77 protein-coding genes and 2 pseudogenes (2 of these 79 running past the window's edge) are annotated in these 115,343 nt (G+C 40.8%); 34 read left to right on the top strand and 45 right to left on the bottom strand.

The features are described 5' to 3' along the window. A protein-coding gene (locus AC2D3N_RS15685; protein ID WP_484691429.1) for a tetratricopeptide repeat protein crosses the window boundary here: on the bottom strand, positions 1-270 show its 5' end (the start). Its footprint begins 3,024 nt before the window's first position; 270 of the gene's 3,294 nt are visible here — the first part of the coding sequence; its start codon is at positions 268-270; its stop codon lies off the left edge, out of view. A 153-nt stretch (positions 271-423) separates the two neighbouring features. Here AC2D3N_RS15685 and rpiA point away from each other — a divergent pair, with 153 nt between their 5' ends. Beyond that, positions 424-1,134, top strand: coding sequence for a ribose-5-phosphate isomerase RpiA (rpiA, locus tag AC2D3N_RS15680; protein WP_484691428.1), 711 nt, complete (start codon positions 424-426; stop codon positions 1,132-1,134). A 222-nt stretch (positions 1,135-1,356) separates the two neighbouring features. On the opposite strand, the pseudogene AC2D3N_RS15675 reads toward rpiA, so the two are convergent. Continuing rightward, positions 1,357-2,174: pseudogene (locus tag AC2D3N_RS15675) on the bottom strand (IS701 family transposase). A 230-nt stretch (positions 2,175-2,404) separates the two neighbouring features. Between AC2D3N_RS15675 and AC2D3N_RS15670 the strand changes: the two are divergent. Next, the gene (locus AC2D3N_RS15670) at positions 2,405-3,427 is read left to right on the top strand and encodes a Fic family protein (protein WP_484691427.1); all 1,023 of its coding nucleotides are present in this window, start codon (positions 2,405-2,407) and stop codon (positions 3,425-3,427) included. A gap of 124 nt (positions 3,428-3,551) precedes the next feature. Beyond that, positions 3,552-4,577, top strand: coding sequence for an NB-ARC domain-containing protein (locus AC2D3N_RS15665; protein ID WP_484691426.1), 1,026 nt, complete (start codon positions 3,552-3,554; stop codon positions 4,575-4,577). A gap of 17 nt (positions 4,578-4,594) precedes the next feature. On the opposite strand, the gene lptC is transcribed toward AC2D3N_RS15665, so the two are convergent. The 3 genes from lptC to metG form a co-directional block, all read right to left on the bottom strand. Further along, positions 4,595-5,722, bottom strand: coding sequence for an LPS export ABC transporter periplasmic protein LptC (gene lptC, locus AC2D3N_RS15660; RefSeq protein ID WP_079681550.1), 1,128 nt, complete (start codon positions 5,720-5,722; stop codon positions 4,595-4,597). Between the two features lie 85 nt (positions 5,723-5,807). Further along, positions 5,808-6,425: a LabA-like NYN domain-containing protein gene (locus AC2D3N_RS15655; protein WP_079681549.1), complete on the bottom strand. Its 618-nt coding sequence runs from the start codon at positions 6,423-6,425 to the stop codon at positions 5,808-5,810. Positions 6,426-6,539: 114 nt separating this feature from the next. Then, positions 6,540-8,147, bottom strand: a complete 1,608-nt coding sequence (gene metG, locus AC2D3N_RS15650; protein ID WP_079681548.1) for a methionine--tRNA ligase — start codon at positions 8,145-8,147, stop codon at positions 6,540-6,542. Positions 8,148-8,473: 326 nt separating this feature from the next. Here metG and AC2D3N_RS15645 point away from each other — a divergent pair, with 326 nt between their 5' ends. Genes AC2D3N_RS15645 through AC2D3N_RS15635 form a run of 3 tightly spaced genes read left to right on the top strand, consistent with a single transcriptional unit; the run spans position 8,474 to position 10,844 of the window. Continuing rightward, positions 8,474-9,772, top strand: coding sequence for a TldD/PmbA family protein (locus AC2D3N_RS15645; RefSeq protein WP_484693765.1), 1,299 nt, complete (start codon positions 8,474-8,476; stop codon positions 9,770-9,772). A 36-nt stretch (positions 9,773-9,808) separates the two neighbouring features. Further along, positions 9,809-10,153: a hypothetical protein gene (locus AC2D3N_RS15640; RefSeq protein WP_484691425.1), complete on the top strand. Its 345-nt coding sequence runs from the start codon at positions 9,809-9,811 to the stop codon at positions 10,151-10,153. Continuing rightward, the gene (locus tag AC2D3N_RS15635) at positions 10,146-10,844 is read left to right on the top strand and encodes a haloacid dehalogenase type II (RefSeq protein ID WP_484691424.1); all 699 of its coding nucleotides are present in this window, start codon (positions 10,146-10,148) and stop codon (positions 10,842-10,844) included. The genes AC2D3N_RS15640 and AC2D3N_RS15635 overlap by 8 nt, the downstream gene beginning before the upstream one ends. 21 nt (positions 10,845-10,865) lie before the next feature. Here the strand turns inward: AC2D3N_RS15635 and AC2D3N_RS15630 are convergent, their stop codons facing one another. The 20 genes from AC2D3N_RS15630 to AC2D3N_RS15535 form a co-directional block, all read right to left on the bottom strand. Further along, on the bottom strand, positions 10,866-12,677 hold the full coding sequence (locus AC2D3N_RS15630; protein ID WP_484691423.1) for a tetratricopeptide repeat protein: 1,812 nt from the start codon (positions 12,675-12,677) through the stop codon (positions 10,866-10,868). Positions 12,678-12,715: 38 nt separating this feature from the next. Next, positions 12,716-15,277, bottom strand: coding sequence for a COG1470 family protein (locus AC2D3N_RS15625; RefSeq protein ID WP_484691422.1), 2,562 nt, complete (start codon positions 15,275-15,277; stop codon positions 12,716-12,718). A gap of 44 nt (positions 15,278-15,321) precedes the next feature. After that, positions 15,322-17,613 carry a WD40 repeat domain-containing protein gene (locus AC2D3N_RS15620; protein WP_484691421.1) on the bottom strand — a complete coding sequence of 764 codons (2,292 nt, stop codon included), beginning with the start codon at positions 17,611-17,613 and terminating at the stop codon, positions 15,322-15,324. Between the two features lie 55 nt (positions 17,614-17,668). Continuing rightward, positions 17,669-19,126: a PDC sensor domain-containing protein gene (locus AC2D3N_RS15615; RefSeq protein ID WP_484691420.1), complete on the bottom strand. Its 1,458-nt coding sequence runs from the start codon at positions 19,124-19,126 to the stop codon at positions 17,669-17,671. A gap of 60 nt (positions 19,127-19,186) precedes the next feature. Next, the gene (locus tag AC2D3N_RS15610) at positions 19,187-20,521 is read right to left on the bottom strand and encodes a DUF4159 domain-containing protein (protein WP_484691419.1); all 1,335 of its coding nucleotides are present in this window, start codon (positions 20,519-20,521) and stop codon (positions 19,187-19,189) included. A gap of 196 nt (positions 20,522-20,717) precedes the next feature. After that, positions 20,718-21,743: a phage tail protein gene (locus AC2D3N_RS15605; protein ID WP_484691418.1), complete on the bottom strand. Its 1,026-nt coding sequence runs from the start codon at positions 21,741-21,743 to the stop codon at positions 20,718-20,720. Between the two features lie 246 nt (positions 21,744-21,989). After that, on the bottom strand, positions 21,990-24,170 hold the full coding sequence (locus AC2D3N_RS15600; RefSeq protein WP_484691417.1) for a putative baseplate assembly protein: 2,181 nt from the start codon (positions 24,168-24,170) through the stop codon (positions 21,990-21,992). A 74-nt stretch (positions 24,171-24,244) separates the two neighbouring features. Then, positions 24,245-24,661 carry a GPW/gp25 family protein gene (locus AC2D3N_RS15595; protein WP_079681540.1) on the bottom strand — a complete coding sequence of 139 codons (417 nt, stop codon included), beginning with the start codon at positions 24,659-24,661 and terminating at the stop codon, positions 24,245-24,247. A 393-nt stretch (positions 24,662-25,054) separates the two neighbouring features. Then, positions 25,055-26,938, bottom strand: a complete 1,884-nt coding sequence (locus AC2D3N_RS15590) for a VgrG-related protein (protein ID WP_484691416.1) — start codon at positions 26,936-26,938, stop codon at positions 25,055-25,057. 52 nt (positions 26,939-26,990) lie between these two features. Then, on the bottom strand, positions 26,991-27,854 hold the full coding sequence (locus tag AC2D3N_RS15585; protein WP_484691415.1) for a CIS tube protein: 864 nt from the start codon (positions 27,852-27,854) through the stop codon (positions 26,991-26,993). Positions 27,855-27,877: 23 nt separating this feature from the next. After that, on the bottom strand, positions 27,878-40,336 hold the full coding sequence (locus tag AC2D3N_RS15580) for a hypothetical protein (RefSeq protein ID WP_484691414.1): 12,459 nt from the start codon (positions 40,334-40,336) through the stop codon (positions 27,878-27,880). Between the two features lie 15 nt (positions 40,337-40,351). Beyond that, entirely contained in the window at positions 40,352-40,846 is a 495-nt protein-coding gene (locus tag AC2D3N_RS15575; RefSeq protein ID WP_079681537.1) for a phage tail protein, read from the bottom strand. 11 nt (positions 40,847-40,857) lie between these two features. Beyond that, complete coding sequence (locus AC2D3N_RS15570; protein WP_079681536.1) at positions 40,858-41,118, bottom strand: hypothetical protein; 261 nt, start codon at positions 41,116-41,118, stop codon at positions 40,858-40,860. A 97-nt stretch (positions 41,119-41,215) separates the two neighbouring features. After that, positions 41,216-43,624, bottom strand: coding sequence for a substrate-binding domain-containing protein (locus AC2D3N_RS15565; RefSeq protein ID WP_484691413.1), 2,409 nt, complete (start codon positions 43,622-43,624; stop codon positions 41,216-41,218). A gap of 97 nt (positions 43,625-43,721) precedes the next feature. After that, complete coding sequence (locus AC2D3N_RS15560; RefSeq protein WP_484691412.1) at positions 43,722-44,864, bottom strand: type III secretion system chaperone family protein; 1,143 nt, start codon at positions 44,862-44,864, stop codon at positions 43,722-43,724. A gap of 144 nt (positions 44,865-45,008) precedes the next feature. Continuing rightward, the gene (locus tag AC2D3N_RS15555) at positions 45,009-51,920 is read right to left on the bottom strand and encodes an eCIS core domain-containing protein (protein WP_484691411.1); all 6,912 of its coding nucleotides are present in this window, start codon (positions 51,918-51,920) and stop codon (positions 45,009-45,011) included. A gap of 122 nt (positions 51,921-52,042) precedes the next feature. Continuing rightward, complete coding sequence (locus AC2D3N_RS15550) at positions 52,043-54,205, bottom strand: eCIS core domain-containing protein (RefSeq protein ID WP_484691410.1); 2,163 nt, start codon at positions 54,203-54,205, stop codon at positions 52,043-52,045. A 251-nt stretch (positions 54,206-54,456) separates the two neighbouring features. Next, positions 54,457-56,481, bottom strand: a complete 2,025-nt coding sequence (locus AC2D3N_RS15545; protein ID WP_079681532.1) for a hypothetical protein — start codon at positions 56,479-56,481, stop codon at positions 54,457-54,459. Positions 56,482-56,755: 274 nt separating this feature from the next. Continuing rightward, positions 56,756-56,932, bottom strand: a complete 177-nt coding sequence (locus AC2D3N_RS15540; RefSeq protein WP_339394377.1) for a DUF6760 family protein — start codon at positions 56,930-56,932, stop codon at positions 56,756-56,758. Continuing rightward, on the bottom strand, positions 56,902-57,228 hold the full coding sequence (locus tag AC2D3N_RS15535) for a hypothetical protein (protein WP_079681531.1): 327 nt from the start codon (positions 57,226-57,228) through the stop codon (positions 56,902-56,904). Before AC2D3N_RS15535 ends, AC2D3N_RS15540 begins: the two co-directional genes overlap by 31 nt. A gap of 130 nt (positions 57,229-57,358) precedes the next feature. Here AC2D3N_RS15535 and AC2D3N_RS15530 point away from each other — a divergent pair, with 130 nt between their 5' ends. The 3 genes from AC2D3N_RS15530 to AC2D3N_RS15520 all read left to right on the top strand — a co-directional run bounded on the left by AC2D3N_RS15530 (position 57,359) and on the right by AC2D3N_RS15520 (position 61,419). Continuing rightward, on the top strand, positions 57,359-58,018 hold the full coding sequence (locus AC2D3N_RS15530) for a TetR/AcrR family transcriptional regulator (RefSeq protein WP_079681530.1): 660 nt from the start codon (positions 57,359-57,361) through the stop codon (positions 58,016-58,018). Next, positions 57,996-59,624 (top strand): HlyD family secretion protein, encoded by a 1,629-nt coding sequence (locus tag AC2D3N_RS15525; RefSeq protein ID WP_484691409.1) that lies wholly within the window; start codon positions 57,996-57,998, stop codon positions 59,622-59,624. Before AC2D3N_RS15530 ends, AC2D3N_RS15525 begins: the two co-directional genes overlap by 23 nt. Positions 59,625-59,859: 235 nt before the next feature. Beyond that, positions 59,860-61,419: a DHA2 family efflux MFS transporter permease subunit gene (locus tag AC2D3N_RS15520; protein ID WP_484691408.1), complete on the top strand. Its 1,560-nt coding sequence runs from the start codon at positions 59,860-59,862 to the stop codon at positions 61,417-61,419. An 89-nt stretch (positions 61,420-61,508) separates the two neighbouring features. Here AC2D3N_RS15520 and AC2D3N_RS15515 read toward each other — a convergent pair whose 3' ends face one another. From AC2D3N_RS15515 to AC2D3N_RS15505, 3 genes are read right to left on the bottom strand one after another with little or no spacing between them, the layout of a single operon-like run. Then, the gene (locus tag AC2D3N_RS15515; RefSeq protein ID WP_484691407.1) at positions 61,509-62,993 is read right to left on the bottom strand and encodes a HesA/MoeB/ThiF family protein; all 1,485 of its coding nucleotides are present in this window, start codon (positions 62,991-62,993) and stop codon (positions 61,509-61,511) included. A gap of 24 nt (positions 62,994-63,017) precedes the next feature. Continuing rightward, positions 63,018-63,461, bottom strand: coding sequence for a ubiquitin-conjugating enzyme family protein (locus AC2D3N_RS15510; protein ID WP_484691406.1), 444 nt, complete (start codon positions 63,459-63,461; stop codon positions 63,018-63,020). A gap of 4 nt (positions 63,462-63,465) precedes the next feature. Further along, the gene (locus AC2D3N_RS15505; protein WP_484691405.1) at positions 63,466-64,434 is read right to left on the bottom strand and encodes a hypothetical protein; all 969 of its coding nucleotides are present in this window, start codon (positions 64,432-64,434) and stop codon (positions 63,466-63,468) included. Positions 64,435-64,640: 206 nt separating this feature from the next. On the opposite strand from AC2D3N_RS15505, the gene AC2D3N_RS15500 reads away from it, so the two are divergent. From AC2D3N_RS15500 to AC2D3N_RS15480, 5 genes are all read left to right on the top strand, one after another. Further along, complete coding sequence (locus tag AC2D3N_RS15500; RefSeq protein ID WP_484691404.1) at positions 64,641-65,999, top strand: helix-turn-helix domain-containing protein; 1,359 nt, start codon at positions 64,641-64,643, stop codon at positions 65,997-65,999. Between the two features lie 36 nt (positions 66,000-66,035). Next, positions 66,036-66,239 (top strand): hypothetical protein, encoded by a 204-nt coding sequence (locus tag AC2D3N_RS15495; protein ID WP_484691403.1) that lies wholly within the window; start codon positions 66,036-66,038, stop codon positions 66,237-66,239. Continuing rightward, the gene (locus AC2D3N_RS15490; RefSeq protein ID WP_484691402.1) at positions 66,229-66,507 is read left to right on the top strand and encodes a type II toxin-antitoxin system RelE family toxin; all 279 of its coding nucleotides are present in this window, start codon (positions 66,229-66,231) and stop codon (positions 66,505-66,507) included. Before AC2D3N_RS15495 ends, AC2D3N_RS15490 begins: the two co-directional genes overlap by 11 nt. Before the next feature lie 71 nt (positions 66,508-66,578). Continuing rightward, positions 66,579-66,809: a hypothetical protein gene (locus AC2D3N_RS15485; protein WP_484691401.1), complete on the top strand. Its 231-nt coding sequence runs from the start codon at positions 66,579-66,581 to the stop codon at positions 66,807-66,809. Between the two features lie 4 nt (positions 66,810-66,813). Next, the gene (locus tag AC2D3N_RS15480) at positions 66,814-67,074 is read left to right on the top strand and encodes a type II toxin-antitoxin system RelE family toxin (protein WP_484691400.1); all 261 of its coding nucleotides are present in this window, start codon (positions 66,814-66,816) and stop codon (positions 67,072-67,074) included. 162 nt (positions 67,075-67,236) lie between these two features. Here the strand turns inward: AC2D3N_RS15480 and aroA are convergent, their stop codons facing one another. After that, positions 67,237-68,586, bottom strand: a complete 1,350-nt coding sequence (aroA, locus tag AC2D3N_RS15475; protein ID WP_484691399.1) for a 3-phosphoshikimate 1-carboxyvinyltransferase — start codon at positions 68,584-68,586, stop codon at positions 67,237-67,239. A gap of 107 nt (positions 68,587-68,693) precedes the next feature. Between aroA and AC2D3N_RS15470 the strand changes: the two genes are divergently transcribed. Further along, complete coding sequence (locus tag AC2D3N_RS15470) at positions 68,694-69,179, top strand: hypothetical protein (protein ID WP_079681522.1); 486 nt, start codon at positions 68,694-68,696, stop codon at positions 69,177-69,179. On the opposite strand, the gene AC2D3N_RS15465 is transcribed toward AC2D3N_RS15470, so the two are convergent. From AC2D3N_RS15465 to AC2D3N_RS15455, 3 genes are all read right to left on the bottom strand, one after another. Further along, positions 69,176-69,670 (bottom strand): hypothetical protein, encoded by a 495-nt coding sequence (locus AC2D3N_RS15465; protein ID WP_484691398.1) that lies wholly within the window; start codon positions 69,668-69,670, stop codon positions 69,176-69,178. The genes AC2D3N_RS15470 and AC2D3N_RS15465 overlap by 4 nt on opposite strands. A 292-nt stretch (positions 69,671-69,962) precedes the next feature. After that, positions 69,963-71,798: a tetratricopeptide repeat protein gene (locus AC2D3N_RS15460; RefSeq protein ID WP_484691397.1), complete on the bottom strand. Its 1,836-nt coding sequence runs from the start codon at positions 71,796-71,798 to the stop codon at positions 69,963-69,965. 174 nt (positions 71,799-71,972) lie between these two features. Beyond that, the gene (locus AC2D3N_RS15455) at positions 71,973-72,254 is read right to left on the bottom strand and encodes a YggT family protein (RefSeq protein ID WP_079681519.1); all 282 of its coding nucleotides are present in this window, start codon (positions 72,252-72,254) and stop codon (positions 71,973-71,975) included. A gap of 161 nt (positions 72,255-72,415) precedes the next feature. Here AC2D3N_RS15455 and psbX point away from each other — a divergent pair, with 161 nt between their 5' ends. Continuing rightward, a complete protein-coding gene (gene psbX, locus AC2D3N_RS15450; protein WP_071782561.1) occupies positions 72,416-72,535 on the top strand; it encodes a photosystem II reaction center X protein in 120 nt (39 codons plus the stop codon). A gap of 200 nt (positions 72,536-72,735) precedes the next feature. After that, a complete protein-coding gene (locus AC2D3N_RS15445) occupies positions 72,736-73,584 on the top strand; it encodes a Ycf66 family protein (protein WP_079681518.1) in 849 nt (282 codons plus the stop codon). 205 nt (positions 73,585-73,789) lie between these two features. Here the strand turns inward: AC2D3N_RS15445 and lpxB are convergent, their stop codons facing one another. Beyond that, complete coding sequence (gene lpxB, locus AC2D3N_RS15440) at positions 73,790-74,989, bottom strand: lipid-A-disaccharide synthase (RefSeq protein ID WP_484691396.1); 1,200 nt, start codon at positions 74,987-74,989, stop codon at positions 73,790-73,792. Positions 74,990-75,264: 275 nt separating this feature from the next. Here lpxB and AC2D3N_RS15435 point away from each other — a divergent pair, with 275 nt between their 5' ends. Then, a complete protein-coding gene (locus AC2D3N_RS15435) occupies positions 75,265-77,772 on the top strand; it encodes a VIT domain-containing protein (RefSeq protein WP_484691395.1) in 2,508 nt (835 codons plus the stop codon). Positions 77,773-77,777: 5 nt separating this feature from the next. Beyond that, positions 77,778-78,776: a tRNA dihydrouridine(20/20a) synthase DusA gene (dusA, locus tag AC2D3N_RS15430; RefSeq protein ID WP_484691394.1), complete on the top strand. Its 999-nt coding sequence runs from the start codon at positions 77,778-77,780 to the stop codon at positions 78,774-78,776. Here the strand turns inward: dusA and AC2D3N_RS15425 are convergent. Next, positions 78,700-79,296, bottom strand: a complete 597-nt coding sequence (locus AC2D3N_RS15425) for a hypothetical protein (RefSeq protein ID WP_484691393.1) — start codon at positions 79,294-79,296, stop codon at positions 78,700-78,702. The genes dusA and AC2D3N_RS15425 overlap by 77 nt on opposite strands. A 4-nt stretch (positions 79,297-79,300) precedes the next feature. Continuing rightward, the gene (gene ispD / locus AC2D3N_RS15420; protein WP_484691392.1) at positions 79,301-79,993 is read right to left on the bottom strand and encodes a 2-C-methyl-D-erythritol 4-phosphate cytidylyltransferase; all 693 of its coding nucleotides are present in this window, start codon (positions 79,991-79,993) and stop codon (positions 79,301-79,303) included. Positions 79,994-80,072: 79 nt separating this feature from the next. On the opposite strand from ispD, the gene AC2D3N_RS15415 reads away from it, so the two are divergent. The 5 genes from AC2D3N_RS15415 to ptsG all read left to right on the top strand — a co-directional run bounded on the left by AC2D3N_RS15415 (position 80,073) and on the right by ptsG (position 89,044). Next, on the top strand, positions 80,073-81,035 hold the full coding sequence (locus AC2D3N_RS15415) for a glycosyltransferase family 9 protein (protein ID WP_079681628.1): 963 nt from the start codon (positions 80,073-80,075) through the stop codon (positions 81,033-81,035). A 264-nt stretch (positions 81,036-81,299) separates the two neighbouring features. Beyond that, a complete protein-coding gene (locus tag AC2D3N_RS15410) occupies positions 81,300-82,472 on the top strand; it encodes a methyltransferase domain-containing protein (protein ID WP_484691391.1) in 1,173 nt (390 codons plus the stop codon). Positions 82,473-82,871: 399 nt separating this feature from the next. Next, positions 82,872-83,708, top strand: coding sequence for a DUF3825 domain-containing protein (locus tag AC2D3N_RS15405; protein WP_484691390.1), 837 nt, complete (start codon positions 82,872-82,874; stop codon positions 83,706-83,708). Between the two features lie 590 nt (positions 83,709-84,298). After that, positions 84,299-86,842 carry a phosphoenolpyruvate--protein phosphotransferase gene (gene ptsP, locus AC2D3N_RS15400; RefSeq protein ID WP_484691389.1) on the top strand — a complete coding sequence of 848 codons (2,544 nt, stop codon included), beginning with the start codon at positions 84,299-84,301 and terminating at the stop codon, positions 86,840-86,842. Between the two features lie 369 nt (positions 86,843-87,211). Continuing rightward, positions 87,212-89,044 (top strand): glucose-specific PTS transporter subunit IIBC, encoded by a 1,833-nt coding sequence (ptsG, locus tag AC2D3N_RS15395; RefSeq protein ID WP_484691388.1) that lies wholly within the window; start codon positions 87,212-87,214, stop codon positions 89,042-89,044. A 126-nt stretch (positions 89,045-89,170) separates the two neighbouring features. On the opposite strand, the gene AC2D3N_RS15390 is transcribed toward ptsG, so the two are convergent. After that, a complete protein-coding gene (locus AC2D3N_RS15390; protein ID WP_484691387.1) occupies positions 89,171-89,878 on the bottom strand; it encodes a calcium-binding protein in 708 nt (235 codons plus the stop codon). Between the two features lie 159 nt (positions 89,879-90,037). Then, on the bottom strand, positions 90,038-90,703 hold the full coding sequence (locus AC2D3N_RS15385) for a ComF family protein (protein ID WP_234996833.1): 666 nt from the start codon (positions 90,701-90,703) through the stop codon (positions 90,038-90,040). 123 nt (positions 90,704-90,826) lie between these two features. Between AC2D3N_RS15385 and AC2D3N_RS15380 the strand changes: the two genes are divergently transcribed. Next, the gene (locus AC2D3N_RS15380) at positions 90,827-93,304 is read left to right on the top strand and encodes a putative PEP-binding protein (RefSeq protein WP_484691386.1); all 2,478 of its coding nucleotides are present in this window, start codon (positions 90,827-90,829) and stop codon (positions 93,302-93,304) included. A gap of 40 nt (positions 93,305-93,344) precedes the next feature. Here the strand turns inward: AC2D3N_RS15380 and AC2D3N_RS15375 are convergent, their stop codons facing one another. Both AC2D3N_RS15375 and AC2D3N_RS15370 read right to left on the bottom strand, forming a co-directional pair. After that, positions 93,345-93,851, bottom strand: a complete 507-nt coding sequence (locus AC2D3N_RS15375) for a type III secretion system chaperone family protein (protein WP_079681506.1) — start codon at positions 93,849-93,851, stop codon at positions 93,345-93,347. A 49-nt stretch (positions 93,852-93,900) separates the two neighbouring features. Next, complete coding sequence (locus tag AC2D3N_RS15370) at positions 93,901-94,503, bottom strand: hypothetical protein (RefSeq protein WP_484691385.1); 603 nt, start codon at positions 94,501-94,503, stop codon at positions 93,901-93,903. Positions 94,504-94,713: 210 nt separating this feature from the next. Between AC2D3N_RS15370 and AC2D3N_RS15365 the strand changes: the two genes are divergently transcribed. Continuing rightward, a complete protein-coding gene (locus tag AC2D3N_RS15365) occupies positions 94,714-95,160 on the top strand; it encodes a hypothetical protein (protein ID WP_484691384.1) in 447 nt (148 codons plus the stop codon). A gap of 222 nt (positions 95,161-95,382) precedes the next feature. On the opposite strand, the gene ppc is transcribed toward AC2D3N_RS15365, so the two are convergent. Together ppc and AC2D3N_RS15355 are read right to left on the bottom strand one after the other, a co-directional pair. Continuing rightward, the gene (gene ppc / locus AC2D3N_RS15360) at positions 95,383-98,487 is read right to left on the bottom strand and encodes a phosphoenolpyruvate carboxylase (RefSeq protein ID WP_484691383.1); all 3,105 of its coding nucleotides are present in this window, start codon (positions 98,485-98,487) and stop codon (positions 95,383-95,385) included. A gap of 100 nt (positions 98,488-98,587) precedes the next feature. Beyond that, positions 98,588-98,809 (bottom strand): hypothetical protein, encoded by a 222-nt coding sequence (locus AC2D3N_RS15355; protein WP_484691382.1) that lies wholly within the window; start codon positions 98,807-98,809, stop codon positions 98,588-98,590. A gap of 187 nt (positions 98,810-98,996) precedes the next feature. On the opposite strand from AC2D3N_RS15355, the gene AC2D3N_RS15350 reads away from it, so the two are divergent. The 6 genes from AC2D3N_RS15350 (at position 98,997) to AC2D3N_RS15325 (ending at position 108,269) form a co-directional block, all read left to right on the top strand. Next, a complete protein-coding gene (locus AC2D3N_RS15350) occupies positions 98,997-103,070 on the top strand; it encodes a hypothetical protein (protein WP_484691381.1) in 4,074 nt (1,357 codons plus the stop codon). Between the two features lie 215 nt (positions 103,071-103,285). Continuing rightward, positions 103,286-103,768 (top strand): TerB family tellurite resistance protein, encoded by a 483-nt coding sequence (locus AC2D3N_RS15345; RefSeq protein WP_079681499.1) that lies wholly within the window; start codon positions 103,286-103,288, stop codon positions 103,766-103,768. A 535-nt stretch (positions 103,769-104,303) separates the two neighbouring features. Beyond that, a complete protein-coding gene (locus AC2D3N_RS15340; RefSeq protein WP_484691380.1) occupies positions 104,304-104,903 on the top strand; it encodes an NfeD-like protein in 600 nt (199 codons plus the stop codon). A gap of 162 nt (positions 104,904-105,065) precedes the next feature. After that, positions 105,066-106,358 (top strand): flotillin family protein, encoded by a 1,293-nt coding sequence (locus AC2D3N_RS15335; RefSeq protein WP_484693764.1) that lies wholly within the window; start codon positions 105,066-105,068, stop codon positions 106,356-106,358. Between the two features lie 63 nt (positions 106,359-106,421). Beyond that, a complete protein-coding gene (locus AC2D3N_RS15330; protein WP_079681496.1) occupies positions 106,422-107,738 on the top strand; it encodes a flotillin family protein in 1,317 nt (438 codons plus the stop codon). A 126-nt stretch (positions 107,739-107,864) separates the two neighbouring features. Beyond that, a complete protein-coding gene (locus AC2D3N_RS15325; protein WP_079681495.1) occupies positions 107,865-108,269 on the top strand; it encodes a ribosomal maturation YjgA family protein in 405 nt (134 codons plus the stop codon). A gap of 193 nt (positions 108,270-108,462) precedes the next feature. Here AC2D3N_RS15325 and AC2D3N_RS15320 read toward each other — a convergent pair whose 3' ends face one another. The 4 genes and pseudogenes from AC2D3N_RS15320 to AC2D3N_RS15305 all read right to left on the bottom strand — a co-directional run bounded on the left by AC2D3N_RS15320 (position 108,463) and on the right by AC2D3N_RS15305 (position 113,353). Continuing rightward, positions 108,463-110,187, bottom strand: coding sequence for a diflavin flavoprotein (locus AC2D3N_RS15320; protein ID WP_079681494.1), 1,725 nt, complete (start codon positions 110,185-110,187; stop codon positions 108,463-108,465). A 170-nt stretch (positions 110,188-110,357) separates the two neighbouring features. Beyond that, a pseudogene (locus tag AC2D3N_RS15315) lies at positions 110,358-112,089 on the bottom strand (diflavin flavoprotein). A 313-nt stretch (positions 112,090-112,402) separates the two neighbouring features. Next, entirely contained in the window at positions 112,403-113,023 is a 621-nt protein-coding gene (locus AC2D3N_RS15310; protein ID WP_484691379.1) for a DUF3177 family protein, read from the bottom strand. Between the two features lie 108 nt (positions 113,024-113,131). After that, complete coding sequence (locus AC2D3N_RS15305) at positions 113,132-113,353, bottom strand: Calvin cycle protein CP12 (protein WP_079681491.1); 222 nt, start codon at positions 113,351-113,353, stop codon at positions 113,132-113,134. Between the two features lie 306 nt (positions 113,354-113,659). Here AC2D3N_RS15305 and AC2D3N_RS15300 point away from each other — a divergent pair, with 306 nt between their 5' ends. Continuing rightward, positions 113,660-114,916: an FIST signal transduction protein gene (locus AC2D3N_RS15300; RefSeq protein WP_079681626.1), complete on the top strand. Its 1,257-nt coding sequence runs from the start codon at positions 113,660-113,662 to the stop codon at positions 114,914-114,916. A gap of 44 nt (positions 114,917-114,960) precedes the next feature. Next, a protein-coding gene (locus tag AC2D3N_RS15295) for a hypothetical protein (protein WP_079681490.1) crosses the window boundary here: on the top strand, positions 114,961-115,343 show its 5' portion. 217 nt of this gene lie beyond the right edge of the window; the window shows 383 of its 600 coding nt (coding positions 1-383); the start codon lies at positions 114,961-114,963; its stop codon lies off the right edge, out of view.

Genomic DNA, 115,343 nt, shown 5'->3' with positions numbered 1-115,343 from the left:
TAACCGAGATTGAATATAGAGAGCATTGCCCACCACCAAATACGCAGAAGCCAAATCCGGTTGTAAATTCAGGGCTTGATGTAAATAGTTAATTCCGTCTTCTTCCTTGCCGATTAAAATATAAACTTCCGCCAGTCTTTTATAAACTTCTGCGTCTTGGGCATTAATCGCTAAAGCCTGCCCAAAGGTATGAATTGCAGCTTCTAAATTCCCTAATTCTTTAAGTTGAATTCCTTGTTTTAATAGGGAAGAAACGGAATCTAAACTCACAATTTACTCTCCAATCACGAATCAAATGCCCACGTTAATCAGTATACCAATCAGTCGGTTAGTGTTGACAACTTCTTTGTGTTCGTTGTGTCTTTGTGGTTAAATTAGACTTGACTGCAATCTAAAACAACCCTTTATTCAGGATAAATTAAAATGAGCCAACAAGATCCCGTAACATTAATGAAACAGTATGTGGGCAAAGCCGCCGCCGATCGAGTACAATCAGGAACGATTATTGGACTCGGAACCGGTTCCACCACAGCCTATGCGATTCAGTATATTGGAGAACGGCTCCAAAGTGGAGAACTCAAAGATATTAAAGGGATTCCGACCTCGTTTCAAGCCACAGTATTAGCCAAACAATATGGCATTCCATTAACCACATTAGATGAAGTGGATCACATCGATATTGCCATTGATGGTGCTGATGAAGTTGATCCGCACAAGAATTTAATTAAAGGGGGTGGAGCCGCCCATACCCGGGAGAAAATTGTTGATAGTTTGGCAGAAGTTTTCATTGTAGTTGTTGATAATTCTAAACTGGTTGAGCGACTCGGATCAACTTTTTTATTACCCGTGGAAGTGATTCCCATGGCGATGACTCCAGTAATGAAAGCCCTGGAAAAATTAGGGGGAAAACCGACCCTAAGAATGGGAGTTAAAAAAGCCGGGCCAGTGGTGACAGATGAAGGAAATTTGGTGATTGATGTCAAATTTGATGTCCTGGAAAATCCCGCCGAATTAGAAAAAGAAATCAACAATATTCCCGGGGTTTTAGATAATGGTTTATTTGTCGGGGTTGCTGATATCATTCTTGTGGGTGAAGTGATTGACGGACAAGCAAAAGTTCGAGAAATTTTATAACCTTAAATAACCTCGTTACTCTCGTTCCCTGGCTCTCCAGGGGACGAACTTTAAGAGCCTCTATTTGGGTTAAAAGTAGGTAGAATCTAGCAACAATAAAAATCATATATTTTAGCCATCCAACCTGCCAATTTCTATGCCATCTATTCCAGTTGCTACAGTCAAACCTGGATATACTCCCCAGTCAGAAGACACCAGCATTGATGCAGATGTGCTGCTGTTTCAGTCGATATATACATCCCTATTATGTTGGAGCCACTCCACAAATCGAAAAGAAATCGCTGTGCGAAAGGCTTCAAGAGCATCAACAAATGTGTTTAAGGGTTTGTTCGCCCATCGACGTCTTAATCCTCCGGTTAAACTATGCCAGAGAATAAAAGTATAAGCACAAAACACCAAAATCCAATGTCTGAAAAGTGGCAGCATTCATGACGATGGCTATTACTTTCTTCCCGGCATACTTTGATAATTCAATTTCTTTTGTTGCTACCCAGACAGTTCTGGGTTTTTCTAGTTGGAGTTTAACTTCACTGAAAGCTTCTGGGGGCAACGATTTAGCTAAATTATCTATCGGCTTTTTGATATAATTCTATATCTAATGGTAAGTTTTTTTTGCCATCGTATAGATGGCTGGTTACTGCTACGATTCCATTCTCGGTTTTTCCGATTTCTCCGATGTATTGTCGTCCCACTCCCTCGGTAAAGTTCCCGCTTTTTCGATGTCCTGAATCATCAATAATTAGGGCAAATCCCCGACTAATCTGGGTTTGCTTACACTGATTCATCACCTCCAGCCGACGCTGATTCAGTTTCATTGCTGACCAAGGAGCTTCGGTTAAAAAGTGGTGCAATCGGTGGTAAGTTACCCCTACGGCGTTATTCGCCATTTGCGACAGGTTTTTTCGCTCACTTTCTCCCAATAATCCCCCTAAATAGTTCCTAAATTCCCGTTTTTGGGCAAGATGACCAAATATATCGTCAAATCTTTGACACCATCGGTCAAAGCAGGGGGGCATCGCTGCCGGGGTTGTCTCTTTCATTCGTTATTCTTGAATGTTATGTGCTTGCTCTATAACTGTTATAATCTATTCCCCTCCTTATTTTTGTTTAAGTCCCACTAACATATTATTGTTAATTTTGTCGGGATTGACCGACCAAAATCAACTTGGGGGAGTCCATGTAACCCACACTGATTTGGTGGTTGTTTTTTTGTTTTGTGAAATTCAGTGTGGGACTTATCGCTCCCCCAAACCCCCTCGTCAGTTAAAATATGGAGACAAGAGAAACTTATCTCAAACAGCAAAGCGAAAATCGGACTAGAATTAATCAGTCCTGGGTTAGCGCCAGGGACGATAATGTGTTGGTGTCTTCTTCTCAACGCTATGAGAAATTTATTCAACAAATCATCGTTTTAAGTCAACATCAAGAATTTTCATTAACCGCTTTAATCAATCGCTATTTAACGATGAATTATCAACTAAAATTAGAGCAAATAGACAAACTAAAAACTTGGTTAGATGGCTTTAGACCGTTTGAACCCCTGATTGTCGCGGAACTCAAAAAACTTTATGATGTCCGATTTACTTATAACTCTAATGCGATTGAAGGCAATACTTTAACTCAAAGTGAAACCGAGTTAGTTTTAACCAAGGGGATTACAGTTGGGGGCAAAACCCTCGACGAACATTTAGAAGTGATAGGACATAAGGAGGCGATTGATTATATTGAAGATTTAGCCCAAAAAGACACGGAAATTAATGAATGGGAAATTAAACAAATCCACAATCTAATTCTCAGAAAAATTAACCCCAATGAAGCAGGGAGTTATCGGACTTTAGATGTAATGGCAGCCGGAACAAATTATCGTTATCCTCCCCATTATTTACTATCTCAATTAATGAGAGATTTTGGAATCTGGCTCAACTCAGAAACAGCTTTAAAACTCCATCCGGTCGAGTATGCGACAATGGCTCATTATCGTTTTGTTTCGATTCATCCTTTTCGAGATGGCAATGGTCGAACGGCTAGATTGTTAATGAATTTACTGTTAATTCGTGCGGGTTATCCGATTGTAGTCATTCATAACCAAATTCGCAATGATTATATTAATGCGTTGGCTTACGGACAACAAAACCAAGATGATTTAGGGCAGCTTTTTGACTTGGTTTTTGATGCTGCTATGACTTCACTTGTGGAAACGTTAAGGTTATTGGTTACTGCAAGTAGTAGTCGGGAAAAGGGGCAGGGTTTTTATCAGGAAATTACTGGTTTTATTGATAATTATTTTAGGTAATAGGTAATAGTGGGACTTAAACAAAAATAAGGAGGGGAATAGATTATAACAGTTATAGAGCAAGCACATAACATTCAAGAATAACGAATGAAAGAGACAACCCCGGCAGCGATGCCCCCCTGCTTTGACCGATGGTGTCAAAGATTTGACGATATATGATGAACTTTCTACCCTAGAAACATGGATTATTGATAGTCAATATCGCCTAATTGGATTATTCGGAATCAGTGGAATGGGTAAAACAGCCCTATCTCTACAATTAGTTTCACAAATCAAACAGAGTTTTGATTATATAATTTACCGCAGTTTGCAATTTTCACCCCAGTTAGAAAATACACTGACTGATTTATTAAAAATTTTCTCAGAAACTGAAACTTTTGATCAGCTTGAAACCCAACTCAGACAATTGATTCAATACTTACAGCAATATCGCTGTCTAATTATCCTAGATGATGTACAAATGTTATTCAGACCGCAAAAAATAGCCGGAGATTATCACTCCCATTGTATAGATTATCAATTATTTTGGCAACAAATTGCCTCAACTCATCATCAAAGTTGTCTACTGTTTTGTAGTTCAGAAAAACCGAGAGAAATTGCTCAATTAGAAAAACAGGGAAATTCAGTAAAATCTTTAATTTTAGAAGGGTTAGGAGAAGCAAGTCATAATATTTTATCAGATCAAAAATTAACCGATATAGAACATTGGGAAACTTTGGTTAATCTTTATGAAGGTAATCCTTTCTGGTTAGAGTTAACAGCGAGTATGATTCAGGAATTATTCGCGGGAAAAGTCAAGAATTTATTACAATATGATTCTATCATGTTAAGTGATCTATTACAATCCCATTTAACTCAAACCTTTGAACGATTAACAGTTTCAGAACAAAATTTAATGCGATTTTTAGCCCAACAAAGTCAACCTCTGACTCTCTCAGAAATCCTTGTAGGGGCGGGTTCAAAACAATCTCTGTTAGCCACAGAAAACTTGAATAAACCCGCCCTTACTACTACCCTATCCCCCGCAGACGTTTCTCTGACTATTCAATCTTTAATCAAAAGGTTTCTACTCTTGACTTCTATCAAAAACGAGATCTCCTATTTCGAGATTAATCAAGTCTTTAAGCACTATTGGAAAAATAATGATTAACCCGGTTTCTGACCTAACTATTCCGGGATAATTTCCGTCACCACCGGGGTTCCCGTATTCCCTCCGCTAACCACAATTGTATCATTTTCAAACCGTCCCACGGCTTTTTCTCCCATCAAACTAAACGGGGGATCAATTTGACGATAAACCACGTTTCCTTCGGCGGAAAAAGACTGTTCAACAATAGACCAATTCACTGCATTAGCATTGAGTTGGGCTTGACGTTTTTGACCAATTCCGACTACATTTCCGGTTAAATAAAAGATATTATTTTTCAAATCTCCCCACCCTTGATTGGCGGTTAAAGTGACTTGCTGATCTCGTTCAATAATGGTAATAAACTGGGGAGAACTAATACTTTGTTTATCGTAATTCCATTGTAATTCCTGACTAGAAATTTGTAAAGGCGGTTGAGATAAAGCAATTTGGGCATTCTTTTTCAGAACACCAGTTTTGGTTTTTAAATTCATTTCGGCGGTTTCCGCCACCCCCCGGTCTGTAATAGTTTGATTTTGATAGCGTTCAATCTCGGTTTTCATATTACTGGTTAAAAGTTGCGGTTCCAATAACCAAATAATATGATCACTTTTTAACTTAACAACCGGATCTTTTGCGCTCACAGTGGCTTTATCCCAAAATTCTACTCGTTTTTGGCGATAAAATACCTGAACTTCCCGAGCCACCGCTTGGAATTGAGCATGATCTCCGGTGACTCCATTTCGCACTACAATAATATATTGCTGCACAATCCATTCTAACTCTTTTCCCTTCAAAACTAGACCCGTATTTGGATCGGTAGCCACAATATTATTGCGTAAAAAAATACGTTTGCTATTCTGCTCAAATTCCCCTTGATCAGCCCTAATTTTATAGAGTAATTTTCCTCCATCATATAACTCACCCACGGGATTTTTCACCGTTGCCATTTTCCTGTCTTTACTATAACTAACCTGCTTGGCTTTAATTTTCCATAATAATTTTCCCTGCTCATCTGCCTGTTCTAAGGTGACATCATCTAAGGTTAAAGTGCGTTCAAATTCTTCAGAAGGCTTAGATTTAGAATCCGTTGAGGTCTGTTCAATATTTTTTGGGGCGCAAGCAGAAATTCCGACTAAAATAATCACCCAAACCAGTAAAAGCCGCATCTAATTTTAATAATTTAGAAATTCAGAAATTCAGAAACTTAGGAGTAAAAACCAGCCTAAGCCGGCTTTTACTCCGTTTGTTTTTCTAGGAATGCTCCTCAATTATTTGCCCATCAATTAAACTAATTCCCGATAGGGGACGATAGCTATAGCTGGGACTGCGGGGGGTTTTTTGGATTTCTTCTTTGATCATTTCTAAATCAATATAGCGATCGGCGACATTAATTAAACTATCACTGGTCATCGCTCGCAAACTCACTACTTCCACCCGCACCCCGCGATAACTCACGGAGTCCACCGCATAGGCTAAATCTCCATCCCCACTGACTAAAACCGCCGTGTCATAGGAACCCACTAAGGCCATCATATCAACGGCGATTTCTACATCCAAATTGGCTTTTTTAGAACCATCGGGAAGTTGAACTAAATCTTTAGAAATCACCCGATAGCCATTCCGTCGCATCCACAATAAAAAGCCCTGTTGCTTCTCATTGGTGCGATCAACTCCCGTATAGAAAAAGGAACGTAACAACCGAGATCCGGCGGTTAAACGACACAATAATTTGCTGTAATCAATTTCAATTCCCAGTTGCAAAGCTGCATAAAATAGATTAGAACCATCAATAAAGATGGCGACCCTGCCCCTGTTTTCCAGAACTTGTTCAGGAGTAAACAGTTCTCCAGTGGTGATATGATTGAACATTTTTATACCTCTTTTTTTATGAAAAAAATGATCTGAGTATGGGTAAAGTAAACCAATTGAAATTGATGTTTTATGTTAAACTAGGCTATCATTAAAACGGGGTTAAAATTGGGATTACACCTCCTCTACATCCCCTAACTCCAAGTGTCTAAAGACAGGTTGCCCTTCCTCCAGGGGTTGATTGGCGGGCAAGACACCCCAAACGCTCTGGGTATTAAAAAACAGTGATGTTGTCAGTATAGTCTGGTCATTAAAATCGATAGCATATCCCAATTGTTGATAAATTCGAGTGCTAATATTGGGAATAATTGGGGACAAAAGATAGGACGATAAGCGAACTGACTCTAAAACCGAGTAAAGAACTTGAGCAACCGCTTCTTGTTTTCCTTGTTTATAAAGACTCCAAGGAGCTTGTTCATCAATGTATTTATTCCCGGCTTGAATCAGGCTGAAAACAGCATGACAAACTTCGCTAAACGCTAGGGAATTGTATGCTTGAGTCACCGTATTTGCCAAGGTTAGACCAAGGGATTTGAGTGCATCTTCCTGGGGGATATCCTCACTCTTGACATTAGGAACACAACCGTTAAAATATTTATGCGCCATTTTCAGCGTGCGGTTGAGTAAGTTTCCTAAGCCATTGGCTAGATTAGCATTAACCGTATGAACAAACCGAGTTTGACTGTAATCACCATCCTGTCCAAATTCTATCTCTTTCAAAAAATAAAAGCGAATAGCATCCGAACCATATTGATTGACTAAAGCCACGGGATCAAGCGTATTTCCCAAACTTTTGCCCATCTTCTTCCCATCTTTGGTTAAAAAACCGTGTCCAAAGATACGACCGGGTAGAGATAAACCTGCGGACATCAACATTGCTGGCCAGTAAATGGCGTGGAACCTTAAAATATCCTTGCCAATCAGATGTAAATTAATCGGCCACCATTTCGATAAAGCATTGTCTAAGGTGGGTTCATCTTCGGGGTCAAGCAAAGCGGTTACATAGCCTAACAAGGCATCAAACCAAACATAAATCGTATGACTTGGATCGGTGGGAATGGGAAATCCCCAGTCAATATTAACGCGGGAAATTGAAAAATCCTGTAGTCCCTGCTTCACAAAGTTCATGACCTCGTTGCGCCGACTTTCTGGCTGAATAAACTCAGGACGCTCTTGATATAAAGTTTCTAACTGTTGCTGATAATTAGATAAGCGGAAAAAATAGTTCTGCTCATCTCTCCATTCTACTACTTTATTGGTATGAATGGGGCAGAATTTTCCGGGTGCTAATTCTCGTTCTTCCTTGTATTCTTCACAGGCGACACAATACCAACCCTGCTGCTGGCTGAGGTAGATGTCTCCTTTATCCCAAACCCGTTGAAAAAACTCTTTAACAATGGCTTCGTGACGGGGTGCAGTTGTCCGACTAAAGCGATCATACTGAATATTAAACCGCTCCCACAAGGAGGCAAAACTAGAGGCAACCTGATCACAATGATCCTGGGGCAAACGACCTAACTCCTCAGCCGTCCGTTCAATTTTTTGACCGTGTTCATCGGTGCCAGTAATTAGGAGAACAGATTTTCCCTGGAGGCGTTGAAATCGAGCGATCGCATCCGCCGCTATTGTTGTATAAGCACTACCAATGTGAGGAACATCATTGACATAATAAAGGGGTGTTGTAAGGGTAAAGGTATTCAAAGGGGTCGGTGTCAATTTCATTTAGATTTATTGATTTAAAGAAGTTTTAATGGGATCTAGGGGTTATTATTCCCTGTGAATCTTACTTTATTATCGATGATTGCTAAATTCTACAGCAGTAGAAATTGGCAAGGCGCGATCTTGAAACTTAAAGATTATAGTATGTTATTTCAAAATTCTCAAAAATTCTCAAACAAGTTTAATATTGGTCAAAAATATAACCAATATTAAATTAAACTATCAAACATTTTGGGGTCTGCGGTTGAGCAGTCTGTGTCACTAAAAATAAATCACCGATCACCGATCACGGTAGGATGAACGATGACGCTATGCCATCACTACTATCCATGACCTACGACCAATCCGCCGAACAGCTATTAGAGTTAGCTGCCGCATCGGGCGCTGAGGCTGCGGAAGTGTTTCAATCTCAATCCCTTTCCAAGCCGATTTTTTTTGAAGCCAATCGACTCAAGCAACTCGAAAGTAGCCAATCAGAAGGGACAACCCTGCGACTTTGGCGAGATGGACGTCCGGGTTTGGCCGTTGCCTATGGGCCAGTGGAACCGGAAAAATTAGTCGCCCGGGCGCTGGCTTTAAGTACCCTAAATCAGCCAGAAACCATTGAATTAACTGAATCTAAGGCTCAATCCACCTATCCCGATATTGGGGAAACTGTACCCGTTGAACAATTGATCAGTTGGGGGAAACAGGCGATTGCATTAATTCGGGCTTCCTATCCTGAAATCCTATGTGCAGCCGAATGGGATTGCGAAGTCGAATCAATTCGCTTGATTAACTCCAGGGGACTTGAATGTAGCCACACCGATACCACCCTCAGTGCCTATATGGAAACTGAATGGGTACGCAAGGATGATTTTTTATATGTTTCCGATGGCCAAACCCAACGGGATTTTCTCGATCCTACGTTACTCGCCCAACGGATTTTAATGCGGTTAAATTGGGCTAAAAATAACGTGCCGTCCCCCGTCGGTCGGATTCCGGTGTTATTTACCGCTAAAGCCGCCGATATGCTCTGGGGAACCCTTTCGGCCGCTTTGAATGGCAAACAGGTCTTGGAGGGGGCTTCTCCTTGGAGCGATCGCCTAAATACTCCCGTCGTATCTCCGATGTTAACCCTATATCAAGAACCCGATGCCGGGCCATTTAGTTGTCCCTTTGATGATGAAGGTATCCCCACCCGTCCGATTACTTTTATTCAAAACGGAGTTTTAAAACTATTTTATACCGACTTAACCACAGGTCGCACCCTGGGAAGTGGTACAACCGGAAACGGATTTAGAACCCATTTAGGCAGTTATCCCACCCCGGGTTTATTTAATCTTTTATTACAACCTGGCAAAAGTTCTTTAGCTGAGTTAATTAAAAGTTTAGATCGGGGTTTAATTGTCGATCAAATGTTAGGAGAAAGTGCGGGAATTAGTGGGGATTTTTCGATTAATGTGGATTTAGGATATCGAGTTGAAAAGGGCGAAATTGTCGGACGGGTAAAAAATACAATGGTCGCCGGAAATGTTTACACCGCCCTTAAACAAGTTATAGAATTAGGGGGTGATGCCTCTTGGAATGGTTCCTGTTATACTCCTTCTATTATTCTTGAAGGGTTATCTGTTACGGGGAAGGGTTAGAATTACGAATTACGAATTACTATTCTTTATTGCCCATTGCCCATTGCCTATTCCCCATTCCCTATTCCCTATTCTTTATTGCCCATTGCCCATTGCCTATTCCCCATTCCCTATTCCCTATTCTTTATTGCCCATTGCCCATTGCCTATTCCCCATTCCCTATTCCCTATTCTTTATTGCCCATTGCCCATTGCCTATTCCCCATTCCCTATTCCCTATTCTTTATTGCCCATTGCCCATTGCCTATTCCCCATTCCCTATTCCCTATTCTTTATTGCCCATTGCCCATTGCCTATTCCCCATTCCCTATTCTTTATTGCCCATTGCCTATTCCCCATTCCCTTAAAATACTATCTACAGAAAAACCATAATTATGATTGAATTTAATCAATTTGAAGCCTTGAGTTTTGATTGCTACGGTACTTTAATTGATTGGGAAAGCGGAATTACTCCGGTTTTACAACAATTAGTTAATGCCCATGGAATTGAGATGAGTAGTCAACAGTTACTTGAATTATTTGCTATATTAGAACCGGAAGCCCAAAGTGGAGAATATAAAACCTATCGGCAAATTCTACGGGATGTGGTGCAGAAGTTCGGAGAACGTTTAGGGTTTTCTCCCACTTCCACGGAATTAGAAAGTTTAGCCAATTCAATTCAAGATTGGCAACCCTTTCCTGATACGGTAGCAGCCCTGAGAGCGTTAAAACAAAAGTATAAATTAGTGATTATTTCTAATATTGATGATGATTTATTTGCCCAAACTAACCAACATCTACAAATAGAATTTGATCATATTATTACGGCACAACAAGCTCAATCCTATAAACCTTCTGCCCATAATTTTCAATTTGCCTTAAATAAAACGGGGCTTTCTCCTGATAAATTACTGCACGTTGCCCAAAGTATTTTCCATGATATTGTTACAGCAAATAGTTTAGGATTAACAACGGTTTGGGTTAATCGTCGTCAAGGACAACCCGGAGGAGGAGCAACCAAAGCTGCGATCGCCCAACCGAATTTGGAAGTACCGGATTTAGAAAGTTTAGTTGACTTGATTTTTGAGGTTTAGAAAAGCACCATTAAATATTATTTATTTACCCTGAAAATACCGACTAATTAGATCCCGATTTTCTAAAGCTGGTAAATAGTTTGGATCAATCTTTAACGCTTTTTCAAAGGCATTCAGAGCTTCTGAATAGCTCTTTAAATAGAAGAATGCCATCCCCTCAGCCACCCAAATATTAACCGCTTTTGGATCAAGTTTCAGAGCTTGCTGATAAGACTTAACTGCTTCTTGATAATCGTTTATAGCTGTGAAGGATAACCCTCGATTAAACCAAGCGGATACGGAATTAGGATCGATCCCAATAGCACTATTCGCTGCGGCAATTGCCTCTGGATATTGCCCTAAATCCCATAAAATTGCACTGGAATTAGTCCAAACTGACCCCAGGGTTTCTGTTGGTACAAAAGTGATATCACTAGCGATCGCACGCTGATAGGCTTTTAGGGCCTCTTGATTTTGCTGCATCGCCCGCAGAATACTCCCCCGATTAAACCACCCTTGAAAGTAGTTAGGATCGGCTGCTAAGGCCTTTTCCGATGCGTTGAGAGCTTCCTGATATTTTTGAGCTTGCCATAAAATCACGCTTTTTGTATTCCAAGCGATCGCTGAGTCAGCCTTCAAACTCAAGGCTTGATCAATCGCCAAAATCGCCTCCTCATAGCGTTTCAGACCTGCTAAAGCCTGTGCTTTCTGGATGAAAGTATCAGCAGGCTCACTTTCTAGCCAATGATTATCTTGTTGTAATCCACTTTCACAAGCCGTTAGTGCTTCTTGATAATTCCCTAATTTATTCAGAGTTGCACACAAATTCACCAAAGCTAAGGCATTATTAGGATAAATTTTAATAGCTGTTTCTAAAGCCTTTCGTGCTTGATCATATTCGTTTAATTCCCCTAAATTTATCCCTTGATATGTCCAAGCCACAGCAAATTCAGGAGCGAGGATTGTTGCTTGTTTATAGGAAATTTTTGCCGATTCTAACCTAGAGTTTCGAGTAGTTAAAACACAATTATTTTTAATTCCAATATTAGTCTCTAAATCAGTTTTTACTGCTTCACAACTAGCTAAAACTTGCTGATATTTTGCCAAATGACTAAAGGCTAACCCTTGCCAAAACCAGGCTTGAGCCGGAGAACTTTCATGCCAATTTTGATTAACTTTTAAAGCGTTATCACAATTGGTAATTGCTTGTTCATTCTTCTCCATTTCTAACAAAACTCGGCAGCTACTAACTAAAACCATAGAATTCTGAGGATCGAGTTTTAAAGCTTGATCAAAGGATGCTAAGGCTTCAGAATATTGGGTTTTCTGTTCTTGAGCTAAACCTCGACTTAACCAAGTCAGACTCGGAGAAAATTCCTCCCAATTTTGATTAATTTCTAAAGCACTATCACAAGCAGAAATAGCCTGATCTTGTTGACCTAATGCTAAAAGGGAGCGACACTGTAGGGTTAAGGCTAGAGAGTTTTTCGGTTGAATTTCCAGGGCTTGTAAACTCGATACTAAAGCTTGATCATATTGCCCTAATTTTAATAATAGATCGCTGCGAAATCCCCATAAATCGGCTCTCTTTTTTTTACTCAAATTAATTGCTTGATTACAGGCTGATAACGCTTCTTCTAGCCGGGGTTGTTTCCGCAGGATATTACATAAAGATAAATAGTAGTTAAAATCTCCGTTAATGGGAATAGGGGGAGTAGGAATTGCGGTCGGTTGTTGAGGGATATTAATATTAAAAGGTAAGGAAAATTGAGCAATAATTATCGACCCCCAAAAATTAAAACTTAGAGCAATAGGAGGAAAACGCACTTTTTTAATTTTATTTATTTTGGTCATATTTTTAACATAAGAGTGAAAATTATTCTATTAATTATTTAATCAAATTGAGGAGGAATTTCAATTGGTGAAGCTGAGAAAGAAGGGGTTGGAGTTGGAGTTGGAGAAGGGGTTGGAGAAGTAGTTGGAGTTGGAGTCGGTGCTGTTGGTAATAAAGGAAAATTAGGTGGAGTTGGTGATAAGTTAGGGATAGTTTGATTAGGTCGATTTGGGTAAATATTGGGGTTATTTGGGGTTAATTTAGGGGTTATGGAATCCTTGAGAGGAGTATCCTGCTGTTTATCGATAGGGGGTGTTTTCGGTTCAGAAATAGGAACAACAATTTTTTCAAAGGTGACAGTTCGATTTAATTTTTCCCCTGATTCTCCTTGAACCGCCAGTGTAATTGTTTCTGTACCCGGTTGTTGAGTAACTGGATAAATGATCGAACCTTCAAGACCAACTGTTCCGGGTGCGGGGAGTAATTCAACGGTTGTATTTTTACCTCCTTCTACCTTCCAACTAATCCGAATGGTTTTAGCAGTTTTTTCAGGATTAATCGGTAAAATATATTTAGGTAAAGCATCCTGATCATTCACAGAAAAAGAGACAATTTTGGTCGGGTAAATATAAGGAATAATTTTGATTATATCACTTTTTTGACTAATAGCAGTTTCCTCCGGTGTTTCCTTAGAGACCGCCGACAATTCAAAAAGATAGTTTCCGGCTTTTCGGGCATTTGTAGGGACTCTTTGACAAATTAATTCCGATTCTAATATGCAAAATCCACTTAACTCTGAGGGGATACCGTCACTAAAATCATAGGTTTTTAAGGGAATTAGAACGGTGTCATCTGTGGAACGAGCAATTAACTTTAATGCTTGCAATTGTTCTGGATTTTTGATTTTCCAATTCAAGGCAATTTCATTATTAAATGTTAGGATAGGTTGATTTGGGGCTGCTTCTTGATAGGCCGTTTGTGTTGCCATAAAATCCAAGATTTTAGGCTGAGGTAAAGCACTAATACGAATCGTGTTTGTTTTTTTAGAATCAGCTAACTGATAGCCTTTTTTAGTAAATATATCCATTTGAAAAATATAAGTTCCCGCTTGTTGGGCATCGGTACGAATATTTTGGCAATTTAAAACCGATTCTAAGGTGCAAAATTCCTTTAATTCTGGCGGAATCCCTTGGCTAAAATCATACAATATATCTCCACTAGAAACAATACCACTATCGGCAGCAATCCCAATAATTTTAATCGTTTTTAACTGTTGAGGATGAAGAATTTGCCAATTTAGGTGAATCGCATCTCCTGCGGCTTGTTCATAAGTCGGAAAAACAGAGGTAAACTCTAAAATTTTCGGGGGTGTTGGCGGTCTAAAAAATACCCACCAAATCGCAAAAATTAGGGATGCGATCGCCCCCAAAATCATAAAAATTAATAAAATAAATTGCCAGAGGGGTCGTGCTTCCCAAATCAAAGTTCCTGGCAACCTTTCGGGAACAGGTAGTTGATCACTATCCTCAATTTCGATATAAAATTCAATCGGTAATCCCTTCCCAAACCAAGGACGTCGCCACCATTTATTCGGTTTAACTTCTAAGTCAATTTTAGTTTTTAATTGCGCCCCTAATTTAGCCTGTTCAGGACTAAAATTATAAGTACAAATGGGTTTTCCTGCGTCTTCTTCGGCGGTAAAACTAACATTGCGGAGGGTGTTTCCCCCATTCCCCAATAACAGCCGAAAACATCCTGTTTCTTTACTAACCTTCCCAATTTTCGTTTGCAATTCTGGGATTAATCGATAGATGGGAAGTACCCGCAAATACAAGACATCAATGAGTACCAAGTCGAGGTTATTCAACGAAGTTAAACGTAGGGTTGGGGAGTAATTTCCGGCTTTAACATTTAGAGGAAATTGCAAACGGAATACAATCTCACCTTTCGCCCCTGGATTCAATGCTAAACTCTGCCGTTCTCCGACTAATCCTAATTCGACTAATCCCTCTGGATAAATCACAGTAAACCAATCATTGGGCAGATCAGAACAACTTAAACGAAAGCGATCAACCCGTGAAGAACGGTTATTAACTATAATTTTACAATCTAAAGGTTTGCCCGGTTCGATAATAGTTGGTTTGTTATAAGTTGTAATCGGTAAAATTTGAAATGTCGGGTCATTAATCTGGGTCGCGGATTGTACTGATGGTAAAATTTGTAGTCGGGCTTGATGACGAATTGGTGTGTATTCTGGATAGTGTTTAGGAGCATCAATAACTAATAAATAACTATGGTTTTCGGGGGTAGCATTAATAGGAATTGCGAAGTAAAAAACTACTTCCGCACTACAATTGTCTGCTAGAGCTAAACTTTCCGAAGCGGAGCTACACCACTGATGTAACAAGCCAGAAGTTTCATCAATATAAATATTAATAACAGCACCTTTATTACCTTGATTGGTTACTGTAACCCGCAGTTCAAAAATTTCTCCCGCACAGGCAGAACTGTCTTCGGAAGGGTTGATAATCAAGGCGATGGGTTTAGCAATTCCAGGATTTTCTGAATATTCAATATTATTCAGGGTATGACCGTTAGTTTGTGAAGTTTGATACACCATAATTTTAAATCCTCAAAATATAGTTAAATTAATTATTTAAGTCTTTACTCTATCTCAAGATTACCGCGAAAATCACAACCTAAATTAAATATTCTTTTGGCTTTGGCTATTCTGACCTGATCATCATCACTCCCACTAGCAATTAAAATATTTTCACCGACAATTTTAACATCAACACTATTAATTTTTTTCTGACGATAGGAATGGCTAACTTCTTGTTTAATTGCCAGATTTGTTTGTAGAGACGAACCATCAGGCATTGCTAAAGGTCGTTTTCCTTCAGAGGTTAAAGCCCAAAGCATGACTTTACCATCGTCCCCACCACTGGCTAAATAGCAGCCATTGTCACTAAATGAAACTGAACGAACCGCTTCACCCATTTTACTTCCTTGCCAACGATCAATAACTTCACATTCTCCTGAACTATCTAAACAGTTTTTCATATTCCAGATCGTAATATTTCCTTGATTATCCCCCGTTGCTAAAATATCGGGAGCAATTTCTGCAACATCAACACTTAAAATATAATCATCTTGTCCTCCGGTGGGATAAGGAACTTTTGAGGTTTTATTCTGGTCAAGATTCCAAATTAAAAACTGATTATATCGACCGACAACTGCTAGGTGACGATTACCTTTCCCGACAAAACTCAGGTCATAAACGGCAAAATCAAATTGTTTTTTCTTTAATAAGCGATCGCTACCTTTGGTCATTTGATCTCGCTGAAGACTGGCATCCCACTGTAAGACTAAACCACTACCATGACCACTAAATAATGTTTGAGAATCTTGAGAAAATTCTAAGGCAAAAACGCGATCATCTTTATTAATTGAAAAAGTATCAATTAACCCGGTTTCTTCCGTTAATCCCCACAATTGAATCTCCCCATTTTCCAATCCGGCGGCGATCATATTATTATCAACAGGTCGGTAACGTAACACTCGCACAGCTTTTTTAGCATTGCCAATTTTACCGATAAATTGATTGTGTAAATCATTGAAAAAATTAGTAACTTTCCATTCGGCTATGGTCTGATCATTAGAACCACTCATGATCGTGCTGGCTAACCCATCAAATTGAACAGAATTAACGGGTTTTTTATGTCCTAAAAAGGGATGATATGGATTCAGTCCTGAAAACCACCACAGTAACCCCAGTAATAAAACACTGCCCGTTAATATTAACCCCAGGGGGAGAAATGGTAAAACTTTTAATTTCAAGGTTTGACTGGGGGGAGAAGTGCCAGACAAACTGCTACCGGAGATAGAGCAAAAATCTTCTGTTTGTGTAGTCGCCACTTCAATTAAGAATTCCCTGATCCGACCTAACCAATGTCGTTTAACTTTTGTTACTAATAAGATTTGATTGGTTTCGCCAATTTCGAGATCAATAGTAGGATCAAAATTATTGATCTCTACATCATGATTTAAGAATTCTATAGATTTTTTTTTGTCTTGTATTAATAGAGATAAATCGGTTTTTAATTCATATTTTATTTTGTCTGAACACTGAACTTTGAGTTGAAATATCTGGGAAACATTGCTGCAATTTTTTATTTCTATATGAAAAATAACCGGATCAGAACGCCAAAAGAATCTTCTTCTACCGGGGATGCGACGTTCCTGGGGAAAACACCTAAACTCTACAATTCCTTGGGGTAAAATTAATAAATTTCCGGTGATTTGCCTTGATAAACCATTGGCGATTGTTGCTGTAATAGTGAAGGGCTGAACTTGGCTTTTAGTTTGGGTAATATCGGGAATTTGGCACCAGAAAACGGCATCAACCCGAAAACGAGATGGAATCTGGATAACCTGTTGTTCTTCTATTAACCATGTTGGATTAATTCCTGTTAATTTTAATACCGCATTCGCAGGTTGAGAACTGGGATTATAAACCTGAACCGGAATTTTAATTTGCTGTAGGGGGTAAGCTTGAAATTCCTGAACAGGAAGGGTTAATTTTAAGCCAACTCCCCCGCTTCCTTCGAGTATATTTAACCGCAATAATTGACGGGTTTCTTCCTGAAGTTCAATGGAAAAAACTCTCACTGTTAGATTCATCTGACCGACAAAACCAGGTAGAGGACTATCAATAATTTTAACCAGAAATTGTGTAGAATCTCCTGGGGGTTTTTTAGTACAAATTTCGGGGGAGAGAATATACCAATTTTGGGCTAAATTTTCATCTGTACCCGCCGCTAATACTTCTACCTGAAAGCTGGCAAAACGATCACTATAGTTAATCGCATTGATTTCAAAAGATACGGCTGATTCACCCGGTTTGAATGTCAATTCAGTTGTGGAAATATCAGTAGTAATTAGATTGGTTTTCATGTTTAATTCCTTGAGGTTTCTTGATTAAAAGTATTCGATTTATGATTAATTATCTTTAATTTCTTGAATTTTTATCCTTTTCTCCTATTTTTGTCCTGAGTTGTTGCGATTCTCTCAATAATACTTCTAAGTTTTTGACTTGCTTTTGGGAATTATTTCCACTCTTGGTTTTTTGCTTTTGCAGATCTTGATTTTGAAGTTGGTCAATCATTTGTTTCCAATTTTGTTCGCGACTGTAAATAACATTTGCCATAGCTGACATCACTTTTCCTAACTGCCCAAATTCATCGCGACGACGACTTACCTCCTCTAATATACTTTGATCAAAGTTTTGTGACTCAATAGTTTCGGCAGCTTGCTGCAACTGTTGAATGGGTTTAATAATCCAACGCACCAGTAACAGAGCTAAAATTACGGCGATACCTGCAACTGAAACCCCAATAATTACTGTTAAAGTTGTATAAGTATAGATATGTTTAAGAAAATCAGAATGGGGAATCACAACCACCATTAACCAATCAATTCCTTCTTGATTTTGTAGAGGGGTGACTTGGACAAGTTGTAAATTTCCTTTGAGTCGAAAGGTGAATTGTTGTTTGTCTTCAATCTGATCTAAACTCTTAAATTTTTCAATTAAGTATTGACCTGTTCCTTGAATAGTTGGATCTTGACTTTCACGAACATTCAGTCGTTTGGTTTGATTATTCACCACTTTAAAAGGTTGCTCTAAAGTTGAGATGGCAATTACATCTCCCGTCCGTTCCATAATTAAAGCTTTTCCATTCTGACTAATTTCTAAATTTCTTAAAAATTTGCTAATTTGTACCAGACTAATATCAGTGGAAATCACTCCTGCAAAATTCCCAGATTCCTGATTGTAAATCGGAATAGAAAAATCCATCCCCACCGTATTGATACTGCCAAATTGATAAACCGGAGTCCAGGTTGGTTTTCCTACGCTTTTAGCAAATTTATACCAGAGACGAACGCGAGGATCATATTCCATACTTTTGATCAATCTTGTGCGATTTCCTTTGGAGTCAACTTCATAAAAATTTCGATTCGAGTTCGTTGATTCATCTCTAAATTTTTCCATAAATTCATTTTCTGTTTTTTCATAACTCACATAATTTCCTTTTTCTGTTCCTATATAAATGGAATTTAAAGAGGTTTTGTTTTGTATTTGTTGCCAGAAATATCGCTTGACTTCCGGTAAATTATTAATATCAACATTCCCACTTTGGATGGCTGCTAAGTATGCAGGTAATAATACTTGTGGCTTTCCTAAATAATTGCGAAGATTGAGTTCAATCATCTGAGTAGATTTTTCACTAACTTGTAGCATCAACTTTTCAATCTCTTGTTTTCCTAATTGAAAGTTAAACCAGCCAATCACTGCGACAGAAGCCAATAAAGGTGTAACAATAATCAGGGGCAGGGTATGGCGAATGGATAAAGAACCCACGGATTTATCAAAAATTTTATAGAAAAAAGAGAAGGTTTTGTTAGCCATAGTAAGTCTGATTTTATAGTAGAAAAAAATAACAACCTCAATCAATTATTGTTCATAAACTTAAAGGAGAAGTTGAGTTAATTGTCGCCTTTTTACTGCAAAATGTATAAAATTAATCCCCATTTCTTGAGCAGATCTAATAGTTTCTCTGGGAAAATTAAACCCTTCATTTAATCCCCAAGCCATTGACAAATCTCCTAAAATCAAGATAATATTACCCCAATTAAATAGGCTAATTTCTTGTCCTTTAATCATCGGAAACTGACTAAACAAAAAAGGCTGATTTCGTAGGGGATGTTGACGACTAATTTCTCCTGAATCGTTGGCTGTAAATTCGCCTGTTTTTTGGGCTAAATTTCTGACGGTGGCGATCACATCAGCCAACTGTTTATCTAAAATCTTTGTTGTCGTCTCTAGTTCGCTTTGCAACTGTTGTATCAACGGATCAAATTCTCCATCTTCTTTAAGATCATTGAGGGTTTCTTTCAGTTTTTGTTGAATTTTAATTAACTGCACAATTTCGCTTTCCAGAGTTGTTAATTCTATAAAAATTATTCCTCCAGTTTCCCTATATTCTCTGAGACTTTCAGTTTCTGATTCTGTTAATATAGCAATTTTTTGATAGCTGAGATAAAGTAAATCATAGTTTAAATATTCGTTATTTTCTCCTGCTTGTAATTTAATGTTGCCAATTTCTGACTGACCTCCAAGGGCGGGATAAAGTGCAGGTAAAGATTGAATTAGTCCAGATAAAGAGGATAAAATTATCTGATCAATTGGTGAATCGTTGGCAATTAAACCGACGCTTACCACCCCTTGAGGACGTGCCATTACTTGTTGCCGATAGCGCAAATCAATATGATTTCCGGCGGGAAAAAAAACGTTAGTTGGAGAGGTGATTTGGACAGTTCCTGCTAACATAATAATCCGACACAGTTCTACCTCTAGTTGATCGGGTTTGTTAATTTTTTCATCAATTCTAAACATTTCCTCGATTAAATATTTTGATTCGGGTCGATATAGTGTTTCTGGATCAACGTATCTGATAGTAATATAAATTAATAGGGGGTTTTCTCCTGCTTCAGAGGCAATATGAAATTCCATTGGTTCGGGAACAATTATCGGATTCCCGATTAAATCAATCGCAATTCCACGGTCAATTTTTATCCAGCGATTATCCCGATATTTAGCGACAATATGATCAGGAGATGGAATAGCAGAAACCCCTAATCCACAGACGATTCCTGGTTGATTCAGAGATTGATAATGGAGATTTTGGCGATCTCGGTGATAGGCGTGGGCAGATTGCCAACGTTCGGCATTTAAGAGGAGTCCATCCTCTACAGATAGACGTTTTAGGGGCAGTGGTTCAGGGTAATCAAATAAGGAAAACATAATGATAATTATATTGTGATTTTGTCAAGAAAATTATAAAATTTTTAAGAGAGGGAACAGGGAACAGGTAATAGGTAATAGGTAATAGGTAATAGAAAGAGTTTACCTCCCCTGCCTCCCCTGCCTCCCCTGCTCCCCCTGCCTCCCCTGCCTCCCCTGCCTCCCCCTGCCTCCCCTGCCTCCCCCTGCTCCGGTGTTACCCCGTTTCTATGATTAACTCGTAACTACAAAATGCCGGTTTTTCCTGTTCAATAATAGTTCGCACTAACGCTTCTTCAATGGGGCGATCAGGTTCTGGACGCAGGCGAACTGTAAAATGAAAGGGTCGCACTCCTCCCAAAATTGCATCGTAACCTAAGCGAGTTTTGCCCAAGACAAAGCCGGAATTAAAAAACTCATAAATTCCAATATGTTTTTCATCTTCATTCATAATATGATCATCTAAAGGTAAATAAGTAGAATAGTGAAGATACAGGCGTAGACCCCGACGAGTTCCTCGCCATTTGTAAATTTCAATAGCATTTCGGATTAAGTTTCTTTGCTGTTCTAAGGTTAAATAAGGTTGATTTCTCCAGCCCACCCAGTGGGCTAGAAACTCTAACATTCCGATCGGGGCTGTTAGGGGATCTAAATACGCCCACAGGTTAGAAAGAATTTGGACATCGGGTTCTAAAGTTGCTTCAAAAATTTGCAGAAAACGTCCGACAAAATCAATTTCTCGATAAAAATTAGGTAGAAATTGTTGATAACGACTAACGGGGCGAACATAGAGGTTAAAAGTGGCTGTTTCTAGCAATTCTGATCCTGTTCCCAGGGCTGCTCCATAAACAGCTAAACGGCTTTGATAATCTAATTTCAGAACTTGACCCACACCCGGGAAGAAGGGATTTTCAAAGAAATCCGCCGGAGTTTGGAAGCGGATAATCGCTTTGATTATTTCCCCAGGTGTTAGTAAAAATGCGGGATTTTCTTCCTCTACTTTTGTGATGATGGTATACCAATTCTCGGGAAAATCTCCTGTAATTTCTAGGGTTAATTCTAAAGTGTAAGTCCCTAAATTTTCTAAATTGACTATCAATTCACTGGCTTCTCCCGGGACAAGTAAAAGACCCGGATTTTCAACATCAATATTTTCCGCCGTTGCTTGAATTGGAAGCGTGTTTAAATTTGCTTCTGGCGATCGCATAGGAATTAATTTTAAAGTCAGAAATTCACCAGCCATAAATCAGTTATCAAGTATCCGCATCATCAGTTATCAGTGTAAGAGGTATCAGTCATAAATCAGTTATCAGTCATCAGTCATCAGTTGAGGAGTTAATAAATTAACTGTAAACTTCTTAACTGATAACTGTTATAGCAAGAGGCAATAGGGAATGGGCAATGGGCAATAGGTAAATACTTACTATAAGTAGCTTTTAGCTTTCAAGAATGTCCTAATAGATGTGGCAACTGCTATAACTGTTAACTGTTAACTGATAACTGAAATAACGTGCTGCGATCGCAGGGTCAGGTCAGCCCAGGAACAGATCAATCCCCCTGGGCCGGGATCAACAGTGGGGGATGGGGGCAGACGAACCCAAGATTGTCCTTGACGCTGGAGTTCAAACAGTTGCAGGGTGCCAATATAACGAATCGCATCAAAGTTCTGAAGGACAGTGATCGCGTCGCTGAGATAGACGGGTTGACCCAGGGGCCAGCCCTTTTGATCGATGCCTCCGGTAATCGGATTAAAAAAGCTGTAAAGGGCGACTAGCATTTGTTGGCGGAGGGTTTGCTGGGCAACGGGGTGATTGTATTCTGGTTTGAGGGCAACTTCCGCCTGAATTGCCACCCCCGTATAGTCACCGGAGACACATAACACCTGAACTCCCAACAGTCGTCGTTCGTCCAAGTAGGCGATCACGTTTTGCTCCAGATCATCGGTGAGGGTGAACTGGTTGGGGTGAATGCCCTCGCTGCGGGTAATGTCATCTATGGTCACCTGGGGGACAATTAAAACCCTTACTGTCCCGCCTTTGCCACCGGTAACAGGTAAACAGTGAGCGCGGGCAACGGCTCCAGCCCCGCCCCGAATCGCCAATTCTTCAAAATCTTCAGGGGTAACGGCGCGATCGCGGGTACGCAGCATTTGAGGTACACGGATCGCCGCCTGTTCTAAGGTTTCCGCCTCGGCTCCATTTCTGGCAGGTTGATGGTTAATCACACTGGCAACATAGGGAACGGCCGTTTTCAAAATTTCCAACGTCCCCACCTGAACGTTTCCCCCTGAGCCTCCCCCCGTGCGGTAACGGGACATCTGCAACGTCGCTCCTTTTGGGGGAATACTGCCATATTGGTTTTGTAAGTCGGAACTCGAAAGTAGCATTTGCCTGGAGGTGTTGGTTTGTGCGTTTGCCCTTAACTCCATTGCTTCCTTGAGTTGGCTGGCTTCCCTGACTAATGGGCCAAATTGGAGGACACCTGTTAGGGAGTCGATAATATAGTGTTGATCATTGACTCCCGAATTAGAAAAATCCTTCACCTCTTGCCAGCGTTGGGGAATGGCACCCGGGGGAGTAACAATCAGATATTCGTCCTCTCGCCGTTCTAATACAGGTGATCCCTGAAGTTGAAAAAACTGTCCGGGGTCGCCGTTGCTTTCCCCCAAGGTTTCATCGACAATAATTTCACATTGGGTTGCTTTCACCGTTCCGCCAATGGCTGTGGCTGTAATCCCAATCATGCGAGGTGAGCGACTGTAGGCGGGTTGTCGCAGATCATCGGGTTCGGTACAAACACACCGCAACCACCGACCTCGATAGGCGGTGAAGTGAGCCGGAGGAAAGTTAATCGGCAGGTGTAGGGTCACGTCAGCCCCCTGTAGGGGGTTACCGCCCTTTTGAGCTAGGTTACTGAAGCTAAAGCCTTGGGTTTCATCATCGGATTCTGTACCGAGGACGGGTTGCCATTCACTTCCATTCCAGGCTTCCCAGCGACGGGGGGGCGCTTTGGGGTTAATTCCGGTGGGAGTGGCTTCTTGACCTTTGATCCGAATGCTGAGAACGTTACCATCGAGGGGCTCATCGGGATCAAAGACCAGATAGAAGCAATTACCTGGTTGGGGACTATCACTAAACAGGGAAAGCTCTGGGCCTGACCAGTTGCCAGGCTCTTGAGCACTCCAGAAATTGGTAAAGCGATCGCGCAAAACCTGCGGGGTTGGGGGTGCTGTGTCCCCGGTGAGAAAGTGTTGGATGGTGGGTTGACCAATAATCAGGGGTTGGTCGGTTGTAAACACAATGGCGGATTGGGTGGCTGTGCGTCCTGTGGCTACTTCAGTTCCGGTTGTGATGGTATAAGCATCTGGCAGATCACCGACTAAATAAAATGTTATTTCTGTGGTTGCTGGTTTGGGCGGTTGTAAACGAATCCCGAGCAATTCTAAGAAGGTAATATAGTTGCGTCGGGGGACTTGATTAAACCGAGCTAACATTTGGTCAGTTAACCAAGCAAATAGTTCAACTAAGGTAATACCTGGATCACTGGGATTATAGTTTGTCCACTCTGGGCAGTAGCGGGGAATCCTCAGAATACATTCTTTTACCAGGTCTTCATAGTCCCGATCATCTAAGTTAGGTTTAGGTAGTTTAGGTAAAAAGTCAAAAACCATAAAAATCTTTAAAGGGAATAGGCAATAGGCAATAGGCAATAGGCAATAGGCAATTACCTATTCCCCATTCGTAATCAGTTTTCAACTTGCAAATAAAAAGGAAAAACAATACTGCGTCTTTCGTAAGTTTTTTGCAGATGGTAAATAATATTAATATCAACTCTTCCTTGATAGGAGTGAGGGTTGGTTAGGACTTCATCAACAATAATTCGGGGTTCCCAAAGTTCTAATGCTTCTTGGACATAAATTCGCATTAACATCAGGGTTTGTTGGTTAATGGGGGCAAAATTCAACTCGGACAAACGACAGCCAAAATTAGGCCGATAAACCCGTTCTCCCCATTGGGTTAGGAGGATAATATAAATTGATTCCCTGATATTCTGTTCCTGGGCACTCAAGTCGAGGTTGCCCTGAAGGTCGATTTGCACGGGAAACCGTAAACCTTTACCCAGGTAGGGACGGCTTAATTGTTGATTCGCTAAATTAACCATTGCCAACTCCCTCCCCAGATAGATGTTTTTAATTTAGCTGATAGATTCTCAAGGGAGTATTCGCCAAAGGTCTAGTTACACAGAAAATATTTTTGATGGAAGTTCCCAGCCGTTGAAACGGCGGACTATACAAACTAAGTCCACCTGCGTAGACTAAGAGAAAATTCAGGTCTTAAACCCACGAAGGTGGGTTTTGTCTGTGTAGCCACGATTTCTAATCGCTGGGTTCTTTGATATTTTCTTTTTATGGAAGTTCCCAGCCGTTGAAACGGCGGGCTATACAAACTAAGTCCACCTGCGTGGACTAAGAGAAAATTCAGGTCTTAAACCCACGAAGGTGGGTTTTGTCTGTGTAGCCACGATTTCTAATCGCTGGGTTTCTTTGATATTTTGTTACACCTGCTGCCGGAGTTGAGCCATTTCTTGAGAACGGGAGAGATCGCTATTCGTATTTTGCTGAATTTGCTGTTGCAAATTCGTTAAGGTTTCTCCGATATTAATACTACTGACTGTTGTACCCACTAGGAATTGTGTCGCTAAAACATTGCCAGATACTAATACCTGTCCTGTCCCTGGTTGTAGCTGGATATTTCCCTTAGACTCAATGGTAATACCCCCCTGATCATCTAAGCGAATGGACTGTCCCGCCTGAGTCCTCACCTCAATTGACCCATTACTATCATTGAGGCGAATTTGATGGCCCTGACTGGTTTGAATATAAATACCCGCCGCCGTTCCATCTTTATCTTCCTCCACAAACTGTAAAGTATGCTGGGTACGAGTTTTAAACGTTCGTAAGCGGACTTTTCCTTTGTCTACTGAGTCTGTAATATTCGCGGGGGGCTGATCTTTGCCATTCCAAACCCCACCAATAACATAGGGGCGGTGAATGTCCCCATGTTCAAAGGCAACCAACACTTCATCATTAATTTCCGGTAAACAGTCGAACCCGCGATCTGGGCCAGCCCCCACCCCCACAACCCTCGCCCAGTAACTGGCATGGGCGGTACTATCTTTTTCCGGGGTCAGGGTAGGAAATTTGACCCGCACTCGTCCCCAACCCTTGGGATCTTTGTTATCCGTCACAATACCCACCAGATGGGTCTGTCCGGGTCTGAGGCGAGTAGTTGGGGACAGGGTTTGCAGCAGGTTATCTCCCCGTAGTCCCCGCACACTAAATTCTGTTGTGTAAATTCCCTGATAAAATATATGGCGACTTTCAGTAACGTAGTAACTACCACTATAACGACCCATTCTATCTAGTTCCACAACTTTCCCCGGTCGGATGCGGGGGCTGCCCAGTCCCCGGGCATCGGCATAGATAAAGTCTCCTTCTAATTCGTTAAAAAGTGCCTGTGCCATCACTTCTGCTTCTTTGATGGTAGCAGTGGGTTGATCCACAACTAATAGCTTAGGTTCAGAAGGGTTCAACCCAAACTTTTGGCTATAGTCCCTGCCTTTTCCGTATTCGGTACGGGTCAGAACGTCAGAAGTAGTTAATTGAGTGGTTTCTTTGGGAATACGGGCAACGATGGGTTCCTTTCTTTCATAGTCCCAACTCCGCACTTCCACAGCTTTCACTTGTTCGGCACTGGTTAAACGAACACGAAAACTGGTAAAATCCTCTAGCCAAACTAACTGTAAAACTTCATTAATGTGGGGATTACGAAAATTAAGTTTCCCATCTTGGACAAACAATTCAAACCCAATGCGGGCGGCTCGTTCCCGTAAAAATGCCATATTCGTTTGATTTTCTTGAAAAACGTATTCATGTTTTTCCCCACTAGAATCAATGGTATAGGTTTCAATTCCCACTTCTTCGGCAATTTTTTCGACAATATCAGAATCGGTATAATCTTGAAACGAGCGAATATAAAGTCCCCGATGTAAGCGATGGGAAATATCATAACCACGAATTACAATAGGAGCTTGAGTTTGTCCCGAGAAATGAGTTTCTATTGCTGTAATTTCTCCTTCAATTAAATAGATTTGCTGATCATTGGGTTTTTCAGAATCAGAACTCGTACTGGGGATAAAACCAATTTTAATAACTTTACCGATTTGGATAATATCCCGATCATATTTCCAAGTTTTTGTCTCTTGATCAGTGGCGGCATAGGGATTATTAATAACTACGGTAAACATAGCGGGTAAATGCAAACTTTCTTCTACAGAAATTTGCAGAATATCCCGCCTAAAATTATTCATTAAGTCTGGATCAACTCCATCAACTGTAATAATAGGAGTAGAGACATAATCCGTTGCTTGTGAAGTCATAAAACAACCTGTTTGATCAAGGTTAAATCGAGGTGAACTACACTAAAATTAATTATGTAACAATGAATTTTTGGCGCTCGCTGAAGGCTCTGCTTGCTACCCCTAAATCTACTTCTTCTAAGGTAATGGTAACCATGGCTCGCACGGGTGTTCCATTGGGTAAAAACATGGTTAATTTATAGTCTAATTGTTTGATCATACAACACATATAATTCTTTTCACCCCAAATAAAATAAAAAACAGGAGGTCGTCTTGTTTCCAAGCTCTGACTACCCACCTTTTCTGAACCAAATTCTCGAGCACCCAAGACATTTTTTCCCCCGATCGATCCTACAAAGGATTTCATTGCTGTTTCCGATGAACTTAATTTAACCAGCCTTTCTTGGTATCCATCATGAGTTGTTGGTTTCGCAAAAGGATCTTTAAACTTAGAAAAATCCACTGCATCCAATAGGGATTGAATTCTATTAAAAACGCTCACACCCGTTTCGTAGGTATCAAATAAAATCCCTGATAAGGTAAGTTTATAAGGTTCAATAGAGCCAAAGTTAACTTTAGGTAAGCCCCTTTGTGTTCTTGATCCCTCCATTGTTTTAATCGTAACACCTCTGCTTAAACTCAAATCAGTTGGGTTGAACATAAAATTAATCGGAGAAGCTGCTTCACCCGTTCTCGGTATTAGAGCGGCTTTAACTAATCTTTTATCACCAGCTTGTTGAGTATTATAAAGATCTTTAGCCAGATTTTTATACTTGGCTTCTTCCCTAATAAACTGCTGATCTCTTGCCAGATCCTCTGCTGCGGCAGCTTCTAAAATTTTTATATCCGCCGCCTCGATCATGGCATTTTTCAAAGCCGTTGTCAGTGTTGAAACAACTGCTGCCACTGGTGATTTTGATGAACTTGATTCAGCCATGTTTTTCTCCTATTCTATGTGATTTAAAATAATCTACGATCATAAGATGAACCTTGTCGCTCTCTTTCTATTTCAAAACGTTGTCGGACAAGGCAATAAATTTCTCTAGCCAAAACTTCTACTTGATCTGTTTTAGTTTCAGCCTGTTTTGTTTCCTCCTTTTGTGCTTCACTTATCAACGAAACCCGAGAATCTTCCAGTCCTATATTTGAGCGAGTAAGAGTCTGAACAGGTTCAGCTTTACGACTAGCAGTTTTTTGTTCCTGTTGTAACCTAGTTTGGATTGTTTTTTCCATGAGTGCTTTTACAGGAGTTGGCTGCTGTTGTAAATCTAAACTGTGAACTCCTGTAACACCCCTAGAAATCCCAGGGGGTAGGAGCATCCCAGTCCGAATATCCGACATCTGCTTTCGGTTTTTCCGCTCCTTTGCTGGTCGCCCTTCTTTTGTGGAGAAAGCTTGCACAACAGTTGGTTCACTTGGCGTTGAATTGCTTTCACCGAGCAATTCTTCAATACTTGACCAAGAATCAGGAACATCTGAGGTTGAGAAATCGCTTTCTTGCCGTCGAATCATTGTACCTTGTTTTGATGATTCATTATTGAAAATAGGTTCGGATTTTGGATCTATATTAGTCCCTGATAGAGAAGCAAACTGATCAAAATTATCTGAAATATTTTCATGTTCATCTTTTGACAGTATGGGATTAGTTTCAAGGAAGGAAGTTTCTGAGATCAATTTAGATGTTTGAACCAGAGGTTGAAAAATACCTAAAGGTTTGCTAGAGGTAAGATTTTCTAATACTTGAGGAAGTTTGGAAATAGCACCAGGTTGTCTTAACAATTGTGCAACAGTTTGACTTTTTGGTTGTTTTTGGATAGGGGGATAATTAGAGATTTCTGGTGTAATAATATCTGTGGGATTAGTTGTGGAATCTGGTTGTTTTTGAATAGGAGAATAATTAGAGATTTCTGGGTTAATAATATCTCTGGGATTAATTGCGGAATCTGGTTGTTTTTGCAGAGGGGGATAATTAGAGATTTCTGGGTTAATAATATCCGTGGGATTAGTTGTGGAATCTGGTTGTTTTTGCAGAGGAGAATAATTAGAGATTTCTGGGTTAATAATATCTCTGGGATTAATTGCGGAATCTGGTTGTTTTTGCAGAGGAGAATAATTAGATATTTCTGGTGCAAGAATATCCGTGGGATTAGTTGTGGAATCTGGTTGTTTTTGAATAGGGGGATAATTAGATATTTCTGGTGCAAGAATATCCGTGGGATTAATTGCGGAATCTGGTTGTTTTTGCAGAGGAGAATAATTAGATATTTCTGGTGCAAGAATATCCGTGGGATTAGTTGTGGAATCTGGTTGTTTTTGAATAGGGGGATAATTAGAGATTTCTGGGTTAATAATATCTCTGGGATTAATTGCGGAATCTGGTTGTTTTTGCAGAGGGGGGTAATTAGAGATTTCTGGGTTGGTAATATCCGTGGGACTAGTTGTGGAATCCGGTTGTTTTTGAATAGGGGGATAATTAGATATTTCTGGATTAATAATATCCTGGGAATCACTACTGTCTGTGGGATTAGTTGTAGAATCTGGTTGTTTTTGGAGAGGAGAATAATTAGATATTTCTGGTGTAACAATATCCGTGGGATTAGTTGTGGAATCTGGTTGTTTTTGCAGAGGAGAATAATTAGATATTTCTGGTGTAACAATATCTCTGGGATTAATTGCGGAATCTGGTTGTTTTTGCAGAGGAGAATAATTAGAGATTTCTGGGTTAATAATATCTCTGGGATTAATTGCGGAATCTGGTTGTTTTTGCAGAGGAGAATAATTAGAGATTTCTGGGTTAATAATATCTCTGGGATTAATTGCGGAATCTGGTTGTTTTTGCAGAGGGGGATAATTAGAGATTTCTGGGTTGATAATATCTCTGGGACTAATTGTGGAATCTGGTTGTTTCTGAATAGGGGAGTAATTAGAGATTTCTGGTGTAATAATATCTGTGGGACTAATTGTGGAATCTGGTTGTTTCTGTAGAGGGGAGTAATTAGAGATTTCTGGATTAATAATATCCGTGGGATTAGTTGTGGAATCTGGTTGTTTTTGGAGAGGAGAATAATTAGAGATTTCTGGGTTAATAATATCTCTGGGATTAATTGCGGAATCTGGTTGTTTTTGAATAGGGGGATAATTAGAGATTTCTGGGTTGATAATATCTCTGGGATTAATTGCGGAATCTGGTTGTTTTTGAATAGGGGGATAATTAGAGATTTCTGGTGTAATAATATCCGTGGGATTAGTTATGGAATCTGGTTGTTTTTGCAGAGGGGGATAATTAGATATTTCTGGTGTAGCAATATCCTGGGAATCACTACTATCTGTGGGACTAATTGTGGAATCTGGTTGTTTTTGCAGAGGGGGATAATTAGAGATTTCTGGTGTAATAATATCCGTGGGATTAGTTATGGAATCTGGTTGTTTTTGAATAGGGGGATAATTAGAGATTTCTGGGTTGATAATATCTCTGGGATTAATTGCGGAATCTGGTTGTTTTTGCAGAGGGGGATAATTAGAGATTTCTGGGTTGATAATATCTCTGGGATTAATTGCGGAATCTGGTTGTTTTTGCAGAGGAGAATAATTAGAGATTTCTGGGTTAATAATATCTCTGGGATTAATTGCGGAATCTGGTTGTTTTTGAATAGGGGGATAATTAGAGATTTCTGGTGTAATAATATCCGTGGGATTAGTTATGGAATCTGGTTGTTTTTGCAGAGGGGGATAATTAGATATTTCTGGATTAATAATATCCGTGGGATTAATTGCGGAATCTGGTTGTTTTTGCAGAGGAGAATAATTAGATATTTCTGGATTAATAATATCCGTGGGATTAATTGCGGAATCTGGTTGTTTTTGCAGAGGAGAATAATTAGATATTTCTGGTGTAATAATATTTCTGGGATTAATTGTGGAATCTGGTTGTTTTTGGAGAAGGGGATAATTAGATATTTCTGGATTAATAATATCCTGGGAATCACTACTATCTGTGGGACTAATTGTGGAATCTGGTTGTTTTTGCAGAGGAGAATAATTAGATATTTCTGGTGTAACAATATCTCTGGGATTAATTGCGGAATCTGGTTGTTTTTGCAGAGGAGAATAATTAGATATTTCTGGTGTAACAATATCTCTGGGACTAATTGTGGAATCTGGTTGTTTCTGTAGAGGAGAATAATTAGAGATTTCTGGGTTAATAATATCTCTGGGATTAATTGCGGAATCTGGTTGTTTTTGGAGAAGGGGATAATTAGATATTTCTGGGTTGATAATATCTCTGGGATTAATTGTGGAATCTGGTTGTTTTTGGAGAAGGGGATAATTAGATATTTCTGGATTAATAATATCCTGGGAATCACTACTATCTGTGGGACTAATTGTGGAATTCGGTTGTTTTTGAATAGGGGAGTAATTAGATATTTTTGGATTAATAATATCTGTGGGACTAATTGTGGAATCTGGTTGTTTTTGCAGAGGGGGATAATTAGATACTTCTGGTGTAGCAATATCCTGGGAATCACTACTATCTGTGGGACTAATTGTGGAATCTGGTTGTTTTTGCAGAGGGGGATAATTAGAGATTTCTGGTGTAACAATATCTCTGGGATTAGTTGTGGAATCTGGTTGTTTCTGAATAGGGGAGTAATTAGATATTTCTGGTGTAGCAATATCCTGGGAATCACTACTATCTGTGGGACTAATTGTGGAATCTGGTTGTTTTTGGAGAGGGGGATAATTAGATATTTCTGGATTGATAATATCTCTGGGATTAATTGCGGAATCTGGTTGTTTTTGCAGAGGAGAATAATTAGATATTTCTGGTGTAATAATATTTCTGGGATTAATTGTGGAATCTGGTTGTTTTTGCAGAGGAGAATAATTAGATATTTCTGGTGTAACAATATCTCTGGGACTAATTGTGGAATCTGGTTGTTTCTGTAGAGGAGAATAATTAGAGATTTCTGGGTTAATAATATCTCTGGGATTAATTGCGGAATCTGGTTGTTTTTGCAGAGGGGGATAATTAGATATTTCTGGGTTGATAATATCTCTGGGATTAATTGTGGAATCTGGTTGTTTTTGGAGAAGGGGATAATTAGATATTTCTGGATTAATAATATCCTGGGAATCACTACTGTCTGTGGGATTAATTGTGGAATTCGGTTGTTTTTGAATAGGGGAGTAATTAGAGATTTCTGGGTTGATAATATCTCTGGGACTAATTGTGGAATCTGGTTGTTTCTGAATAGGGGAGTAATTAGAGATTTCTGGGTTGATAATATCTCTGGGACTAATTGTGGAATCTGGTTGTTTCTGAATAGGGGAGTAATTAGAGATTTCTGGGTTGATAATATCTCTGGGACTAATTGTGGAATCTGGTTGTTTCTGAATAGGGGAGTAATTAGAGATTTCTGGGTTGATAATATCTCTGGGACTAATTGTGGAATCTGGTTGTTTCTGAATAGGGGAGTAATTAGAGATTTCTGGGTTGATAATATCTCTGGGACTAATTGTGGAATCTGGTTGTTTTTGAATAGGGGAGTAATTAGAGATTTCTGGTGTAATAATATCTGTGGGACTAATTGTGGAATCTGGTTGTTTTTGCGGAGGGGGATAATTAGAGATTTCTGGATTAATAATATCCGTGGGATTAATTGTGGAATCTGGTTGTTTTTGCAGAGGGGGATAATTAGATATTTCTGGTGTAGCAATATCCTGGGAATCACTACTATCTGTGGGACTAATTGTGGAATCTGGTTGTTTTTGCAGAGGAGGATAATTAGAGATTTCTGGTGTAACAATATCTCTGGGATTAGTTGTGGAATCTGGTTGTTTCTGAATAGGGGAGTAATTAGATATTTCTGGTGTAGCAATATCCTGGGAATCACTACTATCTGTGGGACTAATTGCGGAATCTGGTTGTTTTTGCAGAGGGGGATAATTAGAGATTTCTGGGTTAATAATATCTCTGGGATTAATTGCGGAATCTGGTTGTTTTTGCAGAGGGGGATAATTAGAGATTTCTGGGTTAATAATATCTCTGGGATTAATTGCGGAATCTGGTTGTTTTTGCAGAGGAGAATAATTAGATATTTCTGGTGTAACAATATCTCTGGGATTAATTGCGGAATCTGGTTGTTTTTGCAGAGGAGAATAATTAGATATTTCTGGTGTAACAATATCCGTGGGATTAGTTGTGGAATCTGGTTGTTTTTGCAGAGGAGAATAATTAGATATTTCTGGTGTAACAATATCTCTGGGATTAATTGCGGAATCTGGTTGTTTTTGCAGAGGAGAATAATTAGATATTTCTGGTGTAACAATATCCGTGGGATTAGTTGTGGAATCTGGTTGTTTTTGCAGAGGAGAATAATTAGATATTTCTGGGTTAATAATATCTCTGGGATTAATTGCGGAATCTGGTTGTTTTTGCAGAGGAGAATAATTAGATATTTCTGGTGTAACAATATCCGTGGGATTAGTTGTGGAATCTGGTTGTTTTTGCAGAGGAGAATAATTAGATATTTCTGGTGTAACAATATCTCTGGGACTAATTGTGGAATCTGGTTGTTTCTGTAGAGGAGAATAATTAGATATTTCTGGGTTAACAATATCTCTGGGATTAATTGCGGAATCTGGTTGTTTTTGCAGAGGAGAATAATTAGAGATTTCTGGTGTAACAATATCTCTGGGACTAATTGTGGAATCTGGTTGTTTCTGTAGAGGAGAATAATTAGATATTTCTGGGTTAATAATATCTCTGGGATTAATTGTGGAATCTGGTTGTTTCTGTAGAGGAGAATAATTAGATATTTCTGGGTTAATAATATCTCTGGGATTAATTGTGGAATCTGGTTGTTTCTGTAGAGGAGAATAATTAGATATTTCTGGGTTAATAATATCTCTGGGATTAATTGCGGAATCTGGTTGTTTTTGCAGAGGAGAATAATTAGATATTTCTGGTGTAACAATATCTCTGGGATTAGTTGTGGAATCTGGTTGTTTCTGAATAGGGGAGTAATTAGATATTTCTGGTGTAGCAATATCCTGGGAATCACTACTATCTGTGGGACTAATTGTGGAATCTGGTTGTTTTTGGAGAGGGGGATAATTAGATATTTCTGGATTGATAATATCTCTGGGATTAATTGCGGAATCTGGTTGTTTTTGCAGAGGAGAATAATTAGATATTTCTGGTGTAATAATATTTCTGGGATTAATTGTGGAATCTGGTTGTTTTTGCAGAGGAGAATAATTAGATATTTCTGGTGTAACAATATCTCTGGGACTAATTGTGGAATCTGGTTGTTTCTGTAGAGGAGAATAATTAGAGATTTCTGGGTTAATAATATCTCTGGGATTAATTGCGGAATCTGGTTGTTTTTGCAGAGGGGGATAATTAGATATTTCTGGGTTGATAATATCTCTGGGATTAATTGTGGAATCTGGTTGTTTTTGGAGAAGGGGATAATTAGATATTTCTGGATTAATAATATCCTGGGAATCACTACTGTCTGTGGGATTAATTGTGGAATTCGGTTGTTTTTGAATAGGGGAGTAATTAGAGATTTCTGGGTTGATAATATCTCTGGGACTAATTGTGGAATCTGGTTGTTTCTGAATAGGGGAGTAATTAGAGATTTCTGGGTTGATAATATCTCTGGGACTAATTGTGGAATCTGGTTGTTTCTGAATAGGGGAGTAATTAGAGATTTCTGGGTTGATAATATCTCTGGGACTAATTGTGGAATCTGGTTGTTTCTGAATAGGGGAGTAATTAGAGATTTCTGGGTTGATAATATCTCTGGGACTAATTGTGGAATCTGGTTGTTTTTGAATAGGGGAGTAATTAGAGATTTCTGGTGTAATAATATCTGTGGGACTAATTGTGGAATCTGGTTGTTTTTGCGGAGGGGGATAATTAGAGATTTCTGGATTAATAATATCCGTGGGATTAATTGTGGAATCTGGTTGTTTTTGCAGAGGGGGATAATTAGATATTTCTGGTGTAGCAATATCCTGGGAATCACTACTATCTGTGGGACTAATTGTGGAATCTGGTTGTTTTTGCAGAGGAGGATAATTAGAGATTTCTGGTGTAACAATATCTCTGGGATTAGTTGTGGAATCTGGTTGTTTCTGAATAGGGGAGTAATTAGATATTTCTGGTGTAGCAATATCCTGGGAATCACTACTATCTGTGGGACTAATTGTGGAATCTGGTTGTTTTTGGAGAGGGGGATAATTAGAGATTTCTGGATTGATAATATCTCTGGGATTAATTGTGGAATCTGGTTGTTTTTGGAGAGGGGGATAATTAGAGATTTCTGGATTGATAATATCTCTGGGATTAATTGCGGAATCTGGTTGTTTTTGCAGAGGGGGATAATTAGAGATTTCTGGGTTAATAATATCTCTGGGATTAATTGCGGAATCTGGTTGTTTTTGCAGAGGAGAATAATTAGATATTTCTGGTGTAACAATATCTCTGGGATTAATTGCGGAATCTGGTTGTTTTTGCAGAGGAGAATAATTAGATATTTCTGGTGTAACAATATCCGTGGGATTAGTTGTGGAATCTGGTTGTTTTTGCAGAGGAGAATAATTAGATATTTCTGGGTTAATAATATCTCTGGGATTAATTGCGGAATCTGGTTGTTTTTGCAGAGGAGAATAATTAGATATTTCTGGTGTAACAATATCCGTGGGATTAGTTGTGGAATCTGGTTGTTTTTGCAGAGGAGAATAATTAGATATTTCTGGTGTAACAATATCTCTGGGACTAATTGTGGAATCTGGTTGTTTCTGTAGAGGAGAATAATTAGATATTTCTGGGTTAACAATATCTCTGGGATTAATTGCGGAATCTGGTTGTTTTTGCAGAGGAGAATAATTAGAGATTTCTGGTGTAACAATATCTCTGGGACTAATTGTGGAATCTGGTTGTTTCTGTAGAGGAGAATAATTAGATATTTCTGGGTTAATAATATCTCTGGGATTAATTGTGGAATCTGGTTGTTTCTGTAGAGGAGAATAATTAGATATTTCTGGGTTAATAATATCTCTGGGATTAATTGTGGAATCTGGTTGTTTCTGTAGAGGAGAATAATTAGATATTTCTGGGTTAATAATATCTCTGGGATTAATTGTGGAATCTGGTTGTTTTTGCAGAGGGGGATAATTAGAGATTTCTGGTGTAACAATATCTCTGGGATTAGTTGTGGAATCTGGTTGTTTCTGAATAGGGGAGTAATTAGATATTTCTGGTGTAGCAATATCCTGGGAATCACTACTATCTGTGGGACTAATTGTGGAATCTGGTTGTTTTTGGAGAGGGGGATAATTAGATATTTCTGGATTGATAATATCTCTGGGATTAATTGCGGAATCTGGTTGTTTTTGCAGAGGAGAATAATTAGATATTTCTGGTGTAATAATATTTCTGGGATTAATTGTGGAATCTGGTTGTTTTTGCAGAGGAGAATAATTAGATATTTCTGGTGTAACAATATCTCTGGGACTAATTGTGGAATCTGGTTGTTTCTGTAGAGGAGAATAATTAGAGATTTCTGGGTTAATAATATCTCTGGGATTAATTGCGGAATCTGGTTGTTTTTGCAGAGGGGGATAATTAGATATTTCTGGGTTGATAATATCTCTGGGATTAATTGTGGAATCTGGTTGTTTTTGGAGAAGGGGATAATTAGATATTTCTGGATTAATAATATCCTGGGAATCACTACTGTCTGTGGGATTAATTGTGGAATTCGGTTGTTTTTGAATAGGGGAGTAATTAGAGATTTCTGGGTTGATAATATCTCTGGGACTAATTGTGGAATCTGGTTGTTTCTGAATAGGGGAGTAATTAGAGATTTCTGGGTTGATAATATCTCTGGGACTAATTGTGGAATCTGGTTGTTTCTGAATAGGGGAGTAATTAGAGATTTCTGGGTTGATAATATCTCTGGGACTAATTGTGGAATCTGGTTGTTTCTGAATAGGGGAGTAATTAGAGATTTCTGGGTTGATAATATCTCTGGGACTAATTGTGGAATCTGGTTGTTTTTGAATAGGGGAGTAATTAGAGATTTCTGGTGTAATAATATCTGTGGGACTAATTGTGGAATCTGGTTGTTTTTGAATAGGGGAGTAATTAGAGATTTCTGGATTAATAATATCCGTGGGATTAATTGTGGAATCTGGTTGTTTTTGCAGAGGGGGATAATTAGATATTTCTGGTGTAGCAATATCCTGGGAATCACTACTATCTGTGGGACTAATTGTGGAATCTGGTTGTTTTTGCAGAGGAGGATAATTAGAGATTTCTGGTGTAACAATATCTCTGGGATTAGTTGTGGAATCTGGTTGTTTCTGAATAGGGGAGTAATTAGATATTTCTGGTGTAGCAATATCCTGGGAATCACTACTATCTGTGGGACTAATTGTGGAATCTGGTTGTTTTTGGAGAGGGGGATAATTAGAGATTTCTGGATTGATAATATCTCTGGGATTAATTGTGGAATCTGGTTGTTTTTGGAGAGGGGGATAATTAGAGATTTCTGGATTGATAATATCTCTGGGATTAATTGCGGAATCTGGTTGTTTTTGCAGAGGAGAATAATTAGATATTTCTGGTGTAACAATATCTCTGGGATTAATTGCGGAATCTGGTTGTTTTTGCAGAGGAGAATAATTAGATATTTCTGGTGTAACAATATCCGTGGGATTAGTTGTGGAATCTGGTTGTTTTTGCAGAGGAGAATAATTAGAGATTTCTGGGTTAATAATATCTCTGGGATTAATTGCGGAATCTGGTTGTTTTTGCAGAGGAGAATAATTAGATATTTCTGGTGTAACAATATCCGTGGGATTAGTTGTGGAATCTGGTTGTTTTTGCAGAGGAGAATAATTAGATATTTCTGGTGTAACAATATCTCTGGGACTAATTGTGGAATCTGGTTGTTTCTGTAGAGGAGAATAATTAGATATTTCTGGGTTAACAATATCTCTGGGATTAATTGTGGAATCTGGTTGTTTCTGTAGAGGAGAATAATTAGATATTTCTGGGTTAACAATATCTCTGGGATTAATTGTGGAATCTGGTTGTTTTTGCAGAGGAGAATAATTAGAGATTTCTGGTGTAACAATATCTCTGGGACTAATTGTGGAATCTGGTTGTTTCTGTAGAGGAGAATAATTAGATATTTCTGGGTTAATAATATCTCTGGGATTAATTGTGGAATCTGGTTGTTTCTGTAGAGGAGAATAATTAGATATTTCTGGGTTAATAATATCTCTGGGATTAATTGTGGAATCTGGTTGTTTCTGTAGAGGAGAATAATTAGATATTTCTGGGTTAATAATATCTCTGGGATTAATTGTGGAATCTGGTTGTTTCTGTAGAGGAGAATAATTAGATATTTCTGGTGTAACAATATCTCTGGGACTAATTGTGGAATCTGGTTGTTTCTGTAGAGGAGAATAATTAGAGATTTCTGGGTTAATAATATCTCTGGGATTAATTGCGGAATCTGGTTGTTTTTGGAGAAGGGGATAATTAGATATTTCTGGATTAATAATATCCTGGGAATCACTACTATCTGTGGGACTAATTGTGGAATTCGGTTGTTTTTGAATAGGGGAGTAATTAGATATTTTTGGATTAATAATATCTGTGGGACTAATTGTGGAATCTGGTTGTTTTTGCAGAGGAGAATAATTAGATATTTCTGGTGTAATAATATCCGTGGGATTAGTTGTGGAATCTGGTTGTTTTTGCAGAGGAGAATAATTAGAGATTTCTGGGTTAATAATATCTCTGGGATTAATTGCGGAATCTGGTTGTTTTTGCAGAGGAGAATAATTAGAGATTTCTGGGTTAATAATATCTCTGGGATTAATTGCGGAATCTGGTTGTTTTTGCAGAGGAGAATAATTAGAGATTTCTGGGTTAATAATATCTCTGGGATTAATTGCGGAATCTGGTTGTTTTTGCAGAGGAGAATAATTAGAGATTTCTGGGTTAATAATATCTCTGGGATTAATTGCGGAATCTGGTTGTTTTTGCAGAGGAGAATAATTAGAGATTTCTGGTGTAACAATATCTCTGGGATTAATTGTGGAATCTGGTTGTTTTTGGAGAAGGGGATAATTAGATATTTCTGGTGTAACAATATCTCTGGGATTAATTGCGGAATCTGGTTGTTTTTGCAGAGGAGAATAATTAGATATTTCTGGTGTAACAATATCCGTGGGATTAGTTGTGGAATCTGGTTGTTTTTGCAGAGGAGAATAATTAGATATTTCTGGTGTAACAATATCTCTGGGACTAATTGTGGAATCTGGTTGTTTCTGTAGAGGAGAATAATTAGAGATTTCTGGGTTAATAATATCTCTGGGATTAATTGTGGAATCTGGTTGTTTTTGGAGAAGGGGATAATTAGATATTTCTGGTGTAACAATATCTCTGGGATTAATTGCGGAATCTGGTTGTTTTTGCAGAGGGGGATAATTAGAGATTTCTGGATTAATAATATCCGTGGGATTAGTTGTGGAATCTGGTTGTTTTTGCAGAGGGGGATAATTAGATATTTCTGGGTTGATAATATCTCTGGGATTAGTTGTGGAATCTGGTTGTTTTTGCAGAGGGGGATAATTAGATATTTCTGGGTTGATAATATCCTGGGAATCACTACTATCTGTGGAACTAATTGTTTTTAAAGAATCAGTTTCTATAGAATCAATAACTGATTCTTCTGTTGTTAATGTTTCCTGGTTTTCTGATGATTTTTTTGATAATTTATTAATGGGTTCTTGGCTTATTTTTTCTCTAGGAAATTCCGATTTTTTTTGAAAAAAATGAGATGTGGAACTTTTACTGTTTTGAATAACAGAGTTTTTTCGTATTTTTTGATCTATCCTAAAAGGAAAAATGGTTTCTGTTTGTTGTTGTATGGGTAATTCTGAATCTGTGGATGGGGTTTCTGTTTGTTGTTGTATGGGTAATTCTGAATCTGTGGATGGGGTTTCTTTTTGTTGTTGTATGGGTAATTCTGATGAGAGTTGAATTGGGATTGAAGGGGATACAGTTTTGTCAGATGGTGGTTCAATAATTGGTGAATTTTCAGTTAATGAATTTTTAGTAAAGGGTCGAAATTCATTGAGGTCATAATCCTGCCAATTTTCATGATCCTGAAAACTTTGTAATAGGGTTTGATTGGGAGAAATTAATGACCAATTAATTAGGTTAATTGACCGTGAACCCAGAGGTGATATTGATTGCATGGACAAAAATTTCTGTCCCAAGGTCGTTGGGGTCAAAAGAGGATTTTTAATTCCTAGAGCTTCTTCTTCTGGGGTTATTTCGGCACTTTCTTGATTAATATTCTGTTGATTTTCCATCGACTCAGCCATCAATAAAATACCTGTCTAATTACTAGGAAAAAATCCAACACTACCTCGACTTAAGCCAACACTTGCCCGACCTCCTCCTTGGTTGGTTTTAACTTGTAAACCTTCATAGGCTAAAGTTAATTCTTCAATCGCCACTGAGTTGCCATCGGCTTGAAATCCAGGAGCTTTCCAACTAATCGGAACTGCACCAATTAATGTCCAACACATCATGGTTTCTCCAGCTTGATTAAAGAGCAATATATTAACATTTCGACGGCTTTTGGGTATCTCACTGAGAACAGAATTAATCCATTGCCAAAATGTTAAATCATCGGTCATTCCCCGTTTGAGAGTGACATCGGTAAATTCAGCATGACCTAAAATAATTCTTTGTTGATCGTTAACACCTCCTTCTAAATAGGTTTCTTTTTTAACATTAACTCCCAAACCCGAACACTCGGTAAAGGAAGCTTTAACTTCGCTTTCCATTTCAACATAGAAGCGATTAACGGTAATATAATTTTTTTGCATGATTTTTATATTCAACCTCTATAATTCATACTACGTTCTTTTTGCCAACGTAAATCTTCTAACATCAGTTGATAAATTCGGTCAGCTAACAACCGCATTTTTAAGGGGTCGTTTCTGATTTCTTCGGCAATATTGCAGAGGTGATCAAAATTAGTTTCAGAGTCGCTATCAGACTGATTGCTCTGAATTTTGGCTGAGGCGCCGTAACCCGCAGGGGCATTTAATTCGTGGATGGGTTTCCAATTTGGCGGAATGTCTTGATTGAATGCCATAATGAGCGAACCTCTGCCAATTATGCCTAGTATAAAAAATCGGGAGGTTGGTAGGTATTAACCAAAGGTCGAATCTTGATCACGGATTAAACGGATTTCACGGGTTTCGCGGATTAAGAATAGGTATAATACCCGTTTTACTCAGCAATTCCTGGCTTTCTTGGGTGTTCAAGATTTCGGCAAACCGATCACCGATGGCTTCTCGACGGTTATCGCGCCTGAAAATAACGGCCAGGGGGTAGGCTAGGGGATAATCACCTGTCTGAAAAGCCTGGTAATTTGGGTAATAACTGCCTTTTTGACTGCACAAATCGGTAGTCGGATCAATGGGTTGCTGATTTTCTTGGATCAGGGGTTGGATGAACTTGTTATTGCGATCGCCTACTGCTAAAGGATATACTGAACACTGGCCAAATACTTGAGAGATCGCCCCAAATCCGATCGCCCCAATTTGTTCGTTTTCAAACTCTTGCAAAACAGTCCGCAACGCTGAAATAGTTGGCAATTGTACGATTTTCGGGAGATTCCCTTCAGAATTCCCTGATCGAGAGGTGCGATCGCCTCTTTCTACCATTTTCCTAAATTGTGCAATTAATTCGGCTTCTTGAAGGACGCGATCCTCAAAAAGACGGATAGCTTCTTGACTGTCGGGAATATACAGCCGCACAGGTAAGTCTGGCCCCCCTAACTGTTGCCAGTTGGTAATGCGTCCGGTGTAGAGTTGTTGCAGTTGTTGAATGCTAATTTGGCCGTTAAGATATTTCGGGAGAGACAAATCCCGTTGTTCATAACTAAAGGGAACGTAAACGGTTAAACCGTCATAGGCAAAGGTTCGCGCCTTGAGATCGTTGCTAAGATTTGTTGTTAGACTACTAATGGCAAAATCAACATTTCCTAATTGAACTTCGGCGATCGCTTTTTCCCCTGTGGGTTGGGGCAGATATTTTAACTGAAGTTGAGGTCGTCGTTGGGCGAATTCTGCTTCTAAGGTTTGATCTTTTTTGATTAGGTTAGGCTGTCGCCAAATATAATTCCAAATCCCATTCTCCTCCCCACTATAAGTAAATTTCCCGGTCGGAACTCCGGCCACATCACTAATACAGCAGGGAATATTATTCTTAGCCACCGGATCGGGTCGCCAACCTAGCCACCAGACTAACCCACTTACCAACAAACCCAAAAGGAAAAATAGCAACAGCCACCACCACCATTTCTTCTGGCGTTTACGGGTTTCCTCGGTCGGTAGAGAATCGCTATAGCTGGTGTTTAGGGGGTTTTCTTCGGGTAGGTTTAATAGGGCACGACGGGCTTCTGTGGCACTACTAAAGGGGGTATCAAGTTCTAATAAACGCCATAAAAACAATTTCAGGGCGATATCGGTTTTACCCCAATCTTGATTTGATCTGGGTTCAAAAAAGCGATCATTGTCATCGGTGTTCACTCCTGCTAACAGATAAAAACAAACATAACCTAATGCTTTTAAATCCTGGGGGACGGTAGGAGTCAGACGGACATCGGTCGGGGGATCAAATAACCTCTCCCAAAGGGCTAAATCTCCTAAATAAACGCGAAATTGAGGATCGTGGAAATAAAGTTGTTCTTGAGGTGAAATGAACACACTATCGAGACTCAGATTGCCATGAACAAAACTAGCTTGAATTTGGCCGTTTGGTAAGCGAAATTTTTGACCGTGAAGGTATTCTAAACTTTGCAGTGCTTGGTTGAGAAAGTAACGCATTTGGCGGGGAGACATTGCCCCTTTGCGGCTTAAATAGGTGCGGGCGGTGATGCCATCATTAATAGTAGTAATTAGATAGCATCGTTCACGATCATTGCGATCGCTAATCGCTTCTATAACTTCTGTAATTCGCCCGGTTTGGATTCTGCCATCAGCTAAGGATAAGCCACTAATATTTTCAAAGGCAATTTGGGTTTGAATTGCTTCTTTTTCGTTAAAATAACGTTTGGGAAGTAAATATTCTTGAATCATAACGGGTTGTTCTTCTAATAACTGAATCCCGGTATAAATTCGCTTTTGACCTCGACTATTTATAAAGCGTTCAATGCGATAACGTCCCCGTTTCCCTTGAATTTCTCCCTGCTGGGGTAAGGGGGTGGGAAATCCACATTTGGGGCAGGATTTTAGTTCAGGATTATCTGCGATCGCTTGTCGAGGTTCTTGACAGTTTAAAGGGTTTTTAAATGGACAGCGATATTTTTCATAAAGGGGGAAACCACCAGATAAAAATTCTTCCTGTATTTCAAAGGATGAAGAAATTTCTTCGGCGGCGGTTTCTTCTTCGGTTTCCGGTCTAAATAAGTCCCTAATATCTTCTTGAATTAAGGGCAGAAACCAACGTAGGTAAGGAGGTAATAAATTGTAGATTCCATAGCGCAATCCGTAGGTTAAATAGCTCAATCTGCCAGTGATTGTCCACATCCCTTGTCTTTTGAATTCTTCAACGCTACGGCGGGGAACTTTGGGTTTAAATTTAGGTACTGTCACGATTTATTATGGGTAATGGGGATCACGGATTTAAGAGGATTTCACGGATTTCACGGATTTTAATCTGCGTAATCCTGTTAAAATCCGTGATCCTATTTTACTCCGGTTCTGAGGAATATGATTCGGCGAAGGCGATCGCATCATCTGGGGATAATTTATTATTAATAATAGCCATAATTCCTGGCAAATATTTATCCATTGTCAAGACATTAATATAAACTAAATTATTCACAAGTCCGGTGGTAAAACGCTCATGTTCCACATCAATACTGGTTTTGTAGCGAATTTCACCATCGCTATAATTTAGTTCAAAATTACCTATTGTTGTGCCATAGTTAACTTTAGTTAAGAATTCTGCCATAGCTGATATTTTTTCGGGAGGCGTATTGACTGGACACAGGGAGTAAAATACAAATTGTCGATTTTCTTCTATGGATAAAGCGAAACAAGTCCAACGTCCATGATCTCCTTCAAACACCATTTGTAAAATCGATTCTTCCGACATTTCTACAAATTCCCAATCATCTTCGCTAAAGAATTCTCGCATAACTTCAGAAATTGAGCGAGATTGATTAATGCTATTTTCATCGGGATCAATGGTTTTGAGAAATTTAATAAAATTATTTGTATCTAGGGAAATCTGACCCTTTGATTGATCATTCTCAACTTCATTAGTTTCGATTTGATTAAAGGTTTCTTTGATAAAATTAGAAAGGGATTGTAAAATTTCTGAAGCCCCATTTAGGGTGTTAAAGGCTGCACTTAATTTGAGATAATCCCAAACCGTTCGATATTGAATTATATCGGTTTCTTGCTGTTGTTCTACGATTAAACAATACCAATTTTCTGTATAATTTAACTCTTGATCAGAATCGGTATTAGCAGGAGCAGCGTTGAGGTGATCAATAATAGCATCGTTGGTCTGACATTCTGAGAATTGGAGTAATAAATCGGGACGTAATTCTATGACAAAATCCAGATTAAAACCCTGTTTAAATTCTCCCTCTTTGATGGGGATTAAGGCATTTTTTTTTAGGTTAAATAATTGATTTTTGAGAATATTTTGATATTGTTGATCACTAATATTAAGTTTTAAACAGCAGCGATCATAGTGATTGTTGGGTTTTTTGTTAAAGGCGATCGCTATGCCTTTAAAAGCCAATAAATTATCAGAATCCTCCCTAAATATTAACTCTCGATCAATTGGCAAGAATTGTAATACTGTTTCAATATTCATCATTTAAACTAATTTCCTTACACTAATTTTTCGTTAAGCAATTAATTGTTGATCCTGCCGTTAGTATTACATAATTACTGTACAAATCCTATTCTACTTTAGTCTAAATCAACCCAGATAAGTCCCGTGAGCAAAGGTAAGGAAAGTCTATTTTTTCTTAGGATCAGCCCGGACAGAAATTTCGACGGTGGCAGGATCAATTCGTTTAACTTTAGTATTAACATCAAGGGGTGTTTTTTGACCCTTACTAGCCTTGGTTGATTGAGGTTGAGACCCTTGTTTTTCGTCTGCTAATTTCTCAAATGCTTGGTTTTCTTTTGTTTCATCCTTAATCGGCTTTTGAGGCTCTTTGGTGGCTTTTTCTGATGTTTTTTTAGGTTGATCTTCTTTAGCCCTATCTTCTTTCTCAGATTGAGATCCTTTGCCCAATAAACTAGTGCTGCGGGAGCGAGTTCCTGCTTCTTTCTCAGATTGAGATCCTTTGCCCAATAAACTAGGACTGCGAGAGCGGGTTCCTGCTTCTTTCTGGGATTGAGATCCTTTGCCGAATAAACTAGGACTGCGGGAGCGAGTTCCTTCTTCTTTAGGTGTGAGATTATCTAAATTTTTAGCGATCGCCGCCGTATTTTCATCCGTCGGTTCCTGCGGACGACCTTTGACCTGAATATCATAGCTAATGCTACTACCAATTGTTGCAGAACCCACAACTTTTAGCAAATCTAAATCAAAATCAACACAAAGTTTATCCAGTTTTTTCTGAACAATATCGGGGTCTGGATATTGATTAACAATTTGTTGAATTAACGTCACAATATCATCGACAATATCATCGGGTAAAGCCAGATTATTAGCAACGGATGAACCTTTTTTCTTGCGTTGATTTTGTTGCTCATCCTGATCTTGCTGTTTTGTAATCATCACTCGCATGGTCAGTTTGTTACCGCGAATACTTTTAGTGATATTAGCCTGTTCTTTTTGTTTACCACCGCCACCAAAGCCCATGCTAAGACCTGATACTAACATACTACCTGCAATCAGAAGTCCCGCACCCACAAGTGCCTTTGTTTGGCTGCTTTTATCGGATTTTGAGGGATTTTCATTAGTATCTAAAGCCTCTGAACCCTCTGAATTGTTTTCTGCTTCTCTCTGGACGAAGTAAGGCACTTCCTGACTGACTCGCTGCACCGTGCGAGAAAGGAGAGGGGAAGGTGCTGTGGGGGATTCACCGGACTGTTGGACAACGTGGGTAAGTTCGTGGGCGAGGAGCCTTGTCCCGCCAGGACTGTGGGGAGCATAAGCACCCTGGCGGAAGAAAACGTCAGATCCGGTGGTAAAGGCGCGGGCATCGAGGGAACGACTGAGGCGATCGCCCTCCGTATCATGATGAATCCGTACCTGGGCAAAGTCAAAACCAAAGGCATTTTCCATCGGTTCCCGCACGGGGGCAGGTAGGGGTTGACCTTGACCGAGGGAACGCTGAATCGCGGTTTCTACCCCAGAATGGGCATCAAGCATTTGATCAGTTCCGGCAGCTTGACGCTGGGCTTTTGTTGATTGCTCGTCATCGGGAAGCACCCCAATAATCACATATTTACTACCATCGGGTTTAAGGGTATTTAGACTTAAGGTTTTGAGTTTATATTGAGATTTCAGAGCCGGAAGTTGACTTTTAACTGCTTTTGGTTTGGGTTTTTTATTAATAATTGATTTGAGTTTCTGAGCAACTTTAGGCAAAATCTTATTCTTCGCCATTAATTTCGCCGTTAATGTCAAACTAGCTTTCTTCTTATTTCCTGTAATTTTCTGTTTGACAACGAGTTGATTTTTCTTGTCTTTCCAAACAGATTCAGCCGACCGTTGCACCATCAGATTTAGGGGTAATTCTTCTTGACTGACTCCCGAATCAACCTGTCGTTGAACTTTAGTGGCTTCCACTTGACCGACAATTTGATATTTATTTTTACCTTTTTTAGTCAACTTCAACTGTTTGAGTTTATGTTTAGATTGAATTCCTGATAATTTTTGACCCACGGCATCAGGATCTCGGAGATTTCTCGCTATATTTTGAGTGTGATGACCCGCACCTTTAATTTGTTTTTTGGCATCATTCTGAGGTTGTTTTTTATCTTTATTTTTCTTGTCTTTAGCCGTTTTACCTTTGCCTTTGCCTTTGCCTTTCCCTACACCTTTGGCTTTGCGGGCTGTTTTTCCTTTCTTGCTTTTACTCCCTCCAAAGAAACCTGCTGCTCCCGCAAATATTCCCCCGATGGTTTTATCTACAGGTGCTTTTAATGTCGTGACAATTTTCTTGATTTTACTAGGAATTCCCCCAACACCAATTAGGGATGCTAAGAATCCTAATAAAACAGGAATCATTTTAGCTAAAGCCTGTTCAATCATCATCGCCATCACCGCCGGGGTGCCATCACAAATCGCTTTTAGAGTGTCTAAGATAGCTTGCACAAAGAGTTTAATGTCTTCCCGTTTTTCCACAAAAAAGGAAATCACATCAAAAATCACCTTAGCGATTTTAGCGATTCCTGACGCCGGATTCATCATGCCAATCAGCCAACTAATCCCCGCCTTGACAATTTCCACAATTGCCATTTCCATCAAACCTTTGAGGAAGATTTTTTTCATATCATCCAAGGAGGATTTGATGAACTCCCAAACCCCTGATATACCATCTTTAATTAAGGTACTAAAGAAGGTAAAAATAAATTTTACGCCCGGTTGCAGTCCTGAAATGAAGTCAAGGGCATCTTCTCCTAAAGACCCGATTAAATCCTTAGCAAATCCCAGAATACCGCCAAGGCCGCCACTAATACTTCCTAAGATGTTTTGTACAGAATCAGGGAAAGTTTCTACGGCTTCTACCCCTTCATTAATTAAAGTCATAATCACATCGGGGCCAGCTTCTACGACCAATTTAACTAAATCCCAAAGATAGTTGAGACTATCGATGCCTTTCTTGAGGACGACATCGAGAATAAACTGAATTAATTTCGTAGCTGGCCCACCTAAAATATTTTCAACAATGCCAAAAATATAGTCTTTTGTTAAACCTAAAACCTGTAAAATAATATCTAAGAATCCTTTTAAATCAAATTTTTCAGGAAGTTTTAAGTCTCCTAAGTTTCCAAATAACCAAGTAATTAACCCATTAAGTAAATGTTTCCCAATATTATTGGCAAAATTCTTAATTCCATCTCCAATCCCTTTAAAGAGATTCTTCATAAATAGCACCGGATCATCGATCAGGGCGTCAATCACATCTTCGGCTAGAGCTCCAATAAAAACACTTAAAATTTTCTTAATCGGCCAGAGGAGAAGTTTAATAATATTCTTGGCTAAATCTCCAATAAATTTTAAAGCTTTACTAATTAAGCTGGCATTTTCGGCTTTTAACTGTTCAATGCGTTTATCAAGTTCTTTTAAACTAGATTGATATTTTTTAGTTAAATCTTCCAGGAGTTGATTTTGTTTATCGCTAATACTCTGCTCAAGTTGATCAAATTTAGTTTGCACATCCGCCGCCGATTGCGCACCAATTTCTTGCAGGTCTTTCGGTAAGGTTTGTACATAAGCATTGACCTTTTCTCGCCCTTGGTTAACTTCTGTTTGGGCTGCGGTTAATCCTTTTTCAACAATTCCACCAATATTAGAGATACTTTTTTTAACTTCTTCAATATATAGTTTTTTTCCTTCTTCATAAAAAACATTGACTTCATCGGGTAAGCCCGCAAACTTATCTCTAATCCAGGTGATGAAGTCAAAAATGCGAAGTTCTCCAACTTTCACCATTTTGATCCCAAACCAGTAAGGCTTAGGTAATTTAATCGGAAATACCAAAGTATAGCGTTTATCTTTATACTCAGCCATTCTCCTTTTAACATGACCTTCAAAGGCATTTTTAGCTGCACTAATCCCGCGATTAAACTCAGTATTAACATCACTATCCATTTTCCCTAGAATAGCTTTAACATTCCCCTGAGTTTTGTCAAAAATACTTTGGATATTGGTATTAATTTCAGTCCGTTTAATTTCATCCTGAGTCTTGGTTGCCTCTTGGGAATCTCCGGTCTGCTGCATTGACTCTGTACGAGTCGCATACATATCCTGATTGGATTGTTTCGCCGATGCCTGGGCGTCAGTTTTGGCTGTAGTCAGGGTTTCCTGTTCCCCTTGACGGAATTTTTGGGGGCCTTCTGTGGTGCCATGGGTCTTGGCTTCTTTTAAGGCATCTAAGGCTTGTCCCCCGCCCTCTTCTTTCCAGGTTTCTAAACGGTCTACATCCAGGGGAACTTCTGCATCCGGTTGGGCAACGGACTGGGGTTTAACTTCTTCTTTGCGTTGAATCGAGACTTCAGGAAGCAGTTGAATGGTTTCCCCCCCCCTCTGCTTAGTAAGGGGGGTTGGGGGGATCGCATCTGTCATCCCCTCACTTACCAAGGAGGGGTTAGGGGTGGTTAGGGGTGGTGTGATCACTTGTTCAGCGATTTGATCGGCTTGAACTTCATCAGGATCACTGCTAGAGCCAACCATTGACTTCGCCTGAATCTCACCAAACGCACCCTCTAAATTCTCGGTTGTTTTTGCTAAAGGTTCTTCAATTTCCTTGTCTGTTTTTGGCTTGGGAACGGCTTTTTCTGCTTCAATTTCTGGGGGTACAGTCCCCACAACTTCCTGAGTCGGTTTCAGTTCGTCAACATTTTTAGGTTGTTCGGCTGCGGGTTCAGGCGGTGCTTTGGCTTCCTCTGGTAAACCCCCACCCGACTCTTTTTTGGCTCCCTTAACTTCGGTATTTAAGGCATTTTTAATATCATCGGTTTTGCCACTACTGGCAAAATTATCGGCTTGATCGGCGTTTTTGGGTTTAACTAACTGTAATTTTTCTAATAAACTATCTTCAAAAACTTTGCGGTCAAAGGGTTTCGGTTTTTTAGCATTCAGATCATCCATTTTTGTCGCTTGGGCTTCCCGCATTTGTTGATCGGGATCTTTGGCGGCGGTTTGGGCTTCCTCGGCTGCGGATCTGGGTGACTGGTGACTGGCTTGCTGATCGGCTTGTTGTTTGGACTGTTTAATCACCGCCCCAAAAGCGGGGTCGGCTTCGGGTGTTGCTGGTGCTTGATCACCTCTGACTTCGGGAACTGCGATCGGCGAAGTGTCGGCGGTTTTCGCTTCCCCTTCCGGGATGGGTGGGAGGGCTTCGGGCTGATCCGTTTGCTCAAGAGGGCCTTGAGGATTTTCTACAGCCCCAGGTTCGACTTTAAGCGGAAGCGGTACACTCTCTTTAGAAGGAGTTTGACCGCTTGCATCCTGTTTGCCTTTTTCGTCGGCTTTATCTTTAACTTTTGCTTCAGCTTCTTGACCTTCTTGTTTAGCCTGAGATTCTATTTTTTCCCCACTTTCTTTCTCTAATTTTCCTAAATTATCCCCACTTTCACCGGATTTAACTTTATTTTTAACGGTATCCGTATCTTCTTTAACTTTAGCGGTTTGAGTTTCAACTTTTTTCAGGGATTCCGCCGCTAAATATTTTTTCATTTCAGCGCCTTTATCCTCTTTGTCTTTCCCCTCTTGAGCTAATTCTTTTTTAGCGTCTTCTTGTTCTTTTTCAACGGTCTTTTTCCGTTCCTGTGACTTAGTTTCGGCTGTTTCTTTCGTATCCCCTTTAGTAACTGATGCTTCCTCAGTCTTTGTTTCGGTTTTTGCTTCGGTTTTTGTATCGGTTGTCGTCGCTTTTTTGTCTTCGGTTTTTGAGGTAGCAGGTTGAGACTTATTTTTATCTTCTTTTTGTAGAGATTTTTCAGGTAATGTTTTTAAGCCGGAGAGATTCAAGGGCGGATTTTTTTTAACTCTATTTTTAACAGCAGAAGGTTGGATTTGACGCTGAATTTGGGATTTTTTTTGAATTTTCCGACTCAGAGATTTGGGTTTAATTTTAGGGCCCGTTTGTTGAATCGTGTGGGTGAGTTCATGGGCGAGGAGTTTTTTGCCTTCGTCGGTATGGGGTGAATATTTACCTGAATTAAAATAGACATCTTGCTCATGGGTAAACGCTTGAGCACCAAGATCTTTACTGAGTTGAACCGCATCGGAACCCGTGTGAACTTTGACCCCACTAAAATCATTCCCAAATCGGTCTTCCATGAAGTCACGGGTTTCATCGGGTAGGGGGTTACCACCACCTTTACTACTTTTAACGCGGGTTTCAATATTCTCGCTGGCTGTAAATCCGCCGTTTCCTTGGCGGGAGATCAAGGTAGACTGTTTCAGGGTTTGGCTAATCCCTGATGGAATATGGTTGTCTATGGCTTTGAGGTGAACGACCCCTTCTATTTCCTTTTGTTGAAGAATTCCGCTTAACCGTTTGAGGTGAAGGGTTGCTTCTTGCTCATATCGCTGAATCCTTTGAGCTAGGGGTTTGAGGTGAACCGTTCCATCTTCTTCGGTGGCGCTTTGGATGCTTTCGGTTAGGGGTTTAAGGTGAACAGTTCCCTCTTCCTCCGGTGGCGCTTGAATGGTGTCCGTTGTCGGTTTCAGGTTAACGGTTCCCTGCTCCCCTACTCCCCCTGCTCCTCTACTCCCCTGCTCCCCCTGCTCCCCCTGCTCCCCCTGCTCCCCCTGCTCCCCCTGCTCCCCCTGCTCATCTTCCCCCCCTGCTCCCCCTGCTCCCCTGCTCCCCTGCTCCGCCGATGGCTGCACCGGAACAACCGTAGACACGACCTTATCCGCCATCGCATCGGCTTCTTTTTCGTATTTATCCCCCGGAGCGCCGACGACTAACTTGGCTTGCGGTGTTGCGGGAATATATTCACTAATTGAAATTTGACTAAAATTATAGCCAGAATTAAGATTCTGATTCCGTTGGATTTCTGGTGGAGGAGGAGCCGCCCCCACTAATTTTTGTTCACTGCTGCTGTCATCTTCTTTTAAAGCCAGTTGTTCATCCGCAAAGGGTCGCACACTGGTTAATCCTACTGTTGGTGACAGTTGGGGAATGGGAGTCGGCGTACTTTTTTTGACGGGTGTAACAACAGCTTTGGTATTCATTGTTTATTCTGTGGTTTTAGTTCATATTGAGCTTACTTTTTTGTCTAAGTCCCAATTATTTTTTCCTTCCCGAAGATTCCAAAGAATTTTTTATTTGTAGCAAATGGTGTTATCTGACTCCCTTATTTTCCGGAGGTTTGTGGCTGTTCAGATTCCTTGTCCTCATCATTATCATCTTTAGACTGTTCCTCATACGTTTTCCTTAGTGTCTTTAGTACATTTATTGCACTCTTCCACTGCTCTAATTCCACTTCTAGTTCGGCTAATTCCGTTAAAACTCTCCCGCGCAATATGTTGATATCATCCGCTTTCTCTTGTCTTCTCTCGTCATCACTTTTACCATGTTTCTTCAACCATTCATTACAGAGTCTCGACAATTCTCGTAAATAAGACTGTCTTGTCCACAAGTGTCTAACATATTCCTCCTTTGTTTCTAGATCGTACTTTTCTCTTACTGCCAACTCTCTGAGTTTAAATCTTCTAGCTTCCTCTACTTGCAGTCGCTTAACATTTCTTCTGATTTGTGATAGTGTACTTTCGAAACCCCAATTTGATGTCCATCTACTGAGTTTCGCACGCCATGAGACTTTGGGTAGTTCAGCATTAACATCAAACTCAAGCACCCGTTGAATCTTTTGTGTTTTTTGTCCCCCCCCCTGTTGCACAACATGAGTTAATTCATGGGCAATTAATTCCTGTCCACTTCGACTTCCTGGATTATATTCTCCCCGTTTAAAAAACAAATTTGGCCCCGTTGCAAAGGCACGGGAACTCAGGGAACGATTCAATTTATCCGCTTGACTATCAGTATGTACTTTCACTCCACTAAAATCTGCCCCCATTGCTTTTCCCATCTTCTGTTGCAGTCCCGCATCTAGGGGACTTCCACCACTTTTAGCACTTTGAATTGTTGTTTCTATATCTGTTGAAACTGCACCGCCAACCAGGGCTTTATTTTGGGGTTTAGCTTGAACTTCTTCTTCTTCCCCTTCCCGTTGAATCGCAGAAATATCGGATTTAGCTTGAACTTCTTCTTCTTCTTCCCCTTCCCGTTGAATCGCAGAAATATCAGGTTTAGCTTGAACTTCTTCTTCTTCTTCCCCTTCTCGTTGCAGGTCAGAAATATCAGATTTAGCTTGAATTTCTTCTTCTTCTTCCCCTTCCCGTTGTAGGTCAGAAATATCAGATTTAGCTTGAACTTCTTCTTCTTCTTCCCCTTCTCGTTGTAGGTCAGAAATATCAGATTTAGCTTGAACTTCTTCTTCTTCTTCCCCTTCCCGTTGCAGGTCAGAAATATCAGATTTAGCTTGAACTTCTTCTTCTTCTTCCCCTTCCCGTTGCAGGTCAGAAATATCAGATTTAGCTTGAACTTCTTCCTCGTCTTCCCCTTCCCGTTGCAGGTCAGAAATATCAGATTTAGCTTGAACTTCTTCTTCTTCTTCCCCTTCCCGTTGCAGGTCAGAAATATCAGATTTAGCTTGAACTTCTTCTTCTTCTTCCCCTTCTCGTTGCAGGTCAGAAATATCAGATTTAGCTTGAACTTCTTCCTCGTCTTCCCCTTCTCGTTGCAGGTCAGAAATATCAGATTTAGCTTGAACTTCTTCTTCTTCTTCCCCTTCCCGTTGCAGGTCAGAAATATCCGGTTTAGCTTGAACTTCTTCTTCTTCTTCCCCTTCTCGTTGCAGGTCAGAAATATCCGGTTTAGCTTGAACTTCTTCTTCTTCTTCCCCTTCTCGTTGCAGGTCAGAAATATCCGGTTTAGCTTGAACTTCTTCTTCTTCTTCCCCTTCTCGTTGCAGGTCAGAAATATCCGGTTTAGCTTGAACTTCTTCTTCTTCTTCCCCTTCTCGTTGCAGGTCAGAAATATCAGATTTGGCTTGAACTTCTTCTTCTGCTTCCTGACGTTGTACTCCTTTAGAAGATGTGGCTTTTTCTGTGGTAGGAGTATTAATTTGTTTGACCACTTTTTCCGCTACACTATCCGCTTCCTGTTCATATTTGTCCCCAGCTTGGCCGACGGTTAATTTTTTTTGTAGGGATAAATTAAACTTAGGCTGTACTCTGGCTGCTGACTCATCTTTTTTTGCTGAAATCGGGATTTCCGCAAAATTAAAACCCTGTTTTTTCTGTATTTGCTGATGGTTTATATCTTCGGTTTGGGGTTTCTGTGGTGTTGCGAGGTGGTTGTCCATGGGGCGAATATCTGTCAGGGATTTCGCTTGAATTGCGGTTTGATTGACAGATTTGACTTCATGGCGATTCTGTTTTTTTAGTCGTATTTTCATTATCAGACCCCATTACTTGCAGCTTAATACATTAACCAAGGCGGGTTACATTTTTATTAATTGTATCAATAAAATTGACAACCAAATCTATACTTAAGTATAATTTTAGTTTTGTCAGCAGAAAAAATCAGAGGATTTGATGCGATCGCCACTATGGCGCTACGCACTCTTAGAACAGCTGGATTTTGTAGAGACGCGCCATGGCGCGTCTCTAAAACTGTAATGCGTAGCGCCATAGCAAATAAAATAAGCTATTGGATATTTCTGAAATAGTCCTTAGATGTATTCCTACCAGGAGTCGATAGTTCGGTCATCTGACTACGAACCTTGACATTAAATTCCTGCGCCATTGCTAAAATTTTGACTTTTAAATCTGATGCAGTCTGCACCCCAAGAATCCCCTTCATTGCATCAACGGCTGCTTGATTCTTTTCGTCTTCACTGTCAAATTTTTTATTGCCTTTACGAATAGCCACCAATTGACTATCTATATCTTTAGCAATTTCATCAGCACGCTTAGACTCTATTGTTAGGCTTTGTAATTTCTTCAATTTGTACTGGCGTAACTCCGCCACTGCCAAAAACAAACGATAGAGATATTTAGAAGAACGATAGAAAATTTTCCCATCAGGGGCGTTGGCATAATGACTCAAATCCTTGAGAAAATCTCCGAGTTGCTCGTTAAATGATTGCAAGAAATGTTCTGGTTTGAGAGAGTTCATAATCTTGTCTTTGTCATCGGAGGAGGCTTTAGCACCCTGTACACCTGCCACAATGTGTTTAACTGCCCCTTCACTATGGTAGGCTTCTGCGGCATAGAAGCAAGCCTCTCCTAAAATTTGTTGAATTTGAGCTTTGAGGGCTTCAACTTTTGTGGGTTCACCCGTACCTAACTTGCGAATTGTTTCTTGAAGTGTGCGAACTTTAGTCATTCGGTCTAGGTAAAGCTCATTACTCTTTTTGAGAACTAAATCAGAATTATCATGAGTAATTGCTTGTAATTCCTCAGCACCCAATAATTGCTGGCGTATGGTTTTCTTATATTCGCCATCGGGCAAATTGCTAATAACTTTTTCTTCATCTTCACCCAATTTTGTCTGTTTTTCAATCTTTTGTTTTTCAGGATCACTCATTTCTTGCTTAACTTCACCTAGCAATTCATAAGCAGCTACTTGATAAATACTATCGGCTTCTTCATATTGATGACGAATCAGTTTTTGCTGCTGTGGATCGGCGATACTGTTAACGACTTGATTAACATAATTATCCCATTCGACTTGCTTCATATAACGCCGTTGTTTGACCAAAGCCGCCACATCTTGTGAAAGGCTACCTATTTTACTAAATCCGCGATTGGGTTGGTCAAGGTCTTGATCAGATTTTTGCTCTGCTTTTGCTGCATTATCGATATTTTCTTCAACTTTCAGATAATCTTTTGCATACAAGTTAGTATCAAACACTGTGCCGGGTTCAACGCCAAATTCCTTGTGAACTTGAGCATTAAACCATTTGATTGCTTCCACGTCTTTTCCTGAACCGGGCGTAGAAATTGTGATATCGTAGTCTGAGGTTGGATCTGCGCTTCCGACGGATTTGGCAATTAAACCGGGATAGGTATCACGAAGGACACTAATCAATGAATCAACATACCATTGGCGAAAGTCAAACAATTGCCACATGGTTTTCTGATCGCTACTAAATTGTTCTTTAACTTTATCCCAGCTTTTCAATTCTTTAAGGGTTGATTTAATCCATGAATAATCATGAACAACTTGGAAGTTAGATTCTGACCGTTTCGCATCGGATTGATGAGGTGCTTCGGTGGGTTGTTGATTAGCGACAGGTTGATTGGCGGCCGGGGTAGGCTGGGTGGCTTCTTCCACATTATTGAGTTGCTGTGCAGCCTCGAGAGGAAGAAGATCGAGTCCTCTGGCCTTACGAATCCGGTTGGCGTGTTTGATTTGGTCTGGGGTGAGTTGGCGTTGAATGATGGGAATACTGCTTTGCTGCGTTATATTTTCAGGGCGAGCGAAAAATTTGGGCTGTATTCTCGGTGTTAACCCCTGTGCCCCACCTGCAAAAATTGAGATTTCCGCAAAATTAAAGCCCTGTTTTTTCTGTATTTGCTGATGGTTTATATCTTCGGTTTGGGGTTTCTGTGGTGCTGCGAGGTAGTTGTCTATTGGGCGAATATCTGTCAGGGATTTCGCTTGAATTGCGGTTTGATTGACAGATTTTACTTCATGGCGATTCTGTTTTTTTAGTCGTATTTTCATTATCAGACCCCATTACTTGCAGCTTAATACATTAACCAAGGCGGGTTACATTTTTATTAATTGTATCAATAAAATTGACAACCAAATCTATACTTAAGTATAATTTTAGTTTTGTCAGCAGAAAAAATCAGAGGATTTGATGCGATCGCTACTACTATTTTTGACTATAAAAATTCTAAATCAACTGTAATATTTCCATGTATTTCTACCCTTCCCTTTCCTCACTTGACTCAGGGGTAGGGCTAGGGTATGGTTCCATATTTTTAGGGTTTGATTAGGACTGAGGATTGACTAAATAGGCGATTTCCTGTACCCAACGTTGTCGTTCTTGGTGGTCTAAATTGAGAATCTCCTCCCGTGACCAGTGAAAGTGAAATGCAATAAAGGCTACCTCCCGATATAACTCCTCTTGGGGGTAGCCTACAACTCCCCCGTGGTAAAAATTGCTGATTCTGGAGGGTTAATCGTATTGTAAACTTCCTGTAAATATTGCCAGTCGCAGAGAAAGAGTTCTTCTAAATCTTCAGGGGTGACGGGAGATAATTCCCCCAACTGGACAATGACTCGTGAAAGTAGGATGAGAGTGCCATAAGCAGGATTTTCTAAGCTGCGGGAGTCGGCGTGGAAGTAAAATTCATCTTGGCCTGTGGCTAGACGCATTTCCCCGTCCCGGTGTCGTCTGTCTTGGCTGTCCAGTAACCCGACAGGCAGGGAAAAACTAAAAGTGATCGGAGATTGGTTTTCCATCAAACATTGTTAATTCTGTACTAACTTACCAACTTTTGACTAAGTTTGTGTAAAAAATCCTGCCGAGAATTAGAAACCCGGTTCCTGTTTTTATTTGTTACAATGCAAGTAAGCACTTACGTTGTAATCTATGAATTCTCAGGAGCAGAAAACTGCACTCACTCGCAGTCGCTTATTAAAAGCGGCTTTAGCAGTGTTTGCTGAAGCTGGAATTGCGGGAGCCACCACAAAACAAATTGCTCGTGTAGCAGGAGTCAATGAAGTCACCTTATTTCGTCATTTCCATAGCAAAGAACAGCTGCTGGTGGCCGTTGTCCAACAAGCAACCGCCTTGCAAACAGAAGCCTTAACTCATCAACAAGAGTGGACACAGGATTTAAAAGAGGATTTAACCCATTATAGCTGGCTTTATAACACCATGCTCGAAGAACATGAAGCCCTAATTCGAACTTTTATCGGAGAAGCTAAACGCCATCCCCAAGTCGCATCTCAGATTATTGCCGAAGCCACCCAACCCCTACGAGAACAACTGATTAATTACCTCAAAAATAGCCAAAAGCGGGGTAAAGTGCGCTTGGATTTAAGATTAGAACCCGCTATCGATTTATTTACCGGAATGCTCCTAGCGGGAATGCTGCGACGTAATGCCATCCCCAATTTCATCCATTACCACCGCGAAGATTATATCGAAACCTGTGTCGATATCTTCGTGCAAGGTATCAGTCCCTTGCCCACTAATAACACTTCAATTTATAGAGAACAGCAAGATGAAACCAAACACCGTTATTGATTCTCACTTAAAAACTGAACCCGTTGAAGATCAGAAGCCTTTATCTTCTGAACAGATTCAAACCAATGGACATAAACCCATCAGCCAGGAAGAAATTCCCGTTGTTGAGGAACCCAAACCCCTTGGAAAAAAACGTCCTTGGGGGTTATTGTTAGGGGCAGCGATCGTATTAATTACAGGAGCCGTTTTCGGAACCCGTTGGTGGCAATATCAAAGCACCCACGCCACAACGGATAACGCCCAAATAGAAGGTCATATTTCTCCCATTGCCCCCAAAATTGCGGCTACTGTTCAAAAAGTGTTAGTTAAAAATGGGGATTATGTGCAAGCGGGTCAACGTTTGGTGATTTTAGAAGATCAAGATTTATTATTAAAAATTAAACAGGAAGAAGCTAATCTAAATGCAGCCGAAGCTCAATTACAAACTGCTAAGGATACTGTTTCTTTAACCGCCAATACTAATATTAGTCAAGTTGAACAAGCCCAATCAAATTTAAAAGCGCAACAAGCGGCAGTTACCGCCGAACAAACTAATGTTCAGCAAGCTGAATCAGAAGCGATCGCCGTCCAAGCCCTACTCCAACAGGCTCAACTCGGTGTTAATGTTGCCCAAGCTCAACTGCAACAAGACCAAGCCAATATTGCCGCCCAACGCGCTCAAATTCAGGAAGCGGAATTAGGGGTGAATGCCGCCCGGGCTAAAGTTGCTCAAGCAGAAGCTGAAGTGACCCGAACTCAACAGGATTTTCAACGCTATCAATCTCTTTATCAGCAAAATGTGGTTTCTGCTCAACAACGGGATACCGCCCAAGCTGCCTTTGCAGAAGCTCAAGCGAGTTTAACCGTTGTGCAACAGGGGGTAGGACAGGCTCAAGCAACGGTGAATAATGCCCAGTCCCAACTGCAACAAGCTCAAGCCCAAGTTATTAACAGCCAAGCTGAACTCGCCCAAGCCAAATCGGCCGTAAAAACCGCCCAAGCTCGACTGCAACAAGCGAAGGCTAAAGTTAGTCAGGCCCAAGCCGAGGTAGAAAAATCCTTAGCTCAAACGGGTGCGTCTCAAGCTCAGGTTGCAGAAACCCAAGCTTCAGGTCAGGAAGTGGTTGTCAAACAAGATCAAACTCAACTGGCCCAAGCCCAGATTAAACAGGCGCAAGCCTCCCTTGCCTTAGCCCGTCAACAGCTTACCTATACAACGATTACCGCCCCGGTGAGTGGGTATGTGGGTCAACTGACGGCGGAAGTCGGGAAAAAAATCCAACCGGGACAACCGTTATTAGCGTTAGTTCCCCTGAAGACCGATGACCTTTATATTGAAGCGAATTTTAAGGAAACGGAGTTAAAGGATTTACGAGTCGGGGAAATGGCGTTAGTGCGGGTAGACGCCTATCCGGGGGAAGTGTTTCGGGCAAAGGTAACCGGAATTAGTCCGGCAACGGGGGCTCAGTTTGCTTTGTTACCTCCCGACAATGCCACAGGCAATTTTAACAAAGTTGTGCAGTGGGTTCCCGTGCGGTTAGCGTTTGTTGCCAATGCTGACCCTGAACATAAACTGCGGGCGGGTTTGAGTGTGAGGGTGAGTGTGGAAACCGCAGGGGGAAGGTAGGGGGAGCAGGGGAGGCAGGGGGAGCAGGGGAGGCAGGGGGAGCAGGGGGAGCAGGGGGAGCAGGGGGAGCAGGGGGAGCAGGGGGAGCAGGGGGAGCAGGGGGAGCAGGGGGAGCAGGGGGAGCAGGGGGAGGCAGGGGGAGCAGGGGGAGCAGGGGAGAAAAATATTGGTACGCTTGCCATCGCTTGCTAATAGCTAACTGTCAACAGCCAACCGTCAACCGTCAATATCTATTATGAATCAACCCCATTATATTCAGGGTTATTTGAAGTGGGCGATCGCATTAACAGCCGCTTTGGGAGCCATGTTAGAAGTTATTGATACCAGTATTGTGAATGTTGCCCTGACGGATATGCAGGCGAGTTTAGGGGCGACGGTGACGGAAATTGCTTGGGTGGTCACGGGTTATGCGATCGCTAACGTAATTTTAATTCCCTTAAGTGCTTGGCTCGGAGATTTTTTCGGTCGTAAATCTTATTTTATTTTCTCCTTAGTCGGTTTTACCCTGGCATCCATTCTCTGTGGTTTATCCGTTAACTTACCCATGCTAGTTATTTCTCGGATTCTGCAAGGGTTGTGTGGGGGTGGGTTACTGGCAAAGGGTCAAGCCATTCTGTTCCAAACCTTTGCCCCCCATGAACAAGGTATCGCCCAAGCGGTGTTTGGCGTTGGGGTAATTGCCGGCCCCGCCATTGGCCCCACTTTAGGGGGATACCTAACGGATACCTTGGGTTGGCGGTGGATTTTCTTTATTAATCTGCCCGTTGGTATTTTAGCAACCTTGATGGCTTGGCTATTTTTGCCCAAGAATGAAGAAAACAACTCCCAAAGTACCAAAGTTGATTGGTGGGGGATTATTTTGCTAACGGTGGCCGTTGGCAGTTTCCAAGGGTTGTTAGAAGAAGGAGAACAGGAAGACTGGTTTTCATCCAGTTTTATTCGGACTCTAGCGATTACGGCGACGGTGGGGATGGCGTTATTTATTTGGCGGGAACTCACGACCCGAAATCCAGCCGTTGACCTGCGGGTTTTACGGTATCGGTCTTTAGCCGCCGGGAGTATATATTCTGGGATTTTGGGGATGGGACTGTATGGGACGTTATTTGTCGTCCCGATTTTTGCCCAAAGTATTCTTCATTTTTCCGCGACACAAACGGGATTTTTATTAGCTCCGGGGGCGTTATGTTCGGCGGTGATGATGATACTATTAGGAAAAATATCAACGAAAGTCGATGCCCGGTTATTAATTGCTTTAGGGGCTATTGGTTCGGCTTTGGTGATGTTTGACCTCTCCACTATTAGTGCCCAAACGGGTACAGATCAGCTATTTTGGCCGTTAGTTGCCCGGGGTGGGGTGACGGTGTTGATGTTTTTACCCCTGAGTTTAGCCACTTTGGGAGCCTTACCCCAACAAGCGGTATCGGCAGGGTCGGGGTTTTATAACTTAACCCGACAATTAGGCGGGAGTGTGGGAATTGCAGCCCTCACCAGTTTGTTAAGTCAGCGAGAAGCCTTCCATCGGGCGGTACTTCTCACCCATCTGACTCCCTATGATTTTGCCACAAATCAACGGTTAGAAACCCTGACGGCGATGTTCCAAAGTAAAGGAATGGATGGAGTCACAGCCCAGCAACAGGCTTTAGCGTCATTAAGCCAAATTGTCGATACCCAGGCGGCAGTTCTCTCTTTTGCTGATATTTTTAGAGTGGTGGGGATAACGTTTTTATGTTCTTTACCGTTATTATTCTTTTTAGGTAAGGGTGGGAAAGGTGCAAAAGCTCCCGCCGCCCATTAAGTTAGGGATTTAAAGGATTTTATTTAGTGTAAATGAGCGATCGCTTTTTTTAAAGAGGCGATCGCTAATCTCTATAAAATTTTGTGCTATTACCCAAAAAAATCATCGTCAGTCTTGTTAGAATCTTGTGACTCTCCACAAACTTGACAAGATACATTCCGTTCCCATTTAGCACCATACCATCGTAAAATAGAAGGTGTTTTTGAGCCATATTCCATTTTAGGCCAACTTTCATAAGTATTCTCTCGGCGATTAGCCCAAATATAAAAGTCTGCAATTAAATCTTCCTCTAAAGAATTAATTCCACTATCCTTACCGCGAGAAAGTTCTAATAATGCTAATTTGACAATCATATTTGAGATTGGTAAAATATCAGAAGATAAGCCGACTTGGATAGTGGCTTTAACTTCATCATCAGCAACATAAGCCGGGTTATCTTCTCTAGCTTGTCTAAATTGAGAAACTTCTTCTTGACGAGATTCTAAAAAGTCTTTAGTAAAAACACAAGCTAAACAAGGGCTTTTAAAAGGAAGAACTCTTAAAACATCTCCACCACAGGCGCGAGTTAAAGCTCTCCCGAAAATCGTAGGAATGTTGTACTCAAGAGCAATACTATTGAGATTAAACCGACTACGGTTATTATCGGTTGCTGCAATAATTAGATCACAATCTTTGAGTAACAGTTTAGTCTCCTCAAAACTGGTATTAATATCGATTTCAGCCGTTTCTACTTGGATATAGGGATTTTTCCCATATAATAAATCCCTAACCGCTTTAGTTTTATAACGACCTAAATCACCAGTACCACAAACATGACGAGAAACATTTGCTAATTCTAAGCGATCAAAATCAATTAAAACAAACTTACCCACCCCGGCTTTTGCTAACTCTATTGCGACAGAAGAACCACCACTGCCTAACCCAACTACCCCCACCTTACAGTTCTCAAGGACTGATGTTTCTAGCAACCCTTGACTGCGAGAATAAAGTTCACAACGTTGAGGGATAAATTTAACAATTCCTTCCGATAACGAACCATTCGGTTGAGTAATAAAAACCCGATGTTGTAATTTATCTTGTTCAATAGCCAATAACATAATCACCGAATGAGTTATATTTTCCTGCGAATCAAGTTGGCTATTAACAAGTTCATTAGCAAGAGTAAACCCTTCTTCATCTTTTGCCATTGTGGGTAAAAAATGAATAACTGAAGGAACTGGAAGACCAGAAAAATGAGTTTTTGGATGTGAAGTATACACATGAAACACTTCTCCCTCATCAAATCCAAAAGCTACCGCAGGAGCTTGATCAATTGCTGATGTTTTCCACTTGTGATAAATATCTTGAATCTGGTCTTCGTGCATATACACAAAAGACGGTTTTGCAAAAAAACCTTCTTCAGCAATTTGATCAGCTACAACAGCATCAGGATTAGATAGTCTTTCATTCTGTCCTTGAACAACTAACTCACCCGTTGCAGGATCAAAAGTCAGTTTTTGATCTTGAGGGGTTTGTCCTTGTTGAACAGTTCTTTCTAAGAAGTTTTCTACTCTTTGAGATTGATATTCGCTCATGATTTTGATATCTCCTGGTTCTGATTACATATGTGATAGAAAATGATCAATGGGTTGACCTGTTCTTTTATGGGCTTCTAGGGCTTCTAACCAGATACGACCTTTAAGAACAACCTTGTATAAAGTTAAGTTAGGCAACCAATCTCGATAATGACAAATCTGGACATAACCATAGGTTTCAGGAGACAGGGTGTGCATATTACTACTGGTTCCATATTCTTTCATATCTTGTCCCCGATACCCTTTTAAGGGATATGGAGATAAGACAACCATATCGGGTCGAGAGTTAGGAAAATCAGAAGGAACATAAACTCGAATTTTATATCTATTTTCTACATTAGTTTTTAGTTCTCCTTCTATTCTTGTATTACTAGAATCTGCTGGGTTAACCCAATTAAACGCAGGAAAATATTTTTGTAGAATTTGCTTTTCTACCGCTAATCTTTTACGCTGAACTTCACTCCACATAATCTTATCCCCTTTGCCCCTTATAATGACGTCCGATACAAGCTTCTATTTGCTCTAGCTGCTGAAAATCTCCGTGCCAGTTTTGAATTCCAGCAGGTTTAGAATAATTAACATCAACTTGAGGTGAATCTTGAGGAAAATTATGGGGAAAATCAATCCGCCATTTGTCAGTTAGGGAATTATTTTTGATTTCAAAGGTGAAATAGATTTCTTCTGAAGAAGTTCGTAACATTTCACAGTTTTGATAACGGCTATTTAAACCTTCAAAAATTTCCTTCAATAAAGCTTTGCCTTTTGGTGTTGAATACCAGATATCCTCTGATATGACAATAGGTTCAGTAGATACTAATGGTTGTGTTTCTAAAGTTGTTTCCTCAACCTTCCAGTTTTTATTAAGTCCGGGACTGTTGAATAAAATTTGATTTTCTCCCCATCTTACATCTCTACGAATTGGACTGTGATTGGGTAAAACCACCCAAGCCCCTGCTTGATAACGGGGATATGAAGCCGTAAACAAAAAACAGCCAACATTAACGATATATTTAGTTCTTCCAAAACTTTCTGCTTGTGGACGTAAGTTAGCAATACATAGCAAAAATTTAGGAAAATTGTATTGCCTGAGTGCGTTAAAAACAGTTTGTTCATCGCCACCGCTAGGCTGTGCTAACCCCATCTGATGATGAGAGTGCCATTCTCCAATATGCTGAAGACCGTGTTTGCTTCTGAGAATTTCTCCAGCTTTTATCAGATGCTCTCTATCTTGATAAAAGCTGGCTGGATTATGTCGGCTTGTTTTTCCTGGCCCAAGAACAAACTGAATCACAGGAAAACCTGAATGAGTCCAAAACCCAAACAAGTCTCCACCTGTTTCTAAGTCTGGATCATCCTCGACCCATCCGGCGATATGGTCTAACTCCTCTTGATAAATAAGGGTTTTAAACAAATTCCCTTGTCTGAGATTTGTAGATGACATCTGAGTTACTTTTGAATCCCTCTAGTTTTGATCGATGTTTTGCTCTAGCATCAAAAATGACATAAACCAAGGAAGTTCCGCAATCAGAAAAAAACTGATTTTCTTAAAATTTTGTAACCAAATTTTAAGGTAAAATCTGAAAAGAACTGATTTGATCGATTTCGAGTAAGCTACAATGGCTAGAATTATTACTCTACCTGGACTTTATGACTATTACAGAAGTTTTACAGTTGGTGGATCAGTTGGTGCAGAAAAAAACAGGAGAACACCTAGACGATTTAGAAAAAGCTGTTGTTCAAGGACTTTGGCAAGGAAAAACTTACAATCAAATTGCGGATGAATGTGGGTATGATAGTAAAAACTATATTGGAGATGTTAGCCGCAAGTTATTTAAAGTTCTATCTGAACAAATAGGAGAAGATGTTAATAAAGCTAATTTTTGTTGGACTTTAGAAAGAGTTACAAATTCACCTCAGTTTGTTGGTTTAGTAAACAGTAATATTACTTGGTGTCCTTTTTCTCCTCAAACTGATCAGAATCCATCTATCAATGATGAAGATAAAATAGCTGAAAGCACAGGTTATCACGATTTAACAATAGCTCCTAAAATAACCTATTTTTACGATCGCACCACCGAACTTAACACCCTATCCCACTGGTTAATTGAACAAAATACCCGTCTAATCTCAGTTTTAGGATTAAATGGTATGGGTAAAACAACTCTAGTTAAACAATTTGTTGACCTGAACTTACAACACTTTGATATTATTATCTGGAAAAATATCAAACTCTCCCCATCTTTAGATAGCATTCTGACTGAAATTTTAACCCGTATTAATCCTGATTCTGTTTTAGCTGATAATAAATTAACTCAAATTTTAAATCTTTTTCGTGATAAAAAATGTTTAATCATCCTCGATGACGTGCAGGAATTATTTATTAAAGAAAAATCAGCCGGACAATATAAAAGTGAATATCGAGATTATCAACCCTTTTTAACAATGATCACTGAAACTGAACACCAAAGCAGTTTAATTTTAATCAGTCAGGAAAAATGCCAAGAAATGATATCTTTAGATGAAGAATTATATCCTGTTCAGTGTTTGGAATTAGAAGGGTTAGATAGTATTGATATTCTGAAAAACTATGGTTTACAAGATCAGGAAAGTTGGGCAACGCTGATTCAATTATATAACGGAAATCCGGTTTATTTAAAAGATATTGCGAATTTAATTAAAAAATTGTTTGGAGGTAAAGTATCTGATTTTTTAAAAGAAAATAGCTTGATTTTAACAGAATCTATTCAATCTCGTTTAAGTCAATTATTTGAGCGATTATCACCCATTGAACAACAGATTATTTTAGAATTAAGTCAGGATAATCACCCTGTATCCAGAGAAGATTTAAGAGAACATCTATCATTATCGTCAATGGATTTAATTAATGGGTTAGACTCTTTGACGAGACGCTATTTAATAAAAATTATAGGATCTGATCCGATTTTATTTAGTTTATCTCCTATTATTCGAGAATATATTAAAATTCGCGAATCTATGATAAAATAAAGTCAGACTTATTTTACCAATCTATTTTCTACATTTATGGAAATGGAAACTTTAAAACAACTCATGAAAGAAAGCATTCGAGAAGTTCTTAGAGAAGAACGTCTCTCGTTAATGCAAGTTTTAATTCCTGATGTCAGTGATCAAGAGATGAAAGAAATTAGTAAAAATTTTTATTCGCCTAAAAAATATGATGAACATGATTTTGTAGATATGACAAATTGGGTGAAGGATGAAAGTTAAATTTAGTAAAAATTCTGTTAAATTCTTAAATAGTTTATCTGATAAGGAACAAGAAAGAATTAGGCAGAAATTAAAAGAGTTAGTTTCTGCTATTGAAGTTAGTGGGCTTATTCCTTTTCGAGAGTTAGATATTAAGAATTTAAAAGGGGATTGGAAAGGATTTTTAAGATTTAGGATCGGTAAAATTAGACTGATCTTCAAAATCAATATTGAGGATGATGAATTAATGATTTATGAAATCGATTATAGAGGAGGTGTTTATAAGTAGGTTTAGGGGTGAGGGATGGCATTCTCCAAAAAAAATATATAATAAACAATAACCCAATTCAAAAGCAATTTATGAACGTTACCGATATTCGCAATCAAGTTAAACAGTATGTTGATCAGCTATCTCCAGAAAAACTCAGGGTAGCTGCGGATTTTTTATCGTATTTAGCAGAACAAGAAAGTCAAGAAGCAACAGAAGAATTACTTAAAATTCCTGGGTTTAAAGAATCTTTTGAAAAAGGCAAAGAAGATGTTTTAGAAGAACGATTGATTTCTGTTGATAAACTCAAACGGAAATATTAATTTTATGTATGAAATTATTATTAATAGTGAAGCTCAGGACTTTTTTGAAGAAGCAGATGCTTCCCTTCAGAAAAAGTTAGATCGCTGTTTTCATACAATTAAAATTACCCCTCGTTACCATCCTAATATTAAACCCCTTAAAGGCGAGTTAGCTGGATATTATCGTTATCGTGTTGGAGACTATCGAGTTGTCTATTCTATTAATGAGGAAAAAAAGCACATTATAGTTATTGTGATTGCACATCGCCGTCAAGTGTATGAATAATCTTGAATAGCATCTCATTAAAATTGGGTTTCTGCTTCATTTGATTGTGAAATACTGGTTATTTTGAGTATAATGCTCAGGTTTGGTTAACTGCGATCGCTCTTATTAAAACCAGGTTTCTCAAATAATCAGAAACCGGGTTTCTTGGTTTTTAAGACAATTTTAAACCGTACAAATTTCGGTTAACGTAGCCACGAAATTCGGGTAGGAAATTCCGGCGGCTTCGGCGCGGTGAATCGTGGTTTTTCCTTGACAATTCAAAGCGGCGATCGCTAAACTCATAGCAATGCGATGATCCGTATCGCTATCAACTTCTGTCCCCTTTAAAGCAAAACCCCCTGTAATTTCTAAGCCGTCGGGACGTTCCCTAATTTTAGCTCCCAATTGACTCATTTGAGTCGCCATCACCGTAATCCGATCGCTTTCTTTCACCCTTAATTCTTCCGCATCTTTAATAATCGTTGTTCCTTCGGCAAAAGCCGCGGCCACCGCTAAAATTGGAATTTCATCAATTAATCGAGGAATAATATTCCCCCCAATTTCACAGGCTTTTAATTGACTATATTTCACTCGAATATCCGCCACTGGTTCCCCCGCCACAGTCCGTTCATTCTCTAATTGTAAATTCGCCCCCATTTTTTCTAAGGCTTCTAAAATTCCGGTGCGAGTCGGGTTCACCCCCACATTTTCTATCACTAATTCCGACCCGGGAACAATGGCCGCCGCCACTAACCAAAAAGCCGCCGAGCTAATATCCCCCGGAACCACAACGTGCTGACCGTGCAGTTCTGCTGGGCCTTTAACGGTTACACTATAAGTATCCGGTTCAACGGTTAAATTAGCCCCAAATGCCCTTAACATTCGTTCACTGTGATCCCGGGATAGGGCGGGTTCGGTGACAGTGGTTTCTCCTTCCGTCATTAACGCAGCTAACAGAATACAGGATTTCACCTGGGCTGAAGCAATGGGGGAAACATAATGAATCGGGCGCAGGGCTTGACCCTGAACCGCTAGGGGTGCATAAGATCCCCCTTGACGGCCCCAAATGGTAGCCCCCATCTGTTGTAAGGGTTTAGTTACCCGGGACATGGGCCGACGTACCAGGGAACTATCCCCGGTAACACTAAAAAATCGTCCGGGGTGGGAGGCGAGTATTCCTAACATTAACCGTAGGGTTGTACCGGAATTTCCGGCGTCTAAAACCTCCAGGGGTTCTTGCAGATTACCCAGTCCAATGCCTTTGACTTCTACCCGTTCGGAATTTAACTCGGAAATTTCTGCCCCCATCCGAGAAAAACATTGGGCGGTGCTGCGGGGGTCTGCTCCTAACAATAACCCTTCGATGGTGGTGACACCCTGGGCTAAGGCTCCTAACATTAAGGCGCGATGGGAAATCGATTTATCCCCAGGAATGCGAATGCGACCTTGTAAGGATAATCCCGATTTGGGGGGGTGTATTGTTAATATTTGCTCAGTTTCTGTATTTTCTGTTGTTACGATAGTCTCTTGCATTTTATGATTTTAGATTGGGCCACTGATTTCTAAAAGTGATCCTACCGCTTTCTCGACTCTAAGCAAATTGGAAACATCGAGAATTTTACCTAATATTGAGATGAGTTATGTTAACACACTATCGCGTCCCCGTGAGTCTGTCTTTAGTTGCCGTAGACTTACCCCTGCGCTCTTTAATTGAGGGGTCGGCAACCCTCTATCAGAAGGAGCGAGATCAATTCCATTTATTGTTACATGAACCGGCGTTAGTGGAATGGGAGCCTGATATTTTGCCCCAGGAAACGGCAAAACCTCCCCAGAAACCCCGTCTATTGTGGCTGGAGGTGTCTCCCTATCGGGCGGTGATGACGATGCAGGGACAGGGAAAATATAGTTATCGTCATTTATGGCAACAGGGAATGTATGGCTTGAGTCGCTATTATTTACAAACGGATTTACAAGCTATGGCCAGTCAATTGCGTCTGCGGAATTTTACTCGGAAGTTGGAATTGGTCGGACATCCTCTGCCGGAATATGTGCGTTTGGAATACGAACTCTGGTCAGAAAATTTGCAAATGGGTCGTTATGTTTTAAGTCTGGAAATTCATCATTAGGGTTTTTTACTGGGGCAATAGTTGACTAATTCTTTGAATAATACCTCGTTGTTGGAAACAATTTGTTTGGCTTTTTCTCCGGCTTCTTTGACCTTTTGTTGAGCTTCTAATAGTTGTTTTTTCCCTTCGGGAGTAACGGGGGCTTTCTCCGCAATGGTTAGGGCTTCAGCGATTTGTTTGAGACTATTAGATAAGTCTTTAAACTGTTGGGTTGAGTTTTTTTGAAAGGTTTGTAGGGATTGATCTTTAATGGTTAGGGTTTCTATCTCCTTGGCAATACTGTTTAATTCTTGAGACAGTTGTTGGGTGGTTTTCCCATCTAATTTAGGACTCAAATTGACAACTAAGGTTTGACCTTCATTGATCATACCGATTAGTTTGATGCAGTCGGCGGGTTTACTGCTACAACTGTTTAGGGAAAATGCGATCGCAACCACGGTCACGATCTTTAATAAATAGGGGTTAAAACGAATTTCGTCAAAAAGTTTCACAATATTTTAGGATATTCAGCCTTAATTATTGTCCGGTGTTTTGGAAGGATAGCGATCGCATTTTATAGCAAGAGGCAATAGGGAATGGGCAATGGGCAATAGGTAAATACTTACTATAAGTAGCTTTTAGCTTTCAAGAATGTCCTAATAGATGTGGCAACTGCTATATATGAAATCCCCCACAAAATACCACAGCAATAGTAATCCTTGTAGGATTTGTGATGAAATTTGTAGGGTAGCCTCTCTCTAAACCCACAGCCCAAGAGGGTTGGGAGACCCAACCCCTACCAGTTTAACCTTCGATTTCATCCGGTTGTAATTCTTTGACTTTTTCAAAGGCTGCAACGGCTGCTTCTGTTTGTCCTAAATCCTGTAATGTCAGACCTTTATTATACCAAACATCGGCATCATCCGGTTGCAATTCCAGCGCCTGATTAAAGGAAATTAAGGCTTCTTCTAATCTTCCTAAATTGAGTTGTGAAATGCCTTGGTTATATAAAGCATTAAAATAATTAGGCTCTAATTGAATAGCCTGTTGATAGGATTCTAAGGCTTCTTCTAATCGTCCTAAATCCGATAGAGCGTTTCCTCGATTATTCCAAATATAGGGATCATTTGGTTGCAAATCAACGGCAAGTTGATAGGATTTTAAGGCTTCTTCCATATTCCCTAAAACTTCTAAAACACTACCTCGATTATTCCAAGCATCTGCATATTCGGGTTGTAGGATAATCGCCTGTTCAAAGGAGGATAAGGCTTCTTCAATTCTGCCTAAATTTCTGAGGGTATTACCTCGATAAAACCAAACACAAATATGATTCGGTTGCAGTTTAAGCACTTGATCAAATGAGTCTAAAGCTCCCTGAAAATCTCCAGCTTCATCTTGTTTAATTCCTTGCTCGAACCATTCTTTAACCTCCGATGAAGTTTCCTCAACTATTGGAGTTTCTTCGGGAATAATTTCCGGTTGATAACTAATGGGAGTTTCGTCAACTATTGGAGTTTCTTCGGGAATAACTTCCTGTTGATAACTAACGGGGTTTTCCTCAACTATTGGAGTTTCTTCGGGAATAACTTCCTGTTGGTAACTAATGGGAGTTTCCTCAACTATTGGAGTTTCTTCGGGAATAACTTCCTGTTGATAACTAACGGGGTTTTCCTCAACTATTGGAGTTTCTTCGGGAATAACTTCCGGTTGGTAACTAACGGGGTTTTCCTCAACTATTGGAGTTTCTTCGGGAATAACTTCCGGTTGGTAACTAACGGGGTTTTCCTCAACTATTGGAGTTTCTTCGGGAATAATTTCCGGTTGGTAACTAATGGGAGTTTCCTCAACTATTGGAGTTTCTTCGGGAATAACTTCCGGTTGGTAACTAATGGGAGTTTCCTCAACTATTGGAGTTTCTTCGGGAATAACTTCCGGTTGGTAACTAACGGGGTTTTCCTCAACTATTGGAGTTTCTTCGGGAATAACTTCCGGTTGGTAACTAATGGGAGTTTCCTCAACTATTGGAGTTTCTTCGGGAATAACTTCCGGTTGGTAACTAATGGGAGTTTCGTCAACTATTGGAGTTTCTTCTTCTGTTGAAGTGGTGACACCACCCCCAATAAATTCCGCATCAATAATCGGAGAAACCTCAATATTATTAGAAGGATTCACCGGAGTAGCAACCCTCAATCCATCCTCAATAAATTCTGCATCAATGATCGGTTTAATCTCATTAATATCTGAAGTTGTCACCTCAGCTTCTGAAGTTAATTGAGCTAAAATGCTTCTCCCAATACTTCCCGCCACATCTCCTAAATCCCCAACATCCAGACTCGCTAAAAATACCAGGCGTTGTGCGAGTTCTTCGTGTTGACTGGGTGTTTCCTGTAAACGAGTTCCAAACCGTTCCAACCAAGCCACTAACTCCGTTTCTTGCACCCGATTACCTATCAACCATCCCTTAATTTGTCCCCGACTGCTGGCGGGTTGTAAGGTGTCTAACAGTTGCAGAAATAGGGCTTCATATTCCGTATCTGTCCGAGTTGGAGTCGTCTGGACGGAGGGCGATGGAGGAGTAGGTTGCTTCCCGAACAGCCGTTGAATCAGTCGTTTGAAAAATTGAATAATTCGGCGTAACATAAATAGACTTAGAAATATAGTTGTTATTAGGATTCTGGGCAAAACGACCAGGATCTTCGGACATAATACACCGTTTTGATCTAAATCCTGATCCACTAATATTCAAAGGTTAACCTCTCACCCTTTGGGGTGAAAAGGAAAATATCTGTTTTATCCTCCTGTTTGTTGGGGAGTTCACATCATTCTTAATAAACCCTGTTGACCGAGGAGCATTTCTCGTAACAAACTAAATAGTCCCACCCAAATAATCGGGGTGATATCTACTCCTCCTACTGGGGGAACTATTTTGCGGGTAAGGACTAAAAAGGGTTCGGTGGGCCAAACAATTAGGTTAAAGGGAAAACGCTGCTGGTTAACTTGGGGATACCAGGTGAGGACGATTCGGAAAATAAACAAAAAGGTCATCAAACCCAGAATTAAACCTAAACCCCACGTTAAAATCGTTGTTGTATCCATAGGATCAGAAAAAATATTTTAAGTTTTGTTACTGTTTATCAGATCAATTTTAGCGGTTTTGGGAAATTTTCTCATAAATAGAGGAATGTCTTCTCAATATTGTGAAATTTTGTTAAACTGGTAAACCAAGAAATCAATCTAAGACAAGGATTACATTTGTTATGACACCTTCATTAATGAACTTTTTCTATAGTTTGCTGGCTGGAATCCTAATTGTGGTAATTCCTGCAACTGTCGGTCTGCTCTTTATCAGCAAAAAAGATAAAGTCATTCGTTCCTAGACTGGTGATCTGGAAACGGGTCTAGGCAGACTTGCCAAAATCCTGCTTGAACCTATAGACTTAGGGGCTAAGAATCAGAATTTTATCTGAATCGATGGCCCCTAATGTTTATTTTTGCCAAAATACCCAGCCCCAAGCGTCGGTGATTAGAGATTTTAAAAAGAAATCGCTAAAATAGGACTGGCATAGGAGAAAAAATAATGGTTAATTTAGGTTTAAATTTCAGCAGCTTAGTGGGGATTGCCCTCGCGGTTTCTGGTGCTGGATTATATTTCCTGCGTTCTTGGCGGCCAAAACTAGCACGGGATCATGATATTTTCTTTGCCGCCATTGCCTTACTCTGTGGCGGGATTCTGTTATTTCAAGGATGGCGACTTGATCCAATTCTAGCCTTTGGTCAATTTTTATTAACTGGAAGTGCAGTTTTCTTTGCGGTGGAAAGTGTTCGCCTCAGAGGAATTGCTGTTGTCCAAGCTAAGGAACGAGGGCCAATTGTAGACGATGAACGCTATGTCAGTGACGTTTATCGGGTGGATGCAGAATTGGACGAACTCGAACCAACGGGAGAATATCAGCCAATGGCCCGTCAAATTCGCGGGAGTCGTGATACTCGTTTGAGCCGAGCCGATGCTTATGAGGATGATTCGGTGCGTCGGCGTCCCTCTAGTCGCAAAAGTAGCACCGTTGACTACCCGCCGTCGGAGGAGCGTCCTCGCAAACGTCGTCCCCGTCCAGAATCTCGTCCAGAATCTCGTCCAGAATCTCGTCCAGAACCGACCTCGGATTGGGGAGAACCCCCTAGAGAACGGCAACAAAGACCTCCCAAAAGTCGCTCTAACCGTCCTCCCGCAGCGCCTGCGGTAGATCGAGAGGATTGGACAACTTCTGCTTCTGATGCACCACGGTCTCGCCGTCGTCCCTCTGCTTCTTCGGAATATCGCTATTCTGAAGATCGCCGTCCGAATGATAATTCAACGGATTATGTTGAATATCGACCCGTAGACTATTCTGATGATGAGGTTGATAGTTCTTCCAATTTTGAAAGATAAAACCCCTAAAAAATTAATCAAGGGTTTAGGAATTAGGCATTAGGGTTATATTGTTTCCCTGCCTAGTTCCTAATTTTTTTTAAAATAGGGATCACGGATTTAAAGGGATTTCACGGATTTCACGGATTTTTAATCTGTCCCCCAATCAAGTCGAGGGCAGGGTTAATCTGCGTAATCCTCATTTTAAATATTATATTATCTTATCTTATCTCAATTTTACATTATTCAGGATTTCTAACGCCGCGCGATCGCACACTCCTTCCTCTCCCAATGCTTGTTTCATCTGTTGATAGCGATTTAATATTTCCTGTCGTTTGGGTTGATTAGTTAGCAATTCTATCGCCTCTCTAACAATATTTTTAGGGGTTACTTCTTCTTGTACCAGTTCAGGCACGATGGCTTGCATTTGGACTAAATTGGTAGGGGATATAAACGGAACTGAAAAGTTTAAGAAACGACGAACCAGCCAAGCGGTTAAATTACTCACCCGATAAACCACAACTTGGGGAACATTTAATAAGGCAATTTCTAAGTTAACGGTTCCTGATTTGGTAATTGCTAAATCAGCGGCGGATATCACTTCTAAGGTTTGACAATTTCCTGATTTTGTTGAAACTAAAACCGCATTTAATTGATAGTTTTTAATAGCTGTTTCTATGGCATTTTCATATTCGGGTAAAGACACCGGAATCCAAAATTTAACTCCAGGAATTTTATCTTGAATTTGTTGTGCTGCTTCCAACAATATCGGCATTAAATATTTGATTTCTTGCCATCGGGACGCCGGAAGTAACGCGATCGCAATTTCATCCGGTTCTATCCCTAATTTGATCCGAGATTCTGCTCGACTGGGAGCCGTTTTCATCCGGTCTAATAAGGGATGACCCACCCAAGTTACCTGAGCACCTTTTGATTGAAAATAACGGGCTTCTTCAGGAAAAATCGCTAAAATTCGGTGGCTTAATTTCACAATTTGTTCCGTACTCTTTGAACCCAATGACCACACCCATTCTTGCGGTGCAATATAATAGAAGATCGGCACTTGGGGGAAGTGATTTTTAATGAAATTTCCGATGCCAATATTCGGCCCCATATAATCAATTAAAATCACAATATCGGGAGGATGACTTTTTAAATATTGTTTGGTTTTTTGCTGGATTAAATAAGTCGGAATAATATAAGGGATAGATTCTAAAAGCCCAACGGAACCGATACCTGTAGTATTTCCTAATAATATTGCTCCGGCTGCGGCCATTTTTTCCCCACCCAATGCTATAATTTCTGTAGAGATATTTTGGTTTTTGGCTTGTCTTAACAGAGCTTCAATTAACATTGATCCTTGTAAATCGCCTGAGACTTCTCCCGTACTAATAAAAATCCGAATTGGGGGTTTATTTGCCAGCATTAGAAATCAATAATTAATAACTTGAGGACGGACTAGAGCCGTTTTATTAATAACCTCACTATGGATTATAGCCGTTTATTGAGTCCCTGCTGGATTTTCCTAAAAATCTGATGATTCAGACGCGGCAAAAAACGATACAATCGTCACTCACAGACAGCAAACTTAGCTTTTCCTACAGGAGTCTTGGGAATCTCAAAAAGTGATCTGGCTCAGGAACGTTTATACTCAGAATTGGGTCTTAGTCAGTAGACCTAACTGATAGTCTAACTAAAATAATGACAATTTTATTTATGAACTCTTTATCAACGATAGCCAGACTTTCCTTGGGAATTATGATTTTTAGTAGTTTGAATTTTATTGGAAATACACCCCCAACTTTTGCTAGTTTACCTCAACAGTTGAATCGTCAATCTTCAGGGTTGAAATTAGCACAACTTCCTCAACAACTCTCGGAAAAACCATTAGGGGGTTTATATGTTCAGTCTGCAACTCAAAGCCAAGTTTTTCCCCTAAAACAAACCCAAGTTAAAGCTAAAATTTCCGGGAATGTTTCACAGGTTGAAGTTTCTCAAACCTTTGAAAATCCATTTAAAGAACCTTTAGAAGCGATTTATGTATTTCCTCTCCCTGATCAAGCCGCCGTTGATCAGATGGTAATTAAAATCGGCGATCGCACCATCAAATCCAGAATTGAAACCCGAGAAGACGCGAAGGAAATCTATCAACGGGCAAAAGATCAAGGTCGCACTACCGCCTTATTAGAGCAGGAGCGAGATAATATCTTTACCCAATCTCTTGCTAATATTCAACCCGGCGAACAAATATCCGTAACTATTCGCTATATTGATCAATTAAAATTTGAAGGAGGAAACTATGAATTTGTGTTTCCCATGGTGGTTGGCCCCCGTTATATTCCCGGTCAATTAATTAATAAAAATCAACCCAATACTAATCAGGTTCCCGATGCGGATCGAATCACGCCTCCTATTATTGACCGAGAGACAAAATCCCCCCATAAAATTCAAGTTGATCTGGAAATTGATGCCGGAGTTTCGATTGAAAATGTGCGTTCAACTTCCCATAAAATTATTACCCAACAGCAGGGAAATCGGATATTTGTTAGTTTAGATCAATCCGATCAAATTCCTAATAAAGATCTAATTATAAGATATCAAATTTCAGGAGAAAATACAAGAGCAACGGTATTAACAGAAGCGAATCAACAGGGGGGACATTTTGCCGCCTATTTGTTACCTGCAATTCGTTATAATCCGAATCAAATTATTCCAAAAGACGTTATTTTTCTGATGGATACTTCCGGTTCCCAAGAAGGAGATCCGCTTAAAAAATCTCAAGAATTAATGAAACGATTTATTCAAGGATTAAATCCCGAAGATACCTTTAATATTATTGATTTTGCTAATACCACCAATACTTTATCAGAAACTCCCTTAGAAAATACCCCAGATAACCGACAAAAAGCGATCAATTATATTAATCAATTAGAAGCTAATGGCGGGACGGAATTATTAAATGGAATCCAGACGGTTATGAAGTTTCCCTCTCCCTCTCAGGGTCGCTTACGCAGTATTGTTCTATTAACAGATGGATATATTGGAAATGATCAGGAAGTGATTGCAGAAGTTCAAAATAAACTTAAACCCGGAAATAGATTTTATGCCTTTGGGGTGGGAAGTTCTGTAAATAGATTTTTACTCAATCGTTTGGGAGAAATTGGCCGGGGAACAACCCAAATTGTGCGTCAAGATGAAGCCACAGAAGCTGTTGTAGAAACCTTTTTTAGACAAATTAATAGCCCCATTCTAACAGATATTGAAATCAGTTGGCAAGGAGAAGGATTAAAACCAGAAATTTATCCGGTCAGCTTATCGGATTTGTTTGATAATCAACCCTTAGTCTTATTTGGACGTAAATTAGATCGTCGCAATGGCTTATTAAAAATTACCGGAATAACTGCAAAAGGCGATCGCTATGAACAAACCTTACCCGTTAATTTTCCTGAGATCAATAATAACGAATCGGGTAACATTGCCATTGCTAAATTGTGGGGGCGGGCGAGAATTAAAGACCTGATGAATCAAATGTTTTCTGGGGAAACAAAATCGGGGGTTGAAGGGGTAACACGCACCGCTTTAGCCTATCAATTACTGTCTGAATATACCGCTTTTGTCGCCGTGAGCGAAGAAGTTCGGGTCGATCCCAATGGAACTCGTCACACCGTAGAAGTTCCCCTAGAATTGCCCCAAGGGGTGAGTTATGGCGGTATTTTTGACGCAGCCAAGCCCACTCAATTACCCTCATCTGCTGCTATTAATTTCGGGCCAACTCGTTCTGCATCTGGTTATAATAATTATGGCAGTCAACGTAGTCCAGAAATTGCGCCACCGCCCCCTCCCGTTCGGGGAATAAGCCCGGAACCCACAAATATTAATTTAATTGGAAATAGTCCGGTAAAAATAACAGTTGTTGAAGTTACGGGAATTAGCGATCGCACCCTAATTAATGACCTCAACCGTTATTTCCAAGGGTTGAATTTAGCCGATGAAATTAATGGAAAAGTGACCTTTGAAATGATCATTGATCGAGGGAATGTCCAACGAGCCATTTTTGATGATGTTGACTCTAATCTGGATTTAGAGAATAATCTCAAACAGGCGATGATTATTGATCAAATTCGGCGATCGCTCCTAACTTGGCAACCGTCTAACCCCGTAACCGGAAAACTCAAAATCACCTTAGAATTAAAAGCCACAAAATCCTAAATTTAATGAATTTTTCGACTTCAACTTTAACCTTAAATCCGATTTATCCCCTTAGTATTGCACCGATGATGGATCGCACTGATCGCCATTATCGCTATTTTATGCGACAAATCACCCGGCGAACTTTGCTCTATACTGAAATGGTGACAACGGCGGCAATTTTACATGGAGATCAAGAGCAATTATTAGGATTTTCTCCCGAAGAAAAACCCCTCGTATTACAGTTAGGAGGAGATAATCCGAGTCATCTGGCAACTTGTGCTAAAATAGCCGAAGATCGGGGATATGATCAGGTTAATTTAAACGTCGGATGTCCCAGTGATCGGGTGCAAAATGGCAATTTCGGGGCGTGTTTAATGGCGCAACCGGAGTTAGTGGCTCAAGCAGTAGAAGCGATGCAAAAAGTGGTTAATATTCCGGTGACTATTAAACATCGAATTGGTATTGATGACCAGGATAAATATGAAGATATGGCAGATTTTGTCAGAATAGTTGCTAACGCTGGATGTCAATACTTTACTGTTCATGCTCGCAAAGCTTGGTTACAGGGTTTAAGTCCTAAAGAAAACCGGACTATTCCCCCGTTAAGATATGAAGAAGTTCATCGTTTAAAACAAGAGTTTCCCCATCTATTTATTGAAATTAATGGTGGGTTTAAAACCTTAGCAGAAGTCAAAGATCAACTACAATTTGTTGATGCTGTGATGATCGGACGCGCTGCTTATGATCACCCCTATTTGTTCGCAACGGCGGATCAAGAAATCTATGGAGAAAAAACACCTCCCTTGACCCGTCAAGAAGTCATAGAAGCTATGTATCCTTATCTGGAATATTGGTTACAAAAAGGGGTAAAATTAAATAGTATGACCCGCCATTTTTTAGAGTTATTTGCCCGACAACCCGGAACCAAAGCCTGGAAACGTTATATTAGTGAAAATGCCTATCTGACCCATGCTGGAGTAGAAGTTCTTCAGCAAGCATTGAAGCAGCTTCCTCAACCTTAAAATCCCTACTGGTAAAAAACAAGTTGAATAAGGTTCCCTTTCCTAAGATTTTATTTAATTCTCTCATTGTAAAGAAGGGAATAAAAACAATTAATAAACAGAGAATTTGATAAAACAAATCAATTTGAGAAACTTGATTTTGCAGTTCTATTAAAATCCGTTCCAGGGATTCTTGTTGAAATAAACCGACGATTAAATGTTCCACACTATTAAAAAATAAAGCAATGAGGGTAAATAAAACGGATTTATAACCCACCGAAATGATTAAGGGTTTATGTTCATAGCGTTCTACAATGGGGAGTTTTTCCGATAAAAGAATCACCTTTCCTAAAACTAATGCACCCATAATTGTAATCCCGTAGTTAAAGCCATCAATACCATATTTAACTAAGGCTAGGGAATTTAATGTTACTAAAATACTAAAGGATGAGGCTAAATATAAATTAATAATTCCGAGGTTAATAAACTCCCGAATTAAGATATTTAGCCAGTTCTGCTTAAATGTTGTTATTGTGATCATATTTTTATTCACGATTCTTGAGTCTTGATCTTAAAATAAATTCTGCCACACTTAGATCCACAGGGGTTGTCACTTTCAAATTAGTTTCTTCCCCTGGGACAATATGAACGGATAACCCACATTTTTCAAATAAGGCCGCATCGTCGGTGACTTCCCAGCCCTGTTGACGCCCTTGATCATGACATTCTTTTAATAATTTCACCTCAAACCCTTGGGGCGTTTGCGCCGCCCATAATTGTTGGCGATCGGGTGTATCTAAAATTAACCCATTTTCATCAACAACCTTAATTGTATCCTTGACTGGAATAGCGGCAATTAACCCCGAACAGGTCTGCAACGTCGCCCCACAGCGCTCGAATAACTCCGGTGTGGCCAAACATCTCGCCCCATCATGAATTAATACCCGCTCCGCATCCGGTGGTAAGGCCTGTAAGCCATTGTAAACCGACTGTTGACGGGTTTCGCCCCCCTGAATTAACTCGACGGGTTTAGTTAGATTAACACTGGCCAAAATTTCCTGAAAGTCGGGAAAATCCACGGGTTGACCCATGATCCCGATCCAGTCAATACAAGCTGAAGCCTCCGCCGCTTCGAGTGTCCAAGCTAATAGGGGTTTATCCCATAGGGTCAGGAGCAATTTGTTGCGATCGCTCCCCATTCTGCGTCCCATACCCGCCGCCGGAATTAATAAGTGCATTGTGAAAATTTAGAGGTAAGATTGACAACTCTGTGTTCGTATTAGAATTAAGCTGATCTTGTAGATTAACTCTTTAATGATGAGAATACTAGCCCTTGTCCCAGGTGGAATAGGCGATCAAATCCTGTTTTTTCCCACCCTGGATGGCCTCAAGCAAGCCTATCCTGAAGCCCAAATTTCTGTTATGGTAGAACCCAGAGCCAGGGGAGCTTATCGGGTTTGTAAGTCCGTTTCTGAAACTCTCACCTATGACTTCAAGGGACGAAACAGTTTAGCCGACTGGGGAAATTTTTTAGGAATTGTCCGTGACCGGGAATATGAAGTGGTGGTATCCCTGGGTCAAAGTTGGACAGTGGGATTGTTATTGTGGTTAACGGGTATTCCCACCCGCATTGGTTACGCAGGCGGGGGTGAGGGGCTATTTATTAGCAACCCAGTCCCCTTAAAACCAGAGCAATACGCCGCCGAAATGTATTATGACCTGCTCAAAGGGTTGGACATTATTACCCCCTTTTCAGGATTATCGATTAATGTGCCTAAATTGGATCTCGACTGGGGAGAAGCGGAACAAAAACGCTTAGGAGTCAAGGATAGTGGTTATATTTTGATTCATGGCGGATCTAGCCAGTTAGCCCAACTAAAAGGCATTGATAAAATCTACCCCGTGGCCAGTTGGCAAAAAATTATTCAAGATATTCAACAGCGCCAACCTAACCTCCCCGTGATCATTGTCCAAGGGCCAGAAGATGGGGCCTTAGTGCGGCAAATTGTCGAATCTTGTCCCCAGGTTAAAGTCACCCAACCGGAGGATATTGGTAAATTATCGGCGATGATCGCCTCAGCAAATTTAATGCTCTGTACCGATAGCGCCCCGATGCACTTGGCCGTTGCGGTGGGAACCTATACGATCGCCTTATTTGGCCCAACTGAACCCGCTAAATTATTACCAAAAAGCGATCGGGTGATTGGGATTAAATCTCCTTCGGGCAAAATGTCTGATATCTCTCCCGAGCAGGTAATTAAAAAAATCTGGGGAGGCTAAATGTTCGATCCCCCCTAACCCCCTTAAAAAGGGGGGAAATGGACAATTTAACTCCTCGTTTTTTCAGGATAAAACCCCAGTTCAAAGTACCCCTCTAAGATAAAACTCAAGTTCAAAGTCCCCCTTTTTAAGGGGGATTTAGGGGGATCTAACCTAGGATAAAACCAAAGTTCAAAGTCCCCCTTTTCAGGGATTTAGGCGAATCTAACCTAGAGAAAGAAACATAATTGTAAACTATAATTGAATTAAAGCTATCAACAATCTATGAATTACAATATTGAAGAAACAGTTATTGAACGCTACAAAGCCGGAGCGCAAACAGTACAACCTTCCCTATGTTGTCCGGTGGAATATCAGGAAAATCAATATTTAGAAATTATTCCCCAGGAAATTATAGATAAGGACTATGGTTGTGGTGATCCCACCCGTTATGTTAACCCGGGGGAAACCGTAGTTGATTTAGGTTCGGGGGCGGGTAAAAATTGTTATATGATCGCGCAAAAAGTAGGGTCATCCGGTCAAGTGATCGGCGTAGATTTTAATGATACAATGTTGGCTCTTTCCCGCAGCCATCAACCGGAAATGGCTCAGAAATTAGGCTATTTGAATACCAGTTTTGTTAAGGCAAAAATTCAGGATTTAGCCTTAGATTTAGATCAAGTGCAACGGTGGTTAACGGTTAATCCGATTCAATCGATTGAAGACCTGGGGAAATTTGAGTTAGAATGCGATCGCCTACGTCAACAAAATCCTTTAATTGCCGATAACAGTGTTGATGTTGTTATTTCTAATTGTGTTTTAAATTTAGTCCGTCCCCAGGATAAGGATCAACTCTTTCAAGAAATTTATCGAGTCTTAAAACGGGGCGGACGGGCAGTTATTTCTGATATTGTTTGCGATCAAGATCCGACACCTAGAATTTTAAATGATCCCGATCTTTGGAGTGGTTGTATTGCGGGAGCTTTTCGGGAAAATGAGTTTTTAGAACGTTTTGAACAGGCTGGATTTTATGGCGTTGAGATATTAGCCCGACAGGAGGAACCTTGGCAAGTGATTGATGGCATTGAGTTTCGTTCCCTAACAGTTACTGCATTTAAAGGCAAAGACGGCCCCTGTTTAGATGTAAACCAAGCCGTGATTTATAAAGGGCCCTGGAAACAGGTAATGGACGATGACGGACATATTTTATATCGGGGGGAACGGATGGCAGTTTGTGATAAAACCTACCAAATTTATAGTAACATAAACAGCCCCTATTATCAAGATATTTTAGGAATTTTACCCCATGAAACTATCCCCCTAGAATCAGCCCCGGAATTCGATTGTAGACGGAATGCCATTCGTAAACCGGAAGAAACCAAGGGAGAGCATTATTACGTTACCATCAATAATTCTGATAGTTCCTGTTGCGCTCCTGCGAGTTCTAGTTGTTGTTAAATAGTGAAAAAAAGTTATAATAAGTCCTGATCTAAGGTGATATTTAGTAACTTTAGATTAGGGCGATCGCTAATAGCTGGAAACACTTTATTGGTTTACCCGCTTTCTGGCCATACCTGGGGAAGTGTGGAAACTTGGAGTCAAGGGCCAAAGATTACTGAGTATCCCAGTTCTCTGATTATTTGATGGTTTTTCCCAGCCTCGCAAACCCCCCCTAGACAGCCGATGGCGTCTGGGTTTAAAATAGAGGGGTCGCTTCTATTATTTAGAAGTGGAATTAATGGAAACCTGTAAAGATTGACTTTATGGATAAGTCACAGGGCGAAGCATTTAAAAAGCAATGCGAGGAAAATGACATTACAGTAACCTGGCAACAATTTTAACGAAGGAAATAGATTGATGATTAAGAAAGAAGACTTATTGGAACAATATGGTTCACCAAGAACACAGCATTTAGTAAGAGACTGTCTTTATAATTTTAGCTTCATTACTCCAAAAGCTGAAAATAAACTAAATGAACAGTCGCTTCAAGAGAATTGGGGAAGAGAGTTAGATGTTTTGAAGAAATACATAGCAGTGACCCTTTATTGGAGTATAGAACAAGAGAAATTTGTAGAGTATCAAGATGGTTTTATCGTGGCGGCTGGCTTGTTAAGAAATCGGTATAATGTTCCATTGTATTTAAAGTTTGAACCAAATCAACGTGTCGATCAACCTTGGAGATTAACAGATGCTGGAACTGGAGAAAATTTCAGTGATGATGTGGAATTGCCACCACCGCCAGAAGTACCAAAAGCACCTGAAATCCCCAGGGGTAATGAAATTGTGGTGAAAGACGAACATATACTCCGTGATAATGTCGAGAGAATAGAATTTCTTGCACCAGCCAGCACAGTGACCCAAATATGTGCATTAAATGGTGCAATTCAATGGTCTATACACAGGGAGTTGTATCAGCCTTGTTGGTATTATGGAAAAATGCAGTATTTTATCCCTGTTTATCTAAAGAGCCAAGAAAATATTACCAGAACTCCCGATTTAATTGCGCCTTTAGAAGTTCGGTCAGGTCAGTTTCCTCTACTGGTTAGAACGGTAATGAATCCGCTCAAACAAACATCCTATTATAGCAATATTCGACCAGTAGTACCTAGAGCAGATCAGCTTAAGCCGTGGATTATTAGTAGCTGGAATGAAGCCATGGCTTCTCCAAATGACATGAGTGACGATGATGATTAAATACTAGATTACTGAAGTCGCTTCTATTATTAGAAGTGGAATTAATGGAAACCGAACTAATTAATAGTGTTATACCCTTGTAACACTATTAATTAAAAAATACTTCTTGGAAGTAAAATCAACAAAAAACAGGATAGGAAAAATCATCCCATCCTGTTTAATAATTTATCTAAAAATCAGTTGATTCGATCAAAAATCTCAGTATATTGATCCCCTACAATATATTCAATCACTTCCTATTTTTCCATCCCTCCCAGATTGTGCATTAGTTGGTTTTTTTAATATTTTTTATTCTTAGAAGATCATTTTAATAACGCCCAAGGTTGAAATTTTGAGTGCAAACAGTTTAACCAATATAGCATGGCAAAATCGCGATTAATTAGGAAAAAATCTCTACTAAAAAATTAAGTTTCTCAAAGAAAATAGGTTTTTAATCCCAACTTGAAAACCGATATATATTAAGAATTGTTTCAAATTAAAACAAAATAGAAACTTTTGAACAATGGCAAAGGGTTAATTGTATCTTAAACAATATCCAGAGTTGAACAACCCACCCAGATTAAAAAACACCATTTAAACAGGACTTGACAATGATTAATACTGTAACACCAGTTCCTAAAGGGATTGGCGTTCTATTAAAAGCACCTTTATCGGGACATATTCTACCCATTGAACAGGTTCCCGACCCCGTATTTGCTCAAAAAATGGTTGGGGATGGAATAGCCATTGACCCCGTGAGTCAGGTTTTAATTGCCCCCTGTGATGGGGAAGTGATCCAACTGCATCCGTCCCATCATGCGGTGACATTAAAAACCCCAGAAGGGTTAGAAGTGTTGATGCACATTGGGTTAGATACTGTTAAGTTACGCGGTCAAGGATTTAGCCCTAAAGTTAAAATGGGCGATCGCATTCAAACAGGCGATCCCTTAATAGAATTTGATCCCGATTATATCGCTCTAAATGCTAAAAGTTTACTCACCCAAATTGTGATTACTAATAGTGATCAATTGGCAACTTTTCAAGCTAGTTCGGGTCATGTTGTGGCTGGAGAAACAGTTATTTTAGAACTGACTTTCGCCCCAACAGTAATTGAAAATAACCCAATTTCTGCCGAGACAATTACCTCCGATGAAATTATTATTCCTAATCCTACCGGACTCCACGCTAGACCTTCGGCCGTATTAGCAAATTTAGCTAAAAAATATCAATCTAAAATTCGGTTACAACGGGGCGAACAAGACGCCAATGTTAAGAGTGTGGTCGGGTTAATGGCCATGGAAGTCAATAACGGCGATCGGGTGGTTTTGGTGGCCCAGGGCTCCGATGCGGCTGAAGCGATCGCCGAACTCACCGAAGCCATGCGTTCCGGGTTAGGGGAAGAAGGCAGTCTCCCCATTTCCGCCCCCGCCAGCGTCGCCCAGGGAGAAATCTCGAATCCCGCCCCCCGTCGGCGTTCAGACGATCCTAATGTGGTTTTAGGGGTAGCGGCATCCTCGGGGGTGGCCGTGGGTCAAACTTTCCGGGTGAGGGAACAGGAAATTGAGGTGACGGAAAAGGCCGAAAATCCTAATACAGAACGGCGGAAGTTAGAAACGGCGATCGAACAGGCCCAATTAGAGGTAGAAGCGTTACGGGCCAATGTTCATGGCCAGGGCGATCCGAGTAAATCAGCTATTTTTGCCGCCCATCAAGAATTATTAGAAGATCCCGAATTAATTGATATTGCTACCAGCACCATTGATAAGGGAAAAAGTGCTGCTTTTGCCTGGAAACAAGCTTTTACAAATAGTGCAGCCCAACTGGCAAAATTGCAAAATGAATTGTTATCCCAACGGGCAAATGATGTTCGAGATGTGGGGCAACGGGTATTAAGAATTCTCACCGGAGTTACCTTAACCGGGCCGATTTATCCTGAGAATACTATTTTAATTGCTGAGGATTTAACCCCTTCGGATATGGCAACTTTGGATCGCTCAAAAGTGATTGGATTTTGTACCGTTGCCGGGGGTTCGACTTCTCATGTGGCAATTTTAGCCCGTTCTATGGAAATTCCAGCGATCGCGGGAACTGAACCTCAAGTCTTAGATTTACCCGACGGTACACCTGTTATCTTAGATGGCAGTAAAGGCACATTAAAATTAAATCCGACCACGGCGGAAATGGAACGGGTTAAAACCCAGCTAGTTGAAATTGCCAAAAAACGGCAAACCGACTTAGCTAATGCCATGAAACCCGCCATCACCACCGATGGACACCGGATGGAAATTGTTGCCAATATTGGTGGCAAATCGGAGGCAGAAACTTCCGTAGAATTGGGAGGAGAAGGGGTCGGTTTATTGCGAACAGAATTTGTATTTATGGAGCGGACATCTGCCCCCACAGAAGACGAACAAACGGAAATATATAGTAGTATTGCCCGGGTTTTAGGGAAGGATAGACCATTAATTATTCGGACTTTAGACGTAGGTGGAGATAAACCCCTACCCTATTTACCCATTCCCCATGAAGAAAACCCCTTTTTAGGAGAACGGGGAATTAGATTTGGGTTTGATCGTCCTGAACTTTTGAGAACCCAATTTCGGGCTATTTTAAGATCGGCGGAGGCGGGAATGTTGCGAATTATGTTCCCGATGATTGCCCGATTAGAAGAAATTAGAATGGCAAAAGCCATGTTAGAAGAAGAACGGGAAAAGTTAAATCTTCCCCCGGTTTCTGTAGGGATTATGGTGGAAGTTCCCTCGGCGGCAGTCATGGCCGAACAGTTTGCTAAAGAGGTAGATTTCTTCTCTATTGGAACTAATGATTTAACCCAATATACCTTAGCAATGGATCGGGGACATCCGAAACTTGCCCCCTATGTGGATGGGTTAAATCCGGCGGTTTTACGATTAATTGATTTGACGGTGAAAGGCGCAACTAAAGAGGGAAAATGGGTGGGAGTTTGTGGCGGAATTGCCAGCGACCCCCAAGCGATTCCCTTATTAATTGGTTTGGGGGTGAAGGAATTAAGTGTTAGTGTTCCCAGTATTCCTACGATTAAGGCACAAATCAGAGAATTAAGTTTAGTTGAGTGTCAAGAATTAGCCCAAAAAGCCTTAAATGCAGAAACAGGGGCGGATGTGCGGGCACTTTAATCAGTCATCAGTTATCAGTTATCAGTTGTAGGGGCGGGTTTATCAAGATTTAGGGATTAACAAATCTAAAAAAACCCGCCCGTACCAGTTATCAGTTGTAGGGGCGGGTTCATCAAGATTTAGGTGATTAACAAAGATCTAAAAAAACCCGCCCGTACCAGTTATTAGTTGTAGGGGCGGGTTCATCAAGATTTAGGTGATTAACAAAGATCTAAAAAAACCCGCCCGTACCAGTTATCGGTTGTAGGGGCGGGTTCATCAAGATTTAGGTGATTAACAAAGATCTAAAAAAACCCGCCCGTACCAGTTATCGGTTATTAGTAACAATATCTAATAGAGCCATGAAGGACTCACTACTTAAGAAAAACGATGTTTAAAAACGCTTTTGCTTTGTTACAAAAAATGGGAAAGTCTTTAATGCTTCCCGTTTCAGTGTTACCCATTGCTGGCTTATTATTAGGATTGGGTAGCGCTCGTTTAATTGAATTACAAAATCTGGCATCGGGAACAATTTCTTCCCCTAAGTTTGGGTGGCTGCCTGAAGGTTTAGCAACCATTATGAAGACTTCCGGGGATGCAATTTTTGGTAATTTACCGATTATTTTTGCGATTTCCGTTGCCATTGGATTTGCGGAAAATGACGGGGTTGCTGCTTTGGCGGCAACGGTGGGATTTGTGGTTTTTATCGCTGCTTTAGGGGCGGCATCTACTACTTTATTTGGTATGAATCCCGATGATTTAGTCAAAGTCATGGGCATTCCTTCCTTAGATACGGGGGTATTTGGCGGGTTAATTATGGGTTGTGTTGCAGCCTATTTATTTAATCGTTATTTCCGAATTCAACTCCCTCAATATCTGGGATTTTTTGCGGGAAAAAGATTTGTTCCGATTGTGACTTCCTTTGCGGCGATCGCCATGGGAATCTTAATGAGCGTGGTCTGGCCGCCCATTGGAGCCGCAATTTCTACGGCTGCAAATGCAGCGGCATCCGGTGGCAATGTTAGTCTTACCGCCGCTATTTATGGGGTTGTAGAACGGTTATTATTACCCTTTGGATTACATCATATTTGGAATGTTCCTTTCTTTTTTCAAATCGGATCATTTCTTGATCCACTCACGAATAGAGTGGTAACTGGAGACATTAATCGCTTCTTTGCTGGCGACCCAACGGCCGGAATTTTAGGGGGGGCTTATTGGTTCAAAATGTTCGGTTTACCGGCGGCGGCGATCGCTATTTGGCGGGCGGCAAAACCGAAAAATCGCGTGTTAACTGGGGGGATTATGATCTCCGCCGCTTTCACTTCTTTCTTAACCGGAATTACCGAGCCGATTGAATTTTCATTTATGTTCGTAGCCCCACCTTTATACGCGATTCATGCGGTGATGGCGGGCTTTTGTGATTGGTTATTTGTTGCCTTGGGCGGACGCATGGGATTTACCTTTTCCCAGGGATTTATTGACTTTTTCCTGTTTAATGGATTAGGCACAAAGGCGTGGTTAATTCCCGCCCTGGGGCCGTTTTTTGCCGCCTTATATTTCTGTGTGTTTTACTTTGGAATCCGACAGTTTAATTTCTCCACTCCGGGTCGAGAAGATGAGGTAGAAACCGTAACCACAATTACCCCAGGAACGGGGGTAGGAAGTCTGGCAATGGAGTTAGTTCGAGCCTTTGGTGGACGGAGTAATATTGCCACTTTGGATGCTTGTATTACTCGATTAAGAATCACCGTTAATGATATTAAAAAGGTGAATAAAGCCCGACTTAAAGCATTAGGAGCTTCGGGAGTTTTAGAAATGGGAAATAGCGCCCAAGCCATATTCGGCCCCCGTTCGGAAAATTTAAAAACAGATATGATGGAATATCTCAAAAATGCGGGGCCAGAGGCAGATTTTGTTGAGGAAATCACACCAGAAACTACAGAGGTTAATTCACCTGAAGCAGTGATTTCAACCCCAATTATCTCAGATTCCGAGGCAAAAAATCGGATTCAGCAGATCATGATTGCCTTGGGTGGAAAACAGAATATTCAGAGTATTGATGCAGTAGCATTAACTCGATTACGGGTTAAAGTTATTGATAATAACCTGATTGATGAAGACGGATTAAAAGCCGCGGGTGTGGAAGGAATTTTACGTTTACCCAATGGCATATTACATCTATTAGTCGGTTTAGGTGCGGAACAATACGCAAAGAATCAGTGATCAGTGATCAGTCATCAGTTATCAGTTTAAGAGTTATCAGTTATAGCAACCCGCGCCGAGGTTGTAATATTTTAATATTGATTAACTGATAACTGTTAACTGTTAACTGTTAACTGATGACTAATATTAGATGGGTTTAAAATCTTTGTTGAAATTAAGTTGATTGGCTTGGACTCCTGGTACAAATGCAATTAGTTCTTCCAGACCTGATTTATTAACATAAATACCCGCTCCGGTTCCGTACCCCGATAAGGTTAAATCCTTAAAAGTAATCACATCATTAGTTTTATAAACAAAGTAATCTTCACCTACAGTAAAATCACTAATAAACGCAAAATCCGTTGAACCTCCGGTTGCATAATAGGTGCTAGAATCAGAACTCCCTAAATAAAATCCATCCAATCCTGCACCCCCAACTAAAGTATCAATTTCACCCGCTCCTGGAGTAGTTGAGTTAACATCAATCCCCGCAATAAAATCATCCCCAAGATCACCGGAAACATAATCATTTCCCCCGCCACCGGCTAGGAGATCAATTCCTTGACCTCCAAACAAAGAATCATTATCGTTTCCTCCAAATAATAAATCTGAACCTAAGTTACCAAAAATTTGATTTTTACCTGATTCTCCAATCAGAACATCGTCCCCTTTCCCTCCAAATAGCAAATCATTCCCTGGACTACCATAAATAACATCCGCTCCCAGATTGCCATTAATCGTATCATCGCCCTCAAGACCTTGCAGGGTGTCATCTCCCGCTAACCCATAAATTTCATCGTTTCCAATCAATCCAACCAGATTATCAGCTGCTTCAGTTCCTAAAATTAAAGTCATTTTTTAAATCATTTATTAGTTATCAGTTATTAGTAATAAAGCAATTGTTGGTTGTTGTCAACTAAAATCAATATTTATTTGACTTGATTGACGGGATTTTTTTGATAAACCGATAACCACTAGAGACGCGCCGTGGCACGTCTCTACACTGATGACTGATTACTGATGACTGATTACTGATTTTTGAGTGGTGGCGATCGCCACAATACCCGCAACAGAAATTCCCGATTTTTGGAGTTGAGCAATAGCTGATTTAACCGTTGCACCAGTTGTATAAATATCATCTAAAATTAAAACTGAACCCTGGGGCGGGCGACGCCGGAAATCCTGACCAATATTAAACACACCTTGCATTTCTTTTAAACGTTGACTGGGTGAGAGTTCATGCAGTGATTCCGTTTGTTTAATTCGTTCTAAACCATGAGCAGATAGGGATAAACCCGTGAATTCACAAAAACTTTTCGCTAACAATTCGGCTTGATTAAACCCGCGTTTTTTTAACTTCGCCCGGTGGAGGGGAATGGGTACAACCGTAACCGGGGAGACCCCCGACCCGGGCGTCGATAACCAAGTTTCTGCCAATCCATAGCCCAAAGGTTGGGCTAATTCGGTATGATGATTATATTTGATAGCCGCGATCGCTCGCTTGAGAACATCTTTGTACTGTCCCCAGACCCAAAGTGGCACGTCAGAGGCAAATTTAGTCCCAGGGGGAAATCGACAACGAAGTAACTGTCGTTCACAATAATCGCAAAGTTCTGTTTTTGCGGGTCGGTCACATAACGGACAGTTAGGTTTGAGAAATAAACTTAGGATCGCTTTCACAGTTGAGGTTTTGAGATGGGGAGGGGAGGTTTTGATCGAGAAACCAGGTTTCTATCTCCCACTACGACTATTTTCTATTGTTGAACTGATCGGATCAAATCGTAACTAAATTTAGTTTAAAGTGTGGATAATTTTTACGCGCTTCACGAAATTCAACCAGAGCACCGCGATATTGTCGGGGAGCCAGCCTTTTATTTAAGCCAATTGCTCCATCAGGGTTATCCGGTTTTACCCGGTTTTGTAGTTACGGATCAGTTATTTGGGGAGATTTTACAAACCATTGATTGGTTAGAACCCCTATTTGTTGATTTACCTGAATCATCCCTCTATTTTGACATCAATCAACCCCGTCAATTACAAATTATCGTTCAACACCTTTGTCAACAACTGATTGAAAGTCATTTACCCCCATCCTGGAGTCAGAAAATTCAAGACAGCATTGACCAATTAAAAGCCTCAGCGTTGATTTTTTATCCGAGTCTGAGCACTCCCGATTATTTACAAACATCGGGACTTTTTAAATCAGTGATCAGTTGGGCGGATACTCCCACAGCTTTATTGGGATTAAAACAAGCCTACTGTGAACTTTTTAGGGCTAAAAGTTTATTATATTGGCAACGATACCAGATCGAATTACAAGACCTATGTCCTGTGGTCTTAGTTCAACCCCTCCAGTCCGCGATCGCTTCCGGTTTTGTTGAAATTCGCCCTCACTGTTGGGAAATAAGCTCCACTTGGGGTTTAGAATTTTCCCTATTGTGGGGAGAAAGCCATCCCGATATTTATTTAATCCAACCCCAAACGGGAATGATTCAACAACAAAAATTAGGCTCTAAAACGATTATCTATAATTTAAAATCTTCTCCTGATCAGCCCACAAAATACCCCATTCCTCAAAAACAATTCGGAACTCAAAATACTCAGCTTCCGATTTATGTCACCTTGATTTCTGAACAACAACAAGGATTTTCCCTAACGCTGAAAGAACTACAAAAGTTGATCAATCTCATTCAAAAAGTCACACGGTTTAATCCGGAAATTACTCGATTGGATTGGCGTTTATTGCAACAGCCTCAAACTCAAGAACCTCAATTCTATCTCGTCGGGGCTAAATCTTCCGAAATCTGTCTTTCTTCTAGTTCTGTCATTTACCATTCTAGCCCCCATCAACAGCATTTTCAAGGAGTAGCTCTGGCGTCTGGAAAGTCTAAAGGAACTGCATATATCCTCACGGAAACACAACCCATACCCTCACAATTACCGGAGAATACTGTGTTAGTCGTTCCAGCAATTACTTGGGATTATTTAGCCCTATTGAAGCAGACTGTTGCTATTGTTGCTGAAAAGGGAGGAATGACCAGTCATGGCGCAATTGTGGCGCGAGAATTGGGTATACCTGCTGTTTGTGGAATCGTGAATGCAACCATGCAAATAAAAACGGGTGAGTCTATTTTTGTTGATGGAAACTATGGGGAAGTTTATGTTGTCAAGCCTGATTATTCAGTGGATCAACAGTTTTTAAAATGGAGTTTTCAGGAACAAAAACCAATTAAAACTCCTACCCATATAAACTCTACACCCCTAATGGTTAATATTAGTCAATCGAGTTCTATCCAGCGACTTCATTCTTTACCTTTACCCATTGATGGGGTAGGTCTATTTCGGTCAGAATTGATCGCTATTGAAATATTAGAATGTTCTGAATATCCGACCATAAATTCTTGGGTTTCTCAGGAAGTTGCAGACAAATTATGTGATTTTAATACCTGGATTTCATCCCAAAAACAGCAAAAATTCATTCAAGAAATGGCTGAACTCATTCATCAGATGGCTACAATTTTATCCCCTCGACCCGTTTATTATCGAGCTTTGGATTTAAGAGAAATAGCAAAATCGGTATCGGGATTAAATTATTTTTACCCTCTCCTGGGTAATGGGGAAAGTAAGAATAGGAAATTATCCTCTCAGGATAAGGATAGTATTAATAGAGGACATTTTCTGGCTTCAAATTCTCCATCTTTAGAACGTCTGATTTTATTTGATTTAGAACTTAAAGTCTTATTAAGACTGTATGAATCGGGAAATAAAAATATTCATTTAATTTTACCTTTTATTCGTTCTGTTGAGGAATTTACTATTTATAAAAAGCGGATCGAAGCATCAGAATTAATCCATTATCCTGAGTTTCAATTGTGGATTATGGCGGAAGTCCCATCGATTCTATTTTTATTACCTGATTACCTGGAAGCTGGGGTTCAAGGCATTTCAATTGGAACCAATGATCTGACCCAATTACTATTTGGAATTGATCGAAATCAAATGCAAATATTTCCAGGATTATACGAAAATCATCCTGTATTGAAAAAAGCGATAAAACAGTTAATTGAAATGGCAAAAACCGCTAATATTCCTTGTTCAATTTGTGGGGATGCTCCCGCTTTATATCCTGAATTAATTGAAGATTTAGTCCGATGGGGAATTACATCTATTTCTGTTAATTTAGATGCCGTTGAATCCACATATATGGCGATCGCTAGAGCCGAAAAACAAATTATTTCCCAAACTCTAGCGAGCGAGGACGCGCTGCTGGCGCAAAGCTAAGGCCAACCCAGTACAGGAATTTCAATATTTTTGCCAGATCTTAATATTGAGTTCTTTGGAAGGCTTCTTCTGGGGAAATATTTCCGTAAATCACCGATAAAATTCCCGGTAAATAGTCATCCATGGTGGTGACACTGGTATAGATTAAATGTTTAATCAATGCTGGGTTTAGAGACGCATCTTCCGCATCTAAACTGGTTTTATATCGAAGTTCACCATCTTGAAAATTCATTTCAAAATTTCCCACCACTGTCCCATAATTAAGCAGGGTGATAAATGTCGCCATATTATAGCGTTTATAGTCAGGAACTTTCACCGGACAAACGGAATAAACCGCAATTTGCCGTTCTTCTTCCCTCACAATGGTATAACAATCAAATCGGCCGTTTTTGCCCTCTACACCCAATGCCAAGACTCGCCGATGTTCAATTTCTCTATAAACCCAACCGTCTAGGGTCATAAAGTCAATGAGAACATCAAATACGGCCCGATCTGATGGGTATTCTTGAGAAAGTAATTCCGGGTTTTGTTCTGACACAGTAAACATCCTTAATTTTCCTATATCTACAACGTTCTTTGAATAGTGGCTTCAACAATTACGCTCGATGGGAGTTATCTGGCGTTGGCATATTATACGCAATTTTATTTGCTTTGGCACTCCGGTAAACAATATTAGTTAATTCATAATAAATGGGTGGATACAAGGAGTAAAGTTGACCATAATAAAATCGATTTTGATATCGGTTATAATCCTGAATTTTTTTTCTAATTCCCGATCCTAAACGAGAAGTTTTTTCAAAGGTTTTATCACTCTGTTCAATTGTCCATTTAATTTCCTCACCCTCAACCCCGCGACTAATTAAATCAAAACACTGTTCAATCACTTGACGAATTCTTTCGCGGTCTTTAGATTGAAATTCTAGTCCCTCTTGCTCAGAATCTCTGGGTAATAACTGCAACCGATAGCATCCATTGGGATCAGCATGGGGATACCAACCGAGTTTTAAGGTATAACCCTTTTGATTAATAATCCAGTCTGTTTCCTTAAACTCAATAGATTGGAGTACGAGCAAGTTTTCATGATAAAACTGCTGATTGAGAATCCGACCATCCTGAATCAATGGATCTTCATCCCCAAAACAGTTATGAGTAATTGCCCAACCACTGGGAATATTCAGACGAACAAGGTTTGATTGCATAAATTAGGATTGACTGGACAAGAATCAAGTAAACTCAGCTATCTAGTGTGCGATCAGCAGCAATTGATCTGGCTTGGCGCTCACTTCTGACGAATTATAGTGCAATATCATATTTTTTCATTGACCGCAAGGCAAATATCCCCGTTACCGCTTCCGGATCGAAGGGTGACAGGCGGATTAATGGAGGGGTGATTGCGTTGAAGTGAGTTTATGTTTAAATATCGTATTTTAGCCTTAGTGACGCTGATGGTGGCTCTGGGTGTGGGGTTGAGTTCTTCGAGTATTGCTCAACGATTTGACAAAACATCATTACCCTCAGACTCGAATGTGGAGGCCAAAGTTGATCCGCACCAATTGATTACGGTCAGACTGCGGAACAAAACCAATCAAACCCTGGTTTATGCCTTAGCCAATGATAATTCCCAGAGGTTAGCACCGGGTAAAACCGAAGAATTTTTAGTCAGAGTCGGACGTCAACCCGGAGAAACCAGCACAATTTTAATTAATACACCGGAGAATAATTACCCGTTAATTTATAGTTTTCAAGTTGTCCCTAAAAATATATTAACCGTTGAAATTAGTCCCACCCGTGCAGATAATCCCAGCCAAAAACGGACGATTTATATTGATGAACAGGGGAAAGTTTATTCCTTTTAATCAGTCATCAGTTGTAGGGGCGGGTTCATCGAGATTTAGGTAATTAGCTCATATCTAACAGAACCCGCCCTTACAAGATTACCCAAAAACGGACGATTTATATTGATCAATAGGGGAAATTTTATTCTTTTTAATCATTTATAGCAGGGAACGCCGGATCTGGGAACAGGGAACAGAACTGATAACTGATAACTGATAACTGATAACTGATGACTGAAAAGATCAGCCTGTATTTCGCATTCCAGCGGCAATTCCATTAATAGTTAATAGAGCGCCCCGGAGTAATTCTCCTTTGCTATAACGGGAATGAACAACACCCGAAGCCACGGATTTTCCGTGTTGACGTAGGCGTTTTAACAAAGCTACCTGTAATAAACCTAAAGGAATAATCGTGGCATTGCGTAACTGTACCGAACGTTGTAAGACGGGATCATCTTCTAATAGTCGTTGATGTCCAGTGATTTCTTGGACTAACTCCACGGTGAGATAATATTCGGCGAGGATTTGCTGGAATAATACCTCAAACCGCTCAAGATCATCAGGATGACTTAATTCCCTGACATAGTGATGGGCGATTTCCATATCTACTTTAGCCAAGGTCATTTCCGTCTTAGAAATCAACACTTTAAAGAACGGCCATTTAACATAGAAATACCGCAGGAGTTTTAGATTTTCCTGGGGTTCCTCGTTGATAAATGCCTGTAAAGCGGTTCCTACCCCATACCAAGAAGGCAGTAAAAAACGGCTCTGAGTCCAGCTAAATACCCAGGGAATCGCCCTTAAACCGGAAATATCCTTTTTCTTATCCCCACTACGACGGGCGGGGCGAGAACTGATTTGCAGTTGACTAATTTCTTGGATGGGGGTGACTTGATGGAAGAATTCGGGTAAATCGGGTTCTTCATAAATTAAAGCCCGATAGTGCGCCCGCGATCGCATGGATAACTCCTCCATGATTTGATTCCAGGGATCAATCTCATCAAACCCGTTATGGAGGAGACTGGCTTGGATGGCTGCGGTGGTGACGCTTTCGAGATTAAATAACGCTAACTGCGGGAGGGAATATTTAGACGCCAGGACTTCCCCCTGTTCGGTAATTTTAATCCGGCCATTAATACTACGGCCCGGTTGAGCTAAAACTGCTTTGTAGGCTGGGCCACCCCCTCGACCCACCGAACCCCCGCGTCCGTGGAAGATGCGAAGACCCACTTTATAGGATTCAGACACATTCTGTAAGGCTTTTTGGGCTTTGTGAATTTCCCAGTTACTGCTCAAGAAACCCGAATCTTTATTACTATCGGAGTAGCCTAACATAATCTCTTGTAAAGACTGATCAGGATCATGACTCACAAGTTTATATTGTTCATAACCCCCGGCTAACATTGCCCGATATAAAGGTAATTCAAACAAGGTAGTCATCACCCGGGGAGCGCGTTTGAGATCTTCTACCGTTTCAAATAGAGGAACAACAATAACATTCCCAATTCCGGTGGCTGGATCATAAAGTCCGGCTTCTTTTGCCAAGAGTAAAACTTCCAGTAAATCACTGGCTTCATTACTCATACTAATAATATAGGTTTGGCAAATTTCCGGCCCAAATTCCTGTTGTAACTCCCGCATCACCCTAAAGGTGGTAATGGTTTCACAGGTTTTTTCAGAAAACGGTAATTCAGCCGGAATTAAAGGACGACGGGTTTGGAGTTCTGTTGCTAACCAAAGACATCTTTCTGCTTCAGAAAGCTCGGTGTAGGGTTTGGGTAAAACTTGCAGATAGTGGGTCACTTCGTTCAAAGCATTACAATGAATCGAAGACTCTTGACGCATATCTAACCTAGCCAAACTAAACCCAAAAACCTCCACCTGACAGATGAGATTTTCCAGTTCTTGACAGTTCATTCCCGTTTCTTCTAGGTTGCGTTGAATCATTTTCAACTCCGCCAAGAAATCATTCCCCGAACGATATAATTTACTCGCTTCGTGGTCAGGAACTAGACGCTCTCGGATGCGAGACATTTCGGCATTATTGTACATTTGCCAATTGCGATCGCGAGTATTTTCTAACCGTTTTTGCACATAAGATAGTTTTAAACGATAGGGTTCTTGACGATAGCGAATGGCTGTTTGATCATAGATATCGGGTAATTGTCCTTGATCTCGATCTAAAGATTCTAATAATTCTGGAAGAACATCACTCCAATGTAAGGATAAACTCAATAAACGATTGAGGCGTTTGACCGCTTCAATATATTTTTCCAGGACAACATGACGCTGATAACAAGCGGTTTTCCAGGTCACTTCCGGTGTTACCGAGGGATTTCCGTCTCGATCTGAACCCACCCAAGATCCAAATTTACAGAAATCATGTTTAGGTAATTTCAGATAGGGAAAAGAAACATTTAAGGCGTGTTTTAAGCGCTTATAAAGTTGAGGGATGGTATCAAATATAACTTCCTGAAAGTAGTGCAGGGAATAATCTACCTCATCCAGAACCGTTGGTTTAAATTGATGGAGTTCATCGGTACGCCACCAAAGCCGAATTTCTTCGGTTAGTTTTTCATGGAGTTCTTCTGTCCATTCCGACATAATGGAAGATTCTTCGATCTCCTCCGTTATAAGCCCATTAAAGCTTTCATCAACTTGATCAAGTTGTTCGAGGATCGTGGCAATGCGACGCTGTTTGGTTCTAATTGTATGGCGAACAATTTCCGTCGGGTGGGCCGTAAATACCATCCGCACATCCAATTGATCTAATAATCTTTGAATCTTTTGGGCGGGAACATTCAACTGTCTCAACATCGGAAATAGGGAATGGAATGTTGCTAACTCCCGATCCTGTTCGCTGTAATTGGTAACATTGGTTAGTGGCAGTGGACTTTCTTCTTGATCGGAAAAACGTTGATTCCGAGACTCAAAAGTAGACATTGACTTTACCGGGGAGACGGGTAACTTTCCTTTCCCTTTTCCATGGTTATAAGCAATTTGCTGTTCCCGTTGTTCATAGTGCTGTTCAACAATATTAATCAGTTGAAAATATAAGGCAAATCCTCGGGCCGCCCGAATAGCTTCGTTAATATCAAGTTGTTCAATTAACTTGAGGGCATCTGATCCTTGGAATTCTTCGGCTTGTCCTTCGGGTGAGGTCATCGATGCTAACTGATGGAGTAAGTCCACCAGTTGTTGGCCGCACTCTTGACAGAGGACGGACTCCCAGACATCCTCTATAATCTTGAGACGATTGCGTAAAAATAAATCCGAAGTGGTAGTTGGCGGGTTTGATGAAACGACCGTATTTGGAGCCTGTTCGGAAGATTGGAGCAGTGAACTCATGATCGTCTTTTCCTGTGTTGCAAGAATATCAAGTTATTGTATTGCCTAATTTCTCCTAAAACATGGAACTTTGCAGTCAAATCTGTCACCGTTCTCTATTCTATTTTTCCTGGGATTGAGGAAAATGCAGAATTGGCAGGCGATCGCCTCGGAGAATTTCCTCGCTGTTGGTGCTGAGGTTCAACATAAAATCATGGAGTGCTTTTGTTCCGAGTGCAGCTATTAATAGGGGTGTGGTGGCTAAACTTACTAACCAATCTTGGGGAAAAGCAATGCGCTCAGGACTTTTTGCCAGGGGATCATTGGTGGGGGTGGGTTGCATAGATAATTTGCGCCGCATCGCAACAACGGGGAGTTGATCTAAACTTTGGACGAATCATGCCAGAATTGTAGTCGAATTATAACAGGTCGTTTCCCCATTTGGTGAACCACGGGACTAACCCCGGAAATTGGAGTTCAATGGGATGAAATTCACGAATCGAGCCGTTTGGTAGGGGTAGGGAGTTGACTTGAAGGCTAATAAAACAGTTTTAACCGGAGAGGGTTTAGCTTTAACCCAATGGGCAGAAAAAGCCATTGGACTTGCGGATGTGCAGGTTCAAATTCGCTTGCGTGGCAATCATTTACACGTTTTGTGTGAAGCACCGATCAGTCCAGATGAAAAAATTGCTACATCTAATTTTTCTGGGGCGTTAACCCAAACAAATCTAACGGCTTTACTCCCGCCTAATCAACCGATTTACAAGATTTTTTTATCCGGTCGCAGTTTGGGGGCGGCACGACCGGATTGGACAGTCAAGCTCGAATATACAGAATTACAATTTCAGGAGGCTTCTGCTCAACCCGCTAAGTCCGTTGAAAGCTCCCCAGCGGCAGTTCCTCAACCTATTACTGAACATAAACACAACCCCTTAACAAAAATCACTGGTCTTTTTAGACGCTCTCAACCTCAAGAACTGACTCCACCCGCCCCTGTGAACGGAGCAGGGGGAGCAGGGGAAGCAGGGGGAGCAGGGGAAGCAGGGGGAGCAGGGGAAGCAGGGGGAGCAGGGGGAGCAGGGGAAGCAGGGGAAGCAGGGGGAGCAGGGGAAGCAGGGGGAGCAGGGGAAGCAGGGGGAGCAGGGGAAGCAGGGGGAGCAGGGGGAGCAGGGGAAGCAGGGGGAGCAGGGGAAGCAGGGGGAGCAGGGGGAGCAGGGGAAGCAGGGGGAGCAGGGGAAGCAGGGGGAGCAGGGGAAGCAGGGGGAGCAGGGGGAGCAGGGGGAGCAGGGGAAGCAGGGGGAGCAGGGGAAGCAGGGGGAGCAGGGGAAGCAGGGGGAGCAGGGGGAGCAGGGGAAGCAGGGGAAGCAGGGGGAGCAGGGGAAGCAGGGGGAGCAGGGGAAGCAGGGGGAGCAGGGGAAGCAGGGGGAGCAGGGGGAGCAGGGGAAGCAGGGGGAGCAGGGGAAGCAGGGGGAGCAGGGGAAGCAGGGGGAGCAGGGGAAGCAGGGGGAGCAGGGGGAGCAGGGGGAGCAGGGGGAGCAGGGGGAGCAGGGGAAGCAGGGGGAGCAGGGGGAGCAGGGGGAGCAGGGGGAGCAGGGGGAGCAGGGGAAGCAGGGGGAGCAGGGGAAGCAGGGGGAGCAGGGGGAGCAGGGGAAGCAGGGGGGGGTGAGGAGACGATTCAACCCGAACCTGAACTGTTTTCCTCCCTGGCAGATGAAGGTCTGGCCTTCACTTCTATGCCTTTGGAATTTAACACCGAAGCACCTGAAGCGGTGCAAGTGTCCTCCCTGCCTGATACCCAGGAGTTAACTGCTCCTACACCACCATCGGCTGTTAACACACAACCATCCATAACCGATCAGCAACTACCAAAAGTTGTTGCCCTAGAGGTTTCGACAGAAAGTTTGGCGCGTCAGGGGTATCCTGATGCGATCGCCAGCTACCTCAGCGAAATTTTAGGGGGATTGGGGGTGGGGGTGAAGGTGACGATTCGGGAAAAATTCCCGAAAGGGAAAAAAAGCGAAGCCCTACCAGAAACAAATCCATCGGGCAGGCGGCTGTGGGTGTTGTGTGAATCGGCCTATAGTCCCGATCCCTCCCTATTAGCTCAACCCATTGCTCAACGGTTGCGACAGTTGCAGCTTGAAGGGTTCCGGGATGCTTGTATTTTGTTGCAAGTCCAGGGGGAATCTACCCCCGACTGGATGTTACGGATTGATTTAACCCCACCGGATCTGATTCTCAAACAGTGGGGACGCTGGGGAGATGAACAGGCGATCGCCTGCTTACTTAATTTGTCATTGAGTCAATTGCAGGTGGAAGTCCGAACTACCCTGAAAGAATCCACCCTGCATCTGTTCTGTACGGACGTGCCATGGCACGTCTCTACTCAACCGACTGGTGTAACAAAAAGCCGCAGGCGTCAGGTTCCCGATAAACAGGCGGTGATGGATATTGTCATCCCCCTATTGGATATCCTGGCTCCTCAAGGGATTTGCGCCGCCACGGTCTATGGTTTAGAAACCACCGCCACCCAATCTAAACCGGGTGCTCCGATTTGGGTGGATTGGTTAAATTTACCCGCCGCCCAACATTCTGACCTCCAGCCTACGGCCCTAACCTTAGCCCAACAGGGCAATCTTTCCGCCTTGCGCTTTGTTCTGAGTCGTTTAATTAATCCCGATTTGGAGCTAAAACTAGCCACCGGGGGCATTCGGGTACTGCTATTACAAAAAGCCGAATTACTCCACGTCATGACTGAGGGAGCTACCTGTCCGTCCCAGTCTCAGGTGGCCCCGGTGATTGCTCAATTTCTCCGCACCCATCGTATTAGTGGGATTTCCGGGGTGAGAATTTATGGCCGTCGCTCAGGACAGAAACTTCCTCTGTGGCGCTACGGGATCTATTTAAAAACCAGTCAACCTGATACTGTCCCCTCCGCCCTACCTGATTTTGTTAGTCCCCCAGAGGAAGGCGAAACCCTGGGAGAAAGGTCATCCCTACCCGATGGTTTAGTCCTGCGTCCTGACTTAAACCTGGATCATCTTGAAGTCGATGTTTCTCGACCCCTAAATCCCCCCTATCCCAATTGGCGAGAGGTTTTAGATCGGGGGGCTGAAGTTCTGGCTCAAGGGTTGGTGACGACCCGGTTATTTGCCCCTCGGGTGGCAATGATGGTTTCCCGACCCAGCAAAACCCACCGTTATCAAAAAATTGCCTTAGCTTTAGTTTGGGCAACCTTGGGAGGATTATTCGTCGTACAGGTAGATAAAATCCTGGGTGAATTGTTAGTAGAAATTCCCATGGATGGGGTTGGGAAAATGGTAATTACTGCTGATAATCCCAGTGATTTAGAGGAAAAAAACTCGGAAATTATCGTCGCATCAGATATTACGGAAAGTCAGAAAAATTCCAAAGAAAATAATATATTTAATGGAAGTAATTTTATTTCTTCCACGGTCAAACCCCCCAAATGCAATTTATCTGATACAAAATTAGGGTTAGAAGCCTGTAAGTTAGCTCAATTTCTTTATCCAACTTTTAAAAGCCCCCAATTAGATGAACAGTTGGCTCGATATCAGCATTTTATTTTGACGGAAAAACGCCCCCCGGATATTATGATTATTGGGAGTTCTAGGGCTTTACGGGGGATTGATCCCGGAGTTTTAGAAACGGAGTTAAAATCTCGGGGTTATGGGGAGTTAAAAGTTTATAATTTTGGGGTGAATGGGGCAACTTTACAAATTGTTGATTTAATTATTCGTCAGATTTTGCCCCCGGAACAATTGCCCAAGTTAATTATTCTAGCTGACGGGGTACGCGCCCTCAATAGTGGTCGAGTTGATCGGACTTATGAAACGATTTCTGCCTCGGAAGGTTATCAACAAATTTCTCAGGGAAGATTTCAGATTCAACCCCAAATTGAGCAGAAGCAGCCATCTATTCTAGGTTGGCAATCTAATTTGGTTGGAAAGTTTCGTCAGGGAGAGTTGAATTTTGAGCAGTTTCAAACGGAATTAAATCAACAGTTTGTGGGCTATTCACAGGTTTATGGACAACGCGATCGCCTGCAATTTCTGTTACAGTCTATAGTCAGGGGAGAAGGGTTTAAAAGCCAGATTGAATCCCCTGTGGATGAAGCTGAACCTTTTAATGACCAATCCCTAAAAACCTCTGAGTTTTTACCCAGTGGATTTTTACCTTTATCGACTCAGTTCATTCCTGAAGTTTATTATAAAAATCATTCTCAAGTTTCTGGCTATTATGATGGAGACTATCAAGGGTTTGAATTAGAGGGAAAACAAACCACTGCTTTAAAAAATCTGATTGAATATGTAGACTCTAAAAATATTGATTTGGTGTTTGTCAATATGCCCCTGACCCAAGATTATTTGGATCAAATTCGGATGGCTTACGAACAAAAGTTTAGGGATTTTATGCACTCTATCAGTCAAGAAACGGAACTCACTTTTATCGATTTATCCAGCGAATGGTTACAAAATTATAATTATTTTTCTGATCCGAGTCACTTAAATCAATATGGTGCAGTGGCTGTTTCTCAAAAGTTAGTTGAACTGGATCAAATTCCTTGGCCGAGGAGAAAGTAGGGAATTCGGACAGTCAATTGATTAATCTCCGTAAAACCGCAAACTTTCTTAACAAGAATAGTAATATGAAATCCTTATTTTTTATTGAATGTCCTAACCGTCCTAACTGTCCTTGTATTTTTGCTCTAGTTGTGAGAACATTGTTGTGAGAATATTTCAGCATAATTCCCCGCTGGAATAGACTTACAAAAAATTAGTCAATAGAAGGAAAACTCATGTCTGACATCAAAAAACTTGGTCAATCTTGGATATTTAATTGGTTTTTTGGCTTTAGCGAGATCCCTACGGATGAAGATTGTTGCATTTATATGAAATCAGTTTTATGTTGCGCTAAAGGAGATGGAGTTCTCTCAAGCGAAGAAAAAGATTGGGCTATTGGATTCTGTGCATCCTGGGGAGTAGCAGACTGGGTAATTGAAGAGCTAAAAGCATACGAAGCAGATGAAGATATTGAAGAAGTCATTGCTCGCTCTCCTCAAGTATCTATTGCACAAAGAGATTTACTTCTCACAGCAATTAGTGCTTCTGCTGCTGATGGAAAACTTCATGAAGATGAAAAGAAAAAAATTCGGCAAATAGCTTCTATTATAGGAGTCGAAGAAGATATAGTAGAGCAGTTAGAGCAGCTACACCAAGAAGAATTAGCATTACGGCAAAAGCGTGTTAAGCTGCTATATCCAGAGAAAAGCCCCTATTAGTAATCTACTTCTAAGTAACTATATTCAACCCCAACGCTAAACAATTCAAAGTGTATGGGATGGAAATTTTGGGCGTTGTATAAATATGGTATGTTTTGGCGATTAAACCTTTGAAAAGTCGTTCAAATGGGGCTAAATTATTCCATGATTTTGCAACGCCTAACCTAATTTTGAATCTGATAAATATTGAGCAGGTTTGGACAGTGCGGTGGTCAGTACGTCCCTGAAACCTTAATGTGGCCATTAAGTAAGTTGGAAAGCGCGTTTTATCAATATCGTAAAGAGCCGAGTTTCCAAGCTGAACTACAAGATGCGAGAAACTCTCTGTCCTCAATTAGATAATAGCCCTTGTGTTATCCTCAACGGTTCTGCAAGAGGTGATAGAGATGTCCAAACTGTCATTAGAATTCCAGCATTTGTTTAAGGGTAAACAACTTGGAAAAAACTTGCCTTGAGTTTCTTCTATTACATTCCCTCCCATTTTTGTCACAATAGAAGTATTTAAACGGTTATTCCGTATATTAGGAACCCCATTATGCTGACGCTCTATCTATTCTGTCTTACCATTGGCGGGGGTTTTGTGATTTTGTCCGCCTTTGCTGGACTGGACGGGATCGATTTTGATACTCATTTTGAGATGGATGTGGAACTGTCTGAACCCGCTAAGGATGCAGAAACTCTTACATCCAGAACTTATCGAAAATCCCCTAAACCATCGTTTCACTTCCCCTTTTTAACGTTACGATTTTGGACGTTTGGCGGTTGTTTTTTTGGCTTAACCGGATTTCTTTTAACAAAACTTAATCCTCTCCTCCCTCCGGCGGTGATTTTTGCAATTTCCCTAGGAATTGGAGTTAGCTTTGGAACCATAATTGTAGGAATTTTAGGCAAACTGCACCGACAACAAGCCAATAGTTTAATTTTATCTGAAGATATGATTGGATTATCGGGAACCGTTGAAATTCCCTTTGATCAAAACTGCAAAGGTAAAGTCCGATTATATCTGAAAGAATCCATGGTAGATGTTGTCGCCATTACCGAAGATACCCATAGCTTTGAAAAAGGGGATAAAGTTTTTGTCGTTGGTAGAAGTCATAATAAGGTCTTAGTCATTTCCGAGGAAAACTTGAATTAAGGATTAAGATTGAGGAGAATCTCAAAAAGATCAAAGATAATAGATAATTAATACTCTCCCAATCCCCTAATTTTAATCATGGGGATTTCCCAGTTCCCTCTCAACTGATTCATTGGAGTAAAAATGACCCAAAATTATATTCCCAAAATTCACAATTCACCGATGATCACGGAAGTTGCCCAAGTTCCTAACGCGGATACTCCTCCTGACAATAGTTCTGGTAGTATTGGAACGGCTTTACCCGTCGCCCTTTCTATTTTTGGTGTGATTGTTTTTCTCTGGTTTCTGAATACCTTCCTCCAAATTTGTAAACCCAATGAAATTTTGATTTTATCCGGTCGTAAACGTCGAAATAAAGATGGACAGGAACTAGGTTATCGGGTAATTTTTGGCGGTCGGACAATGTGTATTCCGATTTTAGAAACCGTTAAAACCATGGATTTACGGACAATGCCCGTACGAGTGGAAATTAAAAATGCCTATTCTAAAGGAGGAACTCCGTTAAATATTCAGGCGATCGCTAATGTTAAAATATCTAATGATCGACAAATTGTGGGAAATGCGATCGAACGGTTTTTAGAGCGCGATCGTTCAGAAATTTCTCGGGTTGCTAAGGAAACCTTAGAAGGAAATTTACGCGGTGTTGTGGGAACTTTAACCCCAGAACAATTAAACGAAGACCGTCTACAATTTGCCGAAAGTATCGCCGAAGATGTCTCCCGGGATTTATCAAAATTAGGCCTACAATTAGATACTTTAAAAATTCAAAGTGTTTCCGATGATGTGGATTATCTCAACTCCATTGGTCGCCGTCAAATTGCTTTAATTGTGCGAGATGCGGAAATCGCCGAATCGAATGCCATGGCCGAAGCTGAACAAACTGAAGCCGACTGTCGGCGACAAGCAGAAGTGGCAAAAACCCAAGCCCAAACTATTGTTTTACAGAAAGGAAATGAACTGAGAAAAATCAAAGCCGAATTAGAACAACAAGCCCGTTCTGAAGAAGAAAGAACCACCGCAGCCGGGGAAGAAGCCCGGGCAAAAGCGGAACAATTATTACAAACTGTCAGGGCAGAATTAGAGCGGTTACGGTTAGAATCCGATGAGGTTTTACCCGCCGATGCTCAACGTCAAGCGCAGGAATTAAGAGCCCGAGGAGAGGCGGCATCTTTAACCGAAAATGCTTTAGCCGCGGCGACGGTAACGGATTTATTAAATCAAGTTTGGCAGGAAACGGGCTCGGATGCTTCGGAATTATTTAATTTACAACAAATTGAAATGATTCTGCGGGAAGCGGCTAAGGTTCCTAACCGGGTGAAGTTACAAAATATTAATGTTATTGATAGTGGGGATGGGAAATCTGTTGCGGGTGTGGTTAATATCTATCCTGAAATTTTCCGGCAGTTTTTGGAAACGGTTGAGCATATTTTGGGGGTTAAATTGTCGGCAAAATAGCATCTTTAAGATTGCGCTTAAGCGCAACAACGGCGCAACAACATATTTTAGGAGATTTTAAACATGGGAATTATCATTGCCTTATTAGGGGTTTTAGGATTAGGAACGGGGGCGGGATTTTTAATTATTCGCAACCTATACTATATTTGCCAACCCAGTGAAGTGTTGATTTTTGCGGGAAGTCGTAGCACTGTTGAAGGCGGAAAGGATGTTGGGTATCGTTTAGTTAAAGGAGGAAGTAGCATTAGAATTCCTTTATTAGAAGACGCTTTTCGGATGGATTTAACCAATATGATTATTGAGTTAAAAGTTTCCAATGCCTATTCTAAAGGTGGGATTCCGTTAACGGTTGAAGGGGTGGCTAATATTAAAATTGCCGGGGAAGAACCGACAATTCATAATGCCATTGAACGGTTACTAGGCAAGAGTCGGAAGGAGATTGAACAATTAGCAAAAGAAACCTTAGAAGGGAATTTACGCGGTGTTTTAGCAAGTTTAACCCCGGAACAGGTGAATGGGGATAAATTAGCTTTTGCTAAAAGTTTATTAGAGGAAGCAGAGGATGATTTAGAAAAGTTGGGGTTGGTGTTAGATACCTTGCAGGTTCAAAATATCTTTGATGAAGTGGGATATTTGGATTCTATTGGGAGAAAACAACGGGCAGATTTATTCCGAGATTCTCGAATTGCTGAGGCTAAAGCCCATGCAGAAGCAATTATTCAAACCGCAGAAAATGAAAAGAATACGTCTTTGAAAAAGTTGGAAACTGATATTGAAGTTGCCAAAGCGGAGGCAGAAAGACGGGTTAAAGATGCCGTGACTAAACGACAAGCTGTAATTGCGGAATCGGAATCAGAAACGGCTTCTAAGGTGGCAAAAACCCAGGCTCAGGTGTTAGTTCAGCAAGCCCGAATTAAGCAAGTCGAACAACAGTTACAGGCGGATGTGGTAGCACCTGCGGAGGCTCAATGTAAACGGGCTATGGCTGAAGCTAAAGGGAATGCGTCTCAAATATTGGAAGCGGGAAAAGCCCAAGCGGAAGCAACTAAGCGATTAGCTGAATCTTGGAAGTTAGCGGGTTCAAATGCCCGGGAGATTTTCCTGTATCAAAAATTAGAAGTATTGTTAAAAACCATTGTGGAAACGGTTCCTGAAGTTGCAGTAGATAATGTTACCGTTGTCAATAGTCAGCAAGGAGGAACTGCGACAAAGTTGGCGGCTTTTTTAACGGAATTGAAGCAAACAACTGGGATTGATGTGGCAGAAACCATTGAAACCATGAGTCGAAATCATTCCCCATCCCAACCGATTCCTCCGATTGTCCCTCAACCGTTAAAATCAGTACCCCAAAATTCCCCCGACTCCAATTCAGAACCCTAATTCTGTTGTAAAAAAGGCTGGAAATTAAACCGTAGGGGCGAGGTCTCCTCGCCCTGACTTGGAATTTAGGTATTTTTAAGCCTAATAATCTGGATCTTAGATAGCCCTAAAGGGCTTACTACGAGGATGAGACAATATCAACGGATTATTTTTATCAGTTTAATTGCTTTAATTCCGATTGGATTAGCGAGTAAATTTTATCGAGGGCCATTGGATTTATGGTTTAATAATTCTGTTGGCGGGGTGTTTTATGTCATGTTTTGGGTGCTTTTAGTCGTTTTAATTAATCCTAAATTATCCCCTGGATGGGTGGCATTTTGGGTATTTATTGTGACTTCTAGTTTGGAATTTGCCCAACTCTGGAAACCGCCTTTTTTAGAAGGGATTCGGGCTTATTTATTGGGTCGTTTGTTACTCGGAACAACCTTTTCCTGGTGGGATTTTCCCTATTATATAATTGGCTGTGGATTGGTTTGGTTAGGATTAAAATATCTGAAATCCTATTTAAAGTTATATAGTAATCCTAAATAGGTTATAACATTTTAATCATGATAAGAAACAGCCATAATTATTATCTGGTGTTCCCTATTCCCTATTCCCTATTCCCTATTCCCTATTCCCTATTCCCTATTCCCTATTCCCTATTCCCTATTCCCTTTTGATCAGGAATAGGGGTAAGAAACAGGGTTTCTATAGAGATGTTGATCAACCCAATTTTAACTAATTAATACTGGGTTCCTGTCTTCCGATAATGAACCGCCGTAACCCCCTCTGGATTCAACACCTGACCCTGATGAACCGTGGCATAAATTACCCAATGATCGCCACATTCCATCCGATTTTTAACCTCACAATCGAGATAGGCTAAGGCATCTTTTAAGATTAAACAACCACTCGATGTTTCTTCCGTTTCTAAGTCAACAAACCGATTTTCTCCTGGTTCAAATCGCTTGAGAAAATGTTTTCGCAGTTGTTTTCCTTCCTGCAAAATATTTAGAACAAAGCGATCGCCAATATGAGTTAAGGGTTCCAAGGCCCGATCCTTGGCTACCGCCACGGTAAACCCCGGAGGGTTAAAGGTCGCCTGGGACACCCAGGACGCTAACATGGCGCTGTACATCTCCCCCCGACGCCCGGAGACGACACACAAGGAACCCACCACACGCCCCAAGGCCTGGGCGGTGCGATCGGCCCCCGCAGAAGTCGCCGTAGGCCGAAATGCCCGGCGTTTTTGGGTGCGTTTGAGGGTTTGAGCAAAATCAATTGCGGCCTCTTTGCAGGTTTGGAGGGTGATATCCGTCGGGGCAAATTTCACTCGGATGGGTTCAAAACCAAATCTATAACCCGCATCTTTTAGGCGACTTTCTAACAAGTCAATTGCTTCTCCACTCCATCCATAGGAACCAAATACTCCGGCTAATTTATTCGTCGAAGCTGTATTTAAAATCACTCCTAAAGCGGTTTGAATTTGAGTGGGAGCATGACCTCCTAATGTGGGAGAACCAATAATAAATCCATCACATTTTTCTAGGGATTCTTGAATTTCTGAGGATTTAGCGTATTCACAATTAATTAATTCTACGGCGATATCGGACTTTGTTAATCCTTTGGCGATCGCTTGGGCTACTGTTGCGGTATTTCCATAGGCTGAGGCATATAATAATGCTACAGTTAAGTCTTGAGATTTCTGTTTTTCACTCCAATCTCGATATAAATTTGTTAGTTCGGTTTTGCCATGTTTAACTAACGGCCCATGACCGGTTGCATAGAATTTAATCGGGGGTAATTCCTTGATTTTATCGAGGATAGAAATAACTTGTTTGGCTTGGGCTGCATGAAGACAGTCATAATAAAACCGTCGATCATCGCTATAAACTGACCAGCCCTCATCAAAGACTTGATCGCCACAAACGTGCGCCCCAAATAGCTTATCGGAGAATAAAATTTCCGTGGCTTGATCATAGGTTAAAAGGGAATCAGGCCAGCGAGGAGTAGGAGTTAAAACAAACTGTAATTGATGACCTTGACCTAAATCTAAGGTTTCTTCTCCTTTGATGGTTAAAATTTTTAAGTTTTTGTTTTCAAAATATTCTCGTAGGGCTAAAGCAGCCGGATTTGAACAAACGAATGTTACATTAGGTGATAATGCCAATAAAGCCTTTAATGTCGCACCTCGATTAGCATTAAAGTGACCCAAAATAATATAATCCAACTGTTCCAAATTCCCGCGAGTTTGTAACGCTTCAATATAATTTTGGGTAAAGGATTCTCCGGGGGGATCAATAATTGCAGTTTGATCGGCTTCAATAATATAACTGTTCGCCGTTGTTCCCCGTTGGAGGGAATATTCAACTTCAAATTTTAACCGATCCCAAGTGCGCGATCGCACGACTTTTGTGTTATTTCCAATTAAAAAAACTTGAACATCCCGTGGTTTTTGATTAGGCATAATCTTGGATTAAAAAAAGTTTTGATTGTTCCTAAGTATCGATCCCCCTAAATCCCATTATTAAGGGGACTTTGAGACTTTGTTTCCCACTTTTGAATGGGACTTTAAGACTCCGATTCCCTCCTTTTTGGCGGGGTTAGGGGGGATCTAATCAAGGTTAATAATCAAGGTTAATAATGATTTCCGACTTTGCGATGGTGAACCGCCGGGAGCACTTCTGGATCACTGACTCGTCCATTATCAACGGTGGCGTAAACAATCCAATGATCACTTAACTCCATCCGACTTTGGACTTGACATTCTAAATAAGCTAAGGATTCTGTTAGAATTGGACTGCCATTATTAGCGGTTTGGGTATTAATTCCAGCAAACCGATCCGCACCAGGGGTAAATCGTTTTAAGAAGTGTCTCATCAGTTTTTGATAATTATTTTCTGCTAAAATGTTAAGCACAAATTTATCATCAACCTGCATTAACGCTTCAATGGCTCGATCCTTAGCAACTGCAATGGTTAATCCTAATGGTTGAAAACTCGCTTGATTCACCCAGGAGGCTAACATCGCACTACTAACTTCTCCTTTTTGAGCCGTAATAATATACAATCCACCGCTTAGGCGTCCCAGGGCTTTATCTAAGTTGGTATCCAGGGATTTCATCTGCTTAACGGTTTTATCTCGACTCAACCATTGTCCGATATCTGTTCCCGCTTCATCGCAGGTTTGATAGGTGGTGTCATGGGGAGTTTCCGTAATCCGAATCGAAGGAAAGGCTTGCTTTAATCCAGCGTCATTGAGTTTAACTTGCAAGGGATATAATGAGAGATCATTTCCCCCTCCCGACTCATATAAACCGTAGGATTGTTTGTTATGGGCGGATGCAATAATGGTGTTAATGGTTTCTCCTGCGAGTTCCGAACCCAGGCCAGAAATCGGGGGCATTCCGATAATAAATCCCGCAGAAACCCATCACTAATTCCCGCACTTCTGTCGCTTCAGCCGTGCGTAAATCCATCATTTCGACAGCAACACCGGTTTTTGTAATTCCGTGGGCGATGGCTTGGGAGAGGCGATCGCTATAGCCATAGTCGGAGAAATAAAACACCGCCACAGCAGTTTCAGATTTAGTTTGTTCGTGACTCCATTTCCAATAACGTCCTTTTAATTCTTCTAAATTATGCCGTAATAACGGGCCGTGTCCTGTAGCAATCGTGGTAATTTCTCCTAAAGGTTCCATGCGTTTCATCGCATTAATTACCGAACGGGCATTAGGAGCCATTAAACACTCATAATAAAAGTGAAAATCCGGTTCAAGTGCTGCTAAGTTTTCATCGTAGGTTTGATCGGAACAATAGTGCATTCCAAACGCATCGCAAGTAAATAAGGTTTGGCTTTTCCGATCAAAGCTAAAAATTGTATCCGGCCAATGTAAATTCGGGGCGGAGACAAATTCTAAAACATGATCATTTCCTAAATCTAAGGTATCGCCATTTTTAACTAATTGGCGTTCAAAGGGCGTATGGGTTAAATTTTCTAAAAATTGAATTGCTACCTTCGACCCGACAACCGTAGCGTTAGGTGCAAGTTCTAAGATATCTTTGACTAAGCCACTGTGATCGGGTTCGGTATGACTAATAATTAAATAGTCAATATCCGCAGGATTAATTAATCCCTTGAGTGTATCCAAATACAGTTGCCGGAATTTGGCATGGGATGTGTCAACGAGGGCGGTTTTTTCCCCTCGAATGATAAATGAATTATAGGTTGTGCCGTTTTGCAGGCCAAATTCTATATCAAATCTTTCCCGATCCCAGTCCAGGGAACGAATAGCAGTGGTATCAGCAGCAATCTCTTGAACTTCAATTGTTAAACGATTTTGTTTTACACGATCAGTGAGGGCTACCATTCATGACCTCCCTAGATAATTGGTTATAACTTTTTAAGTTGTTATTCTATTGTGGCACGGATTAATGGTAAAGATTTATTAAAAAACCTATCACCTAGTTAAGATTTACAAAAGTAAAGCTGTTGACGGTTGGCGAGTGTCCTCGCTCCCCTGGCTTTTTCGGCTCCCATCTTTACAAAACCTTAACAATTGCTAACAAATTTTTACACAATCTTTAAATAGGGGGCTTGACCCCTCACCCAATAAAAGTTATATTGTGGTATGTAGATGCACCCTGATGGTAGGGAGAGTTGCCAAGGCGACTCTCTCTTTTTTATCCCATTGCGGAACGTCCCTGTTTTCCTAACTTAAAAAATACAAAATAACCCAAATAAAGAATATAAACTGCCAAACCGACTAAGGCAAAAAAGCCTAAAAATTGGGGGGTTAAATTGGGACTGAACGTTTGTCGATATAACCAGGGAGGATCTAGCCAAATCCGGCAAGTTGCATCCGCGATTAGATCTTTTTGACTTTGGGAAAATCCACAGTGTAAAACCGGAATTAAAGCGATCGCACCCAAAAAGTTATAAACCGTCGCCGCCCAACGCCAAGAAGTAAAGAGTGACTTCAGACCGGAATTGGGCATTTCTGAAACTTCCTCATTCAGATCCACCCAAAACCAGAGGGAAATCGGAATTAAAACCCGCGCCATCAGCAACGTCAGAAAACCAATCGGGAGGGCAGCAACCATTAAATACAAACTAATGATCAACAAACTAGCAACCCGCAAATAGGTGATCATTAAGTGTTGAATGGCTTCAGCTTTCTGAACAAAAGCCCAAACAAAGATCACCAAGGGAATAATCAGTGCAAATATAACCGCCAGCCTATAGTCCGTCCAGACCAACGGTTGTAACCAAGAAGATTCGACGGCTAGTAAACAATTGAACATCCTAAATTATTAAATCCAATAAAGAAAAATTAAGCAACTGGGTTAACTTGAGTTAACTCTCAGTTGCTTATCAATTAACAAAAACTAAACAGCCGAAAAAGGAACCTATTAGTCTTCATAAAGCCGACATTCAGCCGCATCGGGGTTATCGCTGCAATAAACTTCAAAAGAGCTTTTGGGTTTTTCTTGTTTTTGGTGTGAAGCTTCCGCTTGTAATTCTTCCACCGCATCCCAAGCTGCTGCACATTCTTTAGAGGTAGCGCCGCTGACGTCACAGACTGTGCGGGCTTCCTCTAGTTCTTTCTCGATGAGTTCGTTGATATTGTTCATAAACCTTGCGTTTAATCTAATCTACATAAGTACAGGTTCTAATCCCACTTGAGAACATTGAGTAAGGGCTACCCACTTTGTCCTTTTTGTCCGGCTATGCCGCTAAAGTTTGGATTTCCTTCTTACTGTAATACATAAGTTTCAAGTGTGAACTACCTACACTGACAATTTTGATGTAGTGTGGGCTTCCAAATTCGCAATTGATCAAACATTGCATCTGCTGTATTTCCACACAATCTGTTATCTTAGCACAAGAGAGCAGACTATTGAGGGAGGGCGAAGATGGCGGAATCGACAACTAAACCTATGCGCTGGGTCAGTGCTTTATCTCAACGTCCTTCCTTAGAAGCGGCGGTGAAGGAAGTTGTGGAAATTGCTCAAGATGCCTTACGAGCTTCTCCAGACCTGGGCTTAGTCTTTATTTCCTCAGCCTTTAGTAGTGAATATTCCCGACTGATGCCCTTACTCCAAGAACATCTCAAGCTTCCCACCCTGATTGGTTGTGGTGCCGGGGGTGTGATTGGCATGAATTCCGATTACCAGGCGGAGGAAATTGAGGGAGAACCCGCTCTGAGTCTCACCTTAGCCCATTTACCTGGTGTTGAAATTCATCCGTTTCACTTATCTGCTGATGATTTGCCTGATTTGGATAGTTCCCCGGATCGATGGGTGGAGTTAATTGGTGTCAAACCGGAAGATCAGCCGCAATTTATCCTGTTAGTTGATCCCTACTTTGGTCAAATTAATGATTTTTTACAAGGCTTGGATTATGCCTACCCGGGTTCGGTAAAAGTTGGAGGCCTAGCCAGCACTGGAGCCATGGGAGGGGGAACGGGGGTATTTTCCGGTTCCAAGCGTCACTCTGAAGAAATTGTAGGCATGGCGTTGTATGGCAATATTGTGATTGAAACTATTGTTGCCCAGGGTTGTCGCCCCATTGGTCATCCCTACCGCGTCACCCAGGCTGAACGCAATATTGTCTTGGAAGTGGAAACGCCATCGGAAGATTCCCCCCTGGAAACCACTTCTGCCGTTTCTGTGCGCCTATCTCCCTTAGAAGCATTGCAAGATCTGGTACAGCAATTAAGCGAAGAAGATCGACAACTGGCTCAACATTCGTTGTTTGTTGGGGTGGTGCGGGATGAATTTAAACAGAAATTAGAACCTGGGGATTTTTTAATTCGGAATTTAATTGGGGTTGATCCCCGGGCTGGGGCGATTGCCATTGGCGATCGGGTTCGTCCCGGACAACGGATTCAATTTCACCTCAGAGATGCTCGTACTTCGGCGGAAGATTTAGAATTATTAATAGAATGTTATCAACGACAGGCTTCTTCCTTTCCCCAAGGAGTCACAAATGCCGGATCATTGATGTTTTCCTGTTTAGGACGGGGAGAAGGACTTTATGGAGAAGCGAATTTTGACTCCCGACTGTTCCGACGGTATTTTAATATTCCCTTGAGTGGCTTTTTTTGCAATGGTGAAATTGGCCCGGTGGGAAATGCCACGTTTCTACACGGTTATACCTCGGTTTTTGGCATTTTTAGGCAAAAAAATTATTAATTAATATCGATTCGATCTTTGTAAAAACTCGGTGTTTGAAGTTTATGCAGGAAGATTCACAACGGCTTTCGGTTTTGACACAATTGTTTACAGTCGGCATTGAGCGGGCAGATATTATGTTAGAAATGATCTCTCGATCGCCGATCAAGTTGAAGTTACTATCTGTGGATTTATTCCCCCCGCAACAGTTACCGATGCAGTTGGAAAAACAGGTGAGTTTCAAGGGACTAAAAGCTGTAGAAATGGTATTTACAGGAGAGTTTCAAGGGAATACTCAACTGATATTTCCTAAACAAACTGCAACAATATTAATTGATTTGATTGAAAGTGAAGATCGGCGCAAATTAGATAAAGAAGCGTTTGAAAAAGCCATTTTTAGTGAAGTGGGAAATATTTTTTATAATGGCATCATGGGAGTGATTAGTAC

This window comes from Planktothrix sp. PLAVEN19ND (genome assembly GCF_057220675.1).
Note: the sequence above shows the minus strand (reverse complement) of the source record. Positions and strands in the feature narration are given on the sequence as shown.

Excerpts from the sequence above, each read along its gene's own strand:
- rpiA (WP_484691428.1), top strand. The coding sequence starts at position 424 with ATGAGCCAACAAGATCCCGTAACATTAATGAAACAGTATGTGGGCAAA.
- AC2D3N_RS15670 (WP_484691427.1), top strand. The coding sequence starts at position 2,405 with ATGGAGACAAGAGAAACTTATCTCAAACAGCAAAGCGAAAATCGGACT.
- lptC (WP_079681550.1), bottom strand. The coding sequence starts at position 5,722 with ATGCGGCTTTTACTGGTTTGGGTGATTATTTTAGTCGGAATTTCTGCT.
- AC2D3N_RS15655 (WP_079681549.1), bottom strand. The coding sequence starts at position 6,425 with ATGTTCAATCATATCACCACTGGAGAACTGTTTACTCCTGAACAAGTT.
- metG (WP_079681548.1), bottom strand. The coding sequence starts at position 8,147 with ATGAAATTGACACCGACCCCTTTGAATACCTTTACCCTTACAACACCC.
- AC2D3N_RS15645 (WP_484693765.1), top strand. The coding sequence starts at position 8,474 with ATGACCTACGACCAATCCGCCGAACAGCTATTAGAGTTAGCTGCCGCA.
- AC2D3N_RS15635 (WP_484691424.1), top strand. The coding sequence starts at position 10,146 with ATGATTGAATTTAATCAATTTGAAGCCTTGAGTTTTGATTGCTACGGT.
- AC2D3N_RS15630 (WP_484691423.1), bottom strand. The coding sequence starts at position 12,677 with ATGACCAAAATAAATAAAATTAAAAAAGTGCGTTTTCCTCCTATTGCT.
- AC2D3N_RS15625 (WP_484691422.1), bottom strand. The coding sequence starts at position 15,277 with ATGGTGTATCAAACTTCACAAACTAACGGTCATACCCTGAATAATATT.
- AC2D3N_RS15620 (WP_484691421.1), bottom strand. The coding sequence starts at position 17,613 with ATGAAAACCAATCTAATTACTACTGATATTTCCACAACTGAATTGACA.
- AC2D3N_RS15615 (WP_484691420.1), bottom strand. The coding sequence starts at position 19,126 with ATGGCTAACAAAACCTTCTCTTTTTTCTATAAAATTTTTGATAAATCC.
- AC2D3N_RS15610 (WP_484691419.1), bottom strand. The coding sequence starts at position 20,521 with ATGTTTTCCTTATTTGATTACCCTGAACCACTGCCCCTAAAACGTCTA.
- AC2D3N_RS15605 (WP_484691418.1), bottom strand. The coding sequence starts at position 21,743 with ATGGCTGGTGAATTTCTGACTTTAAAATTAATTCCTATGCGATCGCCA.
- AC2D3N_RS15600 (WP_484691417.1), bottom strand. The coding sequence starts at position 24,170 with ATGGTTTTTGACTTTTTACCTAAACTACCTAAACCTAACTTAGATGAT.
- AC2D3N_RS15595 (WP_079681540.1), bottom strand. The coding sequence starts at position 24,661 with ATGGTTAATTTAGCGAATCAACAATTAAGCCGTCCCTACCTGGGTAAA.
- AC2D3N_RS15590 (WP_484691416.1), bottom strand. The coding sequence starts at position 26,938 with ATGACTTCACAAGCAACGGATTATGTCTCTACTCCTATTATTACAGTT.
- AC2D3N_RS15585 (WP_484691415.1), bottom strand. The coding sequence starts at position 27,854 with ATGGCTGAATCAAGTTCATCAAAATCACCAGTGGCAGCAGTTGTTTCA.
- AC2D3N_RS15580 (WP_484691414.1), bottom strand. The coding sequence starts at position 40,336 with ATGGCTGAGTCGATGGAAAATCAACAGAATATTAATCAAGAAAGTGCC.
- AC2D3N_RS15575 (WP_079681537.1), bottom strand. The coding sequence starts at position 40,846 with ATGCAAAAAAATTATATTACCGTTAATCGCTTCTATGTTGAAATGGAA.
- AC2D3N_RS15570 (WP_079681536.1), bottom strand. The coding sequence starts at position 41,118 with ATGGCATTCAATCAAGACATTCCGCCAAATTGGAAACCCATCCACGAA.
- AC2D3N_RS15560 (WP_484691412.1), bottom strand. The coding sequence starts at position 44,864 with ATGATGAATATTGAAACAGTATTACAATTCTTGCCAATTGATCGAGAG.
- AC2D3N_RS15555 (WP_484691411.1), bottom strand. The coding sequence starts at position 51,920 with ATGAATACCAAAGCTGTTGTTACACCCGTCAAAAAAAGTACGCCGACT.
- AC2D3N_RS15550 (WP_484691410.1), bottom strand. The coding sequence starts at position 54,205 with ATGAAAATACGACTAAAAAAACAGAATCGCCATGAAGTCAAATCTGTC.
- AC2D3N_RS15545 (WP_079681532.1), bottom strand. The coding sequence starts at position 56,481 with ATGAAAATACGACTAAAAAAACAGAATCGCCATGAAGTAAAATCTGTC.
- AC2D3N_RS15535 (WP_079681531.1), bottom strand. The coding sequence starts at position 57,228 with ATGGAAAACCAATCTCCGATCACTTTTAGTTTTTCCCTGCCTGTCGGG.
- AC2D3N_RS15530 (WP_079681530.1), top strand. The coding sequence starts at position 57,359 with ATGAATTCTCAGGAGCAGAAAACTGCACTCACTCGCAGTCGCTTATTA.
- AC2D3N_RS15525 (WP_484691409.1), top strand. The coding sequence starts at position 57,996 with ATGAAACCAAACACCGTTATTGATTCTCACTTAAAAACTGAACCCGTT.
- AC2D3N_RS15520 (WP_484691408.1), top strand. The coding sequence starts at position 59,860 with ATGAATCAACCCCATTATATTCAGGGTTATTTGAAGTGGGCGATCGCA.
- AC2D3N_RS15515 (WP_484691407.1), bottom strand. The coding sequence starts at position 62,993 with ATGAGCGAATATCAATCTCAAAGAGTAGAAAACTTCTTAGAAAGAACT.
- AC2D3N_RS15510 (WP_484691406.1), bottom strand. The coding sequence starts at position 63,461 with ATGTGGAGTGAAGTTCAGCGTAAAAGATTAGCGGTAGAAAAGCAAATT.
- AC2D3N_RS15505 (WP_484691405.1), bottom strand. The coding sequence starts at position 64,434 with ATGTCATCTACAAATCTCAGACAAGGGAATTTGTTTAAAACCCTTATT.
- AC2D3N_RS15500 (WP_484691404.1), top strand. The coding sequence starts at position 64,641 with ATGACTATTACAGAAGTTTTACAGTTGGTGGATCAGTTGGTGCAGAAA.
- AC2D3N_RS15495 (WP_484691403.1), top strand. The coding sequence starts at position 66,036 with ATGGAAATGGAAACTTTAAAACAACTCATGAAAGAAAGCATTCGAGAA.
- AC2D3N_RS15490 (WP_484691402.1), top strand. The coding sequence starts at position 66,229 with ATGAAAGTTAAATTTAGTAAAAATTCTGTTAAATTCTTAAATAGTTTA.
- AC2D3N_RS15485 (WP_484691401.1), top strand. The coding sequence starts at position 66,579 with ATGAACGTTACCGATATTCGCAATCAAGTTAAACAGTATGTTGATCAG.
- AC2D3N_RS15480 (WP_484691400.1), top strand. The coding sequence starts at position 66,814 with ATGTATGAAATTATTATTAATAGTGAAGCTCAGGACTTTTTTGAAGAA.
- aroA (WP_484691399.1), bottom strand. The coding sequence starts at position 68,586 with ATGCAAGAGACTATCGTAACAACAGAAAATACAGAAACTGAGCAAATA.
- AC2D3N_RS15470 (WP_079681522.1), top strand. The coding sequence starts at position 68,694 with ATGTTAACACACTATCGCGTCCCCGTGAGTCTGTCTTTAGTTGCCGTA.
- AC2D3N_RS15460 (WP_484691397.1), bottom strand. The coding sequence starts at position 71,798 with ATGTTACGCCGAATTATTCAATTTTTCAAACGACTGATTCAACGGCTG.
- AC2D3N_RS15455 (WP_079681519.1), bottom strand. The coding sequence starts at position 72,254 with ATGGATACAACAACGATTTTAACGTGGGGTTTAGGTTTAATTCTGGGT.
- psbX (WP_071782561.1), top strand. The coding sequence starts at position 72,416 with ATGACACCTTCATTAATGAACTTTTTCTATAGTTTGCTGGCTGGAATC.
- AC2D3N_RS15445 (WP_079681518.1), top strand. The coding sequence starts at position 72,736 with ATGGTTAATTTAGGTTTAAATTTCAGCAGCTTAGTGGGGATTGCCCTC.
- lpxB (WP_484691396.1), bottom strand. The coding sequence starts at position 74,989 with ATGCTGGCAAATAAACCCCCAATTCGGATTTTTATTAGTACGGGAGAA.
- AC2D3N_RS15435 (WP_484691395.1), top strand. The coding sequence starts at position 75,265 with ATGACAATTTTATTTATGAACTCTTTATCAACGATAGCCAGACTTTCC.
- dusA (WP_484691394.1), top strand. The coding sequence starts at position 77,778 with ATGAATTTTTCGACTTCAACTTTAACCTTAAATCCGATTTATCCCCTT.
- AC2D3N_RS15425 (WP_484691393.1), bottom strand. The coding sequence starts at position 79,296 with ATGATCACAATAACAACATTTAAGCAGAACTGGCTAAATATCTTAATT.
- ispD (WP_484691392.1), bottom strand. The coding sequence starts at position 79,993 with ATGCACTTATTAATTCCGGCGGCGGGTATGGGACGCAGAATGGGGAGC.
- AC2D3N_RS15415 (WP_079681628.1), top strand. The coding sequence starts at position 80,073 with ATGAGAATACTAGCCCTTGTCCCAGGTGGAATAGGCGATCAAATCCTG.
- AC2D3N_RS15410 (WP_484691391.1), top strand. The coding sequence starts at position 81,300 with ATGAATTACAATATTGAAGAAACAGTTATTGAACGCTACAAAGCCGGA.
- AC2D3N_RS15405 (WP_484691390.1), top strand. The coding sequence starts at position 82,872 with ATGATTAAGAAAGAAGACTTATTGGAACAATATGGTTCACCAAGAACA.
- ptsP (WP_484691389.1), top strand. The coding sequence starts at position 84,299 with ATGATTAATACTGTAACACCAGTTCCTAAAGGGATTGGCGTTCTATTA.
- ptsG (WP_484691388.1), top strand. The coding sequence starts at position 87,212 with ATGTTTAAAAACGCTTTTGCTTTGTTACAAAAAATGGGAAAGTCTTTA.
- AC2D3N_RS15390 (WP_484691387.1), bottom strand. The coding sequence starts at position 89,878 with ATGACTTTAATTTTAGGAACTGAAGCAGCTGATAATCTGGTTGGATTG.
- AC2D3N_RS15375 (WP_079681506.1), bottom strand. The coding sequence starts at position 93,851 with ATGTTTACTGTGTCAGAACAAAACCCGGAATTACTTTCTCAAGAATAC.
- AC2D3N_RS15370 (WP_484691385.1), bottom strand. The coding sequence starts at position 94,503 with ATGCAATCAAACCTTGTTCGTCTGAATATTCCCAGTGGTTGGGCAATT.
- AC2D3N_RS15365 (WP_484691384.1), top strand. The coding sequence starts at position 94,714 with ATGTTTAAATATCGTATTTTAGCCTTAGTGACGCTGATGGTGGCTCTG.
- ppc (WP_484691383.1), bottom strand. The coding sequence starts at position 98,487 with ATGAGTTCACTGCTCCAATCTTCCGAACAGGCTCCAAATACGGTCGTT.
- AC2D3N_RS15355 (WP_484691382.1), bottom strand. The coding sequence starts at position 98,809 with ATGCAACCCACCCCCACCAATGATCCCCTGGCAAAAAGTCCTGAGCGC.
- AC2D3N_RS15345 (WP_079681499.1), top strand. The coding sequence starts at position 103,286 with ATGTCTGACATCAAAAAACTTGGTCAATCTTGGATATTTAATTGGTTT.
- AC2D3N_RS15340 (WP_484691380.1), top strand. The coding sequence starts at position 104,304 with ATGCTGACGCTCTATCTATTCTGTCTTACCATTGGCGGGGGTTTTGTG.
- AC2D3N_RS15335 (WP_484693764.1), top strand. The coding sequence starts at position 105,066 with ATGATCACGGAAGTTGCCCAAGTTCCTAACGCGGATACTCCTCCTGAC.
- AC2D3N_RS15330 (WP_079681496.1), top strand. The coding sequence starts at position 106,422 with ATGGGAATTATCATTGCCTTATTAGGGGTTTTAGGATTAGGAACGGGG.
- AC2D3N_RS15325 (WP_079681495.1), top strand. The coding sequence starts at position 107,865 with ATGAGACAATATCAACGGATTATTTTTATCAGTTTAATTGCTTTAATT.
- AC2D3N_RS15320 (WP_079681494.1), bottom strand. The coding sequence starts at position 110,187 with ATGCCTAATCAAAAACCACGGGATGTTCAAGTTTTTTTAATTGGAAAT.
- AC2D3N_RS15310 (WP_484691379.1), bottom strand. The coding sequence starts at position 113,023 with ATGTTCAATTGTTTACTAGCCGTCGAATCTTCTTGGTTACAACCGTTG.
- AC2D3N_RS15305 (WP_079681491.1), bottom strand. The coding sequence starts at position 113,353 with ATGAACAATATCAACGAACTCATCGAGAAAGAACTAGAGGAAGCCCGC.
- AC2D3N_RS15300 (WP_079681626.1), top strand. The coding sequence starts at position 113,660 with ATGCGCTGGGTCAGTGCTTTATCTCAACGTCCTTCCTTAGAAGCGGCG.